The sequence below is a fragment of the Pseudomonas sp. R28(2017) genome (assembly GCF_002112505.1).
In the GTDB taxonomy this organism is placed as follows: domain Bacteria; phylum Pseudomonadota; class Gammaproteobacteria; order Pseudomonadales; family Pseudomonadaceae; genus Aquipseudomonas.
Genome location: NZ_NEHW01000013.1, coordinates 1 through 112469, shown reverse-complemented (window position 1 = coordinate 112469; position 112469 = coordinate 1). Strand labels below are relative to the sequence as shown.

The 112469-nt window shown below is 64.8% G+C and carries 112 protein-coding genes and 1 riboswitch (1 of these 113 running past the window's edge); of the genes, 62 read left to right on the top strand and 50 right to left on the bottom strand.

Annotated features, from left to right (window positions below):
- The 3 genes in view from trxA to CAF78_RS21545 are tightly spaced (at most 31 nt apart) and all read right to left on the bottom strand, a layout consistent with a single transcriptional unit that may run on beyond the window.
- Nucleotides 1-434, bottom strand: the 5' portion of a protein-coding gene (trxA, locus tag CAF78_RS21555; RefSeq protein ID WP_085677091.1) for a thioredoxin. The gene continues 451 nt to the left of window position 1, outside the view; 434 of the gene's 885 nt are visible here — the first part of the coding sequence; the start codon lies at nt 432-434; the stop codon falls past the left edge of the window.
- 31 nt (nt 435-465) lie between these two features.
- Nucleotides 466-1125, bottom strand: coding sequence for a methyltransferase (locus CAF78_RS21550; protein ID WP_085677092.1), 660 nt, complete (start codon nt 1123-1125; stop codon nt 466-468).
- The gene (locus CAF78_RS21545; RefSeq protein WP_085677093.1) at nt 1126-1578 is read right to left on the bottom strand and encodes a YbaY family lipoprotein; all 453 of its coding nucleotides are present in this window, start codon (nt 1576-1578) and stop codon (nt 1126-1128) included.
- Nucleotides 1579-1683: 105 nt separating this feature from the next.
- On the opposite strand from CAF78_RS21545, the gene nrdR reads away from it, so the two are divergent.
- From nrdR to CAF78_RS21485, 12 genes are all read left to right on the top strand, one after another.
- Nucleotides 1684-2148 (top strand): transcriptional regulator NrdR, encoded by a 465-nt coding sequence (nrdR, locus tag CAF78_RS21540; protein WP_003255402.1) that lies wholly within the window; start codon nt 1684-1686, stop codon nt 2146-2148.
- A 2-nt stretch (nt 2149-2150) separates the two neighbouring features.
- Nucleotides 2151-3281, top strand: a complete 1131-nt coding sequence (gene ribD / locus CAF78_RS21535) for a bifunctional diaminohydroxyphosphoribosylaminopyrimidine deaminase/5-amino-6-(5-phosphoribosylamino)uracil reductase RibD (protein ID WP_085677094.1) — start codon at nt 2151-2153, stop codon at nt 3279-3281.
- Nucleotides 3282-3323: 42 nt separating this feature from the next.
- Nucleotides 3324-3989 carry a riboflavin synthase gene (locus CAF78_RS21530; protein WP_016497780.1) on the top strand — a complete coding sequence of 222 codons (666 nt, stop codon included), beginning with the start codon at nt 3324-3326 and terminating at the stop codon, nt 3987-3989.
- Between the two features lie 18 nt (nt 3990-4007).
- Nucleotides 4008-5099: a bifunctional 3,4-dihydroxy-2-butanone-4-phosphate synthase/GTP cyclohydrolase II gene (gene ribBA / locus CAF78_RS21525; protein ID WP_016484697.1), complete on the top strand. Its 1092-nt coding sequence runs from the start codon at nt 4008-4010 to the stop codon at nt 5097-5099.
- A gap of 91 nt (nt 5100-5190) precedes the next feature.
- Complete coding sequence (gene ribE, locus CAF78_RS21520) at nt 5191-5667, top strand: 6,7-dimethyl-8-ribityllumazine synthase (RefSeq protein WP_027917814.1); 477 nt, start codon at nt 5191-5193, stop codon at nt 5665-5667.
- Nucleotides 5664-6164: a transcription antitermination factor NusB gene (gene nusB, locus CAF78_RS21515; protein ID WP_054886551.1), complete on the top strand. Its 501-nt coding sequence runs from the start codon at nt 5664-5666 to the stop codon at nt 6162-6164. Before ribE ends, nusB begins: the two co-directional genes overlap by 4 nt.
- A gap of 18 nt (nt 6165-6182) precedes the next feature.
- Nucleotides 6183-7151 (top strand): thiamine-phosphate kinase, encoded by a 969-nt coding sequence (gene thiL, locus CAF78_RS21510; protein WP_085677095.1) that lies wholly within the window; start codon nt 6183-6185, stop codon nt 7149-7151.
- On the top strand, nt 7148-7651 hold the full coding sequence (locus CAF78_RS21505) for a phosphatidylglycerophosphatase A (protein ID WP_085677096.1): 504 nt from the start codon (nt 7148-7150) through the stop codon (nt 7649-7651). Before thiL ends, CAF78_RS21505 begins: the two co-directional genes overlap by 4 nt.
- A 16-nt stretch (nt 7652-7667) precedes the next feature.
- Entirely contained in the window at nt 7668-8411 is a 744-nt protein-coding gene (locus CAF78_RS21500) for an ABC transporter substrate-binding protein (protein WP_085677097.1), read from the top strand.
- Nucleotides 8412-8674: 263 nt separating this feature from the next.
- A complete protein-coding gene (ribA, locus tag CAF78_RS21495) occupies nt 8675-9292 on the top strand; it encodes a GTP cyclohydrolase II (protein WP_085677098.1) in 618 nt (205 codons plus the stop codon).
- Nucleotides 9289-9708 (top strand): MFS transporter, encoded by a 420-nt coding sequence (locus CAF78_RS21490; protein WP_085677099.1) that lies wholly within the window; start codon nt 9289-9291, stop codon nt 9706-9708. Before ribA ends, CAF78_RS21490 begins: the two co-directional genes overlap by 4 nt.
- Nucleotides 9708-10526: a cobalamin-binding protein gene (locus CAF78_RS21485; RefSeq protein ID WP_085677100.1), complete on the top strand. Its 819-nt coding sequence runs from the start codon at nt 9708-9710 to the stop codon at nt 10524-10526. The genes CAF78_RS21490 and CAF78_RS21485 overlap by 1 nt, the downstream gene beginning before the upstream one ends.
- On the opposite strand, the gene CAF78_RS21480 is transcribed toward CAF78_RS21485, so the two are convergent.
- From CAF78_RS21480 to ribB, 5 genes are all read right to left on the bottom strand, one after another.
- A complete protein-coding gene (locus tag CAF78_RS21480; RefSeq protein ID WP_085677245.1) occupies nt 10498-12369 on the bottom strand; it encodes a TonB-dependent receptor domain-containing protein in 1872 nt (623 codons plus the stop codon). The two genes, CAF78_RS21485 and CAF78_RS21480, sit on opposite strands and share 29 nt — an antisense overlap.
- 85 nt (nt 12370-12454) lie before the next feature.
- Nucleotides 12455-14350 carry a 1-deoxy-D-xylulose-5-phosphate synthase gene (gene dxs / locus CAF78_RS21475; RefSeq protein ID WP_085677101.1) on the bottom strand — a complete coding sequence of 632 codons (1896 nt, stop codon included), beginning with the start codon at nt 14348-14350 and terminating at the stop codon, nt 12455-12457.
- A 109-nt stretch (nt 14351-14459) separates the two neighbouring features.
- Nucleotides 14460-15347 (bottom strand): (2E,6E)-farnesyl diphosphate synthase, encoded by an 888-nt coding sequence (gene ispA, locus CAF78_RS21470; RefSeq protein WP_085677102.1) that lies wholly within the window; start codon nt 15345-15347, stop codon nt 14460-14462.
- A complete protein-coding gene (locus CAF78_RS21465; protein WP_085677103.1) occupies nt 15344-15586 on the bottom strand; it encodes an exodeoxyribonuclease VII small subunit in 243 nt (80 codons plus the stop codon). Before CAF78_RS21465 ends, ispA begins: the two co-directional genes overlap by 4 nt.
- A 209-nt stretch (nt 15587-15795) precedes the next feature.
- Nucleotides 15796-16446 (bottom strand): 3,4-dihydroxy-2-butanone-4-phosphate synthase, encoded by a 651-nt coding sequence (ribB, locus tag CAF78_RS21460; RefSeq protein ID WP_085677104.1) that lies wholly within the window; start codon nt 16444-16446, stop codon nt 15796-15798.
- A gap of 80 nt (nt 16447-16526) precedes the next feature.
- Nucleotides 16527-16668, bottom strand: a riboswitch (FMN riboswitch).
- A 62-nt stretch (nt 16669-16730) separates the two neighbouring features.
- Here ribB and CAF78_RS21455 point away from each other — a divergent pair.
- Complete coding sequence (locus CAF78_RS21455) at nt 16731-17966, top strand: RtcB family protein (RefSeq protein ID WP_371856911.1); 1236 nt, start codon at nt 16731-16733, stop codon at nt 17964-17966.
- A 111-nt stretch (nt 17967-18077) separates the two neighbouring features.
- Here CAF78_RS21455 and CAF78_RS21450 read toward each other — a convergent pair whose 3' ends face one another.
- The 3 genes from CAF78_RS21450 to CAF78_RS21440 form a co-directional block, all read right to left on the bottom strand.
- Entirely contained in the window at nt 18078-18968 is an 891-nt protein-coding gene (locus CAF78_RS21450; RefSeq protein WP_085677106.1) for an alpha/beta hydrolase, read from the bottom strand.
- A gap of 82 nt (nt 18969-19050) precedes the next feature.
- Entirely contained in the window at nt 19051-20397 is a 1347-nt protein-coding gene (locus tag CAF78_RS21445; protein WP_085677107.1) for a sensor histidine kinase, read from the bottom strand.
- Nucleotides 20397-21089 carry a response regulator transcription factor gene (locus CAF78_RS21440; RefSeq protein ID WP_085677108.1) on the bottom strand — a complete coding sequence of 231 codons (693 nt, stop codon included), beginning with the start codon at nt 21087-21089 and terminating at the stop codon, nt 20397-20399. The genes CAF78_RS21445 and CAF78_RS21440 overlap by 1 nt, the downstream gene beginning before the upstream one ends.
- Nucleotides 21090-21282: 193 nt before the next feature.
- Here CAF78_RS21440 and CAF78_RS21435 point away from each other — a divergent pair, with 193 nt between their 5' ends.
- Nucleotides 21283-23460 carry a TonB-dependent siderophore receptor gene (locus CAF78_RS21435; protein ID WP_085677109.1) on the top strand — a complete coding sequence of 726 codons (2178 nt, stop codon included), beginning with the start codon at nt 21283-21285 and terminating at the stop codon, nt 23458-23460.
- A gap of 329 nt (nt 23461-23789) precedes the next feature.
- Here the strand turns inward: CAF78_RS21435 and CAF78_RS21430 are convergent, their stop codons facing one another.
- From CAF78_RS21430 to CAF78_RS21390, 9 genes are all read right to left on the bottom strand, one after another.
- Nucleotides 23790-24479 (bottom strand): XRE family transcriptional regulator, encoded by a 690-nt coding sequence (locus CAF78_RS21430; protein ID WP_085677110.1) that lies wholly within the window; start codon nt 24477-24479, stop codon nt 23790-23792.
- Between the two features lie 177 nt (nt 24480-24656).
- On the bottom strand, nt 24657-25184 hold the full coding sequence (ppa, locus tag CAF78_RS21425) for an inorganic diphosphatase (RefSeq protein ID WP_003255365.1): 528 nt from the start codon (nt 25182-25184) through the stop codon (nt 24657-24659).
- 105 nt (nt 25185-25289) lie between these two features.
- On the bottom strand, nt 25290-26105 hold the full coding sequence (locus CAF78_RS21420; protein ID WP_085677111.1) for a zinc-dependent peptidase: 816 nt from the start codon (nt 26103-26105) through the stop codon (nt 25290-25292).
- Between the two features lie 8 nt (nt 26106-26113).
- Nucleotides 26114-26761, bottom strand: a complete 648-nt coding sequence (locus CAF78_RS21415) for a DedA family protein (protein ID WP_085677112.1) — start codon at nt 26759-26761, stop codon at nt 26114-26116.
- 299 nt (nt 26762-27060) lie between these two features.
- Complete coding sequence (locus CAF78_RS21410; protein WP_085677113.1) at nt 27061-27519, bottom strand: GNAT family N-acetyltransferase; 459 nt, start codon at nt 27517-27519, stop codon at nt 27061-27063.
- A gap of 109 nt (nt 27520-27628) precedes the next feature.
- Entirely contained in the window at nt 27629-28450 is an 822-nt protein-coding gene (eutC, locus tag CAF78_RS21405; RefSeq protein ID WP_085677114.1) for an ethanolamine ammonia-lyase subunit EutC, read from the bottom strand.
- Between the two features lie 9 nt (nt 28451-28459).
- On the bottom strand, nt 28460-29854 hold the full coding sequence (locus tag CAF78_RS21400; RefSeq protein ID WP_085677115.1) for an ethanolamine ammonia-lyase subunit EutB: 1395 nt from the start codon (nt 29852-29854) through the stop codon (nt 28460-28462).
- A gap of 46 nt (nt 29855-29900) precedes the next feature.
- Nucleotides 29901-31349 carry an ethanolamine permease gene (gene eat / locus CAF78_RS21395; RefSeq protein WP_085677116.1) on the bottom strand — a complete coding sequence of 483 codons (1449 nt, stop codon included), beginning with the start codon at nt 31347-31349 and terminating at the stop codon, nt 29901-29903.
- A gap of 208 nt (nt 31350-31557) precedes the next feature.
- A complete protein-coding gene (locus tag CAF78_RS21390; RefSeq protein ID WP_085677117.1) occupies nt 31558-33078 on the bottom strand; it encodes an aldehyde dehydrogenase family protein in 1521 nt (506 codons plus the stop codon).
- 243 nt (nt 33079-33321) lie between these two features.
- Between CAF78_RS21390 and CAF78_RS21385 the strand changes: the two genes are divergently transcribed.
- The 4 genes from CAF78_RS21385 to CAF78_RS21370 all read left to right on the top strand — a co-directional run bounded on the left by CAF78_RS21385 (nt 33322) and on the right by CAF78_RS21370 (nt 37645).
- The gene (locus CAF78_RS21385; RefSeq protein WP_085677118.1) at nt 33322-35319 is read left to right on the top strand and encodes a sigma-54-dependent Fis family transcriptional regulator; all 1998 of its coding nucleotides are present in this window, start codon (nt 33322-33324) and stop codon (nt 35317-35319) included.
- Nucleotides 35320-35385: 66 nt separating this feature from the next.
- Nucleotides 35386-36735 (top strand): UDP-N-acetylmuramate:L-alanyl-gamma-D-glutamyl-meso-diaminopimelate ligase, encoded by a 1350-nt coding sequence (gene mpl, locus CAF78_RS21380; RefSeq protein ID WP_085677119.1) that lies wholly within the window; start codon nt 35386-35388, stop codon nt 36733-36735.
- Nucleotides 36732-37361 carry a flavin prenyltransferase UbiX gene (ubiX, locus tag CAF78_RS21375; protein WP_085677120.1) on the top strand — a complete coding sequence of 210 codons (630 nt, stop codon included), beginning with the start codon at nt 36732-36734 and terminating at the stop codon, nt 37359-37361. Before mpl ends, ubiX begins: the two co-directional genes overlap by 4 nt.
- Complete coding sequence (locus CAF78_RS21370) at nt 37358-37645, top strand: YceK/YidQ family lipoprotein (protein ID WP_085677121.1); 288 nt, start codon at nt 37358-37360, stop codon at nt 37643-37645. The genes ubiX and CAF78_RS21370 overlap by 4 nt, the downstream gene beginning before the upstream one ends.
- 2 nt (nt 37646-37647) lie before the next feature.
- On the opposite strand, the gene CAF78_RS21365 is transcribed toward CAF78_RS21370, so the two are convergent.
- The 3 genes from CAF78_RS21365 to CAF78_RS21355 form a co-directional block, all read right to left on the bottom strand.
- On the bottom strand, nt 37648-38292 hold the full coding sequence (locus CAF78_RS21365; protein ID WP_085677122.1) for an oxidoreductase: 645 nt from the start codon (nt 38290-38292) through the stop codon (nt 37648-37650).
- A 27-nt stretch (nt 38293-38319) separates the two neighbouring features.
- On the bottom strand, nt 38320-40053 hold the full coding sequence (locus tag CAF78_RS21360) for a C13 family peptidase (RefSeq protein WP_085677123.1): 1734 nt from the start codon (nt 40051-40053) through the stop codon (nt 38320-38322).
- A 178-nt stretch (nt 40054-40231) separates the two neighbouring features.
- Complete coding sequence (locus CAF78_RS21355; protein ID WP_085677124.1) at nt 40232-40687, bottom strand: MaoC family dehydratase; 456 nt, start codon at nt 40685-40687, stop codon at nt 40232-40234.
- A 143-nt stretch (nt 40688-40830) separates the two neighbouring features.
- Between CAF78_RS21355 and CAF78_RS21350 the strand changes: the two genes are divergently transcribed.
- The 3 genes from CAF78_RS21350 to CAF78_RS21340 are packed head-to-tail and all read left to right on the top strand — an operon-like array spanning nt 40831 to nt 42509.
- The gene (locus CAF78_RS21350; protein ID WP_085677125.1) at nt 40831-41196 is read left to right on the top strand and encodes a CidA/LrgA family protein; all 366 of its coding nucleotides are present in this window, start codon (nt 40831-40833) and stop codon (nt 41194-41196) included.
- On the top strand, nt 41193-41909 hold the full coding sequence (locus CAF78_RS21345; protein ID WP_085677126.1) for an LrgB family protein: 717 nt from the start codon (nt 41193-41195) through the stop codon (nt 41907-41909). Before CAF78_RS21350 ends, CAF78_RS21345 begins: the two co-directional genes overlap by 4 nt.
- 9 nt (nt 41910-41918) lie before the next feature.
- Nucleotides 41919-42509, top strand: a complete 591-nt coding sequence (locus CAF78_RS21340) for an LON peptidase substrate-binding domain-containing protein (protein WP_085677127.1) — start codon at nt 41919-41921, stop codon at nt 42507-42509.
- A gap of 46 nt (nt 42510-42555) precedes the next feature.
- Here the strand turns inward: CAF78_RS21340 and CAF78_RS21335 are convergent, their stop codons facing one another.
- Both CAF78_RS21335 and CAF78_RS21330 read right to left on the bottom strand, forming a co-directional pair.
- Nucleotides 42556-43872, bottom strand: a complete 1317-nt coding sequence (locus CAF78_RS21335; RefSeq protein ID WP_085677128.1) for a bifunctional DedA family/phosphatase PAP2 family protein — start codon at nt 43870-43872, stop codon at nt 42556-42558.
- Between the two features lie 3 nt (nt 43873-43875).
- On the bottom strand, nt 43876-44568 hold the full coding sequence (locus tag CAF78_RS21330; protein ID WP_085677129.1) for a DNA-3-methyladenine glycosylase: 693 nt from the start codon (nt 44566-44568) through the stop codon (nt 43876-43878).
- Nucleotides 44569-44772: 204 nt separating this feature from the next.
- Here CAF78_RS21330 and CAF78_RS21325 point away from each other — a divergent pair, with 204 nt between their 5' ends.
- The 13 genes from CAF78_RS21325 to CAF78_RS21265 all read left to right on the top strand — a co-directional run bounded on the left by CAF78_RS21325 (nt 44773) and on the right by CAF78_RS21265 (nt 57176).
- The gene (locus CAF78_RS21325) at nt 44773-46044 is read left to right on the top strand and encodes a glutamate-5-semialdehyde dehydrogenase (protein ID WP_085677130.1); all 1272 of its coding nucleotides are present in this window, start codon (nt 44773-44775) and stop codon (nt 46042-46044) included.
- A 1-nt stretch (nt 46045) separates the two neighbouring features.
- Nucleotides 46046-46705 carry a nicotinate-nucleotide adenylyltransferase gene (gene nadD / locus CAF78_RS21320; RefSeq protein ID WP_085677131.1) on the top strand — a complete coding sequence of 220 codons (660 nt, stop codon included), beginning with the start codon at nt 46046-46048 and terminating at the stop codon, nt 46703-46705.
- A gap of 44 nt (nt 46706-46749) precedes the next feature.
- A complete protein-coding gene (gene rsfS, locus CAF78_RS21315; protein ID WP_085677132.1) occupies nt 46750-47172 on the top strand; it encodes a ribosome silencing factor in 423 nt (140 codons plus the stop codon).
- A gap of 9 nt (nt 47173-47181) precedes the next feature.
- Nucleotides 47182-47649: a 23S rRNA (pseudouridine(1915)-N(3))-methyltransferase RlmH gene (rlmH, locus tag CAF78_RS21310; RefSeq protein WP_008090421.1), complete on the top strand. Its 468-nt coding sequence runs from the start codon at nt 47182-47184 to the stop codon at nt 47647-47649.
- Between the two features lie 16 nt (nt 47650-47665).
- The gene (gene mrdA / locus CAF78_RS21305; protein WP_085677133.1) at nt 47666-49555 is read left to right on the top strand and encodes a penicillin-binding protein 2; all 1890 of its coding nucleotides are present in this window, start codon (nt 47666-47668) and stop codon (nt 49553-49555) included.
- A gap of 38 nt (nt 49556-49593) precedes the next feature.
- Nucleotides 49594-50697, top strand: a complete 1104-nt coding sequence (rodA, locus tag CAF78_RS21300; protein ID WP_177408561.1) for a rod shape-determining protein RodA — start codon at nt 49594-49596, stop codon at nt 50695-50697.
- A 17-nt stretch (nt 50698-50714) separates the two neighbouring features.
- Nucleotides 50715-51725, top strand: a complete 1011-nt coding sequence (gene mltB / locus CAF78_RS21295; protein WP_085677246.1) for a lytic murein transglycosylase B — start codon at nt 50715-50717, stop codon at nt 51723-51725.
- Nucleotides 51725-52723 carry a septal ring lytic transglycosylase RlpA family protein gene (locus CAF78_RS21290; RefSeq protein WP_085677135.1) on the top strand — a complete coding sequence of 333 codons (999 nt, stop codon included), beginning with the start codon at nt 51725-51727 and terminating at the stop codon, nt 52721-52723. Before mltB ends, CAF78_RS21290 begins: the two co-directional genes overlap by 1 nt.
- Nucleotides 52724-52978: 255 nt before the next feature.
- Nucleotides 52979-54139: a D-alanyl-D-alanine carboxypeptidase family protein gene (locus tag CAF78_RS21285; RefSeq protein WP_085677136.1), complete on the top strand. Its 1161-nt coding sequence runs from the start codon at nt 52979-52981 to the stop codon at nt 54137-54139.
- A gap of 73 nt (nt 54140-54212) precedes the next feature.
- Nucleotides 54213-54488, top strand: coding sequence for a DUF493 domain-containing protein (locus CAF78_RS21280; protein WP_009685832.1), 276 nt, complete (start codon nt 54213-54215; stop codon nt 54486-54488).
- A complete protein-coding gene (lipB, locus tag CAF78_RS21275) occupies nt 54488-55135 on the top strand; it encodes a lipoyl(octanoyl) transferase LipB (RefSeq protein ID WP_085677137.1) in 648 nt (215 codons plus the stop codon). Before CAF78_RS21280 ends, lipB begins: the two co-directional genes overlap by 1 nt.
- A gap of 2 nt (nt 55136-55137) precedes the next feature.
- Nucleotides 55138-56154 carry a lipoyl synthase gene (gene lipA / locus CAF78_RS21270; RefSeq protein WP_060509515.1) on the top strand — a complete coding sequence of 339 codons (1017 nt, stop codon included), beginning with the start codon at nt 55138-55140 and terminating at the stop codon, nt 56152-56154.
- Nucleotides 56155-56237: 83 nt separating this feature from the next.
- Complete coding sequence (locus tag CAF78_RS21265; protein WP_085677138.1) at nt 56238-57176, top strand: LD-carboxypeptidase; 939 nt, start codon at nt 56238-56240, stop codon at nt 57174-57176.
- 33 nt (nt 57177-57209) lie between these two features.
- Here the strand turns inward: CAF78_RS21265 and CAF78_RS21260 are convergent, their stop codons facing one another.
- The 5 genes from CAF78_RS21260 to leuS form a co-directional block, all read right to left on the bottom strand.
- Nucleotides 57210-58526: a lytic murein transglycosylase gene (locus tag CAF78_RS21260; protein ID WP_085677139.1), complete on the bottom strand. Its 1317-nt coding sequence runs from the start codon at nt 58524-58526 to the stop codon at nt 57210-57212.
- Between the two features lie 60 nt (nt 58527-58586).
- Nucleotides 58587-58751: an alternative ribosome rescue factor ArfA gene (gene arfA / locus CAF78_RS21255; protein ID WP_027917766.1), complete on the bottom strand. Its 165-nt coding sequence runs from the start codon at nt 58749-58751 to the stop codon at nt 58587-58589.
- Between the two features lie 146 nt (nt 58752-58897).
- Nucleotides 58898-59935, bottom strand: coding sequence for a DNA polymerase III subunit delta (gene holA / locus CAF78_RS21250; protein ID WP_085677140.1), 1038 nt, complete (start codon nt 59933-59935; stop codon nt 58898-58900).
- A 36-nt stretch (nt 59936-59971) separates the two neighbouring features.
- On the bottom strand, nt 59972-60577 hold the full coding sequence (gene lptE, locus CAF78_RS21245; protein WP_085677141.1) for an LPS assembly lipoprotein LptE: 606 nt from the start codon (nt 60575-60577) through the stop codon (nt 59972-59974).
- Nucleotides 60578-60638: 61 nt separating this feature from the next.
- Nucleotides 60639-63245 carry a leucine--tRNA ligase gene (gene leuS, locus CAF78_RS21240; RefSeq protein ID WP_085677142.1) on the bottom strand — a complete coding sequence of 869 codons (2607 nt, stop codon included), beginning with the start codon at nt 63243-63245 and terminating at the stop codon, nt 60639-60641.
- 229 nt (nt 63246-63474) lie between these two features.
- Between leuS and CAF78_RS21235 the strand changes: the two genes are divergently transcribed.
- Nucleotides 63475-63789 carry a hypothetical protein gene (locus tag CAF78_RS21235; protein ID WP_085677143.1) on the top strand — a complete coding sequence of 105 codons (315 nt, stop codon included), beginning with the start codon at nt 63475-63477 and terminating at the stop codon, nt 63787-63789.
- 130 nt (nt 63790-63919) lie between these two features.
- A complete protein-coding gene (locus CAF78_RS21230; protein WP_085677144.1) occupies nt 63920-64681 on the top strand; it encodes a YdcF family protein in 762 nt (253 codons plus the stop codon).
- Nucleotides 64682-64807: 126 nt separating this feature from the next.
- On the opposite strand, the gene lnt is transcribed toward CAF78_RS21230, so the two are convergent.
- From lnt to CAF78_RS21210, 4 genes are read right to left on the bottom strand one after another with little or no spacing between them, the layout of a single operon-like run.
- Nucleotides 64808-66325 (bottom strand): apolipoprotein N-acyltransferase, encoded by a 1518-nt coding sequence (gene lnt, locus CAF78_RS21225; RefSeq protein WP_085677145.1) that lies wholly within the window; start codon nt 66323-66325, stop codon nt 64808-64810.
- Between the two features lie 8 nt (nt 66326-66333).
- The gene (locus CAF78_RS21220) at nt 66334-67173 is read right to left on the bottom strand and encodes an HlyC/CorC family transporter (RefSeq protein ID WP_085677146.1); all 840 of its coding nucleotides are present in this window, start codon (nt 67171-67173) and stop codon (nt 66334-66336) included.
- 25 nt (nt 67174-67198) lie between these two features.
- Nucleotides 67199-67672, bottom strand: coding sequence for an rRNA maturation RNase YbeY (gene ybeY / locus CAF78_RS21215; protein WP_085677147.1), 474 nt, complete (start codon nt 67670-67672; stop codon nt 67199-67201).
- Nucleotides 67665-68663, bottom strand: a complete 999-nt coding sequence (locus CAF78_RS21210; protein WP_085677148.1) for a PhoH family protein — start codon at nt 68661-68663, stop codon at nt 67665-67667. The genes ybeY and CAF78_RS21210 overlap by 8 nt, the downstream gene beginning before the upstream one ends.
- A 250-nt stretch (nt 68664-68913) precedes the next feature.
- Here CAF78_RS21210 and CAF78_RS21205 point away from each other — a divergent pair, with 250 nt between their 5' ends.
- Complete coding sequence (locus CAF78_RS21205) at nt 68914-69240, top strand: DUF1820 family protein (RefSeq protein WP_085677149.1); 327 nt, start codon at nt 68914-68916, stop codon at nt 69238-69240.
- A gap of 3 nt (nt 69241-69243) precedes the next feature.
- Here CAF78_RS21205 and CAF78_RS21200 read toward each other — a convergent pair whose 3' ends face one another.
- The 4 genes from CAF78_RS21200 to CAF78_RS21185 form a co-directional block, all read right to left on the bottom strand.
- Nucleotides 69244-69789 carry a tetratricopeptide repeat protein gene (locus CAF78_RS21200; protein WP_085677150.1) on the bottom strand — a complete coding sequence of 182 codons (546 nt, stop codon included), beginning with the start codon at nt 69787-69789 and terminating at the stop codon, nt 69244-69246.
- 199 nt (nt 69790-69988) lie between these two features.
- Nucleotides 69989-71272 (bottom strand): glutamate-1-semialdehyde 2,1-aminomutase, encoded by a 1284-nt coding sequence (gene hemL, locus CAF78_RS21195; protein WP_085677151.1) that lies wholly within the window; start codon nt 71270-71272, stop codon nt 69989-69991.
- Nucleotides 71273-71289: 17 nt separating this feature from the next.
- Nucleotides 71290-71913, bottom strand: a complete 624-nt coding sequence (gene thiE, locus CAF78_RS21190; RefSeq protein WP_085677152.1) for a thiamine phosphate synthase — start codon at nt 71911-71913, stop codon at nt 71290-71292.
- Between the two features lie 13 nt (nt 71914-71926).
- Entirely contained in the window at nt 71927-72724 is a 798-nt protein-coding gene (locus CAF78_RS21185; RefSeq protein ID WP_085677153.1) for a hydroxymethylpyrimidine/phosphomethylpyrimidine kinase, read from the bottom strand.
- A gap of 265 nt (nt 72725-72989) precedes the next feature.
- On the opposite strand from CAF78_RS21185, the gene CAF78_RS21180 reads away from it, so the two are divergent.
- The 4 genes from CAF78_RS21180 (at nt 72990) to CAF78_RS21165 (ending at nt 78975) form a co-directional block, all read left to right on the top strand.
- Entirely contained in the window at nt 72990-74981 is a 1992-nt protein-coding gene (locus CAF78_RS21180) for a hybrid sensor histidine kinase/response regulator (RefSeq protein WP_085677154.1), read from the top strand.
- 151 nt (nt 74982-75132) lie between these two features.
- Nucleotides 75133-76785 carry an acyl-CoA dehydrogenase family protein gene (locus CAF78_RS21175; RefSeq protein ID WP_085677155.1) on the top strand — a complete coding sequence of 551 codons (1653 nt, stop codon included), beginning with the start codon at nt 75133-75135 and terminating at the stop codon, nt 76783-76785.
- An 84-nt stretch (nt 76786-76869) separates the two neighbouring features.
- The gene (gene amn / locus CAF78_RS21170; protein WP_085677156.1) at nt 76870-78333 is read left to right on the top strand and encodes an AMP nucleosidase; all 1464 of its coding nucleotides are present in this window, start codon (nt 76870-76872) and stop codon (nt 78331-78333) included.
- A gap of 6 nt (nt 78334-78339) precedes the next feature.
- Nucleotides 78340-78975 (top strand): pseudouridine synthase, encoded by a 636-nt coding sequence (locus tag CAF78_RS21165; RefSeq protein WP_085677157.1) that lies wholly within the window; start codon nt 78340-78342, stop codon nt 78973-78975.
- A gap of 5 nt (nt 78976-78980) precedes the next feature.
- Here the strand turns inward: CAF78_RS21165 and CAF78_RS21160 are convergent, their stop codons facing one another.
- Complete coding sequence (locus CAF78_RS21160; RefSeq protein WP_027917747.1) at nt 78981-79184, bottom strand: DUF2788 domain-containing protein; 204 nt, start codon at nt 79182-79184, stop codon at nt 78981-78983.
- 52 nt (nt 79185-79236) lie between these two features.
- Nucleotides 79237-79713 carry an Lrp/AsnC family transcriptional regulator gene (locus CAF78_RS21155; protein ID WP_003249795.1) on the bottom strand — a complete coding sequence of 159 codons (477 nt, stop codon included), beginning with the start codon at nt 79711-79713 and terminating at the stop codon, nt 79237-79239.
- 390 nt (nt 79714-80103) lie between these two features.
- Here CAF78_RS21155 and CAF78_RS21150 point away from each other — a divergent pair, with 390 nt between their 5' ends.
- Nucleotides 80104-80922: a DUF6515 family protein gene (locus CAF78_RS21150; protein ID WP_085677158.1), complete on the top strand. Its 819-nt coding sequence runs from the start codon at nt 80104-80106 to the stop codon at nt 80920-80922.
- Between the two features lies 1 nt (nt 80923).
- Here CAF78_RS21150 and CAF78_RS21145 read toward each other — a convergent pair whose 3' ends face one another.
- Both CAF78_RS21145 and CAF78_RS21140 read right to left on the bottom strand, forming a co-directional pair.
- On the bottom strand, nt 80924-81793 hold the full coding sequence (locus CAF78_RS21145; RefSeq protein ID WP_085677159.1) for a cation diffusion facilitator family transporter: 870 nt from the start codon (nt 81791-81793) through the stop codon (nt 80924-80926).
- 25 nt (nt 81794-81818) lie between these two features.
- Nucleotides 81819-82238, bottom strand: a complete 420-nt coding sequence (locus CAF78_RS21140; protein WP_060509604.1) for a hypothetical protein — start codon at nt 82236-82238, stop codon at nt 81819-81821.
- 115 nt (nt 82239-82353) lie between these two features.
- On the opposite strand from CAF78_RS21140, the gene hrpB reads away from it, so the two are divergent.
- A complete protein-coding gene (gene hrpB, locus CAF78_RS21135; RefSeq protein ID WP_085677160.1) occupies nt 82354-84882 on the top strand; it encodes an ATP-dependent helicase HrpB in 2529 nt (842 codons plus the stop codon).
- 10 nt (nt 84883-84892) lie between these two features.
- On the opposite strand, the gene CAF78_RS21130 is transcribed toward hrpB, so the two are convergent.
- Nucleotides 84893-85387: a hypothetical protein gene (locus CAF78_RS21130; RefSeq protein WP_085677161.1), complete on the bottom strand. Its 495-nt coding sequence runs from the start codon at nt 85385-85387 to the stop codon at nt 84893-84895.
- Between the two features lie 98 nt (nt 85388-85485).
- A complete protein-coding gene (locus CAF78_RS21125) occupies nt 85486-86142 on the bottom strand; it encodes a YciC family protein (RefSeq protein WP_085677162.1) in 657 nt (218 codons plus the stop codon).
- A gap of 154 nt (nt 86143-86296) precedes the next feature.
- Here CAF78_RS21125 and CAF78_RS21120 point away from each other — a divergent pair, with 154 nt between their 5' ends.
- From CAF78_RS21120 to CAF78_RS21100, 5 genes are all read left to right on the top strand, one after another.
- Nucleotides 86297-87043, top strand: a complete 747-nt coding sequence (locus CAF78_RS21120) for a DUF2076 domain-containing protein (protein ID WP_085677163.1) — start codon at nt 86297-86299, stop codon at nt 87041-87043.
- Between the two features lie 152 nt (nt 87044-87195).
- Entirely contained in the window at nt 87196-87675 is a 480-nt protein-coding gene (locus CAF78_RS21115; protein WP_027917740.1) for an NYN domain-containing protein, read from the top strand.
- 9 nt (nt 87676-87684) lie between these two features.
- A complete protein-coding gene (locus tag CAF78_RS21110) occupies nt 87685-88293 on the top strand; it encodes a PolC-type DNA polymerase III (RefSeq protein ID WP_085677164.1) in 609 nt (202 codons plus the stop codon).
- A 106-nt stretch (nt 88294-88399) separates the two neighbouring features.
- The gene (gene yedA / locus CAF78_RS21105; RefSeq protein WP_085677247.1) at nt 88400-89314 is read left to right on the top strand and encodes a drug/metabolite exporter YedA; all 915 of its coding nucleotides are present in this window, start codon (nt 88400-88402) and stop codon (nt 89312-89314) included.
- Nucleotides 89315-89369: 55 nt separating this feature from the next.
- Nucleotides 89370-90701: a DEAD/DEAH box helicase gene (locus CAF78_RS21100; RefSeq protein WP_085677165.1), complete on the top strand. Its 1332-nt coding sequence runs from the start codon at nt 89370-89372 to the stop codon at nt 90699-90701.
- Between the two features lie 29 nt (nt 90702-90730).
- Here CAF78_RS21100 and CAF78_RS21095 read toward each other — a convergent pair whose 3' ends face one another.
- The 3 genes from CAF78_RS21095 to CAF78_RS21085 all read right to left on the bottom strand — a co-directional run bounded on the left by CAF78_RS21095 (nt 90731) and on the right by CAF78_RS21085 (nt 93761).
- Complete coding sequence (locus tag CAF78_RS21095; RefSeq protein ID WP_085677166.1) at nt 90731-91972, bottom strand: TIGR03862 family flavoprotein; 1242 nt, start codon at nt 91970-91972, stop codon at nt 90731-90733.
- Between the two features lie 149 nt (nt 91973-92121).
- On the bottom strand, nt 92122-93036 hold the full coding sequence (locus CAF78_RS21090) for a histone deacetylase (protein WP_085677167.1): 915 nt from the start codon (nt 93034-93036) through the stop codon (nt 92122-92124).
- A gap of 38 nt (nt 93037-93074) precedes the next feature.
- Nucleotides 93075-93761 (bottom strand): histidine phosphatase family protein, encoded by a 687-nt coding sequence (locus tag CAF78_RS21085; RefSeq protein WP_085677168.1) that lies wholly within the window; start codon nt 93759-93761, stop codon nt 93075-93077.
- Between the two features lie 166 nt (nt 93762-93927).
- Here CAF78_RS21085 and CAF78_RS21080 point away from each other — a divergent pair, with 166 nt between their 5' ends.
- The 7 genes from CAF78_RS21080 to CAF78_RS21050 all read left to right on the top strand — a co-directional run bounded on the left by CAF78_RS21080 (nt 93928) and on the right by CAF78_RS21050 (nt 100321).
- Entirely contained in the window at nt 93928-94500 is a 573-nt protein-coding gene (locus tag CAF78_RS21080) for a GNAT family N-acetyltransferase (protein ID WP_085677169.1), read from the top strand.
- Between the two features lie 145 nt (nt 94501-94645).
- Nucleotides 94646-95515 (top strand): acyl-CoA thioesterase II, encoded by an 870-nt coding sequence (gene tesB, locus CAF78_RS21075; protein ID WP_085677170.1) that lies wholly within the window; start codon nt 94646-94648, stop codon nt 95513-95515.
- Complete coding sequence (locus CAF78_RS21070; RefSeq protein ID WP_085677171.1) at nt 95512-96102, top strand: HAD family hydrolase; 591 nt, start codon at nt 95512-95514, stop codon at nt 96100-96102. The genes tesB and CAF78_RS21070 overlap by 4 nt, the downstream gene beginning before the upstream one ends.
- A 162-nt stretch (nt 96103-96264) precedes the next feature.
- Nucleotides 96265-97275 (top strand): NAD(P)-dependent alcohol dehydrogenase, encoded by a 1011-nt coding sequence (locus tag CAF78_RS21065; RefSeq protein WP_085677172.1) that lies wholly within the window; start codon nt 96265-96267, stop codon nt 97273-97275.
- 114 nt (nt 97276-97389) lie between these two features.
- Nucleotides 97390-98505, top strand: coding sequence for an ABC transporter substrate-binding protein (locus CAF78_RS21060; protein WP_085677173.1), 1116 nt, complete (start codon nt 97390-97392; stop codon nt 98503-98505).
- Nucleotides 98502-99563, top strand: coding sequence for an iron ABC transporter permease (locus CAF78_RS21055; RefSeq protein ID WP_218189743.1), 1062 nt, complete (start codon nt 98502-98504; stop codon nt 99561-99563). The genes CAF78_RS21060 and CAF78_RS21055 overlap by 4 nt, the downstream gene beginning before the upstream one ends.
- A complete protein-coding gene (locus CAF78_RS21050) occupies nt 99560-100321 on the top strand; it encodes an ABC transporter ATP-binding protein (RefSeq protein WP_085677175.1) in 762 nt (253 codons plus the stop codon). Before CAF78_RS21055 ends, CAF78_RS21050 begins: the two co-directional genes overlap by 4 nt.
- A 127-nt stretch (nt 100322-100448) precedes the next feature.
- On the opposite strand, the gene CAF78_RS21045 is transcribed toward CAF78_RS21050, so the two are convergent.
- Nucleotides 100449-101147 (bottom strand): FadR/GntR family transcriptional regulator, encoded by a 699-nt coding sequence (locus CAF78_RS21045; protein ID WP_085677176.1) that lies wholly within the window; start codon nt 101145-101147, stop codon nt 100449-100451.
- Between the two features lie 260 nt (nt 101148-101407).
- Between CAF78_RS21045 and CAF78_RS21040 the strand changes: the two genes are divergently transcribed.
- On the top strand, nt 101408-102760 hold the full coding sequence (locus tag CAF78_RS21040) for an MFS transporter (RefSeq protein ID WP_085677177.1): 1353 nt from the start codon (nt 101408-101410) through the stop codon (nt 102758-102760).
- A 19-nt stretch (nt 102761-102779) separates the two neighbouring features.
- Nucleotides 102780-104135, top strand: a complete 1356-nt coding sequence (gene gudD / locus CAF78_RS21035; RefSeq protein ID WP_085677178.1) for a glucarate dehydratase — start codon at nt 102780-102782, stop codon at nt 104133-104135.
- A gap of 92 nt (nt 104136-104227) precedes the next feature.
- Here the strand turns inward: gudD and CAF78_RS21030 are convergent, their stop codons facing one another.
- Nucleotides 104228-105115 (bottom strand): LysR substrate-binding domain-containing protein, encoded by an 888-nt coding sequence (locus tag CAF78_RS21030; protein ID WP_085677179.1) that lies wholly within the window; start codon nt 105113-105115, stop codon nt 104228-104230.
- Nucleotides 105116-105214: 99 nt separating this feature from the next.
- On the opposite strand from CAF78_RS21030, the gene CAF78_RS21025 reads away from it, so the two are divergent.
- From CAF78_RS21025 to gabP, 4 genes are all read left to right on the top strand, one after another.
- A complete protein-coding gene (locus CAF78_RS21025) occupies nt 105215-106165 on the top strand; it encodes a 2-hydroxyacid dehydrogenase (RefSeq protein WP_085677180.1) in 951 nt (316 codons plus the stop codon).
- Between the two features lie 175 nt (nt 106166-106340).
- Nucleotides 106341-107684, top strand: a complete 1344-nt coding sequence (locus tag CAF78_RS21020; RefSeq protein ID WP_085677181.1) for an MFS transporter — start codon at nt 106341-106343, stop codon at nt 107682-107684.
- Between the two features lie 134 nt (nt 107685-107818).
- Nucleotides 107819-108367 carry a LysR family transcriptional regulator substrate-binding protein gene (locus CAF78_RS21015; RefSeq protein ID WP_085677182.1) on the top strand — a complete coding sequence of 183 codons (549 nt, stop codon included), beginning with the start codon at nt 107819-107821 and terminating at the stop codon, nt 108365-108367.
- Between the two features lie 423 nt (nt 108368-108790).
- Nucleotides 108791-110182 (top strand): GABA permease, encoded by a 1392-nt coding sequence (gabP, locus tag CAF78_RS21010; RefSeq protein ID WP_085677183.1) that lies wholly within the window; start codon nt 108791-108793, stop codon nt 110180-110182.
- A 140-nt stretch (nt 110183-110322) separates the two neighbouring features.
- On the opposite strand, the gene CAF78_RS21005 is transcribed toward gabP, so the two are convergent.
- Complete coding sequence (locus CAF78_RS21005; RefSeq protein ID WP_085677184.1) at nt 110323-111186, bottom strand: LysR family transcriptional regulator; 864 nt, start codon at nt 111184-111186, stop codon at nt 110323-110325.
- Nucleotides 111187-111433: 247 nt separating this feature from the next.
- Here CAF78_RS21005 and CAF78_RS21000 point away from each other — a divergent pair.
- Nucleotides 111434-112469 (top strand): MFS transporter (locus CAF78_RS21000; RefSeq protein ID WP_085691050.1); only part of this gene is annotated, 1036 nt, incomplete at its 3' end.

Genomic DNA, 112469 nt, shown 5'->3' with positions numbered 1-112469 from the left:
GCCTCTGCCTCGGCGAAACGGCTTTCGGCAAACAGCGCCTTGGCGTGTTCAAGTGGCGAAGCGGTTGGCGCGGCCGGCAGTTGCACATGCGGTTCGAGCATGGCGCGGATCGCCGACTCCGGCTGCGCACCGGCAAAGCCGTCGACCGGCTGGCCATCCTTGAACAGCACCACGGTCGGCAGGCTGCGGATGCCGAACTGGGCCACCACTTGCTGCTCGACGTCGCAGTTGATCTTGGCCAGCAGCAGCTCGCCCTGGTAACCCTCGGCGATCTTCGCCAGCAGCGGCATCAGCGCCTTGCACGGCGCGCACCACTCGGCCCAGAAGTCCACCAGTACCGGCTTGTGGAAGGAGTTCTCGATCACCAGTTGCTGGAAGGTGGCATCGGTGGCATCGAAGATGTAGGGCAGATCTTTACTAGGAGCTAGGCTCATCGCGACTCTCGCAAATCCGTGATTCGCACCACTATAAAGGCTCGCGGCTGGCGTGGTACAGGCTGACCCGGCGGAATTCGTGCGGTTCGGCCAGGTCCGGCAGGGTCAGGGCCTCGAGCACGCCAAGCTGGCGGTACAGCGGGTGGCTGAAATCACGCACACGCGAGTCGGCCACCAGCGCCTGGCGGCCACGGCCAAGGAAGGCATCGAGCAGCGGCAGGTTGGCGCGGTCATAGAGCACATCGGCCACCAGGATCAGGTCGAAGCGGTCATCCTCGGCGAAAAAATCGCTGCTGTAACCGAGCTCCACCCCGTTCAGCGCGGCATTGGCGCGGCAGGCGTCGAGGGCCAGTGGGTCGAGGTCGCAGGCCACCACCTCCAAGGCGCCAGCACGGGCAGCGGCAATCCCGGCGATACCGGAACCGGCGCCAAAGTCGAGCACACGCTTGCCGGCCACCCATTCCGGGCGCGCGGCCAGGTAACGCGCCATGGCCAGGCCGCTGGCCCAGCAAAAGCTCCAGTACGGCGGTTCTTCGAGGATGCGCCGGGTTTCCTCGCTGCTGAAGGCGCGGTCCATGTTCTGGTCATCGATCAGCCATAGCTTCAGCTCGCACTCGGGCAGATCACTGACCACCAGGCGCGCTTCGCCGATCAGGCCGCTGAGGGCCTGTTGCAGGGCAAGCGGCGCCACTTACGGCGCCTTCTCGAAACGCAGCGGGCCGGTGGCCTGGGTCTGGGCCTGGATGATGCGCACCGGTGGCAGGTGCATGATCAGCTGGCCGGAGCTGCTGGCGCGGCCGCGCAGCTCGACGCGGGCACCGGCCGGGAAGGCCTCGGGGTTGAAACGCAGGTGATAGGGCAGGGCCTGGCCGGTGCCGGTCAGGGTGCTGCTGGCCAGCAGCTGTTGCGGGCGGTCGCGGTCGTCGATGACCAGCAGCGCCAGCTCCACATCCGCGCCGGCGGGGATCTCCAGCAAGGTGCCGCTCAGTTCACGCTGATAGGCCGGCAGCGGGCCAAGCGGTTCGGCGTTTTTCGCCACCTTGGCCGCTGCTGGCGCGGGGACTGCTTCGGTCTTGGGGCGGTCACTGCCGCAGGCGGCGAGCAGGGAAGCGCAGCACAGCACGACGAGCGCACGAAGATGCATGGGTGGGTCCTTCACGGGCAGAATTGTATGGATGTTAACCCCTTTGGCTTGTCTTGCCAGTGCAATGCGCTACCATGGCCCTCCCTTTTTTTGTTGCCTGCCACCATGCACTGTCCCTTTTGCGGTGCCAACGACACCAAGGTCATCGACTCGCGTCTGGTCGCCGAGGGCGAACAGGTGCGCCGCCGCCGTGAATGCGTCGCCTGTGGCGAGCGTTTTACCACCTTCGAAACCGCCGAGCTGGTGCTGCCGCGCTTGATCAAGCAGGACGGCACGCGCCAGCCTTTCGATGAAGAAAAACTGCGGGCCGGCATGCAGCGTGCGCTGGAAAAACGCCCGGTCAGCGTCGAGCGCCTGGAAGCGGCGCTGGCGCACATCAAGAGCCGCCTGCGCGCCACCGGCGAACGTGAGGTCAAGTCGCTGGTGGTGGGCGAAATGGTCATGGCCGAACTGCGCAAGCTCGACGAAGTGGCCTACATCCGCTTCGCCTCGGTGTACCGGCGCTTCCAGGACCTCGACGAATTCCGCGAAGAAATCGACCGCCTGGCCCGCGAGCCGGCTAAAGAGTGAGCATGCCCAGCCAGACCGCGATTCTCGATGCCCATTACATGGCCCGCGCGCTGGAGCTGGCGCGCAAGGGCGTGTACACCACCCACCCCAACCCGCGTGTGGGTTGCGTGATCGTCCGCGATGGCGAGGTGGTCGGTGAAGGCTGGCACGTGCGCGCCGGCGAGCCGCATGCCGAAGTGCATGCCCTGCGCCAGGCCGGCGAGCGGGCCCGCGGCGCCTGCGCCTACGTGACCCTGGAACCGTGCAGCCACCATGGCCGCACGCCGCCGTGCGCCGAGGCGCTGGTCAACGCCGGCGTGGCCCGGGTGGTCGCCGCCATGCAGGACCCCAACCCGCAAGTCGCAGGCCGAGGCCTGCGGCGCCTGGCACAGGCTGGCATCATAGTGGCCAGCGGCGTGCTCGAAGCCGAGGCCCGCGCCCTCAACCCGGGCTTTCTCAAGCGCATGGAGCACGGCCTGCCGTTCGTCCGCGCCAAGCTGGCAATGAGCCTGGACGGCCGCACCGCCATGGCCAGCGGCGAAAGCCAGTGGATCACCGGGCCCGCCGCCCGCTCGGCAGTGCAGCGCCTGCGCGCCCGCTCCAGCGTGGTGCTGACCAGTGCGGCCAGTGTGCTGGCCGATAACGCGCGGATGACCGTGCGTGGCGCCGAGCTGGGCCTGGATGCCGAAACCACCGCCCTGGCGCTGAGCCGCACGCCGCTGCGGGTGTTGATCGACGGCCGTCTGCGCTTGCCGCTGGATGCACCGTTCTTCCAGGCCGGCCCGGCACTGGTGGCCACCGCCGTCGCAGATGACCCACGCTATGCCGCTGCCGGCCATGAACTGCTCTGCCTGCCAGGCGACAATGGCCAGGTAGACCTGCCGGCCCTGTTGCAGGCGCTGGCCGCACGTGGCGTCAACGAAATCCTGCTGGAGGCCGGGGCCGGCCTGGTCGGCGCCTTCGCCAGCCAGGGCCTGATCGACGAGTACCAGCTGTTCGTCGCCGGCACCTTCCTCGGCTCCCAGGCCCGGCCATTGCTGGATTGGCCGCTGGACAGGATGAGCCAGGCGCCGCGGCTGAAAATTACCGAAATGCGCGCAGTGGGCGATGACTGGCGGGTCACGGCCATCCCTCTGCCGGCACCCGGCGTATAATGCCGGGCTTGCCCCGCGCAACCCGTTTTTGAGGAAGTCCCCATGTTCACCGGCATCATCGAATCCATCGGCACCATCCGCAGCCTGACCCCCAAGGGCGGTGACGTGCGCGTCTACGTCGAAACCGGCAAGCTCGACCTGGGTGACGTCAAGCTCGGCGACAGCATCGCCGTCAACGGCGTGTGCCTGACCGCCGTCGAGCTGCCGGGCAACGGGTTCTGGGCCGACGTCAGCGTCGAGACCCTCAAGCGCACCGCGTTCATCGACCTCAAGAGCGGCAGCAAGGTCAACCTGGAAAAGGCCCTGACCCCGACTACCCGCCTGGGTGGCCATCTGGTCAGCGGCCACGTCGACGGCGTCGGCGAAATCATCTCGCGCAGCGATAACGCCCGCGCCATCCAGTTCCGCGTGCGTGCGCCCAAGGAGCTGGCCAAGTACATCGCCCACAAGGGTTCGATCACCGTCGACGGCACCAGCCTGACGGTCAACGAGGTCAATGGCGCCGAGTTCGAGCTGACCATTGTCCCGCACACCCTGTCCGAAACCATCATGGCCGACTACCGCGCAGGGCGTCGGGTCAACCTTGAGGTCGACTTGCTGGCCCGTTACCTGGAGCGTCTGCTGCTGGGCGACAAGGCTGCCGAACCGAGCAAGGGCAGTGGCATTACCGAAAGCTTCCTGGCCGCCAACGGCTTCTTGAAATCCTGATTGAGAAGGGGGTGCCGAGTGGCGCTCAACAGCATCGAAGAACTGGTCGAAGACATCCGCCAGGGCAAAATGGTCATCCTCATGGATGACGAAGACCGCGAGAACGAAGGCGACATCATCATGGCGGCCGAGTGCTGCCTGCCTGAGCACATCAACTTCATGGCCAAGCACGCCCGCGGCCTGATCTGCATGCCGATGACCCGCGAGCGCTGCGAGACCCTGAAGCTGCCGCTGATGGCGCCGCGCAACGGCTCGGGCTTCGGCACCAAGTTCACCGTGTCGATCGAAGCCGCCGAAGGCGTCACCACCGGCATTTCCGCTGCTGACCGCGCCCGCACCGTGCAGGCTGCCGCGGCGAAGGACGCCAAGGCCGAAGACATCGTGAGCCCGGGCCACATCTTCCCGCTGATGGCCCAGCCCGGCGGCACCCTGGCCCGCGCCGGCCACACCGAAGCGGCGTGCGACCTGGCGCGCATGGCCGGCTTCGAGCCGAGCGGCGTGATCTGCGAAGTGATGAACGACGACGGCACCATGTCGCGCCGTGCCGAGCTGGAAGTGTTCGCCGCCGAGCACGGCCTGAAGATCGGCACCATCGCCGACCTGATCCACTACCGCATGATCCACGAGCGCACCGTGCAGCGTGTCTCCGAGCAGCCGGTGGAGAGCGAGCTGGGTGAATTCAACCTGGTCACCTACCGTGACGCGGTGGAAGGCGACGTGCACATGGCCCTGACCCTGGGCAAGATCTGCGCCGAAGAGCCGACCCTGGTGCGCGTGCACAACATGGACCCGCTGCGCGACCTGCTGCTGGTCAAGCAGCCGGGCCGCTGGAGCCTGCGCGCGGCCATGGCCGCCGTGGCCGAGGCGGGCAGTGGCGTGGTGCTGCTGCTGGGCCACCCGCTGGACGGCGACGTGCTGCTGGCGCACATCCGCGAGAGCGCGGGCGACGCACCGGCCAAGGCGCCGACCACCTACAGCACCGTCGGTGCCGGTTCGCAGATCCTGCGCGACCTCGGTGTGCGCAAGATGCGCCTGATGAGTTCGCCAATGAAGTTCAATGCGATATCCGGATTCGATCTGGAAGTTGTAGAATACGTGCCCTCCGAGTGACTTGAGGCGGCATTGACGCCCTGAGCTCGAGTCCAGACCCCTGTCGAGGCCGCTTGTATGCGGCCTCGCTCTTGAAGATGAGAATATCGGAATGACCCTGAAGACCATCGAAGGTACCTTCATCGCCCCCAAAGGTCGCTATGCTTTGGTGGTTGGCCGCTTCAACAGCTTCGTCGTCGAAAGCCTGGTAAGCGGCGCCGTTGATACCCTGGTACGCCACGGTGTCAGCGAAAGCGACATCACCATCATCCGTGCCCCGGGCGCGTTCGAAATCCCGCTGGTGGCACAGAAAGTCGCCCAGCAAGGCGAATACGACGCGATCATCGCCCTGGGCGCCGTGATCCGTGGCGGTACCCCGCACTTCGAATACGTGGCGGGCGAATGCACCAAGGGCCTGGCCCAGGTGTCCATGGAGTTCGGCGTACCGGTGGCCTTCGGCGTTCTGACCGTCGACTCCATCGAACAAGCCATCGAGCGCTCCGGCACCAAGGCTGGCAACAAAGGCGGTGAAGCTGCCCTGTCCGCTCTGGAAATGGTCAGCCTGCTGGCGCAGTTGGAGGCCAAGTGATTAGCGACGAAAGCGATCGTTTCAACCCGCGCGATCCAAAACCTGCGGATGCCGGCAAGCCATCGAAGAGCGCCAAGCGCCGCGAAGCCCGCAAGCTCGCGACCCAGGCCCTGTATCAGTGGCACATGGCCCAGCATTCGCTGAACGAGATCGAAGCGCAATTCCGGGTCGATAACGATTTCACCGATGTCGACGGTGCCTATTTCCGCGAGATCCTCCACGGGGTCCCGGCGATCAAGGGCGAAATCGACAAGGCGCTGGTGCCTTGCATGGCCATCGCACTGGAAGAGCTCGACCCGGTCGAGCTGGCCGTGCTGCGCCTGTCCACCTGGGAACTGATCAAGCGCGTCGACGTACCGTACCGCGTGGTGATCAACGAAGGCGTGGAACTGGCCAAGGTCTTCGGCGCCACCGACGGCCACAAGTTCGTCAACGGCGTGCTGGACAAGCTTGCCCCGGCGCTGCGTGAAGCAGAAGTCAAGGCGAACAAGCGCTGATCCTGGCGCTGCCGGCCCATGGGTGAGTTCGAGCTGATCAACCATTACTTCGCCGCCGCGCCCTGTGCGCAGGGCGGCGAGGGCGTGGCCCTGGGCATCGGCGACGACTGTGCCCTGCTGGACCTTCCCCCCGGTGAACAACTGGCGGTGTCGACCGACACCCTGGTCGCCGGGGTGCATTTCCCCGCTGTCTGCGACCCGCTGCTGCTTGGCCAGCGCTCGTTGGCCGTGGCGGCCAGTGACCTGGCGGCCATGGGCGCGACGGCGATCGGCTTCACCCTTGCCCTGACCTTGCCTGATGTCGGCCCCGACTGGCTGGCGGCCTATGCCGACGGCCTCAGCCGCATGGCCCACCGTTGCCGCATGAGCCTGATCGGTGGCGACACCACCCGCGGCCCGCTGAGCATCACCGTCACCGTGTTCGGCCGCGTGCCGGCCGGCCAGGCGTTGCGCCGCAGCGGCGCGCGGCCGGGCGACCTGCTGTGTGTCGGCGGTTCGCTGGGCAAGGCGGCCGGGGCGTTGCCGCTGGTACTGGGTGAGCGCGAGGCGCCGGCCGAACTGGCCAAGCCGCTGCTCGACCACTACTGGTCGCCGATGCCCCAGCTGCAGCTTGGCCAGCTGCTGCGCGGCCGGGCCACGGCGGCCTTGGACATTTCCGATGGCCTGCTTGCCGACTGTGGGCATATCGCCAAGGCGTCCGGGGTCGCCCTCGAGGTGAACCTGGCGCAGGTGCCAGTGTCTCCTGCTCTGCAGGCCTTCCTTGGCCACGACGGGGCACGGCTGGCAGCGCTGACCGGCGGCGACGACTATGTACTGGCCTTCACCTTGCCGCCTGCGGCGATGGCCCCGCTGACCGAACTCGGTTCCGTCGAGGTGCACGTCATCGGCCGCGTGCTCGAAGGCCAGGGCGTGACCCTGCGCGATCCGCAGGGCCAGGACATCACCCCGGCTCAACGGGGCTATCAACACTTTAGGGAGACACCGTGACCGACCACCCCAACCAGGTGCCAGCGGAGTTCGTTCCGCCATCGGTCTGGCGCAACCCGTGGCACTTCATCGCCTTCGGCTTCGGCTCGGGCACGCTGCCCAAGGCCCCCGGTACCTGGGGCTCGATGGTAGCGATCCCGTTCATCCCGCTGTGGCAGATGCTGCCCGACTGGGGCTACTGGCTGCTGCTGGGCGTGACGATGCTGTTCGGCTTCTGGCTGTGCGGCAAGGTCGCCAACGACTTGCGCGTGCACGATCATGAAGGCATTGTCTGGGACGAGATGGTCGGCATGTGGATCACCCTGTGGCTGGTGCCGGAAGGGTGGCAGTGGATCCTCGCCGGGTTCCTGATGTTCCGCTTCTTCGACATCCTCAAGCCATGGCCGATCCGCTGGATCGACCGCCATGTGCACGGCGGTGTCGGGATCATGCTCGACGATATCCTGGCCGGTGTGTTCGCCTGGCTTGGCATGCAGATTCTGGTATGGGCGGTAGGCTGAAGCAGGGAGCGTTTCGATGGCCATGAGGACTGTGCTGCTGGCAATGATGCTGAGCCTTGCCCCCTGGGTGATGGCGGCCGATGCGTTACCGAAGCAGATTCACCTGGTCAGCGAAGAGTGGATCGACTACACCAACGCCGATGGCAGCGGCGTGGCCTGGGATGTGCTGCGCAAGGTGTTCGAACCCGCCGGGGTCAAGGTGGTGACCCAGAGTGCGCCTTACAGCCGCGCGGTTGGCCTGGTCAAACGTGGCGAGGCCGATGCCTGGGTCGGGTCGTACAAGGAAGAAAACGACGACAACCTGTACCCGCGCTGGCATTTCGACCTGGACCACATCTATGCCCTGGGCTTGGCCAGCAAGCCGGTGCCGACCTTGGCCACCGTCGGCCAGTACCGCCTGGCCTGGGTGCGCGGCTATGACTACGGCAGCTACCTGCCCAACGTGCACAACTTCCGCGAAATCCAGCGCCGTGAAGGCATCCTGCCGATGCTCGAACATGAGCGGGTGGATTTCTACATCGATGCGCAGACCGAGGTCGACTACGTGCTCGGGCAGACCTCCCAGCCGGAGCGCTTTCGCAGCACCCATGTGGCCGAATTGCCGTTGTACCTGGCGTTTTCCAGGAGCGAACAAGCCAAGGCCTTGCGCGACCTGTTCGACAAACGCATGGCCGAGCTGGTGCGCAGCGGCGAGTTGAAGCCGATCTTCGAGCATTGGAAGCAGCCTTATCCCTTCACGGTTGATAGCAAGCCGCAGTAAGGCCTCTGTCTCATGGCCTGCGCGGTCCCCTGTGGGAGCGGGCGAGCCCGCGAAGCAGGCGGCGCGGTGGATGGCACCGGCTTTGCCGGTGTTCGCGGGCACGCCCGCTCCCACAGGGATTGTGTAAGGCCCAAGCGAGTGCCAGCCCCCGACTAAGCATCGAACTTTTCGATCTTAAGCCACGGTATTCAACGAGCGCACACGCGGCGACCTGCTGATACAATCGGCTCACGAGAAATTTCCTACTTATCCAGGAGCACAACGTGCCCGTCGTCTTTGTTGCCGCCTCGAAACTCCCGACTCCCTTTGCGATCTTCACCATGCATGGCTTCCTCGACGAAGCCACTGGCCGTGAGCACGTGGTGCTCAGCCTGGGTGATATCGCCGACGGCGAGCCGGTGTTGGGGCGCCTGCACTCTGAGTGCCTGACCGGCGATGCCCTGTTCAGCCAGCGCTGCGACTGCGGTTCGCAGCTGGAAGCCGCGCTGCAGGCGATCGCCCGCGAAGGCCGTGGCGTGCTGCTGTACCTGCGTCAGGAAGGCCGTGGCATCGGCCTGTTGAACAAGATCCGCGCCTATGAGCTGCAGGACGGTGGTGCCGACACCGTCGAGGCCAACGAGCGCCTGGGCTTTGCCGCCGACCAGCGCGACTACGCCATGTGCCTGCCGATGCTGGAGCACCTGGGCGTGAAATCGCTGCGCCTGATGACCAACAACCCGCGCAAGGTCAAGGCGCTGACCGACATGAACATCAAGGTCGCCGAGCGCGTGCCGCTGCACACCGGCCACAACCCGCACAACCGTTACTACCTGGCGACCAAGGCCGGCAAGCTTGGCCACATGCTGGGTAACGAACACCAGGGCGAGGTGCCCCAGGCGTGACCCGCGGCGAGGTCAAGCGGCGCCTGGCGCTGACCTGGTGGCAGTACCTGGCGGTGGGCCTGGTACCGCTACCGGTCATGGCCTGGGCCTTTGGTGGTGGCGATGCGCTGATCCCGGTGCTGGCAATGCCACTGTTCATCGCCGGTGCCGCGACCATGTTCCTCAGCCTGCCGCGCTTCGGTGCCTACAAGCGCGCGCTGATCGCCACCTCAAGGGTGCTTGGCACGGCTGAAGAGCCTGCCGCCTGGATCCTCCTGGCGCGGGTGCGGCGCATGGCCATGCTGTTTGCCTGCTTCCCGGCCTGGGTCGCCGCGCTGTCGGTGCTGGTCGGGCTGGAGGCGGTGCCGCAGATCCTCCTGGCGCTGTCCACCGTGGTGCTGCTTTACCTCTACCGCATTCCACGTCAGCTGGGCTGATGCGCGTTCTGTTTTGCCTGCTGGCACTGCTGGCCCTCAGCGCAAGGGCCGGCGAGCCTTTGCGCGTGGTCAGCCTGGCGCCGTCGATGAGCGAAATCATGCTCGAACTGCACGCCGATGACCTGCTGGTGGGCGTGCTCGATGGCGGCGAGCGTCCCCAGGCACTGCAGCGGCTGCCTTCGGTCGGGCGCCAGGGCCAGCTGGACATGGAAACCCTGCTCAGCCTCAAGCCCGACCTGCTGCTGCTCTGGCCCGGCAGCGTGGCACCGACCCAGCGCGACCAGCTCAAGCGCCTGGGTATCGCCACGTACAGCGCCGAACCCCACGACCTGAACCAGTTGCTCGACCAGATCGAGGCCATCGCCGTGCGTGTCGGCCGGGGCGAGCAAGGCCAGCCCTATGTGCAGGCCCTGCGCGAGCGGCTGCAGCAGCTGCGCCAGCAATATGGGCGCGAGCAACCGGTGCGGGTGTTCTATCAGGTCTGGGACCGGCCGCTGTACACTCTGGGCGGGCAGCAGGTGGTCAGCGATGCCCTGGCGGTGTGCGGGGCGCGCAATGTCTTTGCCGATCTGAGCCAGCCGGCCCCGCAGGTGAATGTCGAGTCGGTGCTGATGCGTGACCCGCAGGTGATCTTGGCGGGCGATGAGGCGCAGCTGGCGAGCTGGAAGGCCTGGCCACGGTTGAGTGCGGTGGCCGGGAAAAACTTGCTGGTGGTGCCTGACAAGGGGCTGGAGCGGCCCAGCGGGCAGATGATCGAAGCCACCGCCCGCCTGTGCGCGCTCCTTGCAGCTAGAGTGCCGGCGTCCAGGTCACGCTGAACAGCGCGGTGCGGCCTTCTTCGCGGTAGCCATAGCTGGCACCGTCGAAACTGTACAGGGCCCGGCTGTAATTCTTGTCCAGCAAGTTATCCAGCTTCACTTCCAGTTTCAGTTCGTCAGTGGCTGCCCAGCCCGCGCGCAGGCCAAGCAGGCCGTAACCGCCCAGGCGGTTGCGGTTGGCTTCATCGTCGTAGCTGGCGCTGACGGCTTGCCAGCTGGCGCCTGCACTGAACCGCCCGAACTGGCGGTCCAGGTCCAGGCTCAGTGTGCGCCGGGCGCGGCGGGCGAGGGTGTGGCCACTGTCGCGGTCGCGCGGGTCGATCAGCGCCACGCCCAGTTGGCTGCGCCATTGGCCCCATTGCTGGTCGAGCGCCATTTCCAGGCCGTTTATGCGCGCCGAAGCCACGTTCTGCGGGATCGAGTCCTGGCCGAAGATGATCGCATCGCGCAGGTCGGTGCGGTACAGCGAGGTTTCCAGGCGGCTGTCGTGGGTCAGCTGGCTACGCCACTGCACTTCATAGCTCTTGGCGCGCTCGGGCTTGAGGCCCGGGTTGCTGAACTGCGGGTAGTACAGGTCGTTGAACGTCGGGGCGCGGAAGCCTTCGCTGTAGGACAGCAGCACATCGTTGTGCGGGTTCAGCGGCACGGTGAGGCTGCCGCTCCAGGTCGTCTGGCCGCCGAACTGCTGGTTCTGGTCGCGCCGTACGCCCACCTCGGTGGAAAAATCTTCGCCGCTGTAGCGGTGCTGGATGAACGCTGCACGGTTCCAGCGGCTGTCTTCGGTGAAGTCGGTGCTGCCGTGCACGCGGTCTTCGTACCAGTCACCGCCGAGCAGCAGGTTGTGCCGTTCGGCCAGGGCCAAGTCGTTCTGCCAGGTGACCTGGTCGCGGTAGGTGTTGAACACGAAGCGCTCGTCGCTCAGCTTGTCGCGCTTGTCGTCACGGTTTTCGCTGTGGGCAAGTTCCAGGCGCGAATGCCAGAGGTCGTTGAGCTGCGCATCGAAGTAACTGCCCAGGCTGCTGACGGTGAAGTCGGTGTAGGGCTTTTGCCCGAAACTCTGGAAGGTGACCGGGTCGAAACGGCCGAACGGGTTGTCGTATTCGCTGCGGCCGCGGCTGTCGAGCAGGTTCAGGCCAGCTTCGAAGCGCTCGCCGAAGGTATGGCTCAGGCTCAGGTTGAGCGACTTGTTGCGGTAGGCGTCATGGTCGCCATCGCTGGCAAACGACGGCCCGGTCGAGTCGATGCCAGCGGTTTCATCGAGGCTGGCGCCGAGGTTGAAACGGGTGGTGTCGTCTCCGCCAGCCAGGCCCAGGCTGCGCTGGAACGTCTGGTTGCTGCCCGCCGCCAGGCGCAGGCGTGGTTGCAGGCCGGGGCCGCTGCTGCGGCGGGTGAAGATCTGGATCACCCCGCCGATGGCATCACTGCCATACACCGCCGAGCGCGAGCCGCGCAGCACTTCGACGCGCTCGATCTGGTCGACATCGAGAAACTGCAGGCCGCTGTCGCCGGAGGTGGCGTTGGCAATGCGCACGCCATCGACCAGTACCAGGCTCTGGGCGGCCTTGGTGCCACGGATGAAGATGCCCGGCAGGCTGCCACGGCCACCGGTGGGAGCGACTTGCACGCCGGGCACGCGGCTGAGCAGGTCGGTGACGCTGCTGGGTTGCAGGCGGTCGATGTCGGCGCGGGTGAAGACGGTGTTGGCGGCACTGGTGGCGGTGCGCGACTCGACCTGGCGGTTGGCGCTGATAAGGATGTCGGGGAGCTTGAGGGCGTCGTCGCGTTCAGCGGCCAGCAACGGCAAGGGGAGGCAGAGCAGTGGGGCAAAGGTCAGGATTTTCATGGTCATTACCAAAGCTCTCGCGGGCAAGCCCGCTCCCACAAGGTATCTCAGCACCTGTGGGAGCGGGCTTGCCCGCGAAAGGGCCCTAGAGCCCGAGCTTGGCCATGCGAGCGTTGACAGAGGCCTCGATGCCAGCAGCATCCAGCCCGCACTCGGCCAGCATCTGCGCAGGCTTGGCGTGCTCGACATAGATATCCGGCAGCCCCAGGTGCAGCAGCGGCTTGACCACGCCCTCATTGGCCAGGAACTCGCCTACGGCCGCCCCGGCGCCACCCATGATGCTGTTCTCTTCGATGGTCACCAGCAGCTCATGGCGGGCAGCCAGTTCCAGCACCAGGGCCTCGTCCAGCGGTTTGACGAAACGCATGTCGACCACGGTGGCGTTGATCTGCTCGGCAACCTGCAGGGCCTCGGCCAACTGCACGCCGAACACCAGCAAGGCGACTTTTTCACCCTGGCGGCGAACCACGCCCTTGCCGATTTCCAGCGGTTCGAGGTCGCCGCTGATCGGTGCGTTCGGGCCAGTACCGCGCGGGTAGCGCACTGCAGCCGGGCCGTTGTACAGGTGGCCGGTGCTGAGCATCTTGCGCAGCTCGTTCTCGTCGCTCGGGGTCATCACCAGCATGCCCGGGATGCAGCGCAGGTACGACAAGTCGTAGCTGCCGGCGTGCGTCGGGCCGTCTTCGCCCACCAGGCCGGCACGGTCGATGGCGAACAGCACATCGAGGTTCTGCACCGCCACGTCGTGGATCAGCTGGTCGTAGGCGCGCTGCAGGAAGGTGGAGTAGATCGCCACCACCGGCTTGCTGCCTTCGCAGGCCATGCCGGCGGCGAGGGTGACCGCGTGCTGCTCGGCGATCGCCACGTCGAAATAACGCTGTGGGTAACGTTCGCTGAAAGCCACCAGGTCCGAGCCTTCCTTCATCGCCGGGGTGATGCCCACCAGGCGGTTGTCGGCGGCGGCCATGTCGCACAGCCACTGGCCGAACACGGCGGAATACTTCGGCCCGCTGACCTTCTTCGGCGCGGCCGGCTTGTCGGCAGGCTCGAGCTTGGTGATGGCGTGGTAGCCGATCGGGTCGATCTCGGCCGGGGCGAAGCCCTTGCCCTTCTTGGTCACCACGTGCAGGAACTGCGGGCCCTTGAGGTCTCGCATGTTGCGCAGGGTGGCGATCATGGTCGGCAGGTCGTGGCCGTCGATCGGGCCGATGTAGTTCCAGCCCAGCTCTTCGAACAGCGTGCCCGGCACCAGCATGCCCTTGGCATATTCCTCGGTGCGGCGGGCGATTTCCCAGGCACCGGGCAGGCGCGACAGCACCTTCTTGCTGCCCTCGCGCATGCTCGCATAGGTGCGGCTGGAGAGGATCTTGGCCAGGTAGTTGGACAAGCCGCCGACATTGCGCGAAATCGACATGTCGTTGTCGTTGAGGATCACCAGCATGTCGGCGTTGACTTCCTGGGCGTGGTTCAACGCTTCGAAGGCCATGCCGGCAGTGAGGGCACCGTCGCCGATCACCGCGATCGACTTGCGTGCGCTGTTCTGCAGGCGGGCGGCAATGGCCATGCCCAGCGCAGCGCTGATCGAGGTGCTGGAGTGGCCGACACCAAAGGTGTCGTACTCGCTCTCGCTGCGGCGCGGGAAGGCAGCGATGCCGTCCTTCTGGCGCAGGCTGAGCATGCGGTTGCGGCGCCCGGTGAGGATCTTGTGCGGGTAGGCCTGGTGGCCGACGTCCCACACCAGCCGGTCGTCCGGGGTGTCGAAGACGTAGTGCAGGGCGATCGTCAGCTCGATGACGCCCAGGCCGGCGCCAAAATGCCCACCGGTCTGACCAACGGTGTAGAGCAACTCCTGGCGCAGTTCGTCGGCCAGGGTCTCCAGGTCGGCTTCGGCCAACCGGCGCAGGCCGGCAGGCGTGTCAGCGCGGTCGAGCAACGGCGTGACCGGGCGTTCGCGGGGGATCTCTTGAAACGTCGTGGGCATCAGGCGAGTCGTTATAGGTGTGTGAAGACGCGGCAGTTTACCCCATTGTAGGAAAAGCTGCCCCTGTGGGAGCCGGCTTGCCGGCGATGGGCCGCATGGCGGCCCTTGGTCAATGACGGCGCTCGACGATATAACGCGCCAATGCCCGCAGCGGCTCGGCGGGCTCACCAAACCCTTGCAATGCGACCAGCGCCTGGTCACGCAGTTCGATCGCATAGGCCTTGGCGGCTTCCAGCCCCAGCAGCGCCGGGTAGGTCGGTTTGTCACGGGCGATGTCGGCACCCTGGCGCTTGCCCAGGGTGGCCGTGTCGCTTTCCACGTCGAGGATATCGTCCTGCACCTGGAATGCCAGGCCGATGGCCTGTGCATACGTCTGCAGGGCAGCCAGTTGCGCCTGTTCGGCGCGGGCACTGGCCAGGGCGCCGAGGCGCACGCTGGCTTCGATCAGCGCACCGGTCTTGTGCCGGTGCATGAACTCCAGGGCCTGCTGGTCCAGCTTCAGGCCGACCGAGCCGAGGTCGATGGCCTGGCCGCCGACCATGCCCGCGGGGCCTGCAGCCTTGGCCAGGGCCTGGACCATGGCCAGGCGGATGCTGTCGTCCTGCGGGCTCAGGCGTGGGTCGAGCAGAGCGCTGAAGGCCAGGCTCTGCAAGCCATCCCCGGCGAGAATCGCGCAGGCTTCGTCGAAGGCCTTGTGGGTGGTTGGCTGGCCACGGCGCAAGTCGTCGTCGTCCATGGCCGGCAGGTCGTCATGGACCAGCGAATAGGCGTGGATCAGCTCCACCGCACAGGCGGCACCGTTGGCTTGCTCGGCCGGCGCGCCAAGGGCTTCGCAGGCAGCATAGGCCAGTAGCGGGCGCACGCGTTTGCCGCCATTCATCACGCTGTAGCGCATGGCCGCATAAAGGCGCTCCAGCTCTTTGGTCGGGGCGCTGAACAGCGGTTCGAGGGCGGCGTCGACACGGGCCTGGCAACTGGCCTGGTAAGCGCTGATCATGCTTCTGGCTCCGCATCGAACGGCTGCGCGGCGAGTTCGCCGTCACGTTCCAGCAGAATCTGCACTTTCTGTTCGGCCTGGGCCAGGGCACCCTGGCAATCGCGGGTCAGGGCGATGCCTTGCTCGAACGCGGCCAGCGAGTCTTCCAGCGACAATTCGCCGTTCTCCAGGCGTTCGACCAGGGCTTGCAGGTCGGCGAGGGATTGCTCGAAATCGATGGTGGCTTTTTTGCGGGCCATGGCGACAGTCTCGTTGGCGGGTCAGAACCGCGCGACGTTAGCAGAGCGGGGCGGGGGGAGCAAACTTCAGGCAACTTGAGGCCGGATTTGCCGGCCTCTTCGCGGGCAAGCCCGCTCCCACAGTCATCTCACCGCCCTCAAGCTGTGTGAGATCCCTGTGGGAGCGGGCTTGCCCGCGAATGGGCCGCAAAGCGGCCCCGTGCGGTCGGTCAGGCAGGCTCGGCTTCCCGCACGACCATGGCCTCACGGCACCGCGCCAGCTCTTCGATGGTCAGCACCGGCAGGTTGTACTGCCGCGCATACACCGCCACCTGCTCACCCCGTGCCATGCTGCCATCGGGGTTCATCAACTCGCACAGCACCGCCGCCGGCCGCAGCCCGGCCAGGCGTGCCAGGTCCACCGAGCCTTCGGTGTGCCCGCGACGGGCCAGCACACCACCATCACGCGCGCGCAGCGGGAACACATGGCCAGGGCTGACGATATGGCGTTGCTCGGCGGTCGAGCGCAGCGCCGCTTCGATGGTGGTGATGCGGTCCTGCGCGCTAACGCCAGTGCTCACGCCTTCTGCTGCCTCGATGGTGACAGTGAAGCCGGTGCCGTGACGGGCCTGGTTGTTCTGCACCATCGGCGCCAGCTGCAGGGCATCGACAGTGGCTTCGTCCAGGCACAGGCAGACGATGCCGCTGCAGTCGCGGATCATCATGGCCATGGTCTGCAGCGACAGGTTCTCGGCGGCGGCAACGATATCGGCTTCGTCCTCGCGGTCGTCATCGTCGAGCAGCAGCACAGGGCGCCCGGCCTGGAAGGCGGCGATGGCGGCGGACACATTGGGAAATTGTTTTTGCAGCAAAGGGGACATGAAACGCTCCTCGTGATTGATCGATGAACGTCTCGGGGCGAACAAAATGCGCGCGCAGGGGCGCCCGAATGGCCCCTGCCTGACGCCTTCTTTCATCCGGACTATGACCGTCGGCTCTGGAGTCGCACCAGATCTGCTGACCCCCGGCATGGCCGGGGCGCTCGCGGGCTCATCTTTCGATTTACCGCCGGTGGGGACTTTCACCCCGCCCTGAAGACCGGCCAAGCATACAGCACTGTGCCACCGTTCTGGCAACCCGCTGTTCTACGACCTTCGGCGGTATCATGCAGGCATGGCTCAACAGGAACCGTTCCATGGACATTCTCCAGGTCGCCGGCGGCAAGCCGGTCAAACTGTGGACCGACGGCGTGCCGGTCGAAGACGACGCCCGCCGGCAACTGCTCAACACGGCGCAGATGCCGTTCATCTTCAAGCACCTGGCGGTGATGCCGGATGTGCACCTGGGCAAGGGTTCGACCATTGGCAGCGTGATTCCCACGCTCGGCGCGATCATCCCCGCCGCGGTGGGGGTGGACATTGGCTGCGGCATGATCGCCGCGCGTACCTCGCTGCAGGCGCGCGACCTGCCAGACAACCTGCATGGGCTGCGTAGCGCCATCGAGCAGGCCGTGCCCCATGGCAAGACCTTTGGCAAACGCGACCAGGGTGCCTGGGACAACGTGCCGGGTTCGGCAGACAAGGCCTGGGGCCAGCTCGCCGGGCGCTTCAAGGCCATTACCGACAAGTACCCGCGCCTGGAAAAGACCAACAACCGGCACCATCTTGGCACCCTGGGCGGTGGCAACCATTTCATCGAGGTGTGCCTGGACGAGGCCGACCGCGTGTGGTTCATGCTGCACAGCGGCTCGCGCGGTGTGGGTAATGCCATCGGCAACCTGTTCATCGAACTGGCCCAGGCCGACATGCGCCAGCACCTGGCCAACCTGCCGGACAAGGACCTGGCCTACTTCGAGGAGGGCAGCCGCCATTTCGCCGACTATGTCGAGGCGGTGGAGTGGGCGCAGGACTTTGCCAGGCGCAACCGCGAGCTGATGATGCAGGCGGTGGTCGCGGCCACCCGCAAGGCACTGGGCAAACCCTTCGAGGCCAGCCTGGAGGCGGTCAACTGCCACCACAACTATGTGCAGCGCGAGCAGCATTTCGGGCGCGAGGTACTGGTGACGCGCAAGGGCGCGGTGTCGGCGCAGAAGGGGCAACTGGGTATCATTCCCGGCTCCATGGGGGCCAGGAGCTTCATCGTGCGGGGGTTGGGCAACGAGGAATCGTTCTGCTCCTGCAGCCATGGCGCGGGCAGGGTGATGAGCCGGACCAAGGCCAAGAGCCGCTTCACCGTGGACGACCAGCGGCGGGCCACGGCGCATGTCGAGTGCCGCAAGGACAAGGACGTGATCGACGAGATTCCGATGGCGTACAAGGACATCGATGCAGTGATGCGGGCGCAGAGCGAGTTGGTGGAGGTAGTGCACACGCTGCGGCAGGTGGTTTGTATAAAAGGGTGACTTGTACTGGCCTCTTCGCGGGCAAGCCCGCTCCCACAGGGATCGCACCGCTTTCAGAGTGGGTGCAGGACCTGTGGGAGCGGGCTTGCCCGCGAAAGGGCCGGGACAGGATTACCGCGACATATCCTCAATCACCTTACTCAGTGAAGCCGGCAACATCGGCCCATGCCCCAGGCCTTCGAAGCGCTCGAAACGCACCTGCAGCCCCTGCACCCTGGATAGGCCAGCCGCCAGTTCCCGCGCCGGCCGCTCCACATCGCCCTTCACCGGCATGCGCGGATTCGCCGGCTCTTCACTCCCGCGCATCAGCAACAAGCGCGGCCGGCTATCCCCCAGGCGCTGCTGCAACCCCTGCGCCTCACGCACGATCGCCCCGTCGTGCCACCACAGCGATGGGCTGGCCGCCGCATAATCACTGAACGCCCCAGGCCGGGTGAACAGTGCATGCAGCACCGCCAGGCCACCATAGGAATGCCCCCACAGTGTCTGCCGCTGCAGGTCGATCGGTGCCACGCCCACCACCCGCGGCCGCATCTGCTGGGTGAGCAGATCAAGGAACGCCTCCACCCCACCGCTGGGCTCGCCCGTCAGCGGATCGCGCTGCTCGGCCTGCCCGGGCACTGCCGGGGTGTAGTCGAAGGTCCGCGCGGCCCGCTCGATGCGCTGGTCAGTCTGGTACCCCACGGCCACCAGCAACGGCGCCTGGCCGGCTGCGAGCCGGCTCAGTTGCGGGCTGCCCAGCGCGCCAAGCGCGGCATTGCCGTCGAGCATCCACAGCACCGGATAACCAGCGGCAGGGGCCGGGCGATCCGGCTTGCCGATCCACAGGCGGTAATGGCGCTGACCGTCGGCCGAGTCCAGGTCGAGGTGGCTGAAGCGGTAGGCCAGGTCCTGGCGCTGCAGCAGCGATGTGTCCATCTTCTGGTCACGTTCCGGCTGCGCCACGGCAAAGGGGGTGGCCAATGCCAGTGCCATGACCAGAGGCAGGGTCATCTTGCTCATCAGGTGTCTCATCTGGGCCTTGCAAGGCGCGCAAGGCGGGAAAGGCCAGATGATAATCAGTGTTGTTTGGGCGTAAAGCGCATTAACTTTCTAAACATTCCTGGCCGATCGGCAGCAGCACATGCAGGCACAAGCCAGGGTGACCATTGCTGGCCCACAGCCGGCCGCCTTGCAGTTCGATGGCGCGGCGGGCGATGGCCAGCCCCAGGCCGAAGCCTGCACCGCTGTCAGGCAAGCGTTGGTAGGGTTGGAAGATACGCTCGAGGTCTGCTTGCGCTACGCCAGGGCCCTGGTCGCTCAGGCGCAGGTGCCAGCAGTCGCCGTCACGCCAGCCATCGAGGCTGACCCGGCCGCCCGCGGGCGAATGGCGGATGGCGTTGCGCATCAGGTTTTCCAAGGCCTGGGCCAGGCTATCGAGATGAACCTGTACCCGGCAATCGGTGCCCAGCGAGCAGGGCAGGCGCGAGGGCTCCCAGCCACTTTCGAAGCAGATGTCCTGGCGCAGCGCTTCCCACACCGAAAGCATCAGCACCGGCTCGGTGGGCAGCTGCGGCTGTTCGGTGTCCATCCAGGCAAGGTCCAGGGTGTCTTCCAGCAGCTTCTGCATGTCGTTGACCTCGCGCTCCAGGCGCTCGCGCAGTTGCGCCGGCGGCAAGTCGCTGTCATGGGCGATGCGCAGCCGTGCCAACGGTGTGCGCAATTCATGGGACAGCGTACGCAGCAGCAGGCGCTGTTGCTCCAGGCTCTGGCGCAGGCGCCCGGCCATGTGCTCGAAGGCCTGGGCCAGTTCGCCCAGTTCGTCACGGCGTTCCTGGAGGGGCAGGCCCGGGCTGTCCAGGTCGTCTGCGCGCAGGGCATCGGCCCGGTCACGCAGCCGGTTGAGCGGCACCACCAGCTGCCGATAGATCGCCAGGCCCAGCAGCAGGGCCAGCAGCGTGGGCGCGACGCCGTGGGTGATGACGTGGGTCCAGGGCGTGAGGCCGGTAGGCAGCAGGCGTTCCGGCAGTTGCATCACCAGGCGGCCGTTCTCGGGGTGTTGCGGGAACTCGATGCTGACGTAGGGCAGTTCATCCTGCAGGCGCCGGCTCATCGGCCAGTCGAGCTTGCGCATGAAGGTCAGGTGGCTGGCCTCTTCGGCATCCAGCGCCGTGGTGCCCAGGCTTTGCAGGTGCGGCCCGAGCAGCACCGCCCAGGTGTCTTCGGCGTGTTCGAGCTTGCGGCGGAAGGCCTCGGTGCCGGGCGCCCCCGCTTGCCGCCAGGCTTGTTCAGCCTGTTGCGCGTAGCGGGCGAGATAGTCCTGGTCGGCCTGGGACAGAAAATAGGTGCTGCGCTCCACCGACAGGCCCCAGGTCCAGATCAGCCAGGTCAGCAGCAGGCAGAAGCTGACCTGCAAGGCGGCCAGCTTCCACAGCAGGGGGTGTCGGCGCATCAGGCGTGTTCCGTGTTGACCAGGATGTAGCCCTGGCCGCGCACGGCCTGGATCTGCAGGTGCTGGGCCGCGATATCGGCCAGCTTGCGGCGCAGGTTGCACACGTGCACATCGAGGCCGCGGTCCAGGCGGGTGTAGGCGCGGTGCAGCACGGTCTGGTACAGGAATGGCTTGCTCAGGGCTTCGCCGGGGTGGGCGTTCAACGTGGCCAGCAAGCGGAATTCCGAAGCGGTCAGGCCAGCCGCCTGGCCGTGGTGCAGCACATCCTGCAGGTACTGGTCGAAGACCAGTAGGCCGGCTTCACTGTGCGCCAGCGTGCTGCGGCCGAAGGCCACCCGCCGCAACAGGGCATCCACCCGTGCGTCCAGCTCGGCGAGGCTGAACGGCTTGGGCAGGTAATCGTCCGCGCCCCGGGTAAAGCCGCTGATGCGGTCCTGCTCGGCGCCCAGCGCCGACATCAGCATCACGGGCACGGCATGCTGGCGGCGCAGTTCGTCGAGCAGGCTGAGGCCATCGATGCCGGGCAGCATGATGTCCAGCAGCACCAGGTCGAAACGATCGTGCTGCACGGCATTCAACGCCTGGGTGCCGGTGGCGCAGGCGTTGACCAGGAAGCCGCGGTTGAGAAAGTGGCGCTGCAGATCCTCACGCAGACGTGCGTCATCTTCGGCGAGGAGGAGTGAGGTGGGCATCGGTTGTCTTTAATGAGAATTCGTATCAGTTAGCCATCATCCCATTGTGAGCGGTAGAAGGGCAATCGCCCCGTGTCGGGCGCATGTGTTAAGAAGGTTAATCCTGCTGCACCCCGGTTTTTCGTCCGGTATCGTTCGCAAAAAGCAACTTGTTTCGTTTGCGATTAAATATCATTTGGACGAAGGGTGTGTCATGAGCGGTTTCAAAGGTGTGGGGAGCCCGCAACGGGTTCGGGGATGGCTGGTGCTGGGGCTGCTGGCGCCGTTTTCGTTGTCGGCACTGGCTGAAACGGTGGCAGAGCAGGCGACTGCGGACGCCACCTCGCTGGACCTGCCGGCCCTGACCATCGAAGGCAACCGCCTGTACGACATGCTGCCCTCGGAGCAGACCGGAGGCTACAGCGTCGATGCCGCCACCGTGGGCACCAAGACCCCGGCGGCGCTCAAGGACATCCCGCAATCGATCACCGTGTACACCCAGGACTACGTCAAGGACCGCCAGTTCGTGCACCTGGACGACCTGGCCAAATACACCGCAGGCCTGCGCACCCTGACCAACGACAGCGGTCGTTCGTCGATCTACGCCCGTGGCTACGAGTACAGCGAGTTCAACATCGACGGCCTGCCGGCGCCGATGGCCAGCATCTTCGGCACCGTGCCGTCGCTGGCGGCCTTCGACCGGGTCGAGATCATGCGTGGCCCGGCCGGCCTGTTCAGCAGCACCAGCGAGCTGGGCGGCATCGTCAACATGGTGCGCAAGCGCCCGACCGCCGAATTCCAGGGCCATGTCGAAGGCAGCTATGGCACCTGGGACACCAACCACGAAGAAATCGACCTGAGCGGGCCGCTGGATGATGCTGGCCGGGTACGTGGGCGCTTCATCGCCTCGCGTGACGACACCAACGGTGAAGTCGATTACAACGCCAATACCAGCAACAGCTACTACGGTGCGCTGGATATCGACCTGGACGACGCCACCACGCTGTCGTTCGGCCTGATCCACGAAGTGAAGAACATCACCCCGCATAACGGCTACCCGGCGACGCTGTCCGGTGAAGTGCCTGATTTCAGCCACTCGAAGTTCCTCGGCGCCGACTGGAACTACTTCGATGGCAAGACCACCGACCTGGTCGCCGAGCTGACCCATCGCTTCGACAATGGTGGCTATAGCCGCGTCGCCGCGCGTGGTTCGCACCGCGACACCAACTACCTGTATGCCTTTACCGCGACCAATGCCACCACCGGCGCCAACTCCGAGCGTGCCAGCGCCCGCGACTTCACCCAGGACACCTACTCGCTGGATGCCAGCTACAGCCAGCCGTTCGAAACCTTTGGCCAGGTCAGCGAATTCGTGGTCGGTACCGACTACAAGAACTACGACACCGAGTACCTCAACGGCACCACCAACCTGGGCAGCATCAACGTCGATACCTACACGCCGACGCGCTTCGCCAAGCCGTCACCGAACTACAGCACCGAGACCGGCATGCAGGAAGAGGAATACGGCCTGTACTCCAAGGTGACTTTCCGCCCGGTAGAGCGCCTGGCGCTGATTGCCGGTGGCCGCTTCAGTTGGTATCGCGGTGATTTCTACACCACCACCCTGAGCAGCGGCTCGACGGTCGACGACAACAAGCGCGTCGATGGCCGCTTCACGCCTTATGGCGGCCTGGTCTATGACCTGACCGAAAACCATGCGCTGTACGCCAGCTATTCACAGGTGTTCAAGCCGCAGTCGGATACCGACAGCAATGGCCGGGTGCTCAAGCCGCGCCAGGGCGAGCAGTACGAGTTCGGGCTGAAGAGCAGCTACTTCGGTGGCGACCTGAACACCCGGTTGTCGGTGTTCCGCCTGACCGACAAGAACCGCGCCAGCACCGAATACGATGCCGATGGCGTGGACACCGGTTTCTCGGTCGCCTCCGGCAAGACCCGGGTCAAGGGCGCGGAAGTCGAAGTCAGCGGCAAGCTCACGCCGAACTGGGAGCTGCTGGCGGGCTACACCTGGATGGAAACCGAAACCGTCGACGGGGACGCCGAAACCACCTTCTTCATCATGCCGCGCAACCAAGCATCGTTGTGGACCAAGTACACCCTCAGCCAGGGCCCGCTGACCGGGCTGGCCGTAGGGGGTGGCGTGTCGGCGATGAGCAACTTCTATTCCGAGAACGGCGGCGTGCGCATCGATGCGCCGGGCTATGCCACTGTGGATGCGATGCTGTCGTACCCGGTGACCTCCAAGCTGACGGCGACCTTCAACGTCAACAACCTATTCAACCGCGATTACCTGTCGCGGGTGGGGTCGACCTCGACGTTCAACTTCTATGGGCCTTCGCGGAGCATGATGGTCGGGGCGCGGTATGACTTTTGAGTAGGGCGTTAACCTTGCGTCGCCTGTGAGATCGAGCGCCGCCCGCGCGGCGCTCGATCTCACAGGCGCTGCCAAACCATCGGCATACAAAAAAAGGGCATTAAAAAGCCGGCTTGTGGCCGGCTTCTCGGGGACGGTTCCGACTAATTTATGGTAAGTCGCAGCCGCCTTAACTGTGTGGCCATCAAGGGCCTGAAAGAGATGGCAAACGGTCGTGTGGAGCGTCGCCGAGCCCTCTGGAACGCGGCTTGCACCGGCCGGGGCTGAATGTGCGGCGTAGCATACAAGGGCTGGCGCGGTCTGCCCAGCAAAAAATGGCACAGAGTGTGTCAGTCGGGCCTTCTCTGGCGGTAATGCGACCAGTGGAACACCCAGCCGAGTACCTCCAGCTTCTGCACCGCGCACTGCAAGGTTGTGTAGCGTTCGACTACCTCCCGCCGGTTGTGGCTATGCAGGCACAGGGTACCCCGGTGGCCGAGGCTCAGGCTGTTCACCCTTAGCCTGCCGTTGTGCAGCAGGGCATAGATCTCGCCATCGACCACTTGGGTGTAGCTGAGGTCGATCGCCAGGATCGCATCGCGTGGGATCCACGGCGCCATGTTGTCGGCCGGCATGGTCATGCAGATGGCTTTGTCCACGGGCACGGCCAATGCCTCCAGCGCAGATGCTGGCATTGCCAGGTGATGACCGTCGAGTGCAATGAGCTCGGCATTGCGTAGCTCGTTAAAGGGCACTTGCACCAAAGGAGCAGGTTGTTCCGATGGCGTTTGCATCGGCGACGTCTGGGGCGCATACATGCGCAGGAACGAGTGCGGGTGCTTGGGGCCTTCACCGGTCAGCAGCCAGCGGCGCTGCACGCAGAACAGCTCGGCCATTTCATCGAGGCGGGCAATCGGGATGCCGCGGGTGAACCAGTTGTTGATGTGCTGCGACGAGACGCGGCGCTGGGCAGCGAAGTCTGAGGGGGTCAGGCCACATTCCCGAAGGAGTGCCTTTAGGCGTTCACCGGATCTGTTCATGAGACCGAGTGTAGCGGCCGCTTGCCAGTAACGAAATGAACGAGATGTTGATCTGAACGGTGTGAAAAGTGCTGGGATGTAGGGCGAAGGTGTAGGAGTGCGTAGGACTTTTTACCTTCCTCCGGCGTCACCCATAAAAAAGCCCCGCCGAGGCGGGGCTTTTTCTGCAAAGCGGTATCAGCCCTTGTAGGCAGCAACCGATTTGGTGATCGCAGCGCGGGCGGCGTCGGCGCCTTCCCAGCCTTCGATCTTGACCCACTTGCCCTTCTCGAGATCCTTGTAGTTCGCGAAGAAGTGCTCGATCTGCTGGATCAGCAGGGCGGGCAGGTCGGTGTATTCCTTCACGTCGACGTACAGCTGGCTCAGCTTGTCGTGAGGAACGGCGATGACCTTGGCGTCGCCGCCGCCGTCGTCAGTCATGTTCAGCACGCCGACCGGACGGGCACGGATGACCGAGCCTGGGGCTACCGGGTACGGAGTCACGACCAGCACGTCCAGCGGATCACCGTCGTCCGCCAGGGTGTTCGGGATGAAACCGTAGTTGGCCGGGTAGAACATCGGGGTGGCCATGAAGCGGTCGACGAACAGGGTGTCGCTGTCCTTGTCGATTTCGTACTTGATCGGCGCGTGGTTGGCCGGGATCTCGATGGCGACGTAGATGTCGTTCGGCAGGTCTTTGCCAGCCGGAATCTTGCTGTAGCTCATTGGGCAGTGCCCCCGTGTTTGATCAAAAAAGTGGCGGCGATTATAGGCACATTCCGCCAGGCCATGCCACGCCTGGCCTGATGTGCGGGCAGATGCGCGGCCGCATCAAGCGTGGCTTTGCCGGTACTCCGGGTGCTCGGCTTGCAGCTGCGCCAGGCGTGCCAGCGGATCCTGGCGGTAGAACAGCGACAGCTGCCGGTACACCTGTGGATAAGCCTGGTGCAGCAGGTCGGGGGCGCTGAAGAAGTATTCGCTGGTGACGGCGAAGAATTCCGCCGGGTTTTCCGCTGCGTAGGGGTCGATGGCGGTTTCTGCGTCGGGGTCCGCGTCGAGCTGGCGGTTGAGGTCGTCATAGGCCTGCTGCATGGCGGCGGCCCAGTCCTCCACGCGCATGCCCGGGTGCAGCGGCGGCAGGCCGTTGGCGTCGCCATTGAGCATGTCGAGCTTGTGCGCCAGCTCGTGGATCACCAGGTTGTAGGCTTCCCAGCCGCCACTGGCCAGCACCCCGGCCCAGGCCAGGATGATCGGCCCCTGCTGCCAGGCTTCGCCGCTGTGCTCGGCATCCCACGCGTGCTCCACGCCGCTGGCATCGCGGTGGCGCTGCGGGCTCTTGAAGTCGTCGGGGTAGAGGATGATCTCGTGGAAGCCCTGGTACCAGTTCAACTCGCCCAGGTGCAACAACGGCAATTGTGCCTGGGCGGCCAGAAACAGGCGTTGCTCGTCGTCCAGTTCGACCCCGGGGAGGGTGGTCAGGTGCTTGTCGAGCAGGAACAGGATGCAGGCTTCGCGCAGCCACCGGTCTTCATCGGCGCTGATCCCATCGAGCATCGGCAGGCGATCGCGGATCACCTGCCATTGCCGTGCATCGATCGGGTAGCGCGCGAGGGTGCGCTTGCGCCGCCAGGCGCTGAAGGACCACATGTCCGCTGTCAGTGGGCCTTGGCGGTGCGGCCCAGGCGGCCACGCAGCAGGCCGAGGATCATCGGTACAAGGGAGAGCACGATGATGCCGACCACCATCAGCGACAGGTGCTGCTTGATGAACGGCACGTTGCCGAAGAAGTAGCCCAGGGTCACCAGGCCGCCGACCCACAGCAACGAACCCGCGACGCTGAAACCGAGGAAGCGCGGGTAGTGCATGTGCGCGATACCGGCCACGAACGGCGCGAAGGTACGCAGGATCGGCAGGAAACGCGCCATGGTCACGGTCTTGCCGCCATGGCGTTCATAGAAATCGTGGGTGCGCTGCAGGTAGTCGCGGCGGAAGATTTTCGAACTGGGGTTGCTGAACAGTTTTTCGCCAGTCGTGCGGCCGATGATGTAGTTGGTGCTGTCGCCCAGAATGGCCGCCGCCATCAGCAGGCCTGCCAGCAGGACCGGGTCCATGCCGCCGCCGGCGGCCACGGCGCCGGCGATGAACAGCAGCGAATCGCCCGGCAGGAACGGCATCACCACCAGGCCGGTTTCGCAGAAGATGACAGCGAAGAGGATCGCGTAGATCCAGGGGCCGTAGTTGGTAACCAACAGATCGAGGTAGGTATCGAGATGCAGGATTAAGTCCAGCGGGTTGAATTCCATGTACAGCACCTGTGTTCTAGACCCGTTTTACGGGCACGCGATGACAGACAATGCCCTGGGCGACGGCATGATGACCTGTTGGTGGGTAAAATTTCACACATGGCAGGTCGAAGCATTATACGGCGAAGTAGGAAACCTGCCCGGGGAGTTTGTAGCGGGGGGTTACTGCGCAAGCCTGTGCTGGCCTCTTCGCGGGCGCGCCCGCTCCCACAGGTACTGCACAGCCCTTGAGCCTTGTGCAGTACCTGTGGGAGCGGGCGTGTCGAGTCGTCGAACCGCCGCGAAGAGGCCGGTGCAGGTCAGTCCTTGTTGATCGGCAGGATGTAGTTCTCGAACTCGGTGTCCTTGCGAAAGCCGATCGACTCATAAGTCTTGCGCGCCACCTCGTTGTTGGCACTGGTCGATACCCGCATGCGCACCGCCTGGGTATCCTTGGCCATTTTCTTGGCCTCACGCATCAAGTGGTCGGCCACCAGCATGCGCCGCGAGTCTTCGGCGACGAAGATGTCGTTGAGGATCCATACGCGTTTGAGGGATAGCGACGAAAAGCTCGGATACAGCTGGCAGAAACCGAGCAACTTACCGTCATCATCGTCCGCCAGGGCCAGGTAGATTACCGATTCTTCGCGTTTGAGGCGCTTTTCCAGAAAGGCACGAGAACTGTCCGGATAAGGGAGCTGCCCATAGAACTCGCGGTATCTGACAAACAGCGGAGTGAGCAGGTCGAGGTGTTCCAGGGTTGCCTTGATGATGCGCATGTGCGGCCCTCAGAGTCCATTTGGGGAAACAGCGGAATGCCTGCAGCGTTCATGGGCATGCTGCCCCAATGCTGGCCATCTGTGCAATCCGCCTTCCGTGACATGTTCTTTAACCTTCGCCGAGCAGGAAGTTGCCTCGCTGGGCAGGGGCATTTTCACTGTCGATGCTATGGACCTCGGCCTCGTCCTTAAGATTCACGCCGGAAAGCTGCCGGCGGCAGGCTTCGCGCATCAGGTATAGCAGGCGATGGGCGGCCATGCCGTAGCTCAGGCCCTCCAGGCGGACATTGGAGATGCAGTTGCGATAGGCATCGGTCAGGCCGACCTTGGGTGCGTAGGTGAAATACAGGCCGAGGCTGTCTGGCGAGCTCAGCCCCGGGCGTTCACCGATCAGCATCACGGTCATGCGGGCGCCGAGCAGCTGGCCAACTTCATCCGCCACCGCCACCCGGCCTTGCTCCACCAGCACCACCGGGGCGCTGGTCCAGCCGTCGGCGGCGGCCTGCTCCTCGAAGCGGGCCAGGAACGGCAAGGTATGGCGGTGCACGGCCAGGGCCGAGAGGCCGTCGGCGACCACGATGGCCAGGTCGACCCCATCGGGGTTGGCCTGGGCATGCTGGCGCAAGCGTTCGGCCGAGTCTTCGTTCAGCCGCCGGCCCAGGTCGGGGCGTTGCAGGTACTGGTGGCGGTCGCTGGCGGCGCTGTGCAACACCAGGCTGTCGCGGCCACGGTCCTTGAGCTGTTCGCTCAGGGCGGCGTGGTCGAAGGCCAGGTGCACGGCATCGCGGGCCTGGGCGTGGGCGAACTGGAAATCCAGTTGTGCGCGGGTGGGCAGGCTGGTGCCGCAACGGCCGAGGGCGATACGCGCCGGGGTCAGGTTGCGCAGGGCCAGCCAGGGATTTTCTTGAGCGGGCGGGGTACGGTCTGCCATGGTCACCTCTTATGCCAGCTGCGCCAAGGCCTGGCGGAATGCCGGCGGCAGGTTGTCGCCAAAGCGCACGCGGCCATCGGCCTGGGTGAAGATGCCGGTGCGTTGCAGCCAGGCTTCGAATTCCGGCCCGGGCTTCAGGCCGAGGGTCTGGCGCGCGTAGAGCGCGTCGTGGAACGACGTGGTCTGGTAGTTGAGCATGATGTCGTCGGAACCGGGGATGCCCATGATGAAGTTGATCCCGGCTACGCCCAGCAGGGTCAGCAGGGTGTCCATGTCGTCCTGGTCGGCTTCGGCGTGGTTGGTGTAGCAGATGTCGCAACCCATCGGCACACCGAGCAGCTTGCCGCAGAAGTGGTCTTCGAGGCCGGCGCGGATGATCTGCTTGCCGTTGTACAGGTACTCGGGGCCGATGAAACCGACCACGGTGTTGACCAGAAACGGTTTGAAATGGCGGGCCACGGCGTAGGCGCGGGTTTCGCAGGTCTGCTGGTCGACCCCGTGGTGGGCGTTGGCCGACAGCGCGCTGCCCTGGCCGGTCTCGAAGTACATCAGGTTCTGCCCGAGGGCGCCGCGCTTGAGCGACAGGCCCGCCTCGTAACCTTCCTGCAGCACGTTGAGGTTGATGCCGAAGCCGGCGTTGGCCGCCTCGGTGCCGGCAATCGACTGGAACACCAGGTCCAGCGGCACGCCGCGGTTGATCGCTTCGATCGAGGTGGTGACGTGGGTCAGCACGCAGGCCTGGGTGGGGATGTCGTAGCGCTGGATGATGGCGTCGAGCATTTCCAGCAGGGCACAGATCGAGGCGATGCTGTCGGTGGCCGGGTTGATGCCGATCATGGCGTCGCCGTTGCCGTAGAGCAGGCCGTCGAGGATGCTGGCGGCGATGCCGGCCGGCTCGTCGGTGGGGTGGTTGGGCTGCAGGCGGGTCGACAGGCGCCCGCGCAGGCCCATGGTGCCGCGGAACTGGGTGACCACGCGGATCTTCTGCGCCACCAGCACCAGGTCCTGCACGCGCATGATCTTCGACACTGCCGCAGCCATTTCCGGGGTCAGCCCCGGGGCGAGCGCGCGCAGGCTGTGCTCGTTGGCCTCGTCGCTGAGCAGCCAGTCGCGCAGGCCGCCAACGGTCAGGTGGCTGACCGGGGCAAAGGCTTGGGCGTCATGGGTATCGACGATCAGCCGGGTGATTTCGTCCTGTTCGTAGGGGATCAGTGCTTCATTCAGAAAATGCGCCAGCGGGATGTTGGCCAGGGCCATTTGCGCGGCCACCCGCTCGCCGTCGTTGGTGGCCGCGACGCCAGCCAGAAAGTCCCCGGAACGGGCCGGGCTGGCCTTGGCCATCACTTCCTTGAGGCTGTCGAAGCGGTAGACCAGGTGGCCTACCGTGTGAACGAAACTTGCCATACAGAATCTCCAGAGCCGCGGGCTGGCCCGCGGCAGGTGGCTTTGATCAGTGCAGGGCCTCTTCGGCCTTCTGGATCGCGGCGAATTCCTCTTCCGGTGTACCCGCGACCAGGTGGTGGCGGCTGTAGAACGCAAAGTAGGCGATCAGTACCGCATAGATCACCGCAGCGCCAATCACCACCCGTGGGTCGACCAGGAAGCCCGCGACCACGGCGATACAGGCCAGCACCAGGGCCAGGCCCGAGGTGAAGATGCCGCCTGGGGTGCGGTAAGGGCGCTCCATTTTCGGCCGGCGGACGCGCAGGGTGATGTGCGCAGCCATCATCAGCACATACGACAGTGTGGCACCGAATACCGCCACCAGGATCAGCAGGTCGCCCTGGCCGGTCAGCGACAGGGCGAAACCGATGATCCCGGGGATCACCAGCGCCATGACCGGGGCCTTGCTCTTGTTGGTTTCCGACAGCTTGCGTGGCAGATAGCCGGCGCGGGAAAGGGCGAAAATCTGCCGCGAATAGGCGTAGATGATCGAGAAAAAGCTGGCGATCAAGCCGGCCAGGCCCACCAGGTTGACGAAGCTGCCCATCCAGGTGGAGCCGCCGTAGGCCTTGGCCAGCGCCTCGACCAGCGGGTTGCCGGATGCCTTCAGCGCTTCGGAGCCCGCACCGCCTGGGCCGACCACCAGGATCAGCAGGGCGAAGGCCAGCAGCACCAGCATCGCGCCGATCAGGCCGCGCGGCAGGTCACGCTTGGGGTTCTTGGTTTCTTCGGCGGCCAGTGGCACACCTTCGACGGCGAGGAAGAACCAGATGGCATAGGGGATCGCGGCCCACACACCGACATAGCCGAACGGCAGGAAGCTGCTGGCCCCGGCGGCGTCCGTTTGGGCGATGTCGAACAGGTTGGCTGCATCAAAATGGGGCACCATCGCCACCAGAAACACCGCCAGGGCGATGGCGGCAATGGCGGTGATGATGAACATCAGCTTCAGCGCTTCACCCACGCCGAAGATGTGGATGCCGATGAAGACCACGTAGAACGCCAGGTAGATCATCCAGCCACCGATGCCGAACAGTGACTGGCAGTAGGCGCCGATGAACGTGGCGATGGCGGCGGGGGCGATGGCGTATTCGATGAGGATCGCCGTACCGGTCAGGAAGCCGCCCCACGGGCCGAAGGCACTGCGGGCAAAGCCGTAGCCGCCGCCTGCGGTGGGGATCATCGAGGAAAGCTCGGCCAGCGAGAAGCACATGCACAGGTACATCGTGGCCATCAGCAGGGTGGCGAGGAACATGCCGCCCCAGCCACCCTGGGCCAGGCCGAAGTTCCAGCCGGCATAGTCGCCGGAAATCACATAGGCAACACCCAGGCCCACCAGCAGTACCCAGCCGGCGGCGCCTTTTTTCAGTTCACGTTGCTGGAAATAGTCCGACCCGACTTTTTCGAAGTCGACGGAAGACCCTGCCGGTGCACCGGCGGAATGATCGCTTGGCATAGTTTCACCTGTTTTTTTTCTTGGTGGCCGGAAGGGGTTCGGGCCGATGGTGATGGGTACTGCAGGAAGCGAGCCAGAGCGGTTGGTACACGGTTGCCGCTCTGGATTTTGTGTTTGCAGGCCAGGCCTCTTCGCGGGCTTGCCCGCTCCCACAGGTACTGCGCGAATCCTGTGGGAGCGGGCGTGCCCGCGAAGGGCGCGACGCGGTTTAGAAGAAGCCCAGCGGGTTGATGTCGTAGCTCACCAGCAGGTTCTTGGTCTGCTGGTAGTGGTCGAGCATCATCTTGTGGGTTTCACGGCCAACGCCGGACTTTTTGTAGCCGCCGAACGCGGCATGCGCCGGGTACAGGTGGTAGCAGTTGGTCCACACGCGGCCTGCCTTGATGCCGCGGCCCATGCGGTAGGCGCGGTTGATGTCGCGGGTCCACACGCCGGCACCGAGGCCGAACTCGGTGTCGTTGGCGATCGCCAGGGCTTCGGCTTCGTCCTTGAAGGTGGTGACGCTGACCACCGGGCCGAAGATTTCTTCCTGGAACACGCGCATGCGGTTGTTGCCTTTGAGCAGGGTCGGCTGAATGTAGTAGCCGGTGGCCAGCGAGCCTTCGAGTTTTTCCACCTTGCCGCCGGTCAGCAGTTCGGCGCCTTCTTCCTGGGCAATCTGCAGGTACGAGAGAATCTTCTCGAACTGCTGCTGCGAGGCCTGGGCGCCGACCATGGTGTCGGTGTCGAGTGGGTCGCCGCGCTTGATCTGCAGGACCTTCTTCATCACCACTTCCATGAACTGCGGGTAGATCGACTCCTGCACCAGGGCGCGCGATGGGCAGGTGCACACTTCGCCCTGGTTGAAGAACGCCAGCACCATGCCTTCGGCGGCCTTGTCGATGAAGCTTGGCTCGGCCTGCATGATGTCTTCGAAGTACACGTTCGGCGACTTGCCACCCAGCTCGACGGTGGACGGGATGATGTTCTCGGCAGCGCATTTCATGATGTGCGAGCCGACCGGGGTGGAGCCGGTGAAGGCGATCTTGGCGATGCGCTTGCTGGTGGCCAGGGCTTCACCGGCCTCGCGGCCATAACCCTGGACGACGTTGAGCACGCCTTTGGGCAGCAGGTCGCCAATCAGCTCGACCAGTACGGTGATGCCCAGCGGGGTCTGCTCGGCCGGCTTGAGCACCACGCAGTTGCCGGCGGCCAGGGCTGGCGCGAGCTTCCAGGCGGCCATCAGGATCGGGAAGTTCCACGGGATGATCTGCCCGACCACGCCCAGCGGTTCGTGGATGTGATAGGCCACGGTATTTTCGTTGATTTCGGCGGCGCCGCCTTCCTGGGCGCGGATGCAGCCGGCGAAGTAGCGGAAGTGGTCGACGGCCAGCGGGATGTCGGCGTTGAGGGTTTCGCGGACCGGCTTGCCGTTGTCCCAGGTTTCGGTGATGGCCAGGATTTCCAGGTTCTGTTCGATACGGTCGGCGATCTTCAGCAGGACGTTGGAGCGGTCCTGCACCGAGGTGCGGCCCCAGGCGTCGGCGGCGGCATGGGCGGCATCCAGGGCTTTGTCGATGTCTTCGGCAGTGGAGCGGGGGAATTCGGCGATCAGCTTGCCGTTCACCGGAGAAGTGTTTTCGAAATACTGCCCTTTGACCGGAGCTACGAACTCACCGCCGATGTAGTTGCCGTAGCGGCTCTTGAAGGAAACCTTGGCGCCCTCGGTACCGGGATGTGCGTAACGCATGGTGTGTCTCCTGGCTATTGTGTTTGTTAGGGAGTTGAAAAGCGTAGAGCAAAGGTTGGGCCAGCGTGGCGAGCCCTAGCCAAATCAATGACTTGAGTCACCTGCACGGCGCCATTGCTGCGTCTGTGTGCCAGCGCTGGCACGGCCTGGGTGACACTTTGTACCGTTTGCGGTACGTGCTTGACCGGGCGGTCGCTGCGGAGGATGCTGGCTGAAATCTCTATCTGCGGAGAACAACAACAAATGCAGAACAACGCATTCAGCCGCCATGCCCAGCAAGTGCATACCGTTGCCCGTGGCGAAGCTGGCAGCGACCCTTCCATTGCCCGTTCCTGGCTGCGCTGCCTGGACGACTACCACCTTGACCCGTCAGTGATCGAGGCACCGGTGGTGCTCGAGCACGGCCGCCTGCTGGAGAGCCGCGAGCGCCTGCGCCAGGTGCTGAAGATCGCCGACCACGAGATGAACAGCCTGCACCAGCAGCTGTCCGGTACCGGCCATGCGGTGCTGCTCACCGACGCCCGTGGTGTGATCCTCAACTGTGTCACCGCGCCCACCGAGCGGCGCAGCTTCGAGCGTGCCGGGCTATGGCTGGGCGCGGACTGGAGCGAGGCCCGCGAGGGCACCAACGGCATCGGCACGTGCCTGGTCGAACGCCAGGCCCTGACCATTCACCAGGGCGAGCATTTTCGTGGCCGGCACACCGGCCTGACCTGCTCGGCAAGCCCGGTATTCGACCCGCACGGCGAGCTGCTGGCGGTGCTCGATGTGTCCTCGGCGCGGCCGGACGTGTCGCGTCAGAGCCAGTTCCACACCATGGCGCTGGTCAACCTCTCGGCGAAGATGATCGAGAGCTGTTATTTCCTGCGTCATTTCGAGCAGCAATGGTTGCTGCGCTTCCATGTGCAAGCCGAGTCGGTCGGCCAGTTCAGCGAAGGGTTGCTGGCGTTCGATGGCGATGGCTGCATCTGCGCCGCCAACCAGAGTGCCCTGAACCTGTTGAGTACCATTCGTGGCGGTGTGTTGGGCAAGCCGTTGGAGATGTTCTTCGCCTGCAGCCATGACGAGCTGTTCAGCCGTGCCACGCCAGTCGGCAGTACGGTCTGGCCGTTGCGCACCCGCGATGGCCGCCAGGTGTTCGCCAGCCTGCGCGGGCAGGCGAGGGCGTCGCTCTGGACGGTGCCGGCCAGCCTGCCCCAGGCCAGGCCCGCTGCGCAGCCGGGCATCTGCCTGCTGGACCCGGCCTTGCAGCACGACTTCAACCGTGCCGTACGCGTGTTCGAGCGCGACGTGCCGCTGCTGCTGCGCGGCGAGACCGGTTGCGGTAAAGAGGCCTTCGCCCAGGCCGTGCATCAGGCCAGTTTGCGCCGTGGCAAGCCGTTCGTGGCGGTGAACTGTGCGTCGATCCCCGAGAGCCTGATCGAGAGCGAGCTGTTCGGCTATCGCGGCGGCAGTTTTACTGGAGCGCGCAAGGAAGGCATGCGCGGCAAGCTGTTGCAGGCCGATGGCGGTACCTTGTTGCTGGACGAGATCGGCGACATGCCGCTGGCGTTGCAGACCCGCCTGCTGCGGGTGCTGGAAGAGCGCCAGGTGGTGCCGATTGGCGGTGAGCCGCAGGCGGTGGATGTACGTATCGTCAGTGCCACGCACCGCGACTTGCTGGAGCGGGTGGAGCAGGGCAGTTTCCGCGAAGACTTGTACTACCGGCTCAATGGCCTGGAGGTGGCGTTGCCGGCGGTGCGCGAGCGCACGGACAAGGAAGCCTTGCTGGAGTTTCTGTTGCGTCAGGAAGCGCAGGGGCAGCTTGTGCAATTGGCACCTGAGGCGCGGCAGGCGCTGCTGGACTTTACCTGGCCGGGGAACGTGCGGCAGATGCGCAATGTGCTGCGGACGCTCGTCGCCTTGTGCGAAGGCGCCCTTATCCGGTTCCCGGACCTTCCCACCGTTGTCAGGACTCACGCGACCCCTGTGGGAGCGGGCTTGCCCGCGAACGAGGGCAACGCCCTCGCCTTGCATTGTCACGCCGGGCCTCTTCGCGGGCAGGCCCGAACCCTCAGGCCCGGTGTCGGGCCTGAGGGTTCGGTGGGCGTCGATGTATTGCAGGGCGCAGAACGTCAGGCGCTGATGGACGTGCTGGTGGCAAAACACTGGCACTTGACCCGGGTCGCCGAGCACCTGGGCATAAGCCGCAATACCTTGTATCGAAAACTGCGCAAACACGGCATCGCCAGGGGCGTCTGAGCAAAACACCGGGTGCGATTTCCCGCGCCCTGGGCTACCCTGCCTCGAAGTTTTGCGAGGTCGACCATGCATATTCATATTCTCGGTATTTGCGGCACTTTCATGGGTTCGCTGGCCGTGCTGGCTAAAGAGCTCGGCCACCGTGTCACCGGCTCCGACGCCAACGTCTATCCACCCATGAGTACCCAGCTCGAATCCCAGGGCATCGAGCTGACCCAGGGCTATGACCCGGCTCAGCTGGACCCGGCGCCGGACCTGGTAGTCATTGGCAACGCCATGTCGCGGGGCAACCCTGCAGTGGAGCATGTGCTGAACAAGGGCCTGCCCTATGTGTCCGGCCCGCAGTGGCTTGCCGACCATGTGCTGCAAGGCCGCTGGGTGCTGGCGGTCGCGGGTACCCACGGCAAGACCACCACCAGCAGCATGCTCGCCTGGGTGCTGGAGCACGCCGGCATGAGCCCGGGGTTCCTGATCGGCGGCGTGCCGCAGAACTTCTCGGTATCGGCGCGCCTGGGCGGCACGCCGTTCTTCGTGGTCGAGGCCGACGAATACGACAGCGCCTTCTTCGACAAGCGCTCGAAGTTCGTGCATTACCACCCGCGTACCGCGATCCTCAACAACCTTGAGTTCGATCACGCGGATATCTTCCCCGATCTGGCATCCATCGAGCGGCAGTTTCACCACCTGGTGCGGACCATTCCGAGTGAAGGCCTGGTCATTCACCCGACCACCGAGCAGGCGCTGGAGCGCGTGATCGGCATGGGCTGCTGGACCCCGGTGCAGACCACCGGTGAAGGTGGCCAGTGGCAGGCGCGCCTGCTCAGCGCCGACGGATCGCGTTTCGAGGTGCTGTTCGAGGGTGAGGCGCAGGGTGTGGTGGACTGGGCCCTGACTGGTCAGCACAACGTCGCCAACGCCTTGGCCACGCTGGCCGCTGCGCGTCATGTGGGCGTGGTGCCGGCCATGGGCATCGCAGGCCTGAGCGTGTTCAAGAGCGTCAAGCGGCGCATGGAGAAGGTCGCTGAAGTTCAGGGCGTGACCATCTACGACGACTTTGCCCACCACCCGACCGCCATTGCCACCACCCTCGACGGCCTGCGCAAGCGTGTTGGTGAAGCACCGGTCATCGCCATCATCGAGCCGCGCTCCAACTCCATGAAGCTCGGCGCCCACCGTGACGGCTTGCCGGAAAGCGTCAACGACGCCGACCAGGTGATCTGGTACGCGCCCGCCAACCTGGGCTGGGACCTGGCTGCCACCGCGGCGCAATGCAAGGTGCCAAGCGTGGTCGCTGACAGCCTCGAAGCGATCATCGAGCGGGTCAAGGGCCAGGCACGCCCTGGCACCCACGTGGTGATCATGAGCAACGGCGGCTTCGGCGGCCTGCACGGCAAGCTGGCTGAGGCCTTGAAGTGAGCGGGCCGGAACGTATCACCCTGGCCATGACCGGCGCCTCCGGGGCGCAGTATGGCCTGCGCCTGCTCGATTGCCTGGTGCGCGAAGACCGTGAGGTGCATTTCCTCATCTCCAAGGCCGCGCAGCTGGTGATGGCCACCGAGACCGATGTGGTGCTGCCGGCCAAGCCGCAGGCCATGCAGGCGTTTCTTACCGAATACACCGGTGCTGCCGACGGGCAGATTCGCGTGTACGGCAAGGAAGACTGGATGTCGCCGGTGGCTTCGGGCTCCGGTGCACCCGCGGCGATGGTGGTGGTGCCGTGTTCTACCGGTACCTTGTCGGCGATCGCCACCGGTGCCTGCAACAACCTGATCGAGCGCGCCGCCGACGTTACCCTCAAAGAGCGTCGGCAGCTGATCCTGGTGCCGCGCGAGGCGCCATTCTCGACCATTCACCTGGAGAACATGCTCAAGCTGTCGCAGATGGGTGCGGTGATCCTGCCAGCGGCGCCGGGGTTCTATCACCAGCCGCAGACCATCGATGACCTGGTCGACTTCGTTGTGGCGCGCATCCTCAACCTGCTGAGCATTCCGCAGGACATGTTGCCGCGTTGGGGTGAGCATCATTTCGGTGCTGACGATTGAGGCATTTGCTGGCTGGTTTGCTGGCGGCAAGCCTGCTTGGCGGCTGCGCCACGGTACGCACGCTGGATGCCAACAAGCCGGGGGCGCCGGTGGTGTATGCCGGGACCCGGCTGGACATGTATGTGATCAATGGCGGGTGCTGCCCCAAGGATCGCTTCGGGGCTGAGGCGCCGGCGTATCCACACCTGGACCTGCCGGGCAGCATGCTGCTGGATACGCTGTTCCTGCCGCTGTCGTTGCTGACGGCGGCAGGCATAGGGTTCCAGGCTACGGGCGGCCTGTAGGGTTATTTCTTGCCCAGCTTGCGCAACTCATCGGACTCGATAACCCGGATGCCGTCCTCTTCCTCCAGCGCCAGGCGCCACAAGGCCCGGGCCAGGGTGCAAGCCTCGATCCCACGGTATTTACCCGGTATCAACTTCGCAAACGGCGATGCCAGCCTCTCGCCGAGCCGTGGTTGTATCCGTTCACCGAGCAACAGCGACGGCCGCACGATGGTCAGTTGTGGCCAGTCCTGAGCCTTGAGCGCTTCTTCCATCTCGCCCTTGACCCGGTTGTAGAAAATCGGTGACTTGGGGTCGGCACCAATGGCGCTGACCACCAGCAGATGCCGTGCCCCCATTTCCCGTGCGCGCTTGCTGAAGGCCACGACCATGTCCAGGTCGACGGCGCGAAACGCTTGCTCCGAGCCCGCCTGCTTGAGGGTTGTGCCCAGGCAGCAGTAGGCAATATCGACACGGCCGGCCAGGCGCGGGAGAAACACAGCCGGGTCGCCCACGGGGTTTTCCAGGTGGGGGTGCTCGGCCAATGGCCGACGCGTCGGTGCCAGCACGCGACTGATGGTGGGCTCGTTGAGCAGGCGGTCGAGCAGGTGCTCGCCAGTAAGGCCGGTGGCTCCGGCAAGCAGGACATGCTGAGGCGTCAAATACATGATGTCTCTCCCTTGTTACACACAAGCTTAGCGGCTGGCCGGCGTTTTTGCCTGTTCCTCCGCCTTGGCCTGTGCCGCATTACGCAGGGCTTCTTCGGCCTGGTGCTTACGCAGTTGCTGCCAGTGTGCCAGTACTGCGGGCGGTGCCCAGAATTGTGGTTCGGAGGCTTCGAAGCCTTCCCTTCGTTCTCTTTCGGCAACGCTGGTACGCGCCAGTTCAAACGCTTGTTTCAGGTCGTCCGTCTGGTTCAGGGCCTCGGCGAACAAGGCATCGCCGAAGTAGGTGAAGTCGGCTTCTTCCGAGCAACCGAACGATACCCGGTCGGCACGTGCCGCGGTCATGATCAGCGTGCGCTCATCCTTGAGCGGGGCGATGTAGCCACCTGAATAGCAGGCGGAGATGACAATGATCTTGTCGCGGTCCTTGAGTGGGGCCAGGGCGCTGGCCAGTTCGTCGGCGGACAGGTCGGCCAGTTGCAGGCGCGGCTGGTCGAGCACCAGTTGGTGGTCCTGGCTGCCGTGGCTGGTCAGGTAGATGAAGATCAGGTCTTCCGGGCCGCTGCGTTCGGCCAGGGTGCGGGCAGCGCGGGTGAGGTTCTCGCGGGTGGCCATGGGGCGGGTGGTCATCTGGTCGCGGTGGTTGACCAGGGTGACTTGCCCGCGGGCGCCGAAGCGCACCTTGAGCATGTTGCTGACATAGTCGGCTTCGCGCAGGAACACGCTTTGCTGGCCATCGCCGGCCAGGACCAGGCTGTACAGCTGGACGGGTGGCGCCGAGCGCGGTACCCGGGCCAGGGCCTCGTCGAGCAGGCGGCCCTGGTTGAGCAGGGCCAGGTCCAGCGGGTCGGGCAGCAGCTTGCCTTTCTGGTCACGTACGCGTACGCCATTGACCCAGAAGCCGCTTTCGACCTGGCCGCTGGCCAGGGTCAGCTTGCCGTGGCCCTGGTAGGCGTCGTTGTCGAAGCCACCGACGTATTGGCTGCCATCGGGCAGCTGCAGGCTGCCCTGGCCCGACAGGCGCCAGTCTGCGAACGAGCCTTTGTAGTGGCTGCCGTCGCTGCCGAGCAGTTCGCCTTCGCCGATCAGCGAGCCGTCCTTGAAGTCGCCGATCCACACGTCGCCGTCGGCGTTTTCGTAGCGGCCGCGGCCTTCCAGGCGGTTGTCCTTGAATTCACCGATGTATTGCTCGCCATCGACGCTGTCGTAGGTGCCGCTGCCTTGCAACTGGCCATCGACGAAGCGGCCGCTGAACTGGTTGCCGCTGGCATCGCTGCGCACGCCTGCGCCATTGGGCTTGCCCATGGCGAACAAGCCCTGGTAGCGGCTGCCATCGGCCAGCTCCAGTTCGCCTGCACCTTCGTACTGGTCGTCCTTGAACTGGCCGCGGTAGGTCTGGTCGGCCTGCTTGAGGCTGCCTTCGCCGTCACGCCGGCCATGGCTGAACGTGCCGGCATAGTGGCTGCCGGGGGTGGTCAGGTCGCCCAGGCCGTGGAACAGCCCCTTGTCGAACTGGCCGCGGTAGACCTCGCCATTGCTGCCGTGCCACTCGCCCAGGCCATGCCACTGGCCGTCCTTGAAGTTGCCGGCGTACCAGCTGCCGTTGGGGTAATCGATGCGCCCCTCGCCCTGCAGCAGGCCATCGACCACCTGGCCCCGGTAGCGACCGCCATCGGGCAGGCGCGCGTCGGGCGGCGACAACGACTCACCATCGCCACAGGCAGCGAGCATCAGGATCAGTGCGAGGGGTAGCAGTGGACGCATGGCGGAATCCGGGCAAAAGGTCTGCCGAGTATGCCGCAGAATGGGGGGCGGAGGTATCTGTGATCCAATCGAAAATCGGTGTTGGATTCTTCGCGGGCAAGCCCGCTCCCACAGGTACTGTAAAAGGCTCGAGCCTTGTGCTGATTGTGGGAGCGGGCTTGCCCGCGAAGAGGCCGGGTCAGACGAAGCAGAGCGAAAGCGGTTCGGCGATGTAGGCCGGCTTCTCTTCGCCTTCGATCTCCAGGGTAACGGTGGCTTTGAGCAGCCACTGACCAGGCTTCTTCTCGATCACCTCGCCCAGGTCCACCTTCAAGCGCACCTTGCTGTTGACCTTCACCGGCTGAATGAATCGCACGCTGTCGAGCCCGTAGTTGACCACCATCTTCAGCCCTTCGGGCATTACCAGGATGTCTTCCATCAGCTTGGGAATCAGCGACAAGGTCAGGAAACCGTGAGCGATGGTGGTGCCGAATGGGGTTGTCGCCGCCTTTTCCGGGTCCACATGGATGAACTGGAAATCGCCGGTGGCTTCGGCGAACAGGTTGATGCGCTGCTGGTCGATCTTCAGCCAGTCGGAACGTCCCAGCTCCTTTCCAACGTACTGCGTAAGCTCGTTTACCGGTACATAGGGCATCGCGACTCTCCAGGTTGTCATTTGGTACGAGAGTGCAAGATCAGCACGGCCAACCGTTTCAGTCAAGATGCCCGCTTTTCGGCGAATATCGGCTTATACGCCGCGCGTGCTTATAATGGCCGGCATGCCTGAAGGAGATCCTTATGCTGTTGCGTGGTTTGACCTGGCTGGTGCTGTTTCAGCTGCTGGGTACGGCGCTCAATCACTTGTGCGTGCCGATTCTGCCGGGCCCGATCATCGGCCTGTTGCTGCTGCTGTGTTTCCTCATGGCCCGTGGCGAGGTCGGCAAGCCGCTGAACGAGGCCGCCGGCAGCCTGCTGCGTTGCCTGCCGCTGCTGCTGGTGCCGCCTGCGGTGGGGGTGATGGTCTACGCCAAGGACATTGCCGCAGACTTCTGGGCGATTGCCGGTGCCTTGCTGATTTCCTGCCTGGTGACCCTAGTGTTCGTTGGTTTGCTGATGCAGAAACTGATCAACCGCCAGCACGGCAAGCGTGAGGAGCAGCCATGACCCTCGACTGGCAAGGCGCGCTCGACGCCGTCATCCATCATCCCCTGTTCGGCATCGGTATCACCTTGGGCGCCTACCAGATCGTGCTGGCCGCCTATGAAAAGACGCGCTGGATCTTCCTGCAACCGGTACTGGTGTCGATGCTGCTGGTGATCGGCGTACTGCTGGCCTGCGGTATCAGCTACGCCGAATACCGCAAGAGCACCGAGATCATGAACATCCTGCTCGGCCCCGCTACCGTGGCCCTGGCGGTGCCGCTCTACCTCAACCTGCGGCGTATCCGGCAGCTGTTCTGGCCGACATTTACTACGCTGGTAGTCGGAGGCCTGTTCGCCACGGTCTGCTGCCTGCTGCTGGGCTGGTGGTTCGGAGCCGAACACATGATCCTGATGACCATGGCACCGAAATCGGTGACTTCGCCGATTGCCATGCTGGTGGCCGAACAGATTGGGGGTGTGGCGGCGTTGGCGGCTGTGTTCGTCCTGATTACCGGTGTGATCGGGGCAATCTTCGGCCCGGCGCTGCTGACCCGGCTGGGTGTGCACAGCCCGGAGGCGCGTGGCATGTCGCTGGGGGTCACGGCACATGCCGTGGGCACTTCGGTGGCCTTGCAGGAAAGTGACGAGTGCGGCGCCTTTGCCGCACTGGCAATGAGCCTGATGGGGGTGGCCACGGCGGTGTTCCTGCCGTTGGCGGTCAGCCTGGTGGCTTGAGGAGTTGTGATGACGCTACCGCTGTTTCCCCTCAATACCGTGTTGTTTCCCGGTTGCCTGCTGGATCTGCAGATCTTCGAGGCGCGCTACCTGGACATGATTGGGCGCTGCATGAAGCAGGGTACCGGCTTTGGCGTGGTGTGCATCGTCGAAGGCGAGCAGGTCGGCAAGGCACCGCCGGTGGTGGCTTCGATCGGCTGCGAGGCGGTGATCCGTGACTTCGTCCAGCAGGACAACGGCTTGCTGGGCATTCGTGTGGAGGGTGTGCGCCGCTTCGAGTTGAGCCAGACCGACGTGCAGAAAGACCAGCTGCTGGTAGGCGAGGTGCACTGGCTGGCGGAGCAGCCGGACAGCCCATTGACCGACCAGGATGATGATTTGCTGGCGCTGCTGGTGGCCCTGGGCGAGCACCCGATGGTCGAGGCGCTGGACATGCCGCGGGATGTCGACGGGCGCCAGGCGTTGGCCAACCAGTTGGCGTATCTGTTGCCGTTCATGGAAGAGGACAAGCTGGACCTGCTGGCGATCGACTCGCCGGCGCAGCGGCTGGAAGAGATCCAGAAGCTGCTGGAGCGGATTCAGGGTGAGCTGTTTGCCTGATTGATCTCTGTCATCAGTGCCCGCGAAGAGGCCGGTACAGGCGACCTCAATATTGGTAGCGCAGCAGTGCGTGAGGCAGCGCATGCATGGCAAAGAACGCCAGCAGCGCGGTGCACGCCGGCAGCACCAGCCACCACACCCGTTGCGGCAATGCCGTCAGCGGCTGCCGATATTGCACCAGCGTCAGGCTGAGTGCGCACACGCAACAAGCGAGCAAGGCCCCGGCCATGATGTCGGTCGGCCAGTGCGCCCCCAGATACACCCGTGACAAGGCAATCGCCAGCGCCGGAATGCAGCCCAGCATCACCCAGGTCAGGCGCATGCGCGGCGGCATGCCGCGCCCGGCCAGCACTGCCAGGGTCAGGAAGAACGCGAACGACGCCGAACTGTGCCCGCTGGGCATGCTGTAGCTGGTCAGCGGGTCGGTCAGCACTTCCGGCCTGGCCCGGGCAAACAACCATTTCAGCGAGCCGTTGGCCAATGCCGTGCCGATCAGCGTGCCGCCCGCGAACAGGGCATGGCGCCACTGCCGGGCGAGCAACAGCAAACCGGTGAGCAAACCGCCCAGGAAGAACTGGGTCTTGAAGTCGCCCAGGCGGGTCACCAGTACCACGGTCCCGTCCACGGCCCGGCTACGGTGCTCTTGCACCAAGGTCATCACGCCTTGGTCGAATTCGTGCAGGTAAGGCCAGCCAAGAAACACCGCCGTCAAGGCGATGAAGCTGAGGCCTGCGATCAGTCGGGTGCCATGACGCTGATCGCGCAGGCTGCTGTTCAGGCTCAGGCCGATCAGCACCGCCAGGGTGCCGGCGATGATCCCGGCATCCAGCCAGAAGCCTTCCGGCAACGGCAGGCGCATGGCTGCACCGGTAGCCCAGCCCGGCAGCAGGTAGGCGACCGACCAGCCCGCTCCCGCCACCAGGCTGACCGCGATGAAGCGTGGCAAGGGCATGTCGAACATCCCGGCGACCATCGGCAGCATCGGCCGCAGCGGGCCGATGAAGCGGCCGACCAGCAGGCTGGCAATGCCGTAGCGCTGGAAGTAGGCCTCGGCGCTGCCGATCCACTCCGGGTGGTGACGCAGCAACGGCAGGCGGCGGATGTTCTGGTGGAAGTACTTGCCGATGGTGTACGACAGCGCGTCACCGAGCAGGCCACCGAGGAACCCCAGCAGCAGGGTTTCCCCCAGGCTGAAGGCACCACTGCCCGCCAGCACGGCGACGGCGAACAGCAGCACGGTGCCCGGCACGATGATGCCGGCGATGGCCAGGCATTCCACGCAGGCCACCAGGAAAATCGCCACACCCAGCCATTGGGGGTTGGCACTGAGCCAGCCGGTCAGGCTGTCGAGCCATTGGCCCATGTTTCAGCTTCCTTGTTTGAGGATGAAAAAGTCTTGCCCTTCGACTTGGCCCCGGCGCAGCGGGTTCCGAGTGCAGAAGCGGGCGAATTCGGCATCGACGAAGCGGTATTGCAGGTGCTCGTCGCGGCCATGGGGGATGCCCAGGCGTGCGGCCTGGATTACCCGTGGCACGGCAATGCCGCAGTCCTCGACGTACAGGCGCTCCGGGTCGAAGCGTTGTGCGTCCCAGTGCGGCACTTTCAGGCCCATTGCCTTGCACAGCAGGGTCTGCCCGGCACACAGGCGTTCGGCTGGGCGCAGGTTGCCGCTGGCATCGGGGTTGTTCAGTTGCATCTGCGCCAGGCTGTTGGCGTCGGAGATGGCATCAACCCAAGGGTAGGCGGACTTGATCAATACCGCGTTACCAGGGCCCTTGGCGCTGAAATTGAGCGAATCGCCGCCGCGTGCGTAATACATGTAGATGTGCCCGCCATCGAGGAACAGCGCCTTGCGCTTCTCGGTGTAGCCTAGCGACGCATGGCTGCCCTTGTCGGTCAGGTAGTAAGCCTCGGTCTCGATGATCCGGGCCGCCAGCCACAGGTCGCCGTGGCGATGACGGATCACCTTGCCCAGCAATGCCTTGGCCAAGGTCTGGGCGTCGCGGTCGAAGAAACTGTCGGGGAGGGCGCGTGCAGGGCAGGGGGCTGAGTCTGGCATGCTGGCGGTTCGTGGCTATAAAGGCGGGGATGATAGCAATGAATGGCTTAATCGAGGCTGAACCAGGACAGTTCGATAAGCGCGGTTACATCTTTCCTATGGAATCTGCCGAGCCATTTTCTACCATCCGCCACCCGCCGCTGGGCGTATACCTGCGCGACAGTTATAATCAGCCGATTTCCCCTTCGCCAAGACACCGAACCCATGACTGAGTCCGTTCTTGACTACATGACCCGCCTGGGTCGCGCCGCACGCCAGGCTTCCCGCGTCATCGCACGTGCCAGCACCGCGCAGAAGAACCGCGCCCTGCAGGCCGCCGCCGATGCGCTGGATGCTGCGCGCGCCGAGCTTGCCGCAGCCAACGAACAGGACCTGGCCGCCGGCCGTGCCAATGGCCTTGAGCCTGCACTGCTCGACCGCCTGGCGCTGACCCCGGCGCGCATCGACGGCATGATCACCGGCCTGCGCCAGGTGGCCAGCCTGCCAGACCCGGTCGGCGCCATCCGCGACATGAGCTACCGCCCGTCGGGCATTCAGGTCGGCAAGATGCGCGTGCCGCTGGGGGTGATCGGGATCATTTACGAGTCGCGCCCGAATGTGACCATCGATGCCGCCAGCCTGTGCCTGAAGTCGGGCAACGCCACCATCCTGCGCGGCGGCTCCGAGGCCATCCACTCCAACCGCGCCATCGCCCTCTGCATCCAGCGTGGCCTGGCGGCGGCGGGGCTGCCGGCTGCCGTGGTGCAGGTGGTCGAGACCACCGACCGCGAAGCCGTTGGTGCACTGATCAGCATGCCCGAGTTCGTCGACGTCATCGTGCCGCGCGGCGGCCGTGGCCTGATCGAGCGTATCAGCCGTGATGCCCGCGTGCCGGTCATCAAGCACCTGGACGGCATCTGCCACGTCTACGTGGCCGAGCACGCCGACCTGGACAAGGCCTGGCGCGTGGCGTTCAACGCCAAGACCTACCGCTACGGCATCTGCGGCGCGATGGAAACCCTGCTGGTCGACCAGCGCGTGGCTGAAGGCTTCCTGCCGGAAATGGCCCGCCGCTTCCAGGAAAAGGGCGTCGAACTGCGTGGCTGCGAGCGTACCCGCGCGTTGATCGAGGCCACGCCGGCCACCGAAGACGACTGGCACACCGAGTACCTCGACGCGATCCTGTCGATCCGCGTCGTCGACGGCCTGGACCAGGCCATCGAGCACATCAACCAGTACGGCTCCCACCACACCGATTCGATCATCACCGAACACCAGGGCCAGGCCCGCCAGTTCATGGCCGAGGTCGATTCGGCGTCGGTGATGCTCAACACCCCGACCTGCTTCGCCGATGGCTTCGAATATGGCCTGGGCGCGGAAATCGGCATTTCCACCGACAAGCTGCACGCCCGCGGCCCTGTCGGCCTGGAAGGCCTGACCTGCGAGAAGTACGTGGTAGTCGGTGACGGCCAGCTGCGCGGCCAGGAGTCCTGCTGAGTTGAGCAAGGCCCAGGCAGTCCGGCGCATCGGCATTCTTGGCGGCACCTTCGACCCCGTGCACATCGGTCACCTGCGCAGCGCGCTGGAAGTGGCCGAGTTCATGGCGCTCGATGAGCTGCGCCTGTTGCCCAATGCCCGCCCGCCACACCGCGATACCCCGCAGGTGGCAGCGCAGGACCGGCTGGCCATGGTTCGCGAAGCGGTACAGGGCGTCGCCTGCCTGAGCGTCGATGCCCGCGAGCTTGAACGTGACAAGCCGTCGTACACCATCGACACGCTGGAGTCGATTCGCGCCGAACTGGGCGCCGCCGACCAGCTGTACCTGGTGCTGGGCTGGGACGCCTTCTGCGGCCTGCCTACCTGGCACCGCTGGGAAGAACTGCTGCAACACTGTCACATCCTGGTGCTGCAACGCCCGGATGCCGACGTTGAACCCCCTGACGAGCTGCGCAACCTGCTGGCTGCGCGCTCGGAGAGCGATCCCACCGCCATGTCCGGCCCGGCGGGGAATATTTCGTTCGTCTGGCAGACGCCGCTTGCGGTGTCGGCTACACAGATCCGACAGCTGCTGGCCAGCGGCAGGTCGGTGAGGTTCCTGGTGCCGGACGCCGTACTGGCCTACATCGAGGCGCACGAACTGTATCGTGCCCCTAACTGACGGTGCCCCAGGGCGCCTCATCCAAACGAGTTGAAGAGTTTTTTATGAGCAAGCAGAAAATCAATGGCGAAGCACTGGTCAAACTGACCATCAGCGCCCTGGAAGACGTCAAGGCCCAGGACATCCAGGTCATCGACGTGCGCGAAAAGCACAGCCTGACCGACTACATGATCATTGCCACCGGTACTTCCAACCGCCAGATCAACGCGATGCTGGAAAAGGTCCGTGAAGCGGTCAAGAAAGAGGGCGCGCAGCCCCTGGGTGAAGAAGGCAAGGGCGACAGCGACTGGGTACTGCTGGACCTGAACGACGTCATCGTTCACATGATGACCGCCGCTGCCCGCCAGTTCTACGACCTGGAGCGCCTGTGGCTGGGCGCCGAGCAGAGCCGTGCCGCCGATGCCAAGCACCACAGCCCGGAAAACGCCAGCGACTACTTCACCGACAAGCTCAAAGACCGGGAATAAGGAAGCGTCGTGCGTCTTCGCCTGATCGCGGTCGGCTCGCGCATGCCCAAGTGGGTCGAGGAAGGCTGGCATGAATATGCCAAGCGCCTGCCCCAGGAGCTGTCGCTCGAGCTGGTGGAAATCCCGCTGAACACCCGTGGCAAGAATGCCGACGTCGCCCGCCTGATCCGTCAGGAGGGCGAAGCCATGCTGAGCAAGGTTCAGCCTGGGGAACGCATCGTCACCCTCGAGGTCCATGGCAAGCCCTGGAGTACCGAGCAGCTGGCGACCGAGCTGGACCGCTGGCGCCTGGACTCGCGCACGGTGAATTTGATGGTGGGCGGCCCGGAAGGGCTGGCGCCTGAGGTCTGCGCGCGTGCCGAGCAACGCTGGTCGCTGTCGCCGCTGACCTTGCCGCACCCGTTGGTAAGGATACTCATCGGCGAGCAGATCTACCGCGCCTGGACGGTATTGTCCGGGCACCCTTACCACAAATGAGCCTGTAAGCAGTCCGATGTCGCAGCCGATTCGTCTCAAGGACCACGAGAAAGACGCCCGCCTGGTGCGTAACCGCGTCGTCGTCGGCGCGGTCGCGGTCATGCTGCTCATCTGCGTATTGATTGCGCGGCTGTATTACCTGCAGATCATCCAGTACGACTATCACTCGACGCTGTCGGAGAACAACCGGGTGCACGTGCAGCCGATTCCGCCGACACGTGGCCTGATTTTCGACCGCAACGGGGTGATCATTGCCGATAACCGGCCCAGCTTCAGCCTGTCGATGACCCGCGAGCGTGCGGGTAACTGGCAGGAAGTGCTGGATACCATCGTCGAAGTGCTGGAGCTGACAGCCGATGACCGGGCGCTGTTCGAGAAGCGCATGAAACAGGGGCGCCGGCCGTTCGAGCCGGTGCCGATCCTGTTCGAGCTGAATGAAGAGCAGATCGCCCGCGTGGCGGTCAACCAGTTCCGCCTGCCCGGTGTGGAAGTGGTCGCCCAGCTGGTACGCCACTACCCGCAGGGCCCGCATTTTGCCCATTCGGTCGGTTATGTCGGGCGGATCAACGAGAAAGAACTGAAGACCCTCGACCCGGTCAACTACAGCGGCACCCACCATATCGGCAAGACCGGCATCGAGCGCTTCTACGAGCCCGAACTGCACGGCCAGGTCGGTTACGAGGAAGTCGAGACCAACGCCCGCGGCCGTGTGCTGCGGGTGCTCAAGCGCACCGACCCGAAGCCGGGCAAGGACATCGTGCTGAGCCTCGACATCAAGCTGCAGGAAGCCGCCGAGGCCGCCCTGGGTGGCCGGCGTGGTGCGGTGGTGGCGCTCGACCCGCGCACCGGCGAGGTGCTGGCGATGGTCAGCCAGCCCAGCTTCGACCCCAACCTGTTCGTCACCGGCATCAGCTTCAAGGCCTATGCCGAGCTGCGCGACTCGATCGACCGGCCACTGTTCAACCGCGTACTGCGCGGCCTGTATCCGCCGGGCTCGACCATCAAGCCGGCGGTGGCCATTGCCGGCCTGGACAGCGGGGTGGTCAACGCCAGCAGCCGGGTATTCGACCCGGGCTACTACCAGTTGCCCAATTACGATCACAAGTACCGTAACTGGAACCGCACCGGTGACGGCTGGGTCGACCTGGACACCGCGATCATGCGCTCCAACGACACCTACTTCTACGACCTGGCCCACAAGATGGGTATCGATCGGCTGTCCAGCTACATGAACAAGTTCGGCATCGGCCAAAAGGTTGCCCTGGACATGTTCGAGGAGTCCCCGGGGCTGATGCCGTCGCGCGAGTGGAAGCGCGCCACCCGCCGGCAGGCCTGGTTCCCGGGTGAAACCCTGATCCTCGGTATCGGCCAGGGTTACATGCAGGCCACGCCGCTGCAGCTGGCCCAGGCCACCGCGCTGATCGCCAACAAGGGGGTGTGGAACCGCCCGCACCTGGCCAAGACCATCGAAGGCCAGCCACCGGTGGACCCCAACCCGATGGAAGACATCGTCCTGCGCGACAAGTCCGACTGGGCCAAGGTCACCCACGGCATGGAGCAGGTGATGCACAACGCCCGCGGTACTGCGCGCAAGGCTGCGGCCGGCGCCCAGTACCGTATCGCCGGCAAGAGCGGTACCGCCCAGGTGGTGGCGATCAAGCAGGGCGAGAAGTACGACCGCAACAAACTCCAGGAACGCCACCGCGACCACGCGCTGTTCGTCGCCTTCGCCCCGGCTGACGATCCGAAGATCGTGGTCTCGGTGATGGTCGAGAACGGTGAGTCCGGCTCCGGCGTTGCTGCGCCCGTCGTGCGGCAGATCATGGACGCCTGGCTGCTCGACGAGAACGGCCGGCTCAAGACTGAATTCGCGCCTACTACCGTCGCCCAGGAAACGGCCCCGTGAAGAACAATTTCGATCGCATGCTCTCCAGCGAGGACGTGATGCGTCGACGCGCCAGCTTCCTGCAGCGCATCCACATCGACGGCCCCTTGCTGATCATCCTGCTGACCCTCGCGGCCGGCAGCCTGTTCGTGCTCTATTCGGCCAGTGGCAAGAACTGGGACCTGCTGCTCAAGCAGGCCACCTCGTTCGGCATCGGCCTGGTCTCGATGTTCGTCATCGCCCAGCTGGAGCCGCGCTTCATGGCGCGCTGGGTGCCGCTGGCGTATCTGGTGGGGGTATTCCTGCTGGTGGTGGTCGATGTCATGGGGCACAACGCCATGGGCGCCACGCGCTGGATCAACATCCCCGGGGTGATCCGCTTCCAGCCTTCGGAATTCCTCAAGATCATCATGCCGGCGACCATCGCCTGGTACCTCTCCAAGCGCACCTTGCCGCCGCACCTGAAACACGTGGCAATAAGCCTGGTGTTGATCGGCGTGCCGTTCATTCTTATCGTCCGCCAACCTGACCTGGGCACGGCGCTGCTGATTCTCGCCTCTGGCGCATTCGTGCTGTTCATGGGTGGCCTGCGCTGGCGCTGGATTCTCAGCGTGCTGGCAGCGGCGGTGCCCGTAGCGGTGGCGATGTGGTTCTTCGTGATGCACGACTACCAGAAGCAGCGCGTACTGACCTTCCTCGACCCGGAGAGCGACCCGCTGGGGACCGGCTGGAACATCATCCAGTCGAAGGCGGCGATTGGTTCCGGCGGCGTGTTCGGCAAGGGCTGGCTGCTGGGTACCCAGTCGCACCTGGACTTTTTGCCGGAAAGCCACACCGACTTCATCATCGCGGTGCTTGGCGAAGAGTTCGGCCTGGTCGGCATCTGCCTGCTGCTGATCGTCTACCTGCTGCTGATCGGCCGCGGGCTGATGATCACCGCGCAGGCGCAGACCCTGTTCGGCAAGCTGCTGGCAGGCAGCCTGACCATGACTTTCTTTGTGTACGTGTTCGTCAATATCGGTATGGTCAGCGGCCTTCTGCCCGTGGTGGGCGTGCCGCTGCCCTTCATCAGCTATGGCGGAACATCGTTGGTGACGCTGTTGTCAGCGTTTGGCGTTCTGATGTCGATCCATACGCACCGCAAATGGATTGCACAGGTTTGAATAAGGTGAAGAATTTCATGCAAGCAGTGCGTAACTGGGCTGCCCGTTGTGCGCCGTGGATCGGCGCGGTGGGCCTGTTCGGCGCTGTACAGCTGGCCCATGCCGGCGATTACGACGGCTCGCCGCCAGTGACCGAGTTCGTCCTCCAGATGAGCCGCGACTATGGGTTTGCCCCCGAGCAATTGAACGGTGTATTCCGCGAGGTGCAGCGCAAGCAGTCGATCCTCGACGCCATCTCGCGCCCGGCCGAACGGGTCAAGCCGTGGAAGGAATACCGGCCGATGTTCATCACCGACGCGCGCATCGCCCGTGGCGTGGACTTCTGGCGCCAGCACGAGGCAGTGCTGGCCCGTGCCGAGCAGGCCTATGGCGTGCCGGCGCAGTACATCGTCGCGATCATCGGGGTGGAAACCTTCTTTGGCCGCAACACCGGCAACTACCGGGTGATCGATGCGTTGTCGACCCTGGCCTTCGATTACCCGCCGCGCGCGGAATTCTTCCGCAAGGAGCTGCGTGAGTTCCTGCTGCTGGCCCGTGACGAGCAGGTCGATCCGCTCACCCTCAAGGGTTCTTATGCCGGTGCCATGGGCCTGCCGCAGTTCATGCCGAGCAGCTTTCGCAACTACGCGGTGGACTTTGACGGCGACGGCCACATCAACATCTGGAACAACCCCGACGATGCCATCGGCAGCGTGGCCAGCTACTTCAAGCGCCATGGCTGGGTGGCCGGCGAAGGCGTGGTCAGCCGCGCCCAGGTTGCCGGTCCGCAGGCCGACCAGGGCCTGACCACCGGCATTGAACCGGTGAAAACGGTCGGGGAGTTGCGGGCGCTTGGCTGGTCGAGCCATGATGCGTTGCGCGATGATCTGCCGGTCACCGCCTTCCGCCTGGAGGGCGACAACGGCCCCGAGTACTGGATGGGCCTGAAGAACTTCTACGCGATCACTCGCTACAACCGCAGCGTGATGTATGCCATGGCGGTGCATCAGCTTGCGCAACAGCTGGTCCAAGTACGGGGCGTCAAGTAATGCGCGCAATCTTCTCTGCCAATACCTTCAAGCTGCTGACCTGCATGACCGTCGGCATGCTGCTGGTCAGCTGTTCCTCCAGCCGCCCGACCTCCCAGGGCAGTGGCAACGTGGTCCGTTCGCAGCCTGGCCTGGACATCAACCGTGCCCACAAGGACGGCGCGCCGTGGTGGGATGTGGACGTCAACAAGATCCCCGACGCCACGCCGACCGTGCACACCGGTGCCTACAAGGCCAACCCGTACACCGTGCTGGGCAAGACCTACTACCCGATGCAGGACGCGCGCAACTACCGTGCCGAGGGCACCGCGTCGTGGTACGGCACCAAGTTCCATGGCCAGAACACCGCCAACGGCGAGCTTTACGACCTGTACGGCATGAGCGCGGCGCACAAGACCCTGCCGCTGCCGGCCTACGTCAAGGTGACCAACCTGGCCAACGGCCGCAGTGTGATCCTGCGGGTCAATGACCGTGGGCCGTTCTATTCCGACCGCATCATCGACCTGTCCTATGCCGCGGCGAAGAAGCTCGGCTATGCCGAGATCGGTACTGCGCACGTGCGCGTCGAGGGCATCGACCCGCAGCAATGGTGGGCGCAGAAGGGCCAGCAGCCGCCACTGATGCTCAAGGAGCCACAGGTTGCCCAGACCCAGGCGATCCCGGCCAGCACCGGGCGGGTCGAGCAGTGGACCCCGCCGCCGCAGCAGCACGCGGCGCCGGTAGTGCCGGTGCAGGTGGGCGGCAACAGCGTGGCAGCCAACGGCGCCGGCAACGTGCTTCAGGTGGGCGCCTTCGCCAACCCGGATGCTGCCGAACTGCTGCGCTCCAAGCTGAGCACCATGGTCAGCGCGCCGGTGTTCATCAGCTCGATCGTGCGTAACCAGCAAACCCTGCACCGCGTCCGCCTGGGGCCGTTCAGCAGCCAGGGCGAGATCCAGCAGGCGCAGGACAGCATCCGCCTGGCGAACCTTGGGCAGGCCAAGCTGGTCACAGACTGACCGCGTCGACTTCTTCGCGGCCCTGTGTGAGCGGGCTTGCCCGCGAAGAAGTCGACGCCAAACTGTCGGGTTTGTCATGAATTGCCGGCCCCGGCCATGTACAATGTCGGCTTTTGCCCGCAGCGACACAACGCCGCACCCTGATTGAGCCTTACAGGGGTGGGCCGGCCATGGCCATCAAAACTAGACTGACTGGCGCTGGGCACACGATGTGGCCCAGGGAACATCAGACCATTAGCGATTTTCGAGAGACGGATGAACATCACCAACCTTGCCAAACGACTTTGCCTGCCCGTACTGCTGATGCTCACGCCTGCTGCCTTCGCAGCCGAGCAGATGATGCCTGCACCACCGCAGCTGGCCGCCAAGTCCTACGTACTCATGGACGCGTCCAGCGGCAACGTGCTGGTCGAGAACAACGGTGACGAGCGCCTGCCGCCAGCCAGCCTGACCAAGCTGATGACCGCCTACATCGCCACCGTCGACATCCGTCGTGGCCAGATCGGCGAGAACGACCCGGTCACCGTCAGCGAAAACGCCTGGCGTACCGGTGGTTCGCGCATGTTCATCAAGGTCGGCAGCCAGGTCACCGTCAGCGACCTGCTGCACGGCATCATCATCCAGTCGGGCAACGATGCCTCGGTCGCCCTGTCCGAGCACATCGCCGGCAGCGAAGACGCCTTCGCCGACATGATGAACAAGACGGCTTCTGAACTGGGCATGTCCAACAGCCACTTCATGAACCCGACCGGCCTGCCGAACCCGGAGCACTACTCCTCGGCCCACGACATGGCCTTGCTGGCCCGCGCGATCATCAACATCGACCCGGCCCACTACGCCATCTACTCGCAGAAAGAGTTCTTCTGGAACAACATCAAGCAGCCGAACCGCAACCTGCTGCTGTGGCGTGACAAGACCGTCGACGGTCTGAAGACCGGCCACACCGAAGAGGCCGGCTACTGCATGGTGGCTTCGGCCGTACGTGACGGTCAGCGCCTGATCGCCGTGGTGTTCGGCACCAACAGCGAGCAAGCCCGCGCCGCCGAGACCCAGAAGCTGCTGACCTACGGTTTCCGCTTCTTCGAAACCCAGACCTTCTACCAGAAGGGCACCGAGCTGACCCAGGCGCCGGTCTGGAAGGGCGCTACCAGCCAAGTCAAGGCTGGCCTGGCCGACGACCTGACCATGACTATGCCTAAAGGCCAGCTTAAACGTCTGGTGGCTTCGATGACCATGAACCCGCAGCTCACCGCACCGATCGCCAAAGGTGACGTGATCGGCAAAGTGGAAGTCAAACTGGACGAGAACGTGGTTCACAGCGCCGACCTGATCGCCCTCGATGGCGTCGAGGAGGGTGGTTTCTTCCGCCGTATGTGGGATAGCATCCGTCTATTCTTCTACGGGTTGTTCAACTGATACGTGACCTGCAAGCCCCCGCGCATCCTGCGGGGGCGTTGTTGTTGCCACGGCTTACGAGGCCGTTTCCGCCATGAGCGAACCTGACGTCAAGTCGCACAAGATCGAATTCCCCTGCGCCGATTACCCCATCAAGGTAATCGGCGATACCGTTGTCGGCTTCAAGGACACGGTGATCGAGATCCTCAGCAAGCATGCCAAGGTCGACCTTTCCACGCTGGCCGAGCGCCAGAGCAAGGAAGGCAAGTACACCACCGTGCAGCTGCATATCGTCGCCGAAAGCGAAAACCAGCTGCATGACATCAACAGTGCCCTGCGTGCCACCGGCATCGTGAAAATGGTGCTCTGATGTCGCGTGGTCTCGGTATTCGCGAGCTTGGCCTGCAGCCCTATGAACCGGTGCTGGAGGCCATGCGTCGCTTCACCGAGCAGCGTAGCCCGGACAGCCAGGACGAAATCTGGCTGGTCGAGCACCCTGCGGTCTTCACCCAGGGCCAGGCCGGCAAGGCCGAGCACCTGCTGGTACCGGGCGACATTCCGGTGGTGCAGACCGACCGCGGCGGCCAGGTGACCTACCATGGCCCCGGGCAGCTGGTGGCTTACCTGCTGCTGGACGTGCGCCGCCTGGGCTTTGGCGTGCGCGAGCTGGTCAGCCGCATCGAGCAGACCCTGATCGACCTGCTCGCCAGCTATGGCGTCAGCGCCGTGGCCAAGCCCGATGCGCCGGGTGTCTATGTCGACGGAGCGAAAATCGCCTCCCTCGGCCTGCGAATCCGCAACGGCCGTTCCTTCCACGGCCTTGCGCTGAACGTGGACATGGACCTAGCGCCATTCCGCCGAATCAACCCCTGTGGGTATGCGGGGCTGGCCATGACCCAGCTGCGCGACCTGGCAGGCCCGATCGAACTCGACGAGGTCAGGACAAGGCTGCGCGGACAGCTGGTCAAGCACCTCGACTATGCTGAGCAGACGACCCTCACGGGCGGAATCGACTGAATATGACAACTGTGCAAGAAGCCGTGCCGAACCTGATACCTACCCAGGATGCCACCGCGCGCCCCGCGCCAAAGAAAGTGGAAGCCGGGGTAAAACTGCGTGGCGCTGAAAAGGTCGCGCGTATCCCGGTGAAGATCATCCCCACCGACGAACTGCCGAAAAAGCCTGACTGGATCCGCGTGCGCATTCCGGTATCGCCGGAAGTCGACCGCATCAAGCAGCTGCTGCGCAAGCACAAGCTGCACAGTGTGTGCGAAGAGGCGTCCTGCCCGAACCTGGGCGAATGCTTCTCCGGTGGCACCGCGACCTTCATGATCATGGGCGACATCTGCACCCGTCGTTGCCCGTTCTGCGACGTCGGCCACGGTCGGCCGAAGCCGCTGGACCTGGACGAGCCGAAGAACCTGGCCGTGGCCATCGCCGACCTGCGCCTGAAGTACGTGGTGATCACCTCGGTGGACCGCGATGACCTGCGCGACGGGGGTGCCCAGCACTTCGCCGACTGCATTCGCGAAATCCGTGCATTGTCGCCGGGCGTGCAGCTGGAAACCCTGGTGCCGGACTACCGTGGCCGCATGGACGTTGCCCTGGAGATCACCGCGCAAACGCCGCCGGACGTGTTCAACCACAACCTGGAAACCGTACCGCGCCTGTACAAGGCCGCACGTCCGGGTTCGGACTACGACTGGTCGCTGGACCTGCTGCAGAAGTTCAAGCAGATGGTCCCGCACGTGCCGACCAAATCGGGCCTGATGCTCGGCCTGGGCGAGACCGACGAGGAAGTGATCGAGGTGATGCACCGCATGCGCGAGCACGACATCGACATGCTGACCCTCGGCCAGTACCTGCAGCCGTCGCGCAGCCACTTGCCGGTGCAGCGTTTCGTCCACCCGGACACCTTCGCCTGGTTCGCTGAAGAAGGCTACAAGATGGGCTTCAAGAACGTCGCTTCCGGCCCGTTGGTGCGTTCCTCGTACCACGCCGACCAGCAGGCGCACGAGGCCAAGATCAAGCTCTGATGCGGGCCCCTGCTGAACATGCCGATGCACGCTGAGAGGCGGCATCGGCATTTTTGTTTTTGCTGTCTGGAAAAGGAGCTGCGATGAATTGCGCTGAAACCCTGGAATCCCGTTTGCCCCGAGCGCTGGCGGCCAATGCCTGCTTCGCCATCGTTGCACCGGCCGGCCCGGCTCGTCTGGACGCGCAAAAAGCTGCCCAGTGGTTCGCCGAGCGTGGCTACCGCTGCCGGATCTACCCGGGTGTTGACCAGGCCGAAGGTTACCTGGCCGGTAGCGATGAGCAGCGCCTGCAGGACTTGCATGCGGCCTTCGCCGACCCGGAGATCGACGCGATCCTGTGCATGCGCGGTGGCTACGGCAGCATGCGCCTGCTCGATCGGCTGGACTTCGAGCTCATCCGTCGCAACCCCAAGCCGCTGATTGGCTACAGCGATATCACCGCGCTGCACACGGCCATCTACCAGCGTACCGGGCTGATGACCTTCCACGGCGCGATGCTCAATGCCGACCTGCTCGGCGCCAAGCTGCAACCGACCGAGTCGTCGCTGCTGGCGCAGTTGTCCGGGTTGTTGGGGGAGGGTGATCAGATCGTCCACCCGGCGGCGTTTGCCTTGACCTGCGTGGTGCCCGGCGTTGCCAGCGGCCGCCTGCTGGGGGGCAACCTGTCGATGCTGGGGGCGACGTTGGGGACGGTGGCGGAAATCGATACCCGGGGCTGCGTGCTGTTCATCGAGGACGTCAACGAGCCGTTGTACCGGGTGGACAGGTTGCTGACCCAGTTGCGTCTGGCAGGCAAGCTGGAAGGCATCAACGGCGTGCTGGTAGGGGATTTTGCCGGGATTACTGTGGCGGCCTTAACGCCGCTGTTGGAAGAGAGCTTCGGGCCGCTGGGTGTGCCAGTGCTGGCCGGGTGGCGCAGTGGGCATTGTGACCCGAATATATGCTTGCCCCTGGGGTCCTTGGTGAGGCTGGACAGTGAGCTGCAGACACTGGTGTTGGGTCAGGACTTGTTCAAGGCTTGAGATCGCCGGGGCCGCAAAGCGGCCCCTGGTGCATTAGCGCTGACGCAGGCTGTCGAGCAGCTTGTGGGTGGGGTAGCCATCCGCCGGCCACCCCAGCTGCTGCTGGGCATTCCGAATCGCCTTGCGGGTATTGGCCCCGATGATGCCATCCGGATTCCCCGCCTCATGCCCCTTGGCATTCAGCAGGTTCTGCAACTCCATCCGCTCGCTGCGACTCAGCGGCAGGTCTTCCTTCGGCCAGCTGCCGCTGATGAAGCCCCAGCCCGAGAAGCGATCACCCAGCAGGCTCACCGCCAGCGCATAGGACGACGAGTTGTTGTACTTGAGGATTGCGCGGAAGTTGTCCAGCACCAGGAATGCCGGCCCACGGGCACCGGCCGGCAACAGCAGGGCTGCCGACAGCTGGTTGCTGCCGGCTGGCAGCTGGGTGCCTGCCGGTAGCTTCACGCCCATCTGCAGCCACTCGTAAACCGGTTTGCGCAGCGACCCGTCGGCTTGCCAATAGTCGAAGCCTGCAGGCACTTGCACCTCGAAGCCCCAAGGCTGGCCATGCTTCCAGCCAGAGCTCTGCAGGTAATGGGCAGTCGATGCCAAGGCGTCGGGCGTACTGTTCCAGATATCCCGGCGGCCATCACCGTCGAAATCCACCGCATGGGTGTTGTAGGTGGTCGGGATGAACTGGGTCTGGCCCATGGCACCGGCCCAGGATCCCCGCATCGCCTCAGGCTGGATATCGCCATGCTGGATGATCTGCAGGGCGGCGATCAGCTGGTCCTGGGCGAACTGCGGGCGGCGCCCTTCGTAGGCCAGGGTCGCCAGCGAGCGGATCACGGACTTGCTGCCCTGAAACTGGCCGAAGTTGCTCTCCATGCCCCACACCGCGACCAGCGCCTGGCGGTCGACGCCATAGCGTTGCTCGATGCGGGTCAGCAGTTCGGCGTTCTGCTCCAGAAGCTTCTTGCCGTTGCGCACACGCAAAGGCGAAAGCGCCCCGTCGAGGTATTCCCAGACCGGGCGGGTGAATTCCGGCTGGCTGCGGTCGGCCTTGATCACGTCCATGTCTGGGGTAACGCCGAGGAAGGCACGGTCGAAGGTGCTCGGCGCAATGCCGGCCTGGAGTGCCTGCTGGCGGAAGTTCGCCTGCCATTCGGCAAAGGTCTGCAGCGGCTGGATTTCGGTGCTGACGTCAGGCGTGGCGCTGGGCAGGCTCACTGCCGGCGCAGGCTGGGCGGGCGCCAGCGGCAGGGCGTCGGCGGCGGTGGGCTTTTCCGCGCAGGCGACGAGCAGGATGAAGCTGGAGGCCGCAAGTAGCTGGCGGGAATTCCAACGGGGGAGAAGACTCAAGAGCATGCACAGATCCAGAATTGCAGGTCAGGTGCCGACCATACCATGCCTGCGCTTGCGATGCTTTCATGCGGCCAAAAAGTAAGAAGCCTCCCAATCTCTCGATTGGAAGGCTTCGCGGCGGTAGCTGCCTTTGCCCTTGTCTGGCCGCTCCTGGCGGCAGCGGAACAACGGCTGGGCGATGATCGACTTGGCCTTGTTCGGGCCGTGCTTTTTCGGCTTTTTGCTCATGGCGGGGTTCCCGGGTTGGATGAACTCGGGGCGGACTTTATGGCCTGGGCGAGCGGGGGGCCAATTGATTGTGTGTATTGACGTTGAGTGAGGCGCTGTGACACCCCTGTGGGAGCGCCGAACCGCCGCTCCCACAGTAGTCCCAACTATTCTGGAGGCAGCACCAGTCGCTGCCCGGCCATCAACAGCGACAGGCGCGACAAACCTGTCCAGGGCGAGCCCTCGGCCTGCCCCTTGATCTGTGCATCGATGCGTTGGGCATCCTGCAGCAATTGCGCCCAGCGCTGGGCCGAGAGCCGTTGCAGGGCTTTGCTGACCAGTGGTCGGCGCTTGTCCCACACCGGGGGCCGGGCCTGGCTGAAGGCCTTGTCCAGCGGCACACCCTGGGAAAACTGCTGGGCAAGGCCGGCCAACAGGCGCAGCTCGCGGGCCAGCGCCCATAGAATCACCGGCGGCTCCACACCCTCGCCGCGCAAGCCTTCTAGCATGCGCAGGGCATGCGCGGCTTCACCATTGAGAATGGCGTCAACCAGCCCGAAGACATCGAAGCGCGCACTGTCGGCAACCGCAGCCTGCACCGTCTCGACGGTGATCGGGTTGCCGTCTGCCAGCAGCTTGAGCTTTTCGATCTCCTGGGCCGCGGCCAGCAAGTTGCCTTCGACCCGCGCGGCGATCAGGTCGATGGCATCGCGTTGGGCCGATAGCCCGGCCTGGGACAGGCGCTGGTTGATCCACTGGGGTAACTGCTGGGCATCCACCGGCCAGATCTGGATGAACTGGCAGTGGGCGCCTTCGATCAGCGCCTTGCCCCACTTGGTCTTCTGCGCACTGCCATCGAGCTTGGGCAGGCTGATCAGCAGCAGGGTGTCTTCGGCGGGCCTGGCGCAGTACTCCATGAGCGCTGCCGCGCCCTTGTCACCGGGCTTGCCAGACGGCAAGCGCAGCTCCAGCAGGCGCCGCTGGGCGAACAGCGACAGGCTGGCACCCGCTTGCAGCAGGGTGCCCCAGTCGAAGTTGGCGTCGGCGCTGAACACCTGGCGCTCGTCGAAACCTTGCTGGCGCGCCGCGGTGCGGATGGCATCGGCGGCTTCCTGGCACAGCAGCGGGTCATCGCCACTGACCACGTAGACCGGGGCCAGGCTGCCTTGCAGGTGCTTGTTGAGTTGGGCGGGGGCGAGCTTCATGGGAACAGGTGGGGCACCGAAGTGCCCCGCTCGGGCTTAGTTGCCCGGGATTTCCAGAGGCGACTGCTGCGGCGTTTCCGCCTGCTGGCGGCGCGCGGCTTCCAGCGCTTCGGCTTCGGCCTTGGCACGTGCGTCGGCCTTGCGCTGCAACTCGTCGAGCTGCGAAGGGCTCAGCATCTGCAGGCGGGCGACCATCGACTGCACCAGGTCGCGGCGCATTTCTTCGCGCGCCCGCAGGGCTTCCTGATCGGAACCGGTGATATTGCCGCCGTCACGTACATAGACCTTGCGTACTTCAACCTTGTCGCTCAGCAGTTCGAGGTTGTTCAGGCCCAAAATGCTGTAATTGAGCGTGGTGGTGAGCTCGTACTCGGCTGTGGCATTGCCGGCGGCGTAGCTCGCCGAGCGAGAGTTTTCCTGCTCGTTGGTCAGCACCAGGCGATACGGGGCGCCGGTGTGCACGTTGACGCCACTGTTTTCAAGCACCTGACGCAGTTGCACCAGGGTCGGGCCGTAGGCGTTGCGCGCGCTGACGTCCATCTCCTTGACGCTCAGCTGGTTGGCGCCGGTGCCGCGCAGCTGGAAACCGCAGGCGCTGAGCAGGACAGCCAGGCCCATTACCAGCAGATTGCGTTTGATCATGTTGTTGCTCCCTTGTGGGCCGATACCGCCCAACCGCACGGAGTGCGGCCGGGCGTTGCCATCAGTTGGCGACGATGTTGACCAGTTTGCCCGGTACCACGATGACCTTGCGGATGGTCAGGCCATCGATGAAGCGCAGGACGTTCTCGTTGCTGCGGGCAGCGGCTTCGACTTCCTCACGGCTGGCGGCGGCAGGCATTTCCACTTGGCCACGCAGCTTGCCGTTGACCTGCACCACCAGGGTGATGCTGTCCTGCACCAGGGCGCTCTCGTCGACCGCTGGCCAGCCAGCGTCGATGACAGCCTGGTCGTGGCCCAGCTGCTTCCACAATTCGTGGGAGATGTGCGGCGTGATTGGCGCCAGCAACAGGGTCACGGCTTCCAGGCCTTCGTGCAGCAAGGCACGGTCCTGTTCGGTAGCCTGTGGGGCCTTTTCCAGCACGTTCATAACGGTCATCACCTGGGCGATGGCGGTGTTGAACTTGTGGAACTGGCCCACGTCGGTGCTGGCCTGTTTGATCGCAGCGTGGATGGCGCGGCGGATGACCTTTTGCGCGTCGTCCAGGGCGGCGACATCCAGCTTGCCCGGCAGGCCCTGGGCGACATGGGCCTGGGCCAGGCGCCAGACGCGGCGCAGGAAGCGGCTTGCACCTTCGACGCCAGAGTCGGACCACTCCAGGCTCGCGTCAGGTGGCGAGGCGAACATCATGAACAGGCGGCAGGTGTCGGCGCCGTACTGGTCGATCATCGACTGCGGGTCGACGCCGTTGTTCTTCGACTTCGACATCTTCTCGGTGCCGCCGATTTCCACCGGCAGGCCGTCGGTCTTCAGGCGTGCGCCAATGATCTTGGCCTTGGCATCGCGCTCGATTTCGACGTCGGCCGGGTTGAACCAGTCCTTGCCGCCGTTGCTGGCCACTCGGTAGTAGGTCTCGGCGACCACCATGCCCTGGGTCAGCAGGTTCTTGAACGGCTCGTTGGAGGTGACCAGGCCCTCGTCACGCATCAGCTTGTGGAAGAAGCGCGCGTACAGCAGGTGCAGGATCGCGTGCTCGATACCGCCGATGTACTGGTCCACCGGCAGCCAGTGGTTGGCCGCTTTCGGGTCGACCATGCCACCTTCGTAGTTCGGCGAAGCGTAGCGGGCGAAGTACCAGGACGACTCGACGAAGGTGTCCATGGTGTCGGTTTCGCGTTTGGCCGCAGTGCCGCATTTCGGGCACGTGCACTCATAGAACTCGGGCATGCGCGCCAGCGGCGAACCGGCGCCGTCCGGCACCACGTTTTCCGGCAGGGTGACTGGCAGCTGGTCTTCCGGCACTGGCACGTCGCCGCACGACGGGCAGTGGATGATCGGGATCGGGCAGCCCCAGTAACGCTGGCGGCTGATGCCCCAGTCGCGCAGGCGGAACTGGGTGCGCGATTTGCCCAGCTCCTTGCGGATCAGGGCCGCTTCGATGGCGTCGAAGGCCCCGGCGAAGTCCAGGCCGTCGAACTCGGCGGAGTTGATCAGCTGGCCATGCTCGCCATAGGCGGCCAGCCACTCGCTGCCGACGTCATCGCCCGCGCTGGTGCGCACCACGGCCTTGACCGGCAGGTTGTACTTGTGGGCGAACTCGAAGTCGCGCTCGTCGTGGGCCGGCACGGCCATCACGGCGCCATCGCCGTAGTGCATCAGCACGTAGTTGGCGACCCACACTGGCAGCTTCTCGCCGGTCAGCGGGTGCTCGACGAACAGGGAAGTGGGCATGCCCTTCTTCTCCTGGGTGGCCATGTCGGCCTCGGCGACGCTGCCGCTCTTGCATTCGTCGATGAACGCCTGCAGCGCCGGGTTGCCCTGGGCGGCCTGGGTGGCCAGCGGGTGCTCGGCGGCAACGGCGACGTAGGTGGCGCCCATCAGGGTGTCCGGACGGGTGGTGAAGACCTTCAGGGTCCCTTCGTGGCCGATGCTGGCCTGGTCGAACGGGAACTGCACTTCCATGCCGCGCGACTTGCCGATCCAGTTGCGCTGCATGGTCTTGACCTGCTCAGGCCAGCCCGGCAGTTCGTCGAGGCTCTCCAGCAGCTCGTCGGCGTAGTCGGTGATGCGGAAGTAGTACATCGGGATTTCGCGCTTCTCGATCAGCGCGCCCGAACGCCAGCCGCGGCCGTCGATGACCTGCTCGTTGGCCAGCACGGTCTGGTCGGCCGGGTCCCAGTTCACGGTCCCGTTCTTGCGGTAGATGATGCCTTTCTCGAACAGGCGGGTGAACAGCCACTGTTCCCAGCGGTAGTAGTCCGGCTTGCAGGTAGTGACTTCACGTGCCCAGTCGATGGCCAGGCCCAGGCTCTTGAGCTGGGTCTTCATGTAGTCGATGTTTTCGTACGTCCACTTGGCCGGGGCGACGTTGTTCTTCATCGCCGCGTTTTCCGCAGGCATGCCGAAGGCGTCCCAGCCCATCGGCTGCAGGACATTCTTGCCCAGCATGCGCTGGTAGCGGGCAATCACGTCACCGATGGTGTAGTTGCGCACGTGGCCCATGTGTAGCTTGCCGCTCGGGTACGGGAACATCGACAGGCAGTAGTACGTGTCCTTGCCTGGCTGTTCGGTAACAGCGAACGATTGTTGCTCGTCCCAGAAGTTCTGGGCGGCGGCTTCGATATCACGGGGCGTGTATTGTTCGTGCATGGCTACTTTTTGCTGAGAGAGAAGAGACCTTGTTCCAGGCAGCGGAACCTCGCTGCGTCCGGCACTCCGGTGTCGTTTTAGAGTGAACGCCGTAGCATACAGCAGCGCCGCGTATCGTGGGAAACCTTGATTGCGAATGCCCGCTGGTCGCGGCATCCGGCTGCTTTTTGCAGCAACGCTAAGCTCAGGTGTGGGGGGAGATAATCTTTATCTTCAATGAGGTGAACGGATGGGAGAGACGCAGCTACCCGCAATCAAACCGGAGCTTTACGAACGCCTGATCGACCGCCTTGGCCTGGCACTGGAAGTCGCCAGAACCTCGGTGAGATTACGCGACGAGATGCCAGCCGAGCTGGAGTTGCGTGGCTTGAGCCATGCAGAGTTCGAAGTGATCAAGGCTTACCTGGAGTCCCTCCCGGAACGCCGCAATGCCTGCGCCGGTACTTTCCCGCAAGCGGAACCGGCAACGGCCAAGATTATCTGGCTCAAGGACAAGAAACGCCCCGCCAACTCGGCGAGATCCAGGACGCTGCCGCATCGCTAGCCGTTCAGGACGCCAGGCGCTGGCTCAGCGCGCCGGTTCTACAACACACTTCCCACGATCGGCGCCGGTCCAGACTTGTTGACTGGCGTCGATCTTTTATAGGCTGCACGCCTTCCATGGAGGTGTGTCGATGCCGATCCGTTTTTTCATCAAGCAATGGTTGATGCCGCCTGGCGTCCTGTTTCTGCTGCTGCTCGCGGCGTGGTGGTTGCGCAGTCGCCGGCCACGGCTGGCGGCGCTGTGCTTTGCCATGGGGCTGGGAGGCTTGTGGTTGATGAGCTTGCCGCTGGTGGTGCAGCAGTCTGCCCGCCTGCTGGAGACCGAGCCGCCGTTACCGACAGGCGCCTGGGCGGGCCTTGCGGGCAGGGCGGATGCCATCGTCGTGCTCGGCGCCGGGCGCGAGCGCGGCGACCCGGCCTGGGGCGGTGATGACCAACCCGCGGCAACGGCCCTTGAGCGCATGCGTTTTGCTGCGCGACTGGCGAAAGCCTCGGGCTTGCCCGTGCTGACCAGCGGCGGCTTGCATTACGGCACGCCTCCGAGCGAAGCGCAGTTGATGGCGGACCGCCTGCATGAGGATTTCGCCGTCGAGGTGAAATGGAAGGAAGAGGCCAGCCGCACCACCTGGGAGAACGCCCAGTTGAGCGCCAAGGTGTTGCAGCCACTGGGCGTACGGCGGGTGGTGGTGGTGACCCAGGCATGGCACATGCAGCGTTCGCGCTGGAGCTTCGAGCGGGCCGGGTTCGAGGTGGTGCCGGCGCCGGTAGGGTTCCTCGGGCGCGATCATGCACGGCCGTTCGGTGGGTTGCTGCCGGAGAGCCGCGCCATGTGGCAGAGCGGGCAGTTGCTCAATGAGGCGGTGGGGTTGGTGGGGTATCGGCTGTTCTATTGAGCCTTGTATCGCTTGTGCTGGCCTCTTCGCGGGCAAGCCCGCTCCCACAGGATCCCCACTGTCGTTGAGGCTAGTGGAACTCCTGTGGGAGCGGGCTTGCCCGCGAAGAGGCCGGTGCAGGCTGAATCAGACTGTCTTGGCGATTCGCCCTGCCAGCAGCGCCCAGCCGAGCAACAGCACACATAGAATCGCCAGCGGCCACGACCGCCACTGCAGGTAAGGTGTCAGTTGCTGCATCGGCACCACTTCGCCATACAGCACCGCCCGCTGGAATTGCGGCACTTCGGCGGTGATCTTGCCAAACGGGTCGATCAGCGCGGTCACGCCGTTGTTGGTGGCACGGATCATCCAGCGGCCGGCCTCCAGTGCACGCATCTGTGCCATCTGCAGGTGCTGCAGCGGGCCGATCGAAGTGCCGAACCAGGTGTCGTTGCTGATCGTCAGCAGCAGGTCGCTGCGTGCCGCCAGGCTCGCCGCGAACTCGGGGTAGACCACTTCGTAGCAGATGAACGGTGCAACCTGGTAGCCCTTGGCCTGCAGCAGCGGCTGGTCGGCGGGGCCGCGGGCAAAGTCAGACATCGGCAGGTTGAAGAACTCGATCGCACCGCGAAGCATGTCCTGCAAGGGCACATACTCACCGAACGGCACCAGTTTCTGCTTGAGGTAGGTGCCGTCGCCTTCGCCGGTCACGGTGACGCCGTTGTAGTAGCGGCGCTGGTGATGCACTACTTCACGTACCGGTACGCCGGTGATCAGCGCCGAATGCCGGTCGGCAGCAAAGCGGCCCATCACATCGATGTAGCCCTGGGCCTGGTCCTTGAGCACCGGCACGGCGGTTTCCGGCCACACCAGCAGGTCTACCGGCTTCGAACTGAAACTCATGTCGCGGTACAGCGCCAGCTGCGCATCGATGTGCGCCGGGTCCCATTTCAGGTCTTGCTCGACATTGCCCTGCAGGGCCGCAACCTTGAGCGGGTCACCGGCTGGCTTGGTCCAGGCGTGGCCCTTGAGGGCCATGCCGGTCACCCACGGTGCCACCAGCAGCACAGCGCCGATGGCCAGGAACGACGGGCGCTCACGCAAGCGGTGCAGGTTGCACAGCAGCGCGGCGCTCAGCGCCAGGGTGAAGGAGATCAGCCACACACCGCCCAGTGGTGCCAGGCCGGCGAGCGGGCCATCCAGCTGGCTGTAACCGGCATACAGCCAGGGGAAGCCGGTGAGGAACCAGCCACGGAAGGCTTCCTGCAGCAGCCACAGGGCGGCAAAGCACAAGGCGTCGGCGAGGGGCGCCTCATTGCGCCTGAACCAACGCGCCCACAGCCAGGTGGGCAGGGCGAAGAACCAGGCAAGGGCGGCGAAGAACGCCAGCAGCAAGACGATCGCCAACAATGGCGAGGCGCCGCCATAGGTGTTCATGCTGACGTAGATCCACCAGGTGCCAGCACCGTAGAGGCCGAAGCCGAACCACCAGCCACGCCACATGGCCTGGCGCGGGCTGAGCTCGCGCAGGCCAAGGTAGAGCAGGGCGATGGACAGCAGGGCCAGCGGCCAGATGTCGAACGGTGCCAGGGCCAGGAGGGTCGATGCGCCGGCCGCCAGGGCCAGCAGGTTACCGGGCCAGCCGGGGCGGGTGATCCAACGCATGTTTGTCCTTAGCGGCTGATCGGGGTCAGGCGCAGCAAGTGTATCCGCCGGCTGTCGGCGTTGAGAATACGGAACTTGTAGGCGCCGATCTCGGTGGTCTCGTTGCGCTTGGGCAGGTGGCCGAAGGCACTCATCACCAGGCCGCCGACGGTGTCGAACTCGTCATCCGAGAACTCGCTGTCGAAGAACTCGTTGAAGTTGTCGATCGGGGTCAGCGCCTTGACCAGGAAGTCGCCACTGGGCAGCGGCTTGATGTAGCTGTCTTCCTCGACGTCATGCTCGTCCTCGATGTCGCCGACGATCTGCTCCAGCACGTCCTCGATGGTCACCAGGCCCGCCACGCCGCCGTATTCGTCGATGACGACGGCCATGTGGTTGTGGTTGGCGCGGAACTCGCGCAGCAGCACGTTCAGGCGCTTGGACTCCGGCACGAAGGTGGCCGGGCGCAGCAGGTCCTTGATGTTGAAGCTGTCGCCGTTCTCCTTGAGGATCAGCGGCAGCAGGTCCTTGGCCAGCAGGATCCCGAGCACATCGTCATGGCTTTCGCCGATCACCGGGTAGCGCGAGTGGGCGGCGTCGATGACCGCCGGGAGGAACTCGCGTGGCGATTGCGTCGCCTTGATGCTGATCATCTGCGAACGCGGGACCATGATGTCGCGTACCTGTAGGTCGGCCACCTGGATGGCACCTTCGACGATGGTCAGCGCTTCGCTGTCGAGCAGCTTGTTCTGATGGGCTTCGCGCAGCAGCTCGAGGAGCTCCTGGCGGTTTTTCGGCTCATGGGCAAAAGCCTGGGTCAGTTTACCCAGCCAGGACTTCTGCCCGTTGCTCGATCGATCTTCGCTCATGGCGGTTCTCGTGATCCTTCGTGTATCAGTGTGTGAGAGGTTCGTTTTCATCGTCGGCGTACGGGTCGGGGTGACCCAGTTCTGCCAGCAATTCCCGTTCCAGTGCTTCCATCTCCTCGGCCTCATCGTCTTCGATGTGGTCGTAGCCGAGCAGGTGCAGGCAGCCATGGATGACCAGGTGTGCCCAGTGCGCTTCCAGCGACTTGCCCTGTTCGGCCGCCTCGCGCTCGACCACCGGCACGCAGATCACCAGGTCGCCCAGCAGCGGGATATCGAGCAGGTCATCGGGCACGTCGGCCGGGAACGACAACACATTGGTCGCGTAGTCCTTGTGCCGGTAGGTGTGGTTGAGTTCGCGGCCTTCGGCATCGTCGACCAGACGGATGGTCATCTCCGAGTCGGCCGTGCGCTGGCGCAAGGCAAGTTCGCACCAGCGGCGGAAGGCGGTGTCATCCGGGGCGGCAGCATCCGTGGCCCGTTGCAGGTCAAGTTCAAGCATCTTTGCCGGGCGCCTCGGGCTTGGCCTGGCGGGCATCGAAGCGGTCATAGGCCTCGACGATACGCTGCACCAGTGGGTGACGAACCACATCTTTGGGTTGGAAGTGGGTGAAACTGATCCCCGGTACGTCCCTTAGTACCTCAATCACATGGGCCAGGCCCGACTTGGTGCCACGTGGCAGGTCGACCTGGGTGATGTCGCCGGTGATCACCGCAGTCGAGCCGAAGCCGATACGGGTGAGGAACATCTTCATCTGCTCGAGCGTGGTGTTCTGGCTCTCGTCGAGGATGATGAAGCTGTTGTTCAGGGTGCGGCCGCGCATGTAGGCCAGCGGGGCGATCTCGATCACCTGGCGCTCGATCAGCTTGGCCACGTGCTCGAAGCCGAGCATTTCGTACAGCGCGTCGTACAGCGGACGCAGGTACGGGTCGATCTTCTGGGCCAGGTCGCCAGGCAGGAAACCGAGCTTTTCGCCCGCCTCGACTGCCGGGCGTACCAGCAGGATGCGGCGCACCTGCTCGCGCTCCAAGGCGTCGACGGCGCAGGCCACGGCCAGGTAGGTCTTGCCGGTACCGGCCGGGCCGATGCCGAAGTTGATGTCGTTGGCCAGGATTTCCTTGACGTAGCGCTGCTGGTTGACGCCGCGCGGGCGGATATTGCCCTTGCGCGTGCGCAGCGAGACGCTGACTTCATTGACTGCCGGGTTGTCGATGTTCTCCACCGTCGACTCCTGCAGGTACAGGTGCACGGTTTCCGGCGACAGGTCTGTGGCCTTGGCCTCGCGGTAAAGGCGGCGCAGCAGTTGCTCGGCAGCGGACGTGGTCTTGGGTTCGCCGATCAGCTCGAATTGATTGCCGCGGTTGCGGATTTCAATGGCCAGGCGTTGTTCGATCAGGCGCAGGTGCTCGTCGAACTGGCCGCACAAGTTGGCGAAACGGTGGGCCTCGAAAGGTTCGAGGATGAAACGATGGGGTTGTATGGGTGCGTTCAAGGTCGTTTTTAGCCGCTCGACGGCGATGGATGTGAACTCAAGAATAACCCTTGAAGGGCAGTGGCGAAAGCACTGAAACGTTCAACGGTATGTACTGCCTGTTCCGGCCCCTTCGCGGGCAAGCCCGCTGCCACAGGTTATCCGCAGCCCTCAGGGGGGGCGAAGTACCTGTGGCAGCGGGCTTGCCCGCGAAGGGGCCGGAACAGGTATCATGCGCGCCTTTTCTTACGCATGTGTTATCCCGCCGAACATGAGCAAACGCGAACCCGCCATCTATAAAGTGATCTTCCTCAACCAGGGGCAGGTCTTCGAGATGTATGCCAAGCAGATCTACCAGAGCGACCTGTGGGGTTTTCTGGAAATCGAGGAGTTCGTTTTCGGCGAGCGCACCCAGGTGGTGGTCGACCCGAGCGAAGAGAAGCTCAAGAATCAGTTCGAAGGGGTGATCCGCAGCTTCGTGCCGATGCATTCGATCGTGCGTATCGATGAGGTGGAGCGCCTGGGAACGGCCAAGATCAGCGAGGCCAGGGCCAGCGGCAACGTGATGCCGTTCCCCATGCCGATGCCGGAGAAGTAAGGCTCAGGGGAGTGGCGAGAACGGCGTGCGCCCTTCGGCGTTCTGCAGTTCCAGCAGGTATTTGCGGAAGATCTGGCCGAGCACCTGGGTGGCGTGCTCCAGCTCGTCGCGGGGCATCTGCTCGGTCACTTCGTCGGCCATGTCCAGCGCATCTTCGGCGCCGTTCACTGCGGCCATCTTCAGCAGGATATAGGCCTGCACGTTGTTGGCCTTGACCCCTTCGCCATGGAAGAACATGGCGCCAAGGCGGTACTGGGCTTCGGCGTGGCCTTGCAGCGAGGCCTTTTCGAACCAGTCCAGGGCCTTTTTGAGGTTTTTCGGCGAGAGCGTGTAGTAGTACTCGCCCAGCTCGAACTGTGCCTGGGCGTCCCCGGTCGCCGCTGTTTCCTCGCAGGCTTTCAGCGCGTTCTGCAGGTCTTCTGGCTGAACATTGAGCGTGCAGCGCCCCGTTGCCGGAATCAGCAACGAGTTACCGCCCTCCGCCAAGGCCAGCAGGGGCTGAAGAAGCAACAGGCAGCCCAGGGTCAGGGCGCGGCCGGTGCGGTTCATGGGGATCGACTTACCTCTGCAAAGCTGCGGCCAATGTCTCTGGTGGCACATTATGGGATAAGCAGCGCCAACCTTACAAAGTTTTACGCGAAATTCTGTCCGGGTGGAGAAGATAACTGATTGTGCAGAAGGATTTATTGCCTGTACCGGCCTCTTCGCGGGCAAGCCCGCTCCCACAGAGGCCGGTGCAGGCGGCCAATCACTTCAGTGCGGCGAAGGCCTTTTCAGCCGCATCCAGGGTAATCTGCAGCTCTTTTTCACCATGGACGATCGACGTGAAGCCTGCCTCGAACGCACTCGGCGCCAGGTACACGCCGCCGTCGAGCATCAGGTGGAAGAAGCGCTTGAAGCGCTCGGCGTCGCTGGCCATCACGTCGTCGAAGGTGACGATGTCGTCGGCGCCACTGAAATACAGGCCGAACATGGCGCCCGCCTGGGTGGTGACGAACGGCACGCCAGCAGCATCGGCGCGCTGCTGCAGGCCATCAAGCATGCGGCTGGTGAAGGCGGTCAGTTCGTCATGGAAGCCAGGGCGGCTGATCAGCTTCAGGGTGGTCAGGCCAGCGGCCATGGCCAGCGGGTTGCCCGACAGCGTACCGGCCTGGTAGACCGGGCCCAGCGGGGCAATGCAGCCCATGATTTCGCGCTTGCCACCGAAGCAGCCCACCGGCATGCCACCGCCGACGATCTTGCCGAAGGTCGACAGGTCCGGCTTGATCCCGTAATGACCCTGGGCGCCGCCGAGCGAAACGCGGAAACCGGTCATCACTTCGTCGAAGATCAGCACCACGCCGTGCTTGTCGCACTGCTCGCGCAGGCCTTCGAGGAAGCCAGGCGCCGGTGGCACGCAGTTCATGTTGCCGGCCACCGGCTCGACGATGATGCAGGCCACGGTCTGGCCGACTTCGGCCAGGGTCTTCTCGACCGCGGCGATGTCGTTGAACGGCAGGGTCAGGGTGTGCTTGGCGAAGTCCGCCGGTACGCCTGCCGAGCTCGGCACGCCCTGGGTCAGCAGGCCGGAGCCGGCCTTGACCAGCAAGCTGTCGGAGTGGCCGTGGTAGCAGCCTTCGAACTTGATGATGGCGTCGCGGCCGGTGTAGCCGCGGGCCAGGCGGATGGCGCTCATGGTCGCTTCGGTGCCGGAGCTGACCATGCGTACCATTTCCATCGACGGCACCAGCGAGCAGACCAGGTCGGCCATCTCGGTTTCCATCGCGGTCGGCGCGCCGTAGGACAGGCCGTGCTCCAGCTGGCGGCGTACCGCATCGAGCACGTCAGGGTGGCCGTGGCCGAGGATCATCGGGCCCCACGAGCCGACGTAGTCGACGTAGCGCTTGTCATCTTCGTCGACGACGTAGGCACCTTCTGCATGCTTGAAGAACAGCGGGGTGCCGCCGACGCTCTTGAAGGCGCGGACCGGCGAGTTGACGCCGCCGGGGATGTGCTTCTGGGCTTGGGCGAACAGGGCTTCGGAACGGGACATGGGATCTTCTCTCGAAATCAGGAAGCGAACAGGGCGTTGAAGGCGCGGGCGCGGCGGGTGACTTCCTGCGCGCTGTCGGCACCGAACAGGCCGTGGATCACCGCCAGCAGGTCGGCACCATGGGCGATCAGCGGGGCGGCGTTGTCGAGGGTGATGCCGCCGATTACGGCGATCGGCAGTTTCACCTGGGCACGGGCCTGCTCCAGCAGATCGACGTTGGCAGCCGGCGCACCGGGCTTGGTGACGGAATTGAAGAAGCGGCCGAAGGCTACATAACTGGCACCTTCGCTGGCCGCCTGGGCCGCCAGCTCGAGGCTGGCGTGGCAGGTGGAGCCGATGATTGCCTGGCGGCCGAGCAGCGCGCGCGCCGGCGTCAGCGGGCCGTCGGTCTGGCCCAGGTGCACGCCGACGCCCAGGCGCGCGGCCAGTTCGGCGTCGTCGTTGATGATCAGTCGGGTGCCATAGCGCTCGCAGAGCTTCATCAGCGCTTCGGCTTCGCGCAGGCGGCGGGCGGCGTCGTCGCTCTTGTCGCGGTACTGCAGCAGGCACACACCGCCTTCCAGCGCGGCTTCGACGTGGGACAGGAAACGGCCGGCGAGCAGCTGGCTGTCGGTGATTGCATACAGACCGCGTAGCTTCATTTAAAGCCTCGTATCAGGAGCAGAAATCCAGGGGCAGGCGGCGCGGGACGAACTGGCCCTTGCCCAGCTGCTCGGCGTCGCGCAGGGTGCGCCAGGTGTAATCCAGGGCGCTCTTCACCGCGCTTTGCAGTTGCTCGCCAAGGGCCAGCCGACCGGCCAGGGCGCTGGCCAGGGTGCAGCCCGAGCCGTGGTAGCTGCCCGGCAGGCGCTGGCAGGTCCAGGTGTGGCTCTGGCCGTCGCGGCTGTACAGGCGGTTATGGATTTCGTCTTCGTCACCGTGACCACCGGTAATCAGCAGGTGTCTACAGAACGGCAACAGTTTTTCGGCACATTCGTCGGCGGTGCCTTCAGGCAGTTCGGCCAGGATGCGTGCTTCTGGCAGGTTCGGCGTGGCGATGGTCGCCAGCGGCAGCAGGCGTTCGCGCAGGGCATAGCCGACTTCGTCCTTGCCCAGGCGGCCACCGCCACCGGCACGCAGCACCGGGTCGCAGACCAGCGGCAGGTGCGGGTGGGCACTGAGCAGTTCGGCGACGGTGTCGACCATGCCGATCGAGCCGAGCATGCCCAGCTTGACGGCGGCGACCGTGGAATCGGCCAGCACGGCGTTGGCCTGGGCCAGGACCCACTCGCGGTCGAGCACGCGGAAGTCGGAAACGTTGACGGTATCCTGCACGGTCAGGGCTGTCACGGTCGGTGCGGCGTGACAGCCTTGAGCGATCAGGGCTTCGATATCTGCCTGCAAGCCGGCGCCGCCACTTGGGTCGTGGCCGGAGAGACAGAGGACAACGGGGCGGGAGCTGTAGGTATTCATGGTCGGCGAGCTTACCACCAAACCTATTTGTGCGGATCGTCCTACAAACGAGATTTGCTGATCGAGCGGTCAGAATTTTGTGTGTTCCTGCTCTGAAAGTATTGATATAGAGCCTTTTCATCGAAAATTAGAGTGGCCCCTCGCCAGCGTTGAAAGCTATGCTAGAGTGCTCGGATAACTCGACAAACGGGCGCTGCCGGATTTCGTCGTCTCAAAAGGATTGGGGGCCATCGCGACGCGACCGGACAGGCCATGCTGGGGCTGTATGCGCTATTTGCTGATTGTGCTTCTGGGCTTGTTGCCCGTGCTGGCCGGAGCCGTCGAATTCGACGCGGCGACCCGGCACCTTCCATTGGGCAAGGTCATGCAGGTCTACGAGGACCGTGATGGCAGCGCCAGCATTGCCCAGGTCAGCGCGCCGATCTTCGCCAGCCGTTTCCGCACGCACCACCAGGACGTGCTGAACGCCGGGTACTCGACATCGGTGTTCTGGCTCAAGATCGACCTGCACTATGTGGCCACTGCCGATGCGCAGCCGCGGCAGTGGTTGCTGGAACTGGCTTACCCGCCCATGGACCATATCGAGCTGTACCTGCCGGGCAGCGATGGTGGTTTCCGCCTGGCCCAGCGTACCGGCGACGCCTTGCCCTACGACAGCCGCCAGATACGCCAGAACAACTACCTGTTCGAACTGCCGCTGCAACCCGGGCAATCGACCACCGCCTACCTGCGCCTGCACAGTGAGGGTTCGGTACAGGCGCCGCTGGCGTTGTGGTCCGCCGAAGCCTACATGGAAGACCAGCCGACCCGCCTCTATGTGCTGGGCATGATCTACGGTGTGCTGCTGGTGATGGCGGTGTACAACCTGTTCATCTACCTCAGCGTGCGCGACGTCAGTTACCTCTATTACATCCTCTACATTGCCTCGTTCGGTCTGTATCAGGTATCGGTGAACGGGGCGGGGGTCGCCTACTTCTGGCCGGACAGCCCGTGGTGGGCCAATGCCGCAACGCCACTGTTCATTGGCGCTGCGGGCCTGTTCGGGTGCCAGTTCGCGCGGCACTTCCTGCAGTTGGGCAAGATCAGCCTTGGCTTCGACCGGCTGCTGCAGCTGTTGATGGTCGCAGGCGTGCTGGTGATGGTGCTGTCGGTGAGCATGCGCTACGGCATCGCCTTGCGCATGGCCACGGTGCTGGCCCTGCTCTTTACCGTGTGCATCTTTGCCGCCGGGTTGTATGCCTGGGTGCGCGGCCTGCGCGTGGCACGCTGGTTCATCATCGCCTGGACGGCGTTTCTGCTCGGAGGGCTGGTCAATACCCTGATGGTACTGGGTTACCTGCCCAACCTGTTCATCACCATGTATTCCAGCCAGCTGGGGTCGGCACTGGAAGTGGCCTTGTTGTCGCTGGCCCTGGCCGACCGCATCAACAGCATGCGCGAACAGCAGGCACAGACGTTGCGTGACACCGGCCAGGCGTTGGAGCAGATGAACCAGCAGCTGGCCAGGAGCAATCACCTGAAGGACGAATTCCTCGCCACCGTCACCCACGAACTGCGCACACCGATGAACGGCGTGATCGGCTCGCTGGAACTGATGCACACACTGCCCATGAGTGCCGAGATGGCCCAGTACCACCGCACGGCGGTCGGTTCGGCCCAGGACATGATGGACATGGTTGACGACATTCTCACTTTGACCGAACTGCAGGCTGGCCGCATGCGCCCGCAGGCGCTGCCGTTCAGCCTGCGGCGCACGCTGCAGGACCTGCGCGCCGGCTATGCCGGAACGGCCCTGGGCAAGGGGTTGTACCTGAGCCTGGACATCCCCGCCGAGCTGCCGGACGAGTTGCTGGGCGATGCGCAGAAAATGGCCCGTTGCCTGGGCTGCCTGGTGGACAACGGCCTGAAGTTCACCCACCAGGGGGGGGTGATGGTGCAGGTCCGCGGTCGCCGCCTTGGCCCTGAGAGCCTGGCGTTGAGTTTCACCATCAGCGACAGCGGCATCGGTTTCGATGACCTGGACCAGGCGATTCTCTACCAGCGGTTCTTCCAGGTCGACGGCTCGATGACCCGGCGCTATGGCGGGCTGGGCATTGGTCTGTCGATCTGCCGGCAACTGGCCGAGTTGCTGGGCGGCAAGCTCTCACATGAGTCGACGCGGGGGTTGGGGAGCCGGTTCGAGCTGACCTTGAATGTGGCCATTGCCCAGGTGCAGATGCCGCCGGGCCGAGCCGTTTCGGGGGCTACGCGATTCTAGGCGCATGCCTTGAGCGGGTGGGCGCCGGTGGAGAGCCCTTGGTGGCCCTGACTCACCCCTGCCACATGTTTAGTCATTATTGTCACTTTGACTGACCCGCAGGGAGTGCTTCACTGGGCCTTTCAGGCATGCCCGGCTCCAGGAGCTCCCGATGAACCTGCACCAGTACGCTGAAACCCACGAAGTCACCAACCAACCGCCGTCACTCGACGGTGCCAACCTGTACCGCCTCGACCTGCCGTTGCAGGAGTGGTCGCGGCGCTTCGGGGCCGGTTGGGCCGAATCGCGGATCGACGCCTATGGTGCCCTGGCGGGCGGGCCGCTGATGGCCGCAGGCTTCCTGGCCAATGCGCACAAGCCGGAATTCAGCAGCCATGACCGCTACGGCCATCGCATCGACCTGGTCGAGTTCCACCCCGCCTATCACCAGCTGATGCGCACCGCCGTCGAGCACGGCCTGCCTTCATTGCCCTGGGCCGAACCCCGCCCCGGCGCCCATGTGGCGCGGGCGTCGATGACGTACCTGCATAGCCAGGCCGAGGCCGGTACCGGCTGCCCGCTGACCATGACCTTCGCTGCCGTGCCCGCGCTCAGGCTGCAGCCCGAACTGGCCGAATACTGGCTGCCGAAAATCCTTGCCTGCGAGTACGACCCGCGCAATGTCGGTGACCGGCACAAGGCCGGGGTGACCCTGGGCATGGCCATGACCGAGAAACAGGGCGGCACCGACGTGCGCGCCAACACCACCCGCGCATACCCGGTCGGCAGCCCCGGCCCGGGGCAGGCCTATGAGCTGGTCGGGCACAAGTGGTTCTGCTCGGCGCCAATGTGCGACGCCTTCCTTACCCTGGCCCAGACCGACAAGGGCCTGAGCTGCTTCCTGCTGCCGCGCCACCGGCCCGACGACAACCGCAACCAGTTCTATATCCAGCGCCTTAAGAACAAGCTGGGCAACAGCTCCAATGCCTCCAGCGAAGTCGAGTTTCGCGGTGCCTTGGCGTGGATGGTGGGCGAGGAGGGGCGTGGCGTGCCGACCATCATCGAAATGGTCGCCATGACCCGCTTCGACTGCATGGTCGGCTCCAGTGCGCTGATGCGCCAGGCATTGACCCAGGCGGCACACCACTGCGCCCATCGCAAGGTCGGTGGCCGTGTGCTGAACGAGCAACCGCTGATGCAGAACGTGCTGGCCGACCTGGCCCTGGAAAGCGAGGCCGCGCTGGCCCTCAGTTTGCGCATGGGGCAAGCTCTGGAGCAGCTCGACGACCCGCAGCAGGCGCACTTCGCGCGGTTGGTCACGGCGGTGGGCAAGTACTGGATCTGCAAGCGGGCGCCGGCCATGATCAACGAGGCCGCCGAGTGCCTGGGCGGCGCCGGTTATGTCGAAGACAGCATTCTGCCGCGGCTGTATCGCGAAGCGCCGGTGAACTCGACCTGGGAAGGTTCTGGAAACGTGCAGTGCCTGGACGTGCTACGTGCGTTGTCCAAGGAGCCTGGCGTGCTCGATGCACTGTTCGCCGAGCTGGGCGATGGGCATGGCGACCCGCGCCTGGCCGCGCATATCGGCAACCTCAAGGGGGCGTTTGCGGATACTAGCGATATCCAGTACCGGGCACGGCAGTTGACCGAGGACATTGCCTTGGCACTGCAGGCCAAGCTGCTGCTGGAGGCGGGGAATGCCGTGGTCAGCGACGCGTTCATCGATAGCCGCCTGGCCGGAGGCGGGCGAGTGTATGGCGCTTTGCCGCGTGGCGTTGATGTCGAGGCACTGGTGGCGCGGGCGACACCGGCCTGGCCGAGTTGAATGCTACGGCTGACCACCGGGGGTGTATTTAGCCACAAAGGCAGGCAAGATGGCTGACATGCATGTCCAGACAGGAAGCCCAGAGTGAGCCAAGCTTTTGTAGTCGTTGATACCCCCGAACAGGCCGTCGACCGTCTGGCGGCCCTGCATGAACAGGCCACCGGGGCCCTGAGCCAGGCCCTCAAGCGTTACCTCAAGGACCGTACCGAGCCGGGAGCCGATGAGCGCGCCCTGTACCGCTACCCGGCGCTGCGCCTGACCTACTACAGCCACGGCGAAGTGGCCGCCACCACCCGCGCCTACGCCAAGGTCCAGGTGGCGGGCACCTACAGCGTCACGGTCACCCAGCCCGCGGCATTCCGCGGTTACCTGCTCGAACAGCTGCGCCCGTTGATGCATGACTACACGGTGACCGTGGAAGTCGGTGTCAGCGAGCAGAACATCCCGTACCCCTACGTGGTCGACCAGGGTGATGAACTGGCCGGCAGCGGCATCACCGCCGCCGAGCTGGCGCGGGTGTTCCCCAGCACCGACCTGTCGGCGGCCACCGACAACATCGCCGATGGCCTGTGTGACTGGGGCAATGCCGAAACCCTGCCACTGGCGCTGTTCGATGCCGCCCGCGTGGACTTCTCCCTGCGCCGCCTGGTGCACTACACCGGCAGCGACTGGCGCCACGTGCAGCCGTGGATTTTGCTGACCAACTACCACCGTTATGTCGACCAGTTCATCAGCCACGGCCTCGAGCAGCTGCGTGAAGACCCGCGCTTCGTGCGCATGGTGCTGCCGGGCAACGTGGTGATCGAGAAGGGCATGGACCATGGCGAAGCCCAGGCCCTGGTGGCCAGCGTGGTCTGGCACCGCTACCAGATGCCGGCCTACCACCTGATCGCGGGTGACGGTGATGGCGTGACCCTGGTCAACATCGGCGTCGGCCCGTCCAACGCCAAGAACATCACCGACCACCTGGCGGTGCTGCGCCCGCACTGCTGGCTGATGATCGGCCACTGCGGCGGCCTGCGCCAGTCGCAGACCATCGGCGACTACGTGCTGGCCCACGCCTACATGCGCCGCGACGGCATTCTCGATCGGGTGGTACCGCCCAACATTCCGATCCCGGCGCTGGCCGAAGTGCAGCTGGCGCTGCAGGAAGCCGCAGCGCAGGTAACCGGCGAGCGCGGCGAAGAGCTGAAGAAGCGCCTGCGCACCGGCACCGTGCTGACCTACGACGACCGCAACTGGGAGCTGCGCTGGGCCCAGGAGCGCCCCTTGATCAACCTGTCGCGCGCCGTGGCGGTGGACATGGAAAGCGGCACCATCGCTGCCCAGGGCTATCGCCTGCGGGTGCCGTACGGCACCTTGCTGTGCGTGTCCGACAAACCGTTGCACAGCGAAATCAAGCTGCCGGGTTCGGCCAACGCCTTCTACAACCGTGCGGTCAGCCAGCACCTGAAGATCGGCATTGCCGCCCTCGACCTGCTGCGCACCGAGCTCAATTCGTTGCACTCGCGTAAACTGCGCAGCTTCGATGAGCCGCCGTTCCGCTGAGGATCCATGCCACTGCCACCCCGCTCCAAGCCGCGCCGCCCCCAGGCGCGGCCTGCCGGCCCCCGTCGCCAGGCCAAGGCGCCACCGGCCGAGCCACGCCTGATTGTGTTCAACAAGCCATTCGATGTGCTGACCCAGTTCAGCGACGGCGAAGGGCGCGCGACGCTCAAGGATTTCATCGACATCCCAGGCGTGTACCCGGCCGGGCGGCTCGACCGTGACAGCGAAGGCCTGTTGCTGCTGACCAACGATGGCGGCCTGCAGGCGCGCATTGCCGACCCGAAGCACAAGTTGCCCAAGACCTATTGGGTGCAGGTAGAAGGCGAACCGAGCGACGAACAGATCCAGCGTTTGCGCGATGGCGTGGAGCTCAATGATGGCCCCACCTTGCCTGCCGAAGCCCGGCGTCTCGATGAGCCCGAGCTATGGCCACGCAATCCGCCGGTACGGTTCCGCAAGAGCGTGCCGACCAGCTGGCTGGAGCTGGTGATCCGCGAAGGGCGCAATCGCCAGGTACGTCGGATGACTGCCGCAGTCGGCTTGCCGACCTTGCGCCTGGTACGGGTGCGGATCGGCGACTGGGCACTGGATGGGCTGGAGCAGGGCTGCTGGCGCGAGGTTGCCCCGAAGCTCGCGCGTTGAGGGGCCTAGACCCCTTCGAGAAACGCTACCACCACGCTCTTGATGATGAAGGCCAGCACGCCCAGCCCGAGCACGAAGAACAGGATCATCGTGCCAAAGCGCCCGGCCTTGGACTTTTTTGCCAGGTCCCAGACGATGAAGCCCATGAAACCGATCAGTACGGTGACGAGGACGATCATCATCCACTCTTCGAATACGGCGGGATCCATCTGTGTTCTCCAGGCAGGCTGAGCTTCCGATTATACGCGGGCGAGCAGGCGTTTAGCGCAGGTGGGTCAAGGGCAGTTCGGTGCTCGCCAGTACCTGGTTGAGCACGAAGCTCGAACGCACGCTGGTCACGCCTTCGATACGGGTCAGGCTGCCTAGCAGCAGTTTCTGGTAGTGGTCCATGTCCGGCACCACCACCTTGAGCTGGTAGTCGGCATCCATGCCGGTGACCAGGCTGCATTCGAGCACCTGCGGCAGGTTGCGGATGGCAGCTTCGAACGTTTCGAAGCGCTCCGGAGTGTGCCGGTCCATGCCGATCAGCACGTAGGCGGTCAAGCTCAGGCCGAGCTTCTTGCGGTCGAGCAGGGCGACCTGGCGCGAGATATAGCCGTCGTCTTCCAGTTGCTTGACCCGACGCGAGCATGGCGATGGCGACAGGCCGATGCGTTCGGCCAGCTCCTGGTTGGAAATGCGCGCGTCGCGCTGCAATTCGGCGAGGATGCTCAGGTCGTAGCGGTCAAGTTTGCTCATGGAAAAGGCCTTTTCTGTTCGGATTGCGGTGAATTATCAATCCAGGGTTAAAAATTGCGCAAGTGCTATTTATCTGAGCAATATTCGCAATCCTGTGCCGCTATCAGTCCCGTATCGTTAACCCCAGAATCACTGCCCGGACATCAGTCCACGGCGACGGCCCCAGGCGGGCGGTCGCGGCCAGCCATCCAACAGGATCTGCAGGCCCCCGGGCTACACGGCTTCCAGAAGACGCTGTGAGGTGAGCCGGCGCCACAAGTGCCGAGCACGGACGACAATTCTCAAAGGGAGGCCAATGGCCTCCCTTTTTTCATGGTCGCGATTTCATCTGCCCGTGGCGCCAGCGCGGTAGACTGGCGGCATGCCGTATTCTTTACCGTGAGGAACAACATGAAGTCGCGCATCTGGCAGTTGGCAGGTGTTGGTTTGCTGGGTTTGAGCATCAGCCTCGGGGCCCTGGCCGAAGGGCCGGGCGAAGGGCATGGCAACGAAGGTGGCCCCGGCCGCTCACTCAATTCGCGTGACGAAGTGCAGCAGACCCAGCCCGCGCGGCAGGGCTATTACCAGGATATCCCCCGGCATAACGGCGACAACCGTCACTGGCAAGCCGGCGGCCCAGGGCAACGGCCCGGTGGCGACTGGCAGGGGCGTCCGGACGGCCACGGCAATGGCTGGGGCCCCGGGCCGCAGTATCGCCCAGGGCACACCATCGATCACTTCCCGGACCGCTACTGGAAGGTGCCGTACCGCGGCAATGACTACTTCTACTCCGGCGGCTACTGGTACCGCCCGCATGGCGGCAGCTACGTGGTGGTGACCCCGCCCTACGGCGTGCGGGTCAACTACCTGCCGTCCTATGCGCGGGAAGTCTGGCTGGGCGGCGCCCTGTTCTTCCTGGTGGCCGACACCTACTACCAGTACCTGGCCGACAGCCAGGAGTATGTCGTGGTCAACCCGCCCGCCATGGCCCCGGCACCGTTGCCGACGGCAGCCCCGGCCGGCAATGGCTACGACGTGATGGCCTACCCGATGTACGGCCAAGGGCAGGAGCAGCAGGACCAGGACCGCTACCAGTGCCACCGCTGGGCGGTGAGCCAGTCAGGCTTTGACCCGGCAACCGCGCCTTATGCGCCGCCCGTGGAAGTGGCGAGCAACTACCGGCGGGCGCTGAGTGCCTGCTTCAGTGGCCGAGGCTATAGCGTCAACTGATTCACACCGGATCGGCATGCACCATCACATCCGCCTGTGGATAACGCTGGCGGATGACTGCCGAGGCCCGTACGCACAAGTCGTGGGCCTCATGCAGCGGCAGTTGCCCCGGCAGCTCCAGGTGCAGTTGCACGAACCACTGGTTGCCCGACACCCGCGTGCGCAGGTCGTGCACGCCTTTCACGCCGGGAATGCCCAGGACCAGTTCGGCCATCCCTTCGCCGATGTCGCCGGGTAATTCCTTGTCCATGAGAATCGCCGTGCTTTCGCGGGCAATCTGCAGTGCACTCCAGAGGATGTAGAACGCGATGCCGAGGCCGAACAGCGCATCCAGCTGTGGCCAGCCAACGCGCGCCAGCAGCAGGGCGAGCAGGATGCTGCCGTTGAGCAACAGGTCGGAGCGGTAATGCAGTGAATCGGCGCGCACTGCCGTGGAACCGGTCAGGCGAATGACTTTGCGCTGCAATGCCAGCAAGGCGACGGTCAGCGCCAGTGACAGCAGCATCACGGCGATGCCGATGGCCGTGTCGCCCAGCGGCTCTGGTGCTCGCAGGCGCTCGACAGCCTGCACCCCGATCAACACCGCGCTCACCCCGATGAACAGTGCCTGGGCCATGCCGGCCAGGGCCTCGGCCTTGCCGTGGCCGAAACGATGGTCGTCATCGGCCGGGCGCAAGGCGTAATGCACGGCGAGCAGGTTGAGGAACGAGGCGACGGCATCCAGTGCCGAATCGGTCAGCCCGGCCAGCAGGCTGACCGAGCCGCTCAGCCACCAGGCCACAGCCTTGCTCAGGACCAGGATGCTGGCCACCGCCAGTGATGCGCGGGTGGCCAGGCGCAGCAGGCGCTGGTGTTCGGCCGGGGTAATCATGCCCAGGGTGATGTCCTTGTGAAGATCAGGCCGCAGGTACCAGGCCCAAGGCCGCCAGCTGCTCGACGCTGCCGCGGTGCTGGATCAGCCGCGGGTCGTCCAGCGGCAGGCGCTGGCCCAGTTCGCTTTCGAGAATGGCCTGCAGCTTGAGGTTGTCGACCTTGCCGTCCGGGCTGACGGCGTCACGCAGTTTGGCCGGGTCGACCTGGGCTGTGTGGCCGCCCTTGTAGTAGATGGCGCCCGTGGCGAAGTCGATGCCAAAGGCGATCAGGCCCGGGATCACGTAGAACAGGATACCGATGGCGTCCATCGCGGCAACCACGGGGTCGATCTTGCCGCCGATCTGGCCGCGGCGCTCTGGATAGAAAATGGTGCCGCAGGCCGTCAGCTGGGTCAGCAGGGTGACGATCAGGGCGCCACCAATGACGCGGGATGGGATGCGCATGTAAATCTCCGAAAAGTATTCAGCAGGGCAAGCGAAGCGCCAGCACCTGAAGCTAAGACCATGATAGAGCAGGCTGGGTTCGCCGTTATACTCGCCAGACTGTTCGAGGACCACCATGATTTCTTTACCGATCGATGCTGTCTTGCCCGCCTTGCGTGAAGCCCTGCAAACCCGCGACGAAGCCGTGCTCGAAGCGCCTCCCGGTGCGGGCAAGACCACCCGCGTACCGCTGGCGCTGCTGAACGAACCGTGGCTGGCCGGGCAGACCATCCTCATGCTCGAGCCGCGCCGCCTGGCTGCGCGCGCAGCGGCCGAGCGCCTGGCCAGCGAACTGGGCGAAAAGGTCGGTGAAACCGTGGGCTACCGCATCCGCCTGGACAGCAAGGTCGGGCCGAACACTCGCATCGAAGTGGTCACCGAAGGCATTCTCACCCGCCGGCTGCAGGCTGACCCGGCACTCGACGGCGTGGGGCTGCTGATCTTTGATGAATTTCATGAGCGCAGCCTGGATGCCGACCTGGCCCTGGCGCTGAGCCTCAATGGCCGCGAACTGCTGCGTGACGACCCACCGCTGAAGATACTGCTGATGTCCGCGACCCTGGAAGGCGAGCGCCTGTCGCGGCTGCTCGACGACGCGCCGGTGGTCAGCAGTGAAGGGCGCATGCACCCGGTGGATATCCGCTGGGGCCGGCCGTTCCAGCCGGGCGAGTTCATCGAGCCGCGGGTAGTGGATAACGTGCTGCTGGCGTTGGCCGAACAGCCCGGCAGCGTGCTGGTGTTCCTGCCCGGCCAGGCCGAGATCCGCCGTGTGCACCAGAGCCTGCAGGACGCCTTGGGCGAGCGGCCGGAAGTGCTGCTTTGCCCGCTGCACGGTGAACTGGACCTCAACGCCCAGCGCGCGGCCATCGACCCGCCGCCCAAGGGCCAGCGCAAGGTGGTACTGGCCACCAACATCGCCGAAACCAGCCTGACCATCGACGGCGTGCGCGTTGTCATCGATGCCGGCCTGGCGCGCGTGCCGCGTTTCGACCCCGGCAGCGGCATGACCCGCCTCGATACCCAGCGGATCTCCCGCGCCAGTGCTACCCAGCGCGCGGGCCGCGCCGGGCGCCTGGAGCCGGGGGTGTGCTACCGCCTGTGGTCCGAGGCTCAGCATGAACAACTGGCCGCGCACGGCAGCGCCGAGATCCTCCAGGCCGACCTCGCTGGCCTGGCCCTGCAGCTTGCTCGCTGGGGGGTTACGCCGGAGCAGTTGCGATGGCTCGACCAGCCGCCGGCAGCAGCCTTCTCCCAGGCCGAGGACCTGCTGGCGCGGCTGGGGGCGTTCAGGCCTGGCAGCCGTGACAACCTCAGCGAGCATGGCCAGGCCATGGCCGAACTGCCGGCTCACCCCCGCATCGCGCACCTGCTGCTGCGTGGCCAGGACCTGGGCCTGGCCACGATGGCGTGCGATGTCGCCGCCTTGCTTGGCGAGCGCGACATCCAGCGCGGTGGTGGTGCCGACCTGCACGGCCGCCTGGCGCTGGTCAGCGGCGAGAGCAAGGCCGGCCGGGGTGGCCAGGGGGGCGTGCAGCGTGCCCGGCAACTCGCCCGCCAGTACCGTGGCCTGTTGCGCGGCAAGGCCGGCGCAGCGGTGGCCGACCCTGACCATCCCCGCTGGCTCGGTGCCTTGCTGGCACTGGCCTATCCCGATCGGGTTGCTCAGCAACGGCGCGAGGGCGGTGCCGAGTATCGCCTGGCCAACGGCCGTGCGGCCTTGTTCGCCGAAGTCGATGCATTGATGAAATGCCCGTGGCTGGTGATCGCCGACCTGGGTAGCCGCCAGGGCCAGCGGGAAGAGCGCATCTACCTGGCAGCCGAGTTCGACCCGGCGCTGCTCGATGACGTGCTGGCCGAGCAGGTAGAGTGGGTCGATATCCTCGACTGGGACGAGCGCGAGCAGGTGCTGCGTGCCGAACGCCAGACCAAGGTCGGCGAGCTGGTGCTCGGCCGCGAACCGTTACCCGGCCTGGATGACGACGCCCGTGCCAAGGCGTTGCTTGGCCTGGTGCGGCGCAAGGGCCTGAACCTGCTGACCTGGACCCCGGAGCTTCGCCAATGGCAGGCGCGAGTGGCACTGTTGCGTCAGCTTGATCTGGACAAGGAGGGGCAAAGCGAATGGCCTGACCTGGGGGACGACGCGCTGCTGGCGACCCTGGAAGACTGGCTGCAGCCATATCTGGGCAAAGTCTCGCGGCTGAGCCATTTCGCCGCCTTGGACCTGTCCTCGATCCTGCGCAATCTTCTGCCTTGGCCATTGCCACAGCGCCTGGACGAATGGGCACCGGCGCATCTGGCGGTGCCGTCCGGCTCGAATATTCGCCTGGACTACAGTGAAAACCCACCGATTCTCGCCGTGCGTCTGCAGGAGCTGTTCGGCCTCGCCGATACTCCGTGCATTGCCCAAGGCCGTCAGCAGGTGAAGTTGCATCTGTTGTCACCTGCTCGGCGGCCGGTGCAGGTGACCCAGGACCTGGCCAGCTTCTGGCGCACGACGTATGCCGAGGTGAAGAAGGATCTGAAAGGGCGTTATCCCAAACACTACTGGCCGGATGACCCCTTGGTAGCCGAGGCGACCGCGCGGGCGAAGCCGCGCGGCACCTGAAGGGCAGGGTTCAGCCATCTTGCTTAAGCAGGAAGGTGAGTGTTTTGCCTTCCTTCGTGTTCAGCAGGTAGTGTGTCTGGCGGTTGTAATGCGGGGTGTCCAGGATGGCTCCCGCCCGGTAGCCCTGATGATCACGCAGGTGACAGATAAGGCCGTGCTCCGACAGTTCCAGCGGTTCGATCTTCCAGTAATCGGTCACTTCCGATCGCTGGTAGAAGCCCAGGTAACCGTTCAGGCTCAGGCCCAGTTTCTTAGGGGGATTCGCATTGCCAGAGAGGCTGATGTGGTAATGCAGTCGGTCTTCTGTCTGGGAGTCGAAAGCAAAATTCAGGCGTATGGATCTCTGCTCACCGCCTGCCATGAGCCAGTCGTCCTGAGGCGTGATTCCCCAATTCCATTTATCGCGGCTCCTGCTGAGCCGCAGGGGCACATCTCTGTCGGTGGCCATTGCATACAGTAGGCCGCTGAACGATCTGGCATAGGCGTCTTGGATTTGCGAGTCCATGTGGAGTCTCCGGTTGATCGACACTCCACCGTATGGATCGGGCATGCCAGATGGGAGGCTGAATGGCTTCCTCCAGCGCGTCGAGGACACAACAGCTGTCAGGTGGCTGATTCACCCTCCAGCAGCATGAACAGGCGATACAGCACCACGGTGCTGAACAGTTGCAGGAAGCCGCTCAGGCTGTCCATGGCCAGCTCGACCCCCGGTGCGGGTTCGGGGAAAGCCATCAGCAACAGCCCGTCGATCAGCCAGATCGGTGCCAGCACCCCCAGCACGCAGATCATGATGCGCAGGAAGTGCCCAGTGGTCATCCGCGCACTTTCGCGCATCGACTGCACCACCGGCAGGCCACGCAGCACCAGCAGGTACTCGGCGAACACCAGATTGATCATGATCCACACGCCCGGGAAGACCAACAGGGCAAGGCCGGCCATGATCAGCAGCGAGCTGATCAGGATCAGCAGGGCCAGTTGCGGCCACAGCTGCACGGCGCGGGCGAACAGGTCACGGCGGGGGATTTCCTGGCCGTTGCTGCGGGTATCCAGGTAGAGGATCAGCGCTGCGCTGTACAGCGGGTAGAACAACAGGCTGATCAGCATTCCGTAAGCGGGAGAGGCCTCGTCGCCCAGTTGCCGGTACAGCACTTGGGTCGTGAGGGCTTCGAGCACCACCAGTGGCAGGCACAGCGGGATGATGCTGGCCAGGTGGCGGCGGAAGAAGTACAGGGAGTCGCGCAGAACGCTCAGCGGATTCATCAGTCAACATCGCATGGCAATAAAACAGGGGCCTAACTTTAGCCCAGAGCAGTTACTTGCTGAAAAAAGTTTCACCCGCGCGGTGATTGAATCCGCAGCCCGTGCGCCCCATCTTTGGCGTGTCCGATGTCCTGCTAGCCCATGAGGTAGCCCAATGAACACTGATGAACAAACCCTGATCGACGGCCTGTTCGGCCGCATCAAGCAAGCCGAAGACCCGAGCCAACCGCGTGATGTGCAGGCGCAGGCGCGGATCGAAGAGCATGTCCGCCAGCAGCCGGCGGCGCCTTACTACATGGCCCAGGCGATCCTGGTTCAGGAAGCTGCGATCAAGCGCCTGGACGAGCAGAACAAACAGCTGGAGGCGGAGTTGAAGCAAGCCCGGGCCCAGCTCGAGGCTACCCGTGCCAGCAGCGGTAACGGCGGGGGTGGGTTCCTCTCCAGCATCTTTGGTGCCGGAGCGCGCAATCCGGAGCCGGCTCAACCGCAGCGCCCAAGTGCACCGGTAGCCTCGGGCGGTGGTTGGCGCGAGCCGAGTGCACCGGGCTTCTCCCAGCCGCAGCCGCAAATGCAAGCACAACCTCAAGCCGGCTTCGGCGCCGCACCGGCGCGCAGTGGTGCCAGCAGCTTCCTGGGTGGCGCGATGCAGACCGCTGCCGGGGTTGCCGGTGGTGTGTTGCTGGCGCAAGGCATCAGCAGCCTGTTCAACCACCACTCGCAGCCTGAGGAAGTGGTCGAGGTGATCAAGGAAGAGCCGGCACCGGCCAGTGACAGCGGCGGCTGGAACGACCAGGGCGGGCAGCAGCAGGTTGCCGACAATGGCGGCTGGGGCAACGATCAGGGCGGCTGGGCCGATACGGATGATGGTGGCTTCTTCTCGGATGACGATACGTTCGTCTGACCGGTCTGGCATACTGGCGGCATTTCAGGGGGCGCTTTGCGCCCCTTTCGCGGGCAAGCCCGCTCCCACAGGGTAGGTGCAACTTCCAGGTTTGCACTTGACCTGTGGGAGCGGGCTTGCCCGCGAATTCTTCCAGACCATGAGGTTCTCAGGTGAAAAAGATCGCGCTGTTCGCCGATGTGCAGAACCTCTACTACACCGTGCGCCAGGCCCACGGCTGCCACTTCAACTACACCGCACTGTGGAAGGACGTCAGCCGCGAAGGCGAGATCGTCGAGGCCGTGGCCTATGCCATCGATCGCGGTGACAGCAAGCAGCAGCAATTCCAGCAGATCCTGCGCAACCTCGGCTTCGACGTGCGCCTCAAGCCGTTTATCCAGCGCAGCGACGGTTCGGCCAAGGGCGACTGGGACGTGGGCATCACCCTCGATGTGATCGATGCGGCCAGTCGGGTCGACCAGGTGGTGCTGGCTTCCGGCGATGGTGACTTCGACCTGCTGCTGGAGCGGGTCATCCAGCGCCATGGCACCGAGGCAGTGGTCTATGGCGTTCCCGGCCTGACGGCGTTGTCGCTGATTCGTGCCGCCACCCGCTATGTGCCCATCGAGGGCGCGCTGTTGCTCAAGCACTAAGGTTTTTTCATGGAACGTATTGCTGTCATCGACTTTGAAACCACGGGCATTTCCCCCGGTGCCGGCTGCCGCGCCACCGAGGTGGCTGTGGTGATGCTGGAAGGCGGGCGCATCGTCGAGCGCTATCAGAGCCTGATGAATGCCGGTGTGCCGGTGCCAGCCTTCGTCGCCGGGCTGACCGGCATCACCACCGCCATGCTGCGCACTGCGCCGCCGGTGGACGAGGTGATGAACGAAGTGGCCGAATTCGTCGGGGATACTCCGTTGCTGGCGCACAACGCCACTTTCGACCAGAAGTTCTGGGATTACGAACTGAGCCGCATCGGCCGCAGCCGTCGCCAGTCCTTTGCCTGTTCCCTGCTGCTGTCACGGCGCCTGCTGCCGGCGGCGCCGAACCACAAGCTGGGTACCCTGACCCGTTGGGCCGGGCTGCCGGATACCGGCACTGCGCACCGGGCCATGGCCGATGCGGAGATGGCCGCCAACCTGCTGCAACACCTGGCAGGCGTGCTACGCCAGGCCCATGGCGTCCAGCAACTTTCCCACGAACTGCTTTGCCGGCTGCAGAAAACCCCTGCCGCCAAGGTGTGCGAAATCTTGGCCAAGCTCGCCCGATGAGCGCAGCCAAAGTGTGCCGCTCATTTTGCGCGGTTTTGTAACTTATCTTTACTTGTATACAGGCCTAAACTCGGTCGCCCGAAAACGGATTTCTGAGTTGCCTGCCATGCCTGCCTCCCGTCGCTTTCCGCTGCTGCTCGTCGGCGCCTTCCTGGCCTTGTACCTGGTCTGGGGTTCCACTTACCTGTTCATTCGCATCGGCGTCGAGTCGTGGCCGCCGATGCTGATGGCGGGGGTGCGCTTCCTGATTGCGGGCGGTTTGCTGTACGGCTTCCTGCGCTGGCGCGGGGTGCCGGCACCGACCTGGGCGCAATGGCGGGCGGCAGGTGCCATTGGCTTTCTGCTGCTCAGTTGCGGTAACGGCGGTGTGACCGTGGCCGAGCATGCTGGCGTGGCATCGGGCGTGGCAGCGTTGGCGGTGGCCACGGTGCCGCTGTTCACCCTGGTCTTTGGGTTGCTCTTTGGTCATCGCAACTCGCGCCTGGAATGGGCCGGGATCTTCCTCGGCCTGCTCGGCATCGGCCTGCTCAACCTCGGCTCGAACCTGCAGGCCAGCCCCATCGGCGCGGCGCTGATTCTGTTCGCGGCGGCTTCGTGGGCGTTCGGTTCGGTGTGGAGCAAAAGCCTGCCGCTGCCCCAGGGGCCGATGGCCAGTGCCGCCGAGATGCTGGTCGGCGGGGCGGTGTTGCTGCTGGGCAGTGTGCTCTCCGGTGAGCGCATGACGCAGATGCCGACTGCGGCAGGCTGGGGCGCGCTGGCCTACCTGGTGTTGTTCGGTTCGATCCTTGCTTTCAGTGCCTACATGTACCTGCTCAAGAACGTGCGCCCGGCTGCTGCCACCAGCTATGCCTACGTCAACCCGGCGGTGGCGGTGCTGCTGGGCATCGTTTTCGCCGGCGAACAGATCGGCGCGGAAGAATGCCTGGCCATGGCGGTGATTATCGGCGCGGTGGTGCTGATCGGCCTGCCGCAGTGGCGCAAGGCGCCCGAGCAGCCAATGAAGGGCGAAATCTGCAAGTAGCCAGGGGCGATGCGGTAAACTTGCCGCCTTCGCTGAACCCCCTGACGGTATTGCCATGAATTTCGCCCAACTCGGCCTGATCGAACCGCTGCTGCGCACCTTGCAGCAGCTGGACTACACCACCCCGACCCCGGTCCAGGCCAAAGCCATCCCTGCCGTGCTGGCTGGCCGCGACCTGATGGCTGCGGCCCAGACCGGCACCGGCAAGACCGCCGGTTTCGCCCTGCCAGTGCTGCAGCGCCTGGCTCTGGAAGGTGAGAAGGTCGCCAGCAATTCGATCCGCGCACTGGTACTGGTGCCAACCCGCGAGCTGGCCGAGCAGGTGCACAACAACGTGCGCGAGTATGCCGAGAACCTGCCGCTGAGCACCTATGCGGTGTACGGCGGGGTCAGCATCAACCCGCAGATGATGCGCCTGCGCCGTGGCGTCGACCTGCTGGTCGCCACGCCTGGCCGCTTGCTCGACTTGTTCCGTCAGAACGCGGTGAAGTTCAACCAGGTGCAGACCCTGGTGCTCGACGAAGCCGACCGCATGCTCGACCTGGGCTTTGCCGAGGAGCTGCAGTCGGTGTACGCCGCCCTGCCACGCAAGCGCCAGACGCTGCTGTTCTCTGCCACGTTCTCCGAGCAGATCCGCATGCTCGCGGGCCTGGCCCTGAACGACCCGCTGAGCATCGAAGTCAGCCCGCGCAACGCTGCGGCGACCACGGTCAAGCAGTGGCTGGTGCCTGTGGACAAGAAGCGCAAGGCCGACCTGTTCATGCACCTGCTGCGCAAGCAGCGCTGGAAACAGGTGCTGGTGTTCGCCAAGACCCGCAATGGCGTGGATCAGCTGGTCGAGCGCTTGCTGGCTGACGGTGTAAATGCCGACGGCATCCATGGTGACCGCCCGCAGGCCACCCGCCAGCGCGCGCTGGACAGCTTCAAGGCGCGGGAGATCCAGGTGCTGGTGGCGACCGATGTCGCGGCCCGTGGCCTGGATATCGACGACCTGCCGCTGGTAGTCAATCTCGACCTGCCGATCGTGGCCGAGGACTATGTGCACCGCATTGGCCGTACCGGCCGGGCCGGCAACAAGGGCGAGGCGATTTCGCTGGTGTGTGCCGATGAAGTGCAGATGTTGTCGGCGATTGAAGTGCTGACCCGGCAGACCTTGCCGCGTCATGAGGAGCCAGACTTCATCCCCGAGCACCGGGTGCCGATGACCGATGCCAGCGGCCAGGTGATCAAGAAGCCGAAGAAGCCCAAGAAGCCCAAAGAGAACAGCGCCAAGCGTGGTCTGGGGCGTTGGATGGACAGTGCCGAGGCAGGGGCTGGTGAGCCGGCGGTGAAGGCTGTGCGTAAAGTACCGAGCTTCAACGGCGGGCCGCGCAAGCGTAAGCCTTGAGTCTCTGGGGCCGCTTTGCGGCCCCAGCATCAGGCAGATCGCGCCAACCAATCCACTGCTGCACGCCCCGCCCGCAGCCCGCTGGCAAAGCAGGCCGTCAGCAGATACCCCCCGGTCGGCGCCTCCCAGTCCAGCATCTCGCCCGCACAGAACACCCCCGGCATCTGGCGAACCATCAACCCTTCATCCAGCCCTTCGAAGCGCACGCCGCCGGCGCTGCTGATCGCCTCATCCAGCGGTCGAGTCCGGACCAGCGTGATTGGCAAGGCCTTGATCGCCCGCGCCAGCGCCTGAGGATCAGCAAACGTCGCCTGATCCGTCAGCTCCCGCAGCAATCCCGCCTTGACCCCGTCGATCCCCAGCTGGCTGTGCAGATGCTTGGCCATCGACCTTGACCCGCGCGGCTTGGCCAGCGCCTGGGCAATTTTGTCCACAGGCTTGTCCGGCAGCAGGTCGAGCAACAGCCTGGCTTGCCCTTGGTGCTCGATGGCCTGGCGCAGCTGTGCCGACCACGCATACACCAGGCTGCCCTCGACGCCCTGTGCGGTGAGGATGAACTCGCCCTTGCGCGGCGCCATGCCGGGTACGCTCAGGGCAATGTTCTTCAGCGGGGCCCCCGCAAACTTGTCCACAAGCAGCGGGCTCCAGCCTTCGACCTCGAAACCGCAGTTGCTCGGCCGCAGCGGCGAGATATCCACAGACCGTTCGGCCAGCAATGGCTGCCAGGCACCATCGGAGCCGAGCCGTGCCCAGCTGGCGCCACCGAGAGCCAGTACCACCGCCTCAGCCTTGACCTGCAGTTCACCCTGTGGATAAGCGATGCGCAAGCTTCCGTCGGCGTTCCAGCCCAGCCAGCGATGACGGGTGTGGATAACTACGCCGTTGTCGCGCAGGCGCTTCAGCCAGGCGCGCAGCAGTGGGGCCGCTTTCATGTCGGTCGGGAATACCCGGCCGGAGGTACCGACAAAGGTTTCGATACCCAGCCCGTGAATCCACTGGCGCAGCGCGTCGGCATCGAAGTCGCGCAACAGCCCGCCGATCTCGGTCTGCCGCTCGGCGTAGCGCGAAACGAACTGTGGATAAGCTTCCGAATGGGTAATGTTCATGCCACCGACGCCGGCCAGCAGGAACTTGCGGCCCACCGATGGCATGGCGTCGAACACTTCCACCGCCAGGCCCGCCTGGGCCATGGCTTCTGCGGCCATCAGGCCGGCAGGGCCGCCGCCGATAACGACGGCCAGGGGAGGGGAAGCGGGGGATTTTTCTGACATGGTAGGCAGCAGGCTGTGGAAAAGACTGCACATTCTAGCGCAGCCGGGACCCATGAAGCACTGAACAAAAAATGATCAGTCTTCTACAGCCCACGCGGGTAAAGGGCTGCAGCGCCTTTCCCGCAGGTTATCCACAAGCGGTTCCACAGTCATTGTGAACAACCGATGACCCGTGCAGCACTGTGGTGAAGAATACCGTGGCGCTTGGCCAAGGCTTCACGGTCCTTGCTGTAGCCCCCACCGATCACCCCGACCACCGGGATGTCGCGGCCCAGGCAGTGACGCATCACCCGCTCGTCACGCGCAGCCAGGCCTTGGTCGGTGAGCTGCAGGTAACCCAGGGCATCGTCCTTGTGCACATCGACGCCAGCGTCGTACAGCACAAGGTCGGGTTGATACAGCGGCAACAGGTAGTTCAGCGCATCGTCCACCACCTTCAGGTACGCCGTGTCGCCCATGCCCCGTGGCAGGGGAATGTCCCAGTCACTGTGGGCCTTGCGTGCCGGGAAGTTCTGCTCGCAGTGCAAGGACACGGTGATGGCGTCCGGGGTGTCGTGGAGGATGCGCGCCGTGCCGTCGCCCTGGTGCACATCGCAGTCGAAGATCAGCACCCGCTGCACGCGGCCGGCTGCGAGCAGGTAGCGGCTGATCACCGCCAGGTCATTGAAGATGCAGAAGCCGGCCGGGTGGTCGTAGTGAGCGTGGTGGGTGCCGCCGGCCAGGTGGCAGGCGATGCCGTGCTGCAGTGCCATTTCGGCGGTCAACAGCGAGCCGCCTACCGCGCGCACGGTACGCCGGGCCAGGGCTTCGCTCCAGGGCAGGCCGAGGCGGCGCTGGTCCTCGCGGGACAGCTCGCCGTTCATGTAGCGCTCGATGTAGCTACGGTCATGGGCCAGGGCGAGGATATCGTTGGGGCAGATGTCCGGGCGCAGCAGGGCCTGGTCGGTGGTCAGCCCGCTGTCCACCAGGTGGTCGCGCAGCAGGCGGAACTTGTCCATGGGAAAGCGGTGCTCGGCGGGGAATTCCGGGCTGTAGTCTTCGTGGTAGATCAGCGGCAACGGCATGGGGAGTTCGCAATCGGGGCCAGCGCTGATCTTGCCAGTTATTTCCCTACGCTGGCCAATACGCGTTGCCAGTCTGGCTCGTTCAAGCGGCCAAGGATCCGTGCCTTGCCGTTGGCGTCCACCGAGACGAACAGTGCGCTGGCGTAATTGCTCTCGCGTTCACCACCGGCCACGTGTTGCTGCCGGGCGAAATGGTCGATGCAGCCATTGTGGGTCACCAGCACCAGGTTGTGCCCCGCACGCTTGCGCGCCAGTGCTTCACTGGCGAACTGGTTGTCGCAGCTTTCCAGCCAGGCTTCGCTCGGTACGGCCTTGCCCAGGATGAAGTGCGCCGTTTGCTGCGTGCGAACTTTAGGGCTGGCAAGCACGTCGGCATCGCTCAGGCCCAGTTGCTTAAGCCCTTGGCCAACCCGCGTGGCGGCCTCGCTGCCTGCCACGGTGATGCCCGTGGGGTCGTTCAGGCACGGGCCGGGCGCGCTGTCGCAACGTTCGGCATGGCGGATCATCACGATCACTGCACCGTCGGCCCAGTCCTGCAGAAGGCCGCTTTCGCTCAATTGCCGTTCATTGCCAAGGTCCACGACATGGGCCCTCGTCGCCAGCCAGGTGGTCACCGCCGCGATGACCATGCACAGGCCCAGAGCGGCACCAAGGGCTTTGCGTGACATGCGTCGCTTGCGACGGGCGTGGATGGCGGGGTGGCCCAGGGTGTTGCTCGGTTGCATGCGTCACTCCAATGGCGCGGCGGTGGTGTGGGGCATTGTGCGCAGCCGTCTGTCGGGGGCCGGTGAAGGGGTTGTGAAAATTGCATTCCGGGCGCTGCCGGTTGCATGAAAAACCTGGCCACGCCTACGCTGTCAAAAGGCACAGCGCAAAACCGGAGCTCGCCCCATGCCCCCCATCCTCCACCTGGAAAGCGCACGCCTGGTGCTGCGCCAATGGCACGATGACGACCTGCGCGAATTCGCCGCGCTGTGTGCCGACCCGCAGGTGATGCGCTATTTCCCGGCGCCGATGACGCGGCTCGAAGCGGCGGCGCTGATCGGCAGGATTCGTGGGCACTTCAACGAATACGGCTTCGGCTTGTGGGCCCTGGAGCGAAAGGACAGTGGGGCGTTCATCGGCATGACGGGGCTGCTCAATGTCAACTTCGACGCGCCCTTCGCCCCGGCGGTGGAGATTGGCTGGCGCCTGGCGCGGCGCCACTGGGGCCTGGGTTTTGCCAGCGAGGCAGCATGGACCTGCCTGCGTTGTGCTTTCGCCCAATTGCGCGTGGAGGAGGTGGTGTCGTTCACTAGCGAGAGCAACTTGCCATCGCAGAAAGTCATGCAGGCCATTGGCATGGTCCAGGACGCCAATGGCAGCTTCGACCACCCCCGCCTGCCCATCGGGCATCCGTTGCGCCCTCACGTGCTTTACCGCATTGACCGCGCACATTGGGAGCAGACCCTGCGTACTGAATGAGCCGCCATGCACGGCGTCAATGACAAACGCTGTATCATTTCCCAATCTGCAAGGTGCTCGCCGAAAGATGTTCAGCGCCTGTGAAACCGAGCGCCGCTTGCGCGGCGCATCGCGAGCACGCTCGCTCCTACAAGGAGAACCCCCGATGAGTCATGTGTTGGACGACCTGGTCGACCTGTTGAGCCTCGAGCCGATCGAGGAGAACCTGTTCCGTGGCCGCAGCCAGGACCTGGGCTTCCGCCAGCTGTACGGTGGCCAGGTGCTGGGCCAGTCGCTGTCGGCGGCCAGCCAGACGGTCGAGGATGCGCGCCATGTGCATTCGCTGCACGGTTACTTCCTGCGCCCGGGCGATGCCAGCCTGCCGGTGGTGTACTCGGTCGACCGTGTGCGCGACGGCGGCAGTTTCAGTACCCGGCGGGTGACGGCAATCCAGAAGGGCCAGCCGATCTTTACCTGCAGCGCGTCGTTCCAGTACGACGAAGAAGGCTTCGAGCACCAGGTGCAGATGCCCGACGTGGTCGGCCCGGAAAACCTGCCGACCGAAGTCGAGCTGGCCAGCGCCCATGCCGACAAGCTGCCTGAGCGCATCCGCGACAAGGTGCTGTGCGCCAAGCCGATCGAGATCCGCCCGGTCACCGAGCGCGACCCGTTCAACCCCCAGCCCGGCGACCCGGTGAAGTACGCCTGGTTCCGCGCCGACGGCACGCTCCCTGACGTCCCGGCGCTGCACAAGTACCTGCTGGCCTACGCCTCCGATTTTGGCCTGCTGACCACCTCGCTGCTGCCCCATGGCAAGTCGGTGTGGCAGCGCGACATGCAGATCGCCAGCCTCGACCATTCGCTGTGGTTCCACCGCAACCTGCGTGCCGATGAGTGGCTGCTGTACGCCACCGACAGCCCTTGGGCCGGCAATGCCCGTGGTTTCTGCCGCGGCAGCATATTCAACCGCGCAGGCCAGCTGGTGGCGTCGTCGACCCAGGAAGGCCTGATTCGCCACCGCAAGGACTGGGCATGAGCCTGGGCGAAATCCGCAACTGGGTGTTCGACATGGACGGCACCCTGACCGTGGCGGTGCACGACTTCGCCGCCATCCGCGTCGCCCTGGACATCCCGGCCGAGCACGACATTCTCACCCACCTGGCGGCGCTGCCGGCGGCGGAGGCGGCAGCCAAGCATGCCTGGCTGCTGGAGCATGAACGCGACCTGGCGATTGCCTCGACCGCGGCCACGGGGGCGGTGGAGCTGGTGCGTGAGTTGGCCGGGCGCGGTTGCCGCCTTGGCATCCTCACCCGCAATGCGCGGGAGCTGGCGCATGTGACGCTGGAAGCGATCGGCCTGGCCGACTGCTTCCAGGTCGAGCACATTCTCGGGCGCGACGAAGCAGAGCCCAAGCCCAGCCCGGATGGGCTGTTGAAGATCGCCAGTGCCTGGGGCGTGGCGCCCGGCGAACTGGTGATGGTCGGGGACTACCGCTTTGACCTGGACTGTGGGCGGGCCGCTGGCGCGCGCACGGTGCTGGTGAATCTGCCGGATAACCCGTGGCCTGAACTGGTGGATTGGCATGCGGCGGATTGCCGGGCATTGAGGGTGCTTTTGGGCTGAATGTGCTGTTGCCAGTGAGGGCCTGTTCGCGGGCAAGCCCGCTCCCACAGGTACACCGCAGGGCTCAGGTCTGCAGAGCCCCTGTGGGAGCGGGCCTGCCCGCGAAAGGGCCGGTAATGGCTATGCTGAACCCCAGTCTTTCCTCTGAATGGAGCCTCACCCATGACCAGCAAGGCCATCTATGTGCAACCCGGCGGCGGCTACGACAAGGTCGAGATCGGCACCTGTGAGGCCCCGGCGCCCAAGGCCGGCGAGATCACCGTGCAGCTGCACGCCAGCTCCCTCAACTATCACGACTTCGCCGTGGTCAGCGGCATGTGGGGGCCGAGCGAGCGGCGTATTCCGATGGCCGACGGTGCTGGCGAAGTGGTCGCGGTCGGTGCCGGGGTGAGTGAATTCAAGGTGGGTGACAACGTCGTCAGCACCTTCTTCCCCGACTGGCTCGATGGCCAGGCCAATGTCGAAGGTTTTGGCCGGGTGCCCGGTGATGGCCTCGACGGCTATGCTCGCGAACAGGTGACCGCTGCGGCGACAGCCTTCACCCTGGCGCCCCAGGGTTTCAGCCACGCCGAGGCCGCGACCCTGACCACCGCGGGCCTCACTGCCTGGCGCGCGTTGATGAGCGATGACCACCTCAAGTCCGGCGACACGGTGCTGGTGCAGGGCACCGGCGGCGTGTCGATCTTCGCCCTGCAGTTCGCCAAGCTGGCGGGTGCCACGGTCATCGCCACGTCGTCCAGCGATGCCAAGCTCGAACGCCTCAAGGCCCTCGGCGCCGACCACCTGATCAACTACAAAAGCACTCCGGCCTGGGGCGAGAAAGCCCGTGAGCTCACCGGCAATCGCGGCGTCGATCATGTGATCGAAGTGGGCGGGCCGGCGACCCTGGAGCAGTCGATGATCGCCGCGCGCATCGGCGGGCATGTGTCGCTGATCGGCATTCTCACCGGCGTGGCCGGGCAGTTGCCGCTGGTGCAGGCACTGGTGCGGCAGATCCGCCTGCAAGGGGTGCTGGTGGGCAGCCGTGCGCAGCAGCAGGCAATGGTGCGGGCGATCGATGCCAATGGCTTGCGGCCGGTGGTGGACAAGCATTTCGAGCTGGAGCAGATCGTCGAGGCGTTCCGCTATCAGGAAAGCAACCGGCATTTCGGCAAGATCTGCCTGACCTGGTGAAACTGTAACGACGGTTCGACAAGCCAATACATTTGCGCACATCGGCAGGGGAAGGCGGCTGGCTAGAATGCCCCGCTTCAGATGCGACTGATTCTCTGCAAGAGGATTCCCCCGATGTGCTTCCCTTCCGTTATACGGCGGCGCCTGCTGCTGGCCCTGATGCTGCTGGCGGGTGCTGCCGGCTTTGCCCAAACCGCCAACGCGCTGACAGTGACCGACGTGCTCGGGCGCAAGGTCGAAGTCGACCACACGCCGCAGCGCATCGTGCTCGGTGAAGGGCGGCTGTTCTTCGCCCTGGCGCTGCTCGACCGCGACAACCCGTTCCAGCGGGTGGTCGGCTGGCAGAACGACATGCGCCTGCTCGACCCGCACACCTATGAGGTCTACGCCAAGCTGTACCCACAGGTGGCCAAGCTTCCTTTGATCGGCCAGGCCTCCGAGCAGAGTGTCAGTGCTGAGCAGATCCTCGCGCTCAAGCCGGACCTTGCGGTCTTCAGCATCGCCGGTGAAGGCCCGACCCAGCACAGCCCGGTGGCCGACCTGCTGGAGAAGGCCGGGGTGCCGGTGCTGTTCATCGACTTCCGCGTGCACCCGATGCGTAACACGCGGGTCAGCATGCAGGCGCTGGGCACCTTGCTCGGGCGTGAACAGCAGGCGCAGGAATACCTGAGCCTGTACGACCGCCACCTCAAGCACATCACCGACAGCGTGGCCGGGCTCACCGCCGGTGAACGGCCCAAGGTGTTTCTCGAACTGCTGGCGGGCGTGTGGCAGGCACCGGGGCATACCACCGGCAAGAGCGGCCTGGGCAGCGTCGTCGAGGCGGTCGGCGGGCACAACATCGGTGCCGACGTGGTGCCGGGCGCGCTGGGCGACGTCAGTGTCGAATACGTGCTGCAGGCCGACCCGGACGTGTACATCGCCACCGGCAACCGTGCGCCGGGCGTGCTGCTGGGCGCGGGTGTTTCCAGCGAGACGGCCCGCCAGAGCCTGGCGAAGATCACCGCCCGCCCCGAGTTCGCGCCGCTGCGGCCGATCCAGGCCGGGCAGGCCCATGGCTTGTGGCATGACTTTTACAACTCGCCGTTCAACATCCTGGCGATCGAAGCCATGGCCCGCTGGGTGCACCCTGAGCGCTTCCAGCAGGTCGACCCGCAGGCCACCCTGGCTGAAATCAACCGGATGCTGAAGGTAGGCCTGGACGGCCAGTACTGGGTCGACGCCAAGTGACCGCGCTGGCTCAGGAGGGCGCGGCGCTCGCGGCCTGGCATTACCGCCGCGTGCTCTGGCGGCGCACCTTGCTGGTGTTGGCACTGGCGCTGTTGTTGCTGCTGTCGGTGCTCGGTGACCTGGCCAGCGGTGCCTCGGGCATGGGCCTGGGGCAACTGCTGCACGGCATCTTCGACCCGGCGACGCTGAGCGCCACCGAGCGGGTGATCATCTGGAACGTGCGCCTGCCGTACTCACTGATGGCGGTGCTGGTGGGTGCGGCATTGGCGCTTGCTGGCGCCGAGATGCAGGCGATCCTCGACAACCCGCTGGCCAGCCCCTTCACCCTCGGTGTGTCGTCGGCGGCGGCGCTCGGTGCATCGCTGGCGATTGCCTATCCACTGGGTATCGCCTGGTTTGCGCCAAGCGCGCAGGTGACGGTGATGGCCTTTGTCTTCGCCTGTCTGTCGGTGGTGCTGCTGCAGGCCATGTCACGCTTGCGTGGCGCAGGCGTGGAGAGCCTGGTGTTGTTCGGCATCGCCCTGGTGTTCAGTTGCAATGCGCTGGTCTCGCTGCTGCAGTTGCTGGCCACCGAGGACGTGCTGCAGCAACTGGTGTTCTGGACCTTGGGCAGCCTGGCCCGGGCCAACTGGCAGAAGCTTGGCATTCTCGCCCTGGTGCTGGCGCTGCTGTTGCCGTTCTCGCTGCGTGCCGCGCCGGCCATGACCCTGCTGCGCATGGGCGAGGACCGTGCACGCAGTTTTGGCGTGGACACCCGGCGCCTGCGCCTGGCCTCGCTGCTGCGCATCAGCCTGCTGTCGGCGACGGCGGTGGCGTTCGTCGGCACCATCGGTTTCGTCGGCCTGGTCGGGCCGCATATCGCCCGCTTGCTGGTCGGTGAGGATCAACGCTTCCTGCTGCCGGCCAGTGCGCTGGTGGGGGCGTTGATGCTGTCGTTGTCGTCGCTTGCCAGCAAGCTGATCCTGCCTGGAGTGATCGTGCCGGTGGGCATCGTCACGGCGCTGGTCGGGGTGCCGGTGTTCGTGGTGCTGGTGTTTCGCCGGGGGAGAAAACTGTGAGCCTGCTGATCGATGAAGTGGCGGTCACCTATGGCGCGCGGCAGATCCTGCAAGGGGTGAGTTTGCCGGAGCTGCCGGCCGGCAGCCTGGTGGCGCTGGTCGGGCCCAACGGCGCGGGCAAGTCGACCTTGCTGCGGGCGCTGGCGGGGCTGGAGCGGATGAAGGGTGGCTTGAGCCTGGATGGCCAGGACGTGACCCGGCTGAGCTTTGCCGAGCGCTCGCGGCGGCTGGCCTACATGCCGCAGCAACTGCCTCCGGGGATTGCCCTTGGCGTGCTGGAGAGCATTGTCGCGGCGCTGCGTGTGAGTGGTGCGGATGACTTGCTCGGCAGCGCTTATGAGGCATTGCGCCAACTGGGGATCGAGGCGCTGGCCGAGCGCTCGCTCGATAGCCTTTCCGGTGGCCAGCGGCAACTGGTGGCACTGGCGCAGTTGCTGGCGCGCAATCCGCAGGTGCTGGTGCTCGATGAGCCGACCAGTGCGCTGGACCTGCATTACCAACTGCGGGTGATGGGCGCGGTGCGCGAGCGGGTGGCGGCGCATCGGTTGCTGGCGGTGGCGGTATTGCATGACATCAACCTGGCGGCCAGCCATGCCGATTGGCTGGTGGTGTTGCGCGAGGGCAGGGTGGTGGCGTGCGGGGCGCCGCAAGAGGTACTGCAGCCTGAGTTGCTGGCCGAGGTATATGGTGTTGAGGCGCGGGTCGAGTGCTGTTCGCAAGGGCGCCTGCAGGTGCTGGTGGATCGGGCGCTGGCCTGAGCTTTTTGGGTTGCCTGTGCTGGCCTCTTCGCGGGCAAGCCCGCTCCCACAGGTCCCTCACAAGATTCTGGCCTTGTGATGATCCTGTGGGAGCGGGCTTGCCCGCGAATGGGCTGCAACGCAGCCCCTAGTCCGGCAGAAGGCGGTCCCGGCTGTTTGACAGGTGCAGGCAGATCGCCGCCCGCGCCGCATCCGGGTCCTGCCGGCGGATGGCATTGAGGATCGCCTCATGCTCAAGGTTGGCCAGGTACGCATGCCGCGCCAGGTTGGCCCCGGCGCGTTCGGCCAAGGCCATTCGATTGCGTGGGATCAGCCCGTTGCCCAGCTGCGCCATCATCTCGCTGAAATACAGGTTGCCGGTGGCCTCGGCGATCAGCAGGTGAAAGCGCCGGTCAGCCTCGATGCAGCTGTCCCCGGCGGCCGCCAGGTCCTGATAGTCATCCAGCGCCTTGCGCATGCGCGCCAGCTGCTCGTCACTGCGGCGCACGGCGGCGAGGGCCGCCGCCTGGCCCTCCAGGCCGATGCGCAGCTCCAGCAGGTCACGCACGCTCGCGGCATTCTCCGCCCCCACGCGCAAACCCGCCTGGCCCTGGCGCGCCATCACGAACGTACCGATGCCGTGGCGCGGTTCCACCAGGCCTGAGGCCTGCAACTTCGACAGCGCTTCGCGGACCACGGTGCGACTGACGCCATGCTCGCGTACCAGGGTGTTCTCCGAAGGCAGCTTGTCCCCAGGTTTGAAGGTGCCCAGCAGAATCTGCTGGGTCAGGCTCGACACCAGGTCGTGGGCGCGGCTGTGACTGCGTTTGGCGGGGGATGTATCCATGGCGATATCCGGGACTGGGTTGCTTGTACGACAAGTTAACCAATAAAAATATTTCTTGCCTGGTTTTTCTCTGCACGGTGCACGCCTGTTTTAAGCGATGGCGGCATTATCGACGCAATATTGCTATTTATCAGCTTGTATTTTGCCATTTAAGCGACATTCGGCATCTTGTCGTACAACCTCGCTGCGCATATGCTCCATTCCACTGTCATGTCAGACAACTTCGACCCGCACAAAAACAATTAGTGGGAGATCTACCTGTGAACGACACCCTCGCTCCGTCTGCCCGGAATGAAGGCGACGCTTTGGCCAGTGCCGTGGCCAAGGTCAAGCGCCACGTCCTGCCGCTGTTCGTCATCATGTTCATCGTCAACTACCTCGACCGCGTCAACATCGGCTTCGTCCGCCCGCACCTGGAAAGCGACCTGGGCATCAGCGCCGCCGCCTTTGGCTTCGGCGCCGGCCTGTTCTTCATCGGCTACGCGCTGTTCGAAGTGCCCTCGAACATGCTGCTGCAAAAGGTCGGTGCGCGGCTGTGGCTGACCCGCATCATGTTCACCTGGGGCCTGGTGGCCACCGCCATGGCCTTCGTCCAGAACGAAACCCAGTTCTACGTGCTGCGCTTCCTGTTGGGCGTGGCCGAGGCGGGCTTCTTCCCCGGGGTGATCTATTACTTCACCCGCTGGCTGCCGGCCGCCGAGCGCGGCAAGGCGATTGCCATCTTCCTCAGCGGTTCGGCCCTGGCGTCGCTGATTTCCGGGCCGCTGGCCGGCGCGCTGATGCAGATCCAGGGCCTGGGCCTGCATGGCTGGCAGTGGATGCTGTTCATCGAAGGCATGGCCTCGGTGGCCCTGTGCTTCTTCGTGTTCTTCTGGCTCGACTCCAAGCCGCAGGATGCCAAGTGGCTGAGCCAGGCCGAACAGGACGCACTGGTCGCGACCATCGACCGCGAGCAGCGTGAGCGCGAAGCCGTCGGCGCGGTGAAGCCTTCGGCCTGGAGCCTGCTCAAGGACCGCCAGATCGTGCTGTTCTGCCTGATCTACTTCTGCATCCAGCTGACCATCTACGCCGCCACCTTCTGGCTGCCGAGCATCATCAAGCGCATGGGCGACCTCAGCGACTTGCAGGTCGGCTTCTTCAACTCGATCCCGTGGCTGATCTCGATCATTGCCATGTATGCCTTCGCCGCCGGCTCGACGCGCTGGAAGTTCCAGCAGGCCTGGGTTGCCGGCGCCCTGGTGGTCGCTGCCATCGGCATGTTCATGTCCACCACCGGTGGCCCGGTGTTCGCCTTCGTCGCCGTGTGCTTCGCCTCCATCGGCTTCAAGTCGGCCTCGTCGCTGTTCTGGCCGATCCCGCAAGGCTACCTGGATGCGCGCATCGCCGCGGCCGTGATTGCCCTGATCAACTCGGTGGGCAACCTCGGCGGCTTCGTCGCCCCCACCACCTTCGGCCTGCTCGAGCAGCAGACCGGCTCGATCCAGGGCGGGCTGTATGGCCTGGCCGTGACCTCGGTGCTGGCGGCCATCGCCATCTTCTTCGTACGCATTCGCCCGAAGGGCGCTCCTACTGACGACCTCAAGGCGCCTTCGGCCTTGGGCCAGACCCACTGATGACTGCGAGACAACAACCATGAACCTGCAGACCAACCCCGCTGTTCACACCAGCACCCCGGTCGTCACCGAGCTGCGCGTGATCCCCGTCGCCGGCCACGACAGCATGCTGCTCAACCTCAGTGGCGCCCATGGCCCGTACTTCACCCGTAACGTCGTGGTGCTGCGCGACAGCGCTGGCAACACCGGCCTGGGCGAAGTGCCCGGTGGCGAGAAGATCCGCCAGACCCTGGAAGACGCCCGCAGCCTGGTGGTCGGCCAGCCGATCGGCCATTACCAGCGCGTGCTCAATGCCATGCGCCAGACCTTCGCCAACCGTGACTCCGCCGGCCGCGGCCTGCAGACCTTCGACCTGCGCATCACCGTGCACGCGGTGACGGCCATCGAGTCGGCGCTGCTCGACCTGCTCGGCCAGCACCTCAACGTGCCGATGGCGGCCCTGCTGGGCGAAGGTCAACAGCGCGAGGCAGTGAAGATGCTCGGCTACCTGTTCTACATCGGCGACCGCCAGCAGACCGACCTGGCCTACCGCAACGAAGCCGATGCCGATGACGACTGGTTCCGCCTGCGACACGAGAAGGCCCTGACCCCGGAAGCGGTGGTGCGCCTGGCCGAAGCGGCCAAGCAGCGCTACGGCTTCAGCGACTTCAAGCTCAAGGGCGGCGTGCTGCGTGGCGAGGAGGAAATGGAAGCAGTGACGGCCTTGGCCGAACGCTTCCCCGAAGCGCGCATCACCCTTGACCCGAACGGCGCCTGGTCGCTGAAAGAGGCCATCGCCCTGTGCCGCGACAAGCACGCTGTGCTGGCCTACGCCGAAGACCCGTGCGGTGCCGAGAACGGCTATTCGGGCCGTGAAGTGATGGCCGAGTTCCGCCGTGCCACTGGCTTGCCGACCGCCACCAACATGATCGCCACCGACTGGCGGCAGATGGGTCATGCGATCCAGTTGCAGTCGGTGGACATCCCCCTGGCCGACCCGCACTTCTGGACCTTGCAGGGGTCGGTGCGGGTGGCGCAGATGTGCAACGACTGGGGCCTCACCTGGGGCTCGCACTCGAACAACCACTTCGACATCTCGCTGGCGATGTTCACCCAGGTGGCGGCGGCGGCGCCGGGTGAAATCACGGCCATCGACACCCACTGGATCTGGCAGGACGGCCAGCGCCTGACCCGTGATCCGCTGCGCATCGTCGATGGCCATGTGCGGGTACCGGCGCGGCCGGGGCTGGGGGTGGTGCTGGATGAAGACCAGCTGGCCAAGGCCCATGAGTGCTACCGCAACATGGGGTTGGGCGCGCGGGATGACAGCGTGGCGATGCAGTTCCTGATTCCAGGGTGGAGCTTCGACAACAAGCGGCCTTGCCTGGTGCGTTAAGGCTGCTGGCCTCTTCGCGGGCTCGCCCGCTCCCACAGGGTCTTGTGCAGTACCTGTGGTAGCGGGCGAGCCCGCGAACAAGCCAACACCATTTACCCTGCTTCAAAGAATGCCCGCGCCATCGCCACAAAGGCCCCCAGCACCGGGTTAGGGTTATCCCGGCAAAACGCCAGAAAGATCTCTGCCTGCTGCTCCATTCCCCCCAACGGCTTGAACACCACCTGCTCCAGGCGCAACGCCTGCGCCGAAGCCGGCACCACCGCGCAGCCCAGCCCGACATTGACCAGGCCCAGGATCGAATGCGTCTGCCCCAGCTGATGCAGATACCGTGGCTGCACCTCATGCCGGGCAAACAGGTTGGCGATACGGTCGTGGAAATAGCGCCCTTCGTTGGCGCTGTACATCACGAACGGCTGCTCATCGAAATCGCTCGGCCTGAGCCGCTCGCGTGCTGCCAGTGCATGCCCGGCGGGCAGGGCCGCGACGAAGGGTTCGCAGTGGATCGGCAGGTACTCCACGCGCGCGCTGGGCAGCACCTGGCGCACCAGGCCGACATCGATCAGGCCGGCCTCCAGGTCGTGCACCTGGGTGGAGGAGACGCGCTCGCTGAGCACCAGCTCGATGTCCGGCAAGGTCTGCCCGGCGTGCACCAGCAAGCGCGGGATCATGCTGTAGGCGCCGACGGCGGTGAAGCCCAGGGTCAGGCGGCCGGCTTCGCCATGGGCGATGCGCCGCGCCGACTGGCTGGCCGATTCGGCAACTTGCAGGATACGCCGGGCGTCTTCGAGAAAGCTTTGCCCGGCCAGGGTCAGGCGTGCCTGGCGGTTGTTGCGCTCCAGCAACAGCACCCCGAGGGAATGTTCCAGCAGCTGGATCTGCCGGCTCAGCGGTGGCTGGGTCATGTGCAGGCGGGTGGCGGCGCGGCCGAAATGCAGCTCTTCGGCGACCGCGACGAAGCAGCGCAGCTGGTGCAGCTCCATGATTCAATTCCTGAATTATTCGATCCATCATCTATATTAGACCTGTATCAAATGCGGGCCTAGCATCGAGTCATGTCTTCGAACTGCCGGATGCCCAGGATGAACAACCCTTCCATCGACGTGCTGCTGACCCAGCCCGTGCCAGAGGCCATTGATGCCCAGCTGGTCAGCGCCTACCAGGTGCATCGCCTGTATCAGCATGACCACCCGCAGCAGCTGCTCGCCGAGGTTGGTCCGCGCATTCGCGGCGTGATCACCGGCGGTGCCAAGGGCCTGTCGAACACGCTGATGGACCAGCTACCCGCCCTCGAGATCATCGCCATCAGCGGTATCGGCACCGATGCCGTGGACCTGCGCCATGCGGCCAGCCGCGGCATCCGCGTCACCACCACACCCGGCGTGCTCACCGCCGATGTGGCCGACCTGGCCATGGGCCTGATCATCAGCACCCTGCGCCGCCTGGGCGAGGGTGAGCGGCTGGTGCGCGACGGTTTGTGGGGCACGGTCAACCTGCCACTGGCACGCAAGGTCAGCGGCATCGAACTGGGCATCGTCGGGCTGGGCGAGGTGGGCAAGGCTATCGCGCGCCGCGCCGCTGCATTCGACATGCGCATTGCCTACAACGGGCGGCGCGAGCAGCCAGAAACCGGTTACCGCTATGAGGCCGACCTGGTCGCGTTGGCGCGGTCGGTGGATGTGCTGGTGGTGGCAGCGTCCGCCGATGGCGGCCAGCTACTGGTGACGGCAGAAGTGCTCGATGCGCTGGGGCCGAAGGGGTACCTGGTGAATGTGGCGCGCGGCAAGTTGGTCGATGAAGACGCGCTGGTCGAGGCGTTGCGTGAGCGGCGCATTGCCGGGGCCGGGCTGGATGTGTTCGTCGACGAGCCATCAGTGCCGCCGGCGCTGCGTGATCTGAACCAGGTTGCACTGCAGCCGCATCGGGGCAGCGCCACGCTGCAGACCCGGCTGGAGATGGGGCGCATGGTGCTGAACAACCTTGAAGCCTGTTTTCGCGGCGAGGTGCCGCCGAATCAGGTGATCGACCTTTAGGGCCCTTTCGCGGGCAAGCCCGCTCCCACAGGAATGCCACGGTGTTCGGCATCTCTGCAAATTCTGTGGGAGCGGGCTTGCCCGCGAAGAGGCCGGTACAGGCAACACAAGGCCCAAGGGCCGCACCTTCTCCGCACAAGAACAATCGCTTCCATCGAGAAGCAAGAGGGTCCACATGAACAGCAAATCCGCCGTCGCCGCATCGCAGGCCGTGGCCGGGGTCGGTCGCCATCGCTTCCTGGTCCTGGCGCTGATCTTCGTCATCACCGTCATCAACTACGCCGACCGCGCCACCTTGTCGATCACCGGCACCGAAGTACTGAAAGACCTGGGCCTGGACCCGGTGATGCTGGGCATGATCTTCTCGGCCTTCGCCTGGGCCTACGCCCTGGGCCAAGTCCCCGGTGGCTGGCTGCTCGACCGCTTCGGCGCACGCCGGGTCTATGGCGTCAGCCTGATTCTCTGGTCACTGTTCACCCTGTTGCAGGGCACGGTCGGCTGGCTGGGGCTGGCCGGTGTTTCGGCGGCAGTGGCGCTGTTTTCCATGCGCTTCATGCTCGGCCTGGTGGAGTCACCGGCGTTCCCGGCCAACTCGCGCATCGTCAGCTGCTGGTTCCCCACCCGTGAACGCGGCACGGCCTCAGCCCTGTTCAACTCGGCGCAGTACATGGCCGTGGTGCTGTTCACCCCGCTGATGGCATGGATGACCCACACGCTGAGCTGGGAGCAGGTGTTCATCTGGATGGGCGTGCTGGGGCTGGTGCTGAGCGTGGTGTGGTTCCGGCTTTATCACGAGCCGCACAGCGCGCCGGGGTTGAGCCGCGAAGAGCTGGACTACATGCGTGAAGGCGGTGCCCTGGTCGACCTGGAAAAGGAACGCAAGACGGCCAGGAGCAAACCGACCCGCGCCGAGATCGCACAGCTGTTCACCAGCCGCAACCTGTGGGCGGTGTACCTGGGCCAGTACTGCATCACCGCGCTCACCTACTTCTTCATCACCTGGTTCCCGATCTACCTGATCAAGGGCCGTGGCATGACCATCATGGAGGCCGGCTGGGTCGCCGCGCTGCCGGCCATCTGCGGCTTCACCGGCGGCATCCTCGGCGGCTTCGTCTCGGACTGCCTGATCCGCCGTGGCGTGCACCCTTCCAAGGCACGCAAGACCCCGTTCGTGATCGGCATGGCGCTGTCTACCAGCCTGGTGCTGGCCAACTATGTGGAGGGCAACGCGGCGGTGATCGCGCTGATGACCCTGGCCTTCTTCGGCAAGGGCCTGGCGGCGGTGGGCTGGGCGGTGCTGTCGGATGTGGCGCCGAAGAAGATGGTCGGGCTGTGTGGCGGCGTGTTCAACGGCATCGGCAACATCGCCGGCATCGTCACCCCGCTGGTGATCGGCTACGTGGTCGCCAGCACGGGCTCGTTCCACAACGCACTCTGGTTCGTGGCCGCCCATGGCGTGCTGGGGATCTTCGCTTACCTGTTGCTGGCCAGGCGCTTCGAGCGTACCGGGCAGGCGTAGGCAGACGCCTGAGCAACAGAGGCCCCGGGAAACCGGGGCTTTTTTGTGTGTGTCACAACCTGGTCGGCTGGCGGTTGAGCAGCGGCAAGCGATGCGGTGATACTGCGGCAAAGACAATACGACCAGGCCCACGGATGCGGCACGAAATCCAGACCCTGTCGGCGCAGGAGATCCCGCGCAAGCTCGACCAGTTCGAACTGGACCTGGGCTTGAGCTACCTGGACGACCAGCCGCTGGCCGCGTGTTCGGTGCGCACGGTGTTTCGCGAGCGCTATGTGCTGGTGGCGGCCGAGGAGGCCAGTTTCGACAGCAACCAGCCATTGAGCTGGGAGGCCGCGGCGCGCCTGCCGTTGTGCCTGCTGGCGGCGAAGATGCAGTGCCGGCAGGGGATCGATGCGATGTTCCAGCGCCAGGGGTTGGCAGTGGAGCCGCGGGTGGAGACCGATTCGTTGACGGCGCTGTGCGCCCATGTGCGGCAGGCGGGGTTGTTCAGCATCTTGCCGCACAGTGTGCTGTGCCAGGCAGATGGGCCCTTGGCGGCGCGGGTGCTGGTGCCGGAGTTGAGCCGCGAGATGGGGTTGCTGGTGCGGGATGAAGCGGTGCGCAGCCCGCTGCTGGCGGCGGCCTTGAGGGAGTTGGAAAGCCTGGATCTGCAGGGCTGGGCAGATCGGGTTTTACCGTGAGACTTGTGCCGGCCTCTTCGCGGGCAAGCCCGCTCCCACAGGTAATGCACCAGATTCAGAATGGGTGGTGATCCTGTGGGAGCGGGCTTGCCCGCGAAGAGGCCAGGCCTGGCAACACACATCCGGATGAAAAACAAAAGCTTCAAATGGCCCGCTGGCGTAATCGGACATGCCATTCGCGACATCTGGCGTTTCTGGAAATGCGCTGTCGTGATCGAACAGTTCCGAGGCGTTCTCGTGTAATTTCCCACAGCCTTGCGGGGCTTAAATGAAGCCCGAACCGCACCGGCATCTTGCTCTGTGACGCGTGCCAAAGATCAACAACAGAGCACCAGCAACGTGTCGACTTATTGATTTGAAAGGAGATATTTTCGCCTACGCCTGCCCGTCCTTCCTTGTGTCAGCAAAAAGAGAACAACATCAATGAACACCGTGGGATCTGATGGCAACCTTGCACAAGGTTTCAAGCCACGTCATGTAACGATGCTGTCCATCGCCGGCATCATCGGCGCAGGACTTTTCGTCGGCTCCGGGCACGCCATCGCGGCGGCCGGGCCAGCCACCATTATTTCGTACTTCGTGGCCGGCACGCTGGTGGTACTGGTCATGCGCATGCTCGGCGAAATGGCCGTTGCACACCCGGACACCGGATCGTTCTCCACCTACGCTGACCAGGCCATCGGCCGCTGGGCCGGCTATACCATCGGCTGGCTGTACTGGTGGTTCTGGGTGCTGGTGATCCCGATCGAAGCGCTGGCGGCGGGGCATGTGCTCAACGCCTGGTTCCCCGATATCCCCAGCTGGATCTTCGCCCTCGCCTCGGTGCTGTTGCTGGCGGGCACCAACCTGTTCAGCGTGGCCAAGTACGGCGAGTTCGAGTTCTGGTTCGCCATCCTCAAGGTCACGGCAATTCTCGGTTTCATCGGCCTGGGTTTCGCCGCGCTGATGGGCTGGCTGCCCAACCGTGAAGTCAGCGGCCTGAGCGGGCTGATGGCCGAACATGGCGGCTTTGTGCCCAAGGGCTGGTCGGCGGTGATCGGTGCGTTCATCACCGTGATGTTCAGCTTCATCGGCACCGAAGCCGTGACCATCGCCGCCTCCGAATCCAGCGACCCGTCGCGCAACATCGCCAAGGCCACTCGCTCGGTGATCTGGCGGATCAGCACCTTCTACATCCTGTCGATCTTCGTGATCATCTCGGTGGTGCCGTGGAACGACCCGCAGCTGGCGGTGGTGGGTTCGTACCAGCGCGCGCTGGAAATCATGAACATCCCCAACGCGGCCTTCATGGTCGACCTGGTGGTGCTGGTGGCGGTGACCAGCTGCATGAACTCGTCGATCTACATCGCCTCGCGGATGATGTACTCGCTGGCCAAGCGCGGCGACGCCCCGGCGTTTCTCAACAAGACCTCCAAGGTCGGCGTGCCACGCGCCGCAGTGTTCGGCAGCACCCTGATCGGCGCTGCCATCGCCATCCTCAACTACTTCGCACCCAAGGGCGTGTTCGAGTTCCTGCTGGCCAGCTCCGGCGCCATCGCGCTGCTGGTGTACATGGTCATCGCCATCTCCCAGCTGCGCATGCGCCGCCGCCTGGAGCGCGAGAACACCGAGTTGAAGTTCCGCATGTGGCTGTTCCCGTACCTGACCTGGGCAGTGATCATCTTCATCGCCGGCGCGCTGGCGGTGATGATGTACACGCCTGAGCACCGGGCGGAAGTGAGTTCGACCTTGGGCCTGGCGATCGTGATTTCCTTCCTGGGGATCGTCACCTCGCGGGGACATGCGCAAACGGTGGGGGCGCGGTCGATGGGGTGATTGAGTTCACCTTGCAACAAGGGCGAGGGCACCAGTGGATGGGTGCCCTTCGTTTTTTGTGCCACGTCTGGAAATGTGAAGGGGCGGGAATGTGTTCGCCATGAACAGTCTCACCAGCGGTGAGACAAATTGTTCGAGGTCTAATCGCTTACCATCTCGATGTACCTGTTCACAGCCGGCGCCTTCTCGAAGCGCCGGTGCACCAGGCTCAACCACGAGCTGGGCTGGCAATCGGCAATCCGCCGGTAGTTCACCTGCGGCAGGCTGAGGCGCTGCACCACCGACTCGGGCACCACTGCGATCCCTTGCCCCAGCGACACCAAGGTAATCACTGCTACCAGGCTGCCCGGTTGCGGCCCCAGCCGTGGGACGAAGCCACCCTGCGCCGCCGCCTCCAGCGTGCCGGAAATCTGCTCGGGCAGGATGAAGGTCTCGTTGGCCAGGCGCGCCGCCGGAATCTGCGGCAGTTCGTTGATCCGCGAACTGGCGGGCAGGGCGAGCACGAAGCCTTCCTGATGCAAGGCAATGGCTTCGAGTTCTTCTGGCAACTCCATCGGCGAGCGCACATAGGCCAGATCAAGCAGGCCATCACGCACCATGCCCGGCAACTCGGCCATGGGCAGTTCACGGATGTTCAGGCGCACGCCGGGGTGAGCATCACTGAAGCTGATCACCTGCCGCTGCAACATGCCCGAGTACGCCGCCGATGCCACGTAGCCCAGTTCGATACGCCCGCTTTCACCCCGGCCGGCACGCTGCGCGCCCAGCTGCGCGGCATCGAACTGGCGCACCGCCTGCTCGGCCTCGATCAGCAGCGCCTGCCCGGCAGCGGTGAGGTTCACTTCGCGCTGGTTGCGCTCGAACAGCCGCACACCCAGCTCGCGCTCCATGTCCTGGATTTGCCGGCTGAGGGTGGGCGGGGCGATGCCCAGCTGCTCGGCGGCACGGGTGAAGTGACCGTGGCGGGCGACACAGAGGAAGTAGCGAAAGTGACGGATTTCCATGCGGTGTTACCTGCAAGCTAATGACGCGGTCCCTTGAGGCTAACAAGCTTCGGGGCTGCTGGCATTAAGGTGAGTCCACCATGCAGGGGACCGCTGCGCGGCCCATCGCCGGCAAGCGCGGCTCCCACAGGTACAGTGCAAGACCCAAGGGCGCTGTACCTGTAGGAGCTGGCTTGCCTGCGATGGGCTGCAAAGCAGCCCCGGCGATCTCAAACCAGGCAACAAGCTCGCCTCACGGAGCCTCTCCATGCCTTCTGCACGCTTCACCCTGCTCACCGCCTCCCTGGTCTGCGCCCTGATCATCCTCGACACCAACATCGTCGCCGTCAGCCTGCCCAGCATCGCCCGCGACCTGTCCGGCTCGTTCGCCGATATCGAATGGGTGGTCAGCGCCTACCTGCTGGCCTTCGCCGCCTGCCTGCTGCCCGCCGGCAGCCTGGCCGACCGCTTCGGTCGCCGGCGCATGCTGCTGATCGGCCTGGCCGTGTTCGCCATTGCCTCGCTGGCCTGCGGCGCAGCCCCCAGCCTGCTGTTTCTCGACCTGGCCCGGGCGGCCAAAGGCGTGGGCGCGGCAATGCTGCTGACCTCAGCCCTTGCCGCCATCGGCCACCGCTTCCACGAACCCCAGGAACGCCTGCGCGCCTGGGCATTCTGGGGCGCCTGCATGGGTGCGACCATCACCTTCGCGCCCCTGCTCGGCGGCGTCATCGCCAGCACCCTCGGCTGGCGCTGGATCTTCTACATCAACCTGCCGCTGGTGGCGGTGCTGGTGCTGATGGTGCTGCGCAGTGTCGAAGCGTCACGCGACAGTGATGCTGCACGGCTCGACCCGATGGGCAGCCTGACCTTTGCCGGCAGCCTGGGCTGCCTGATCTGGGCGATGATCGAGGCCAACCAGGTCGGCTGGACCAGCGTCGATACGCTCGGGCGCCTGCTGATCAGCGCGTTCCTGATGGGGCTGTTCATCATGGTCGAAAGCAGCCAGGAACGGCCGATGATCGACCTGCAACTGATGCGCAGCGGGCGCTTCGTTGGGGCCTTGCTGGGTATGTTCGCCTATGCGTCGTGCGCGCAGGTGATGATGACGCTGTTGCCGTTGTATCTGCAGAACGGGCTGCAGCTGTCGGCGCTGGCGGCAGGGGCGGGGATGTTGCCGTTTGCCGTTGCGATGTTGCTGACGCCGCGGTGGGGGATGCGCTTGGCTGTGCGTTTGAGCCCGGCGCAGGTGTTTGCCCTTGGGTTGGTGTTGGTGGGGGTGGGGAATCTGCTGTGTGCCTGGGCTG

Bases quoted from the DNA above. Each gene is read 5' to 3' on its own strand.
- CAF78_RS21350 (WP_085677125.1), top strand. From the start codon at position 40,831: ATGCTGTTGCGTGGTTTGACCTGGCTGGTGCTGTTTCAGCTGCTGGGT.
- gudD (WP_085677178.1), top strand. From the start codon at position 102,780: ATGAACCTGCAGACCAACCCCGCTGTTCACACCAGCACCCCGGTCGTC.
- CAF78_RS21150 (WP_085677158.1), top strand. From the start codon at position 80,104: ATGAAGTCGCGCATCTGGCAGTTGGCAGGTGTTGGTTTGCTGGGTTTG.
- rsfS (WP_085677132.1), top strand. From the start codon at position 46,750: ATGAGCAAGCAGAAAATCAATGGCGAAGCACTGGTCAAACTGACCATC.
- CAF78_RS21340 (WP_085677127.1), top strand. From the start codon at position 41,919: ATGACGCTACCGCTGTTTCCCCTCAATACCGTGTTGTTTCCCGGTTGC.
- CAF78_RS21545 (WP_085677093.1), bottom strand. From the start codon at position 1,578: ATGCATCTTCGTGCGCTCGTCGTGCTGTGCTGCGCTTCCCTGCTCGCC.
- dxs (WP_085677101.1), bottom strand. From the start codon at position 14,350: ATGCCCACGACGTTTCAAGAGATCCCCCGCGAACGCCCGGTCACGCCG.
- CAF78_RS21420 (WP_085677111.1), bottom strand. From the start codon at position 26,105: ATGTGGTCCTTCAGCGCCTGGCGGCGCAAGCGCACCCTCGCGCGCTAC.
- CAF78_RS21120 (WP_085677163.1), top strand. From the start codon at position 86,297: ATGAACACTGATGAACAAACCCTGATCGACGGCCTGTTCGGCCGCATC.
- holA (WP_085677140.1), bottom strand. From the start codon at position 59,935: ATGAAGCTCGCCCCCGCCCAACTCAACAAGCACCTGCAAGGCAGCCTG.
- CAF78_RS21130 (WP_085677161.1), bottom strand. From the start codon at position 85,387: ATGGACTCGCAAATCCAAGACGCCTATGCCAGATCGTTCAGCGGCCTA.
- CAF78_RS21230 (WP_085677144.1), top strand. From the start codon at position 63,920: ATGCCGATCCGTTTTTTCATCAAGCAATGGTTGATGCCGCCTGGCGTC.
- CAF78_RS21155 (WP_003249795.1), bottom strand. From the start codon at position 79,713: ATGAGCAAACTTGACCGCTACGACCTGAGCATCCTCGCCGAATTGCAG.
- ribD (WP_085677094.1), top strand. From the start codon at position 2,151: ATGCCCAGCCAGACCGCGATTCTCGATGCCCATTACATGGCCCGCGCG.
- CAF78_RS21265 (WP_085677138.1), top strand. From the start codon at position 56,238: ATGAATTGCGCTGAAACCCTGGAATCCCGTTTGCCCCGAGCGCTGGCG.
- mrdA (WP_085677133.1), top strand. From the start codon at position 47,666: ATGTCGCAGCCGATTCGTCTCAAGGACCACGAGAAAGACGCCCGCCTG.
- CAF78_RS21485 (WP_085677100.1), top strand. From the start codon at position 9,708: ATGCGCGTTCTGTTTTGCCTGCTGGCACTGCTGGCCCTCAGCGCAAGG.
- CAF78_RS21160 (WP_027917747.1), bottom strand. From the start codon at position 79,184: ATGGATCCCGCCGTATTCGAAGAGTGGATGATGATCGTCCTCGTCACC.
- CAF78_RS21025 (WP_085677180.1), top strand. From the start codon at position 105,215: ATGAACAACCCTTCCATCGACGTGCTGCTGACCCAGCCCGTGCCAGAG.
- CAF78_RS21435 (WP_085677109.1), top strand. From the start codon at position 21,283: ATGAGCGGTTTCAAAGGTGTGGGGAGCCCGCAACGGGTTCGGGGATGG.
- hemL (WP_085677151.1), bottom strand. From the start codon at position 71,272: ATGTCCCGTTCCGAAGCCCTGTTCGCCCAAGCCCAGAAGCACATCCCC.
- CAF78_RS21070 (WP_085677171.1), top strand. From the start codon at position 95,512: ATGAGCCTGGGCGAAATCCGCAACTGGGTGTTCGACATGGACGGCACC.
- CAF78_RS21045 (WP_085677176.1), bottom strand. From the start codon at position 101,147: ATGGATACATCCCCCGCCAAACGCAGTCACAGCCGCGCCCACGACCTG.
- arfA (WP_027917766.1), bottom strand. From the start codon at position 58,751: ATGAGCAAAAAGCCGAAAAAGCACGGCCCGAACAAGGCCAAGTCGATC.
- CAF78_RS21360 (WP_085677123.1), bottom strand. From the start codon at position 40,053: ATGCGTCCACTGCTACCCCTCGCACTGATCCTGATGCTCGCTGCCTGT.
- leuS (WP_085677142.1), bottom strand. From the start codon at position 63,245: ATGCACGAACAATACACGCCCCGTGATATCGAAGCCGCCGCCCAGAAC.
- CAF78_RS21440 (WP_085677108.1), bottom strand. From the start codon at position 21,089: ATGCCCACCTCACTCCTCCTCGCCGAAGATGACGCACGTCTGCGTGAG.
- CAF78_RS21280 (WP_009685832.1), top strand. From the start codon at position 54,213: ATGAGCGAACCTGACGTCAAGTCGCACAAGATCGAATTCCCCTGCGCC.
- CAF78_RS21335 (WP_085677128.1), bottom strand. From the start codon at position 43,872: ATGGGCCAATGGCTCGACAGCCTGACCGGCTGGCTCAGTGCCAACCCC.
- CAF78_RS21290 (WP_085677135.1), top strand. From the start codon at position 51,725: ATGCGCGCAATCTTCTCTGCCAATACCTTCAAGCTGCTGACCTGCATG.
- CAF78_RS21400 (WP_085677115.1), bottom strand. From the start codon at position 29,854: ATGGCAAGTTTCGTTCACACGGTAGGCCACCTGGTCTACCGCTTCGAC.
- CAF78_RS21385 (WP_085677118.1), top strand. From the start codon at position 33,322: ATGCAGAACAACGCATTCAGCCGCCATGCCCAGCAAGTGCATACCGTT.
- eutC (WP_085677114.1), bottom strand. From the start codon at position 28,450: ATGGCAGACCGTACCCCGCCCGCTCAAGAAAATCCCTGGCTGGCCCTG.
- mpl (WP_085677119.1), top strand. From the start codon at position 35,386: ATGCATATTCATATTCTCGGTATTTGCGGCACTTTCATGGGTTCGCTG.
- CAF78_RS21480 (WP_085677245.1), bottom strand. From the start codon at position 12,369: ATGAAAATCCTGACCTTTGCCCCACTGCTCTGCCTCCCCTTGCCGTTG.
- lptE (WP_085677141.1), bottom strand. From the start codon at position 60,577: ATGATCAAACGCAATCTGCTGGTAATGGGCCTGGCTGTCCTGCTCAGC.
- ribE (WP_027917814.1), top strand. From the start codon at position 5,191: ATGACCCTGAAGACCATCGAAGGTACCTTCATCGCCCCCAAAGGTCGC.
- eat (WP_085677116.1), bottom strand. From the start codon at position 31,349: ATGCCAAGCGATCATTCCGCCGGTGCACCGGCAGGGTCTTCCGTCGAC.
- CAF78_RS21085 (WP_085677168.1), bottom strand. From the start codon at position 93,761: ATGCAACCGAGCAACACCCTGGGCCACCCCGCCATCCACGCCCGTCGC.
- CAF78_RS21450 (WP_085677106.1), bottom strand. From the start codon at position 18,968: ATGAGCAAGATGACCCTGCCTCTGGTCATGGCACTGGCATTGGCCACC.
- CAF78_RS21100 (WP_085677165.1), top strand. From the start codon at position 89,370: ATGAATTTCGCCCAACTCGGCCTGATCGAACCGCTGCTGCGCACCTTG.
- CAF78_RS21065 (WP_085677172.1), top strand. From the start codon at position 96,265: ATGACCAGCAAGGCCATCTATGTGCAACCCGGCGGCGGCTACGACAAG.
- CAF78_RS21530 (WP_016497780.1), top strand. From the start codon at position 3,324: ATGTTCACCGGCATCATCGAATCCATCGGCACCATCCGCAGCCTGACC.
- ribB (WP_085677104.1), bottom strand. From the start codon at position 16,446: ATGTCCCCTTTGCTGCAAAAACAATTTCCCAATGTGTCCGCCGCCATC.
- tesB (WP_085677170.1), top strand. From the start codon at position 94,646: ATGAGTCATGTGTTGGACGACCTGGTCGACCTGTTGAGCCTCGAGCCG.
- CAF78_RS21285 (WP_085677136.1), top strand. From the start codon at position 52,979: ATGAACATCACCAACCTTGCCAAACGACTTTGCCTGCCCGTACTGCTG.
- thiE (WP_085677152.1), bottom strand. From the start codon at position 71,913: ATGAAGCTACGCGGTCTGTATGCAATCACCGACAGCCAGCTGCTCGCC.
- CAF78_RS21455 (WP_371856911.1), top strand. From the start codon at position 16,731: ATGCAGGCATGGCTCAACAGGAACCGTTCCATGGACATTCTCCAGGTC.
- rodA (WP_177408561.1), top strand. From the start codon at position 49,594: ATGCGTCGACGCGCCAGCTTCCTGCAGCGCATCCACATCGACGGCCCC.
- CAF78_RS21205 (WP_085677149.1), top strand. From the start codon at position 68,914: ATGAGCAAACGCGAACCCGCCATCTATAAAGTGATCTTCCTCAACCAG.
- CAF78_RS21125 (WP_085677162.1), bottom strand. From the start codon at position 86,142: ATGAATCCGCTGAGCGTTCTGCGCGACTCCCTGTACTTCTTCCGCCGC.
- mltB (WP_085677246.1), top strand. From the start codon at position 50,715: ATGCAAGCAGTGCGTAACTGGGCTGCCCGTTGTGCGCCGTGGATCGGC.
- ybeY (WP_085677147.1), bottom strand. From the start codon at position 67,672: ATGCTTGAACTTGACCTGCAACGGGCCACGGATGCTGCCGCCCCGGAT.
- CAF78_RS21030 (WP_085677179.1), bottom strand. From the start codon at position 105,115: ATGGAGCTGCACCAGCTGCGCTGCTTCGTCGCGGTCGCCGAAGAGCTG.
- thiL (WP_085677095.1), top strand. From the start codon at position 6,183: ATGGGTGAGTTCGAGCTGATCAACCATTACTTCGCCGCCGCGCCCTGT.
- CAF78_RS21345 (WP_085677126.1), top strand. From the start codon at position 41,193: ATGACCCTCGACTGGCAAGGCGCGCTCGACGCCGTCATCCATCATCCC.
- yedA (WP_085677247.1), top strand. From the start codon at position 88,400: ATGCCTGCCTCCCGTCGCTTTCCGCTGCTGCTCGTCGGCGCCTTCCTG.
- lnt (WP_085677145.1), bottom strand. From the start codon at position 66,325: ATGCGTTGGATCACCCGCCCCGGCTGGCCCGGTAACCTGCTGGCCCTG.
- CAF78_RS21235 (WP_085677143.1), top strand. From the start codon at position 63,475: ATGGGAGAGACGCAGCTACCCGCAATCAAACCGGAGCTTTACGAACGC.
- CAF78_RS21185 (WP_085677153.1), bottom strand. From the start codon at position 72,724: ATGAATACCTACAGCTCCCGCCCCGTTGTCCTCTGTCTCTCCGGCCAC.
- CAF78_RS21430 (WP_085677110.1), bottom strand. From the start codon at position 24,479: ATGAACAGATCCGGTGAACGCCTAAAGGCACTCCTTCGGGAATGTGGC.
- CAF78_RS21500 (WP_085677097.1), top strand. From the start codon at position 7,668: ATGGCCATGAGGACTGTGCTGCTGGCAATGATGCTGAGCCTTGCCCCC.
- CAF78_RS21200 (WP_085677150.1), bottom strand. From the start codon at position 69,789: ATGAACCGCACCGGCCGCGCCCTGACCCTGGGCTGCCTGTTGCTTCTT.
- CAF78_RS21325 (WP_085677130.1), top strand. From the start codon at position 44,773: ATGACTGAGTCCGTTCTTGACTACATGACCCGCCTGGGTCGCGCCGCA.
- CAF78_RS21365 (WP_085677122.1), bottom strand. From the start codon at position 38,292: ATGTATTTGACGCCTCAGCATGTCCTGCTTGCCGGAGCCACCGGCCTT.
- CAF78_RS21020 (WP_085677181.1), top strand. From the start codon at position 106,341: ATGAACAGCAAATCCGCCGTCGCCGCATCGCAGGCCGTGGCCGGGGTC.
- CAF78_RS21415 (WP_085677112.1), bottom strand. From the start codon at position 26,761: ATGGAATTCAACCCGCTGGACTTAATCCTGCATCTCGATACCTACCTC.
- CAF78_RS21165 (WP_085677157.1), top strand. From the start codon at position 78,340: ATGCCACTGCCACCCCGCTCCAAGCCGCGCCGCCCCCAGGCGCGGCCT.
- CAF78_RS21005 (WP_085677184.1), bottom strand. From the start codon at position 111,186: ATGGAAATCCGTCACTTTCGCTACTTCCTCTGTGTCGCCCGCCACGGT.
- CAF78_RS21410 (WP_085677113.1), bottom strand. From the start codon at position 27,519: ATGCGCATCATCAAGGCAACCCTGGAACACCTCGACCTGCTCACTCCG.
- CAF78_RS21095 (WP_085677166.1), bottom strand. From the start codon at position 91,972: ATGTCAGAAAAATCCCCCGCTTCCCCTCCCCTGGCCGTCGTTATCGGC.
- CAF78_RS21220 (WP_085677146.1), bottom strand. From the start codon at position 67,173: ATGAGCGAAGATCGATCGAGCAACGGGCAGAAGTCCTGGCTGGGTAAA.
- CAF78_RS21145 (WP_085677159.1), bottom strand. From the start codon at position 81,793: ATGATTACCCCGGCCGAACACCAGCGCCTGCTGCGCCTGGCCACCCGC.
- lipA (WP_060509515.1), top strand. From the start codon at position 55,138: ATGACAACTGTGCAAGAAGCCGTGCCGAACCTGATACCTACCCAGGAT.
- CAF78_RS21330 (WP_085677129.1), bottom strand. From the start codon at position 44,568: ATGCCAGACTCAGCCCCCTGCCCTGCACGCGCCCTCCCCGACAGTTTC.
- CAF78_RS21465 (WP_085677103.1), bottom strand. From the start codon at position 15,586: ATGGCCCGCAAAAAAGCCACCATCGATTTCGAGCAATCCCTCGCCGAC.
- CAF78_RS21175 (WP_085677155.1), top strand. From the start codon at position 75,133: ATGAACCTGCACCAGTACGCTGAAACCCACGAAGTCACCAACCAACCG.
- CAF78_RS21140 (WP_060509604.1), bottom strand. From the start codon at position 82,238: ATGCGCATCCCATCCCGCGTCATTGGTGGCGCCCTGATCGTCACCCTG.
- CAF78_RS21110 (WP_085677164.1), top strand. From the start codon at position 87,685: ATGGAACGTATTGCTGTCATCGACTTTGAAACCACGGGCATTTCCCCC.
- ispA (WP_085677102.1), bottom strand. From the start codon at position 15,347: ATGATCAGCGCTTACCAGGCCAGTTGCCAGGCCCGTGTCGACGCCGCC.
- CAF78_RS21090 (WP_085677167.1), bottom strand. From the start codon at position 93,036: ATGCCGTTGCCGCTGATCTACCACGAAGACTACAGCCCGGAATTCCCC.
- CAF78_RS21260 (WP_085677139.1), bottom strand. From the start codon at position 58,526: ATGCTCTTGAGTCTTCTCCCCCGTTGGAATTCCCGCCAGCTACTTGCG.
- CAF78_RS21080 (WP_085677169.1), top strand. From the start codon at position 93,928: ATGCCCCCCATCCTCCACCTGGAAAGCGCACGCCTGGTGCTGCGCCAA.
- gabP (WP_085677183.1), top strand. From the start codon at position 108,791: ATGAACACCGTGGGATCTGATGGCAACCTTGCACAAGGTTTCAAGCCA.
- lipB (WP_085677137.1), top strand. From the start codon at position 54,488: ATGTCGCGTGGTCTCGGTATTCGCGAGCTTGGCCTGCAGCCCTATGAA.
- hrpB (WP_085677160.1), top strand. From the start codon at position 82,354: ATGATTTCTTTACCGATCGATGCTGTCTTGCCCGCCTTGCGTGAAGCC.
- CAF78_RS21390 (WP_085677117.1), bottom strand. From the start codon at position 33,078: ATGCGTTACGCACATCCCGGTACCGAGGGCGCCAAGGTTTCCTTCAAG.
- nrdR (WP_003255402.1), top strand. From the start codon at position 1,684: ATGCACTGTCCCTTTTGCGGTGCCAACGACACCAAGGTCATCGACTCG.
- CAF78_RS21445 (WP_085677107.1), bottom strand. From the start codon at position 20,397: ATGCGCCGACACCCCCTGCTGTGGAAGCTGGCCGCCTTGCAGGTCAGC.
- CAF78_RS21060 (WP_085677173.1), top strand. From the start codon at position 97,390: ATGTGCTTCCCTTCCGTTATACGGCGGCGCCTGCTGCTGGCCCTGATG.
- CAF78_RS21180 (WP_085677154.1), top strand. From the start codon at position 72,990: ATGCGCTATTTGCTGATTGTGCTTCTGGGCTTGTTGCCCGTGCTGGCC.
- ppa (WP_003255365.1), bottom strand. From the start codon at position 25,184: ATGAGCTACAGCAAGATTCCGGCTGGCAAAGACCTGCCGAACGACATC.
- CAF78_RS21355 (WP_085677124.1), bottom strand. From the start codon at position 40,687: ATGCCCTATGTACCGGTAAACGAGCTTACGCAGTACGTTGGAAAGGAG.
- CAF78_RS21015 (WP_085677182.1), top strand. From the start codon at position 107,819: ATGCGGCACGAAATCCAGACCCTGTCGGCGCAGGAGATCCCGCGCAAG.